This window comes from Streptomyces sp. NPDC021749 (assembly GCF_040640655.1).
GTDB lineage: Bacteria > Actinomycetota > Actinomycetes > Streptomycetales > Streptomycetaceae > Streptomyces.
Genome location: NZ_JBFACE010000023.1, coordinates 1 through 115343, shown reverse-complemented (window position 1 = coordinate 115343; position 115343 = coordinate 1). Strand labels below are relative to the sequence as shown.

Annotated in this window: 87 protein-coding genes and 7 pseudogenes (1 of these 94 running past the window's edge); 46 read left to right on the top strand and 48 right to left on the bottom strand. The window is 72.5% G+C overall.

The features are described from left to right. Positions 1 to 104: the 5' end (the start) of an Ig-like domain-containing protein gene (locus tag AB0G35_RS22755; protein ID WP_360952308.1), read on the bottom strand. 517 nt of this gene lie to the left of the window's left edge; 104 of the gene's 621 nt are visible here — the first part of the coding sequence; it begins with the start codon at positions 102 to 104; the stop codon falls past the left edge of the window. 241 nt (positions 105 to 345) lie between these two features. On the opposite strand from AB0G35_RS22755, the gene AB0G35_RS22750 reads away from it, so the two are divergent. Beyond that, positions 346 to 540, top strand: a complete 195-nt coding sequence (locus AB0G35_RS22750; RefSeq protein ID WP_261954615.1) for a hypothetical protein — start codon at positions 346 to 348, stop codon at positions 538 to 540. A gap of 44 nt (positions 541 to 584) precedes the next feature. Next, positions 585 to 1736, top strand: a complete 1152-nt coding sequence (locus tag AB0G35_RS22745) for an MFS transporter (RefSeq protein WP_360952353.1) — start codon at positions 585 to 587, stop codon at positions 1734 to 1736. A 57-nt stretch (positions 1737 to 1793) separates the two neighbouring features. On the opposite strand, the gene AB0G35_RS22740 is transcribed toward AB0G35_RS22745, so the two are convergent. The 6 genes from AB0G35_RS22740 to xylB form a co-directional block, all read right to left on the bottom strand. Next, entirely contained in the window at positions 1794 to 3035 is a 1242-nt protein-coding gene (locus AB0G35_RS22740; protein WP_360952305.1) for a phosphodiester glycosidase family protein, read from the bottom strand. A 193-nt stretch (positions 3036 to 3228) separates the two neighbouring features. Then, on the bottom strand, positions 3229 to 3870 hold the full coding sequence (locus AB0G35_RS22735; protein ID WP_360952302.1) for an N-acetylmuramoyl-L-alanine amidase: 642 nt from the start codon (positions 3868 to 3870) through the stop codon (positions 3229 to 3231). Between the two features lie 241 nt (positions 3871 to 4111). Beyond that, the gene (locus AB0G35_RS22730; RefSeq protein ID WP_360952299.1) at positions 4112 to 5527 is read right to left on the bottom strand and encodes a family 2B encapsulin nanocompartment shell protein; all 1416 of its coding nucleotides are present in this window, start codon (positions 5525 to 5527) and stop codon (positions 4112 to 4114) included. 97 nt (positions 5528 to 5624) lie between these two features. After that, a complete protein-coding gene (locus tag AB0G35_RS22725) occupies positions 5625 to 7037 on the bottom strand; it encodes a family 2B encapsulin nanocompartment shell protein (protein WP_360952350.1) in 1413 nt (470 codons plus the stop codon). 154 nt (positions 7038 to 7191) lie between these two features. Continuing rightward, positions 7192 to 8478, bottom strand: a complete 1287-nt coding sequence (locus AB0G35_RS22720; RefSeq protein WP_360952296.1) for an ROK family transcriptional regulator — start codon at positions 8476 to 8478, stop codon at positions 7192 to 7194. Positions 8479 to 8577: 99 nt separating this feature from the next. Then, positions 8578 to 10005 carry a xylulokinase gene (gene xylB / locus AB0G35_RS22715; protein ID WP_360952293.1) on the bottom strand — a complete coding sequence of 476 codons (1428 nt, stop codon included), beginning with the start codon at positions 10003 to 10005 and terminating at the stop codon, positions 8578 to 8580. 151 nt (positions 10006 to 10156) lie between these two features. Here xylB and xylA point away from each other — a divergent pair, with 151 nt between their 5' ends. Then, positions 10157 to 11320: a xylose isomerase gene (gene xylA / locus AB0G35_RS22710; RefSeq protein WP_360952290.1), complete on the top strand. Its 1164-nt coding sequence runs from the start codon at positions 10157 to 10159 to the stop codon at positions 11318 to 11320. Between the two features lie 27 nt (positions 11321 to 11347). Here the strand turns inward: xylA and AB0G35_RS22705 are convergent, their stop codons facing one another. Beyond that, complete coding sequence (locus tag AB0G35_RS22705) at positions 11348 to 12313, bottom strand: acetylxylan esterase (protein ID WP_360952287.1); 966 nt, start codon at positions 12311 to 12313, stop codon at positions 11348 to 11350. Positions 12314 to 12448: 135 nt separating this feature from the next. Between AB0G35_RS22705 and AB0G35_RS22700 the strand changes: the two genes are divergently transcribed. Further along, positions 12449 to 13297 (top strand): hypothetical protein, encoded by an 849-nt coding sequence (locus AB0G35_RS22700; RefSeq protein WP_360952284.1) that lies wholly within the window; start codon positions 12449 to 12451, stop codon positions 13295 to 13297. Between the two features lie 21 nt (positions 13298 to 13318). On the opposite strand, the gene mmuM is transcribed toward AB0G35_RS22700, so the two are convergent. The 4 genes and pseudogenes from mmuM to AB0G35_RS22680 all read right to left on the bottom strand — a co-directional run bounded on the left by mmuM (position 13319) and on the right by AB0G35_RS22680 (position 21937). After that, positions 13319 to 14239 (bottom strand): homocysteine S-methyltransferase, encoded by a 921-nt coding sequence (gene mmuM, locus AB0G35_RS22695; RefSeq protein WP_360952281.1) that lies wholly within the window; start codon positions 14237 to 14239, stop codon positions 13319 to 13321. A gap of 128 nt (positions 14240 to 14367) precedes the next feature. Continuing rightward, positions 14368 to 17231, bottom strand: a pseudogene (locus AB0G35_RS22690) (glycoside hydrolase family 2 TIM barrel-domain containing protein). Between the two features lie 309 nt (positions 17232 to 17540). Then, a complete protein-coding gene (locus AB0G35_RS22685; protein WP_360952278.1) occupies positions 17541 to 18938 on the bottom strand; it encodes an SWF or SNF family helicase in 1398 nt (465 codons plus the stop codon). Further along, positions 18938 to 21937 (bottom strand): DEAD/DEAH box helicase, encoded by a 3000-nt coding sequence (locus tag AB0G35_RS22680; RefSeq protein ID WP_360952275.1) that lies wholly within the window; start codon positions 21935 to 21937, stop codon positions 18938 to 18940. Before AB0G35_RS22680 ends, AB0G35_RS22685 begins: the two co-directional genes overlap by 1 nt. Before the next feature lie 209 nt (positions 21938 to 22146). Here AB0G35_RS22680 and AB0G35_RS22675 point away from each other — a divergent pair, with 209 nt between their 5' ends. Then, the gene (locus tag AB0G35_RS22675) at positions 22147 to 22329 is read left to right on the top strand and encodes a hypothetical protein (RefSeq protein WP_360952272.1); all 183 of its coding nucleotides are present in this window, start codon (positions 22147 to 22149) and stop codon (positions 22327 to 22329) included. 109 nt (positions 22330 to 22438) lie between these two features. On the opposite strand, the gene AB0G35_RS22670 is transcribed toward AB0G35_RS22675, so the two are convergent. Continuing rightward, positions 22439 to 23221: a hypothetical protein gene (locus tag AB0G35_RS22670; protein WP_360952269.1), complete on the bottom strand. Its 783-nt coding sequence runs from the start codon at positions 23219 to 23221 to the stop codon at positions 22439 to 22441. A 192-nt stretch (positions 23222 to 23413) separates the two neighbouring features. On the opposite strand from AB0G35_RS22670, the gene AB0G35_RS22665 reads away from it, so the two are divergent. Next, positions 23414 to 24310, top strand: a complete 897-nt coding sequence (locus tag AB0G35_RS22665) for an oxygenase MpaB family protein (RefSeq protein ID WP_360952266.1) — start codon at positions 23414 to 23416, stop codon at positions 24308 to 24310. 27 nt (positions 24311 to 24337) lie between these two features. Here AB0G35_RS22665 and AB0G35_RS22660 read toward each other — a convergent pair whose 3' ends face one another. Beyond that, positions 24338 to 24949, bottom strand: coding sequence for a methyltransferase domain-containing protein (locus tag AB0G35_RS22660; RefSeq protein WP_360952263.1), 612 nt, complete (start codon positions 24947 to 24949; stop codon positions 24338 to 24340). Then, positions 24946 to 26433, bottom strand: coding sequence for a cytosine permease (locus tag AB0G35_RS22655; protein WP_360952260.1), 1488 nt, complete (start codon positions 26431 to 26433; stop codon positions 24946 to 24948). The genes AB0G35_RS22660 and AB0G35_RS22655 overlap by 4 nt, the downstream gene beginning before the upstream one ends. Before the next feature lie 248 nt (positions 26434 to 26681). Between AB0G35_RS22655 and AB0G35_RS22650 the strand changes: the two genes are divergently transcribed. Next, on the top strand, positions 26682 to 27296 hold the full coding sequence (locus AB0G35_RS22650; protein WP_360952257.1) for an ATP/GTP-binding protein: 615 nt from the start codon (positions 26682 to 26684) through the stop codon (positions 27294 to 27296). 51 nt (positions 27297 to 27347) lie between these two features. Here the strand turns inward: AB0G35_RS22650 and AB0G35_RS22645 are convergent, their stop codons facing one another. After that, positions 27348 to 27776 carry a PPOX class F420-dependent oxidoreductase gene (locus AB0G35_RS22645; RefSeq protein ID WP_360952254.1) on the bottom strand — a complete coding sequence of 143 codons (429 nt, stop codon included), beginning with the start codon at positions 27774 to 27776 and terminating at the stop codon, positions 27348 to 27350. Between the two features lie 168 nt (positions 27777 to 27944). Between AB0G35_RS22645 and AB0G35_RS22640 the strand changes: the two genes are divergently transcribed. Both AB0G35_RS22640 and AB0G35_RS22635 read left to right on the top strand, forming a co-directional pair. After that, the gene (locus AB0G35_RS22640; protein WP_360952251.1) at positions 27945 to 28352 is read left to right on the top strand and encodes a roadblock/LC7 domain-containing protein; all 408 of its coding nucleotides are present in this window, start codon (positions 27945 to 27947) and stop codon (positions 28350 to 28352) included. Between the two features lie 88 nt (positions 28353 to 28440). Then, a complete protein-coding gene (locus tag AB0G35_RS22635; protein WP_360952248.1) occupies positions 28441 to 29337 on the top strand; it encodes a DUF6397 family protein in 897 nt (298 codons plus the stop codon). Here AB0G35_RS22635 and AB0G35_RS22630 read toward each other — a convergent pair. Continuing rightward, positions 29268 to 30137, bottom strand: a complete 870-nt coding sequence (locus AB0G35_RS22630; protein WP_360952245.1) for an acyl-CoA thioesterase II — start codon at positions 30135 to 30137, stop codon at positions 29268 to 29270. The two genes, AB0G35_RS22635 and AB0G35_RS22630, sit on opposite strands and share 70 nt — an antisense overlap. A 52-nt stretch (positions 30138 to 30189) precedes the next feature. Then, the gene (locus AB0G35_RS22625) at positions 30190 to 32703 is read right to left on the bottom strand and encodes a DUF3516 domain-containing protein (protein WP_360952242.1); all 2514 of its coding nucleotides are present in this window, start codon (positions 32701 to 32703) and stop codon (positions 30190 to 30192) included. A gap of 546 nt (positions 32704 to 33249) precedes the next feature. Here AB0G35_RS22625 and AB0G35_RS22620 point away from each other — a divergent pair. Beyond that, positions 33250 to 34041, top strand: coding sequence for a metal-dependent hydrolase (locus AB0G35_RS22620; protein ID WP_360952239.1), 792 nt, complete (start codon positions 33250 to 33252; stop codon positions 34039 to 34041). Between the two features lie 347 nt (positions 34042 to 34388). On the opposite strand, the gene AB0G35_RS22615 is transcribed toward AB0G35_RS22620, so the two are convergent. Continuing rightward, positions 34389 to 36170, bottom strand: a complete 1782-nt coding sequence (locus AB0G35_RS22615; RefSeq protein WP_360952236.1) for an ABC transporter ATP-binding protein — start codon at positions 36168 to 36170, stop codon at positions 34389 to 34391. Next, positions 36167 to 38221, bottom strand: a complete 2055-nt coding sequence (locus AB0G35_RS22610; protein ID WP_360952233.1) for an ABC transporter ATP-binding protein — start codon at positions 38219 to 38221, stop codon at positions 36167 to 36169. The genes AB0G35_RS22615 and AB0G35_RS22610 overlap by 4 nt, the downstream gene beginning before the upstream one ends. Positions 38222 to 38731: 510 nt before the next feature. Between AB0G35_RS22610 and AB0G35_RS22605 the strand changes: the two genes are divergently transcribed. After that, positions 38732 to 39478: a hypothetical protein gene (locus AB0G35_RS22605; RefSeq protein ID WP_360952230.1), complete on the top strand. Its 747-nt coding sequence runs from the start codon at positions 38732 to 38734 to the stop codon at positions 39476 to 39478. A gap of 355 nt (positions 39479 to 39833) precedes the next feature. Then, positions 39834 to 40952 (top strand): annotated as a pseudogene (locus AB0G35_RS22600) (cation:dicarboxylase symporter family transporter); the annotation flags it as partial. A 172-nt stretch (positions 40953 to 41124) separates the two neighbouring features. On the opposite strand, the gene AB0G35_RS22595 reads toward AB0G35_RS22600, so the two are convergent. Next, the gene (locus AB0G35_RS22595) at positions 41125 to 42582 is read right to left on the bottom strand and encodes a Gfo/Idh/MocA family oxidoreductase (RefSeq protein WP_360952227.1); all 1458 of its coding nucleotides are present in this window, start codon (positions 42580 to 42582) and stop codon (positions 41125 to 41127) included. 287 nt (positions 42583 to 42869) lie between these two features. Here AB0G35_RS22595 and AB0G35_RS22590 point away from each other — a divergent pair, with 287 nt between their 5' ends. After that, positions 42870 to 44240, top strand: coding sequence for an alpha-amylase family protein (locus AB0G35_RS22590; protein ID WP_360952224.1), 1371 nt, complete (start codon positions 42870 to 42872; stop codon positions 44238 to 44240). A 5-nt stretch (positions 44241 to 44245) separates the two neighbouring features. On the opposite strand, the gene AB0G35_RS22585 is transcribed toward AB0G35_RS22590, so the two are convergent. Continuing rightward, a complete protein-coding gene (locus AB0G35_RS22585; RefSeq protein WP_360952221.1) occupies positions 44246 to 47176 on the bottom strand; it encodes an FAD-binding and (Fe-S)-binding domain-containing protein in 2931 nt (976 codons plus the stop codon). Positions 47177 to 47209: 33 nt separating this feature from the next. After that, on the bottom strand, positions 47210 to 47665 hold the full coding sequence (locus AB0G35_RS22580; protein WP_360952218.1) for a MarR family transcriptional regulator: 456 nt from the start codon (positions 47663 to 47665) through the stop codon (positions 47210 to 47212). A 96-nt stretch (positions 47666 to 47761) separates the two neighbouring features. Here AB0G35_RS22580 and AB0G35_RS22575 point away from each other — a divergent pair, with 96 nt between their 5' ends. After that, entirely contained in the window at positions 47762 to 49594 is a 1833-nt protein-coding gene (locus AB0G35_RS22575; RefSeq protein WP_360952215.1) for an ABC transporter ATP-binding protein, read from the top strand. A gap of 93 nt (positions 49595 to 49687) precedes the next feature. On the opposite strand, the gene AB0G35_RS22570 is transcribed toward AB0G35_RS22575, so the two are convergent. Then, complete coding sequence (locus AB0G35_RS22570; RefSeq protein ID WP_360952212.1) at positions 49688 to 50986, bottom strand: SGNH/GDSL hydrolase family protein; 1299 nt, start codon at positions 50984 to 50986, stop codon at positions 49688 to 49690. Between the two features lie 390 nt (positions 50987 to 51376). On the opposite strand from AB0G35_RS22570, the gene AB0G35_RS22565 reads away from it, so the two are divergent. Then, positions 51377 to 51967, top strand: coding sequence for an NUDIX hydrolase (locus AB0G35_RS22565; RefSeq protein WP_360952209.1), 591 nt, complete (start codon positions 51377 to 51379; stop codon positions 51965 to 51967). Here the strand turns inward: AB0G35_RS22565 and AB0G35_RS22560 are convergent. The 5 genes and pseudogenes from AB0G35_RS22560 to AB0G35_RS22540 all read right to left on the bottom strand — a co-directional run. Further along, positions 51861 to 52589, bottom strand: a complete 729-nt coding sequence (locus AB0G35_RS22560; RefSeq protein WP_360952206.1) for a hypothetical protein — start codon at positions 52587 to 52589, stop codon at positions 51861 to 51863. The two genes, AB0G35_RS22565 and AB0G35_RS22560, sit on opposite strands and share 107 nt — an antisense overlap. Before the next feature lie 361 nt (positions 52590 to 52950). Further along, positions 52951 to 54357 (bottom strand): hypothetical protein, encoded by a 1407-nt coding sequence (locus AB0G35_RS22555; RefSeq protein ID WP_360952203.1) that lies wholly within the window; start codon positions 54355 to 54357, stop codon positions 52951 to 52953. A 135-nt stretch (positions 54358 to 54492) separates the two neighbouring features. Then, a pseudogene (locus AB0G35_RS22550) lies at positions 54493 to 54817 on the bottom strand (LUD domain-containing protein). A gap of 125 nt (positions 54818 to 54942) precedes the next feature. Next, complete coding sequence (locus AB0G35_RS22545; protein WP_360952200.1) at positions 54943 to 55173, bottom strand: hypothetical protein; 231 nt, start codon at positions 55171 to 55173, stop codon at positions 54943 to 54945. Next, positions 55170 to 55847 (bottom strand): annotated as a pseudogene (locus tag AB0G35_RS22540) (lactate utilisation protein LutB domain-containing protein); the annotation flags it as partial. The gene AB0G35_RS22545 and the pseudogene AB0G35_RS22540, both read right to left, overlap by 4 nt. A 166-nt stretch (positions 55848 to 56013) precedes the next feature. Between AB0G35_RS22540 and AB0G35_RS22535 the strand changes: the two are divergent. Next, entirely contained in the window at positions 56014 to 57318 is a 1305-nt protein-coding gene (locus tag AB0G35_RS22535; RefSeq protein WP_360952197.1) for an MFS transporter, read from the top strand. 347 nt (positions 57319 to 57665) lie between these two features. On the opposite strand, the gene AB0G35_RS22530 is transcribed toward AB0G35_RS22535, so the two are convergent. Beyond that, complete coding sequence (locus AB0G35_RS22530) at positions 57666 to 58880, bottom strand: NAD(P)-binding domain-containing protein (protein WP_360952347.1); 1215 nt, start codon at positions 58878 to 58880, stop codon at positions 57666 to 57668. A gap of 472 nt (positions 58881 to 59352) precedes the next feature. Here AB0G35_RS22530 and AB0G35_RS22525 point away from each other — a divergent pair, with 472 nt between their 5' ends. From AB0G35_RS22525 to AB0G35_RS22510, 4 genes and pseudogenes are all read left to right on the top strand, one after another. Continuing rightward, positions 59353 to 59775 (top strand): secondary thiamine-phosphate synthase enzyme YjbQ, encoded by a 423-nt coding sequence (locus AB0G35_RS22525; RefSeq protein WP_360952194.1) that lies wholly within the window; start codon positions 59353 to 59355, stop codon positions 59773 to 59775. 230 nt (positions 59776 to 60005) lie between these two features. After that, a pseudogene (locus AB0G35_RS22520) lies at positions 60006 to 60293 on the top strand (transposase); the annotation flags it as partial. Between the two features lie 107 nt (positions 60294 to 60400). Next, complete coding sequence (locus tag AB0G35_RS22515) at positions 60401 to 60976, top strand: hypothetical protein (protein WP_360952191.1); 576 nt, start codon at positions 60401 to 60403, stop codon at positions 60974 to 60976. A gap of 410 nt (positions 60977 to 61386) precedes the next feature. Next, a complete protein-coding gene (locus tag AB0G35_RS22510) occupies positions 61387 to 62874 on the top strand; it encodes a HEPN domain-containing protein (protein WP_360952188.1) in 1488 nt (495 codons plus the stop codon). 583 nt (positions 62875 to 63457) lie between these two features. Here the strand turns inward: AB0G35_RS22510 and AB0G35_RS22505 are convergent. After that, positions 63458 to 64039, bottom strand: coding sequence for a helix-turn-helix domain-containing protein (locus AB0G35_RS22505; RefSeq protein ID WP_360952185.1), 582 nt, complete (start codon positions 64037 to 64039; stop codon positions 63458 to 63460). 64 nt (positions 64040 to 64103) lie between these two features. On the opposite strand from AB0G35_RS22505, the gene AB0G35_RS22500 reads away from it, so the two are divergent. Next, entirely contained in the window at positions 64104 to 65429 is a 1326-nt protein-coding gene (locus AB0G35_RS22500; RefSeq protein ID WP_360952182.1) for an erythromycin esterase family protein, read from the top strand. Between the two features lie 619 nt (positions 65430 to 66048). Further along, complete coding sequence (locus AB0G35_RS22495; protein ID WP_360952344.1) at positions 66049 to 67212, top strand: ATP-binding protein; 1164 nt, start codon at positions 66049 to 66051, stop codon at positions 67210 to 67212. Positions 67213 to 67296: 84 nt separating this feature from the next. On the opposite strand, the gene AB0G35_RS22490 is transcribed toward AB0G35_RS22495, so the two are convergent. The 4 genes from AB0G35_RS22490 to AB0G35_RS22475 form a co-directional block, all read right to left on the bottom strand. Further along, positions 67297 to 67911 carry an ATP/GTP-binding protein gene (locus AB0G35_RS22490; protein ID WP_360952179.1) on the bottom strand — a complete coding sequence of 205 codons (615 nt, stop codon included), beginning with the start codon at positions 67909 to 67911 and terminating at the stop codon, positions 67297 to 67299. Beyond that, positions 67859 to 68350 carry a DUF742 domain-containing protein gene (locus AB0G35_RS22485; protein ID WP_360952176.1) on the bottom strand — a complete coding sequence of 164 codons (492 nt, stop codon included), beginning with the start codon at positions 68348 to 68350 and terminating at the stop codon, positions 67859 to 67861. The genes AB0G35_RS22490 and AB0G35_RS22485 overlap by 53 nt, the downstream gene beginning before the upstream one ends. 269 nt (positions 68351 to 68619) lie before the next feature. Beyond that, positions 68620 to 69096, bottom strand: coding sequence for a roadblock/LC7 domain-containing protein (locus AB0G35_RS22480; protein WP_360952173.1), 477 nt, complete (start codon positions 69094 to 69096; stop codon positions 68620 to 68622). Further along, entirely contained in the window at positions 69077 to 71536 is a 2460-nt protein-coding gene (locus AB0G35_RS22475; RefSeq protein ID WP_360952341.1) for an ATP-binding protein, read from the bottom strand. Before AB0G35_RS22475 ends, AB0G35_RS22480 begins: the two co-directional genes overlap by 20 nt. 641 nt (positions 71537 to 72177) lie before the next feature. Here AB0G35_RS22475 and AB0G35_RS22470 point away from each other — a divergent pair. From AB0G35_RS22470 to AB0G35_RS22460, 3 genes and pseudogenes are all read left to right on the top strand, one after another. After that, positions 72178 to 73314: a substrate-binding domain-containing protein gene (locus AB0G35_RS22470; RefSeq protein ID WP_360952170.1), complete on the top strand. Its 1137-nt coding sequence runs from the start codon at positions 72178 to 72180 to the stop codon at positions 73312 to 73314. Between the two features lie 243 nt (positions 73315 to 73557). Then, positions 73558 to 74022 (top strand): annotated as a pseudogene (locus AB0G35_RS22465) (toll/interleukin-1 receptor domain-containing protein); the annotation flags it as partial. Positions 74023 to 74390: 368 nt separating this feature from the next. Continuing rightward, entirely contained in the window at positions 74391 to 75116 is a 726-nt protein-coding gene (locus tag AB0G35_RS22460) for a hypothetical protein (RefSeq protein ID WP_360952167.1), read from the top strand. A 21-nt stretch (positions 75117 to 75137) separates the two neighbouring features. On the opposite strand, the gene AB0G35_RS22455 is transcribed toward AB0G35_RS22460, so the two are convergent. Together AB0G35_RS22455 and AB0G35_RS22450 are read right to left on the bottom strand one after the other, a co-directional pair. Then, positions 75138 to 76550, bottom strand: coding sequence for an amino acid permease (locus AB0G35_RS22455; RefSeq protein WP_360952164.1), 1413 nt, complete (start codon positions 76548 to 76550; stop codon positions 75138 to 75140). Between the two features lie 212 nt (positions 76551 to 76762). Next, the gene (locus AB0G35_RS22450; protein ID WP_360952161.1) at positions 76763 to 77407 is read right to left on the bottom strand and encodes a helix-turn-helix domain-containing protein; all 645 of its coding nucleotides are present in this window, start codon (positions 77405 to 77407) and stop codon (positions 76763 to 76765) included. A 253-nt stretch (positions 77408 to 77660) separates the two neighbouring features. Between AB0G35_RS22450 and AB0G35_RS22445 the strand changes: the two genes are divergently transcribed. From AB0G35_RS22445 to AB0G35_RS22435, 3 genes are all read left to right on the top strand, one after another. Then, positions 77661 to 79220, top strand: coding sequence for an MFS transporter (locus AB0G35_RS22445; protein WP_360952158.1), 1560 nt, complete (start codon positions 77661 to 77663; stop codon positions 79218 to 79220). Between the two features lie 416 nt (positions 79221 to 79636). After that, on the top strand, positions 79637 to 80926 hold the full coding sequence (locus AB0G35_RS22440; RefSeq protein ID WP_360952155.1) for an APC family permease: 1290 nt from the start codon (positions 79637 to 79639) through the stop codon (positions 80924 to 80926). Between the two features lie 136 nt (positions 80927 to 81062). Further along, complete coding sequence (locus AB0G35_RS22435) at positions 81063 to 81626, top strand: GNAT family protein (protein WP_360952152.1); 564 nt, start codon at positions 81063 to 81065, stop codon at positions 81624 to 81626. Between the two features lie 228 nt (positions 81627 to 81854). Here the strand turns inward: AB0G35_RS22435 and AB0G35_RS22430 are convergent, their stop codons facing one another. Further along, the gene (locus AB0G35_RS22430) at positions 81855 to 82373 is read right to left on the bottom strand and encodes a hypothetical protein (protein WP_360952149.1); all 519 of its coding nucleotides are present in this window, start codon (positions 82371 to 82373) and stop codon (positions 81855 to 81857) included. Positions 82374 to 82531: 158 nt separating this feature from the next. Between AB0G35_RS22430 and AB0G35_RS22425 the strand changes: the two genes are divergently transcribed. Further along, complete coding sequence (locus AB0G35_RS22425) at positions 82532 to 84541, top strand: tetratricopeptide repeat protein (RefSeq protein ID WP_360952146.1); 2010 nt, start codon at positions 82532 to 82534, stop codon at positions 84539 to 84541. Positions 84542 to 84751: 210 nt separating this feature from the next. Continuing rightward, positions 84752 to 85873, top strand: coding sequence for a hypothetical protein (locus AB0G35_RS22420; protein WP_360952143.1), 1122 nt, complete (start codon positions 84752 to 84754; stop codon positions 85871 to 85873). A 14-nt stretch (positions 85874 to 85887) separates the two neighbouring features. Here AB0G35_RS22420 and AB0G35_RS22415 read toward each other — a convergent pair. Then, positions 85888 to 86275: pseudogene (locus AB0G35_RS22415) on the bottom strand (DUF2267 domain-containing protein). A 185-nt stretch (positions 86276 to 86460) separates the two neighbouring features. Between AB0G35_RS22415 and AB0G35_RS22410 the strand changes: the two are divergent. Continuing rightward, positions 86461 to 87099 (top strand): GPP34 family phosphoprotein, encoded by a 639-nt coding sequence (locus tag AB0G35_RS22410; RefSeq protein ID WP_360952140.1) that lies wholly within the window; start codon positions 86461 to 86463, stop codon positions 87097 to 87099. A 51-nt stretch (positions 87100 to 87150) separates the two neighbouring features. Here the strand turns inward: AB0G35_RS22410 and AB0G35_RS22405 are convergent, their stop codons facing one another. Next, positions 87151 to 87909 carry a dienelactone hydrolase family protein gene (locus tag AB0G35_RS22405; RefSeq protein WP_360952138.1) on the bottom strand — a complete coding sequence of 253 codons (759 nt, stop codon included), beginning with the start codon at positions 87907 to 87909 and terminating at the stop codon, positions 87151 to 87153. Positions 87910 to 88361: 452 nt separating this feature from the next. Here AB0G35_RS22405 and AB0G35_RS22400 point away from each other — a divergent pair, with 452 nt between their 5' ends. Continuing rightward, positions 88362 to 89744 (top strand): family 2B encapsulin nanocompartment shell protein, encoded by a 1383-nt coding sequence (locus tag AB0G35_RS22400; RefSeq protein WP_360952135.1) that lies wholly within the window; start codon positions 88362 to 88364, stop codon positions 89742 to 89744. Beyond that, positions 89731 to 91275, top strand: a complete 1545-nt coding sequence (locus AB0G35_RS22395; protein WP_360952132.1) for a SufS family cysteine desulfurase — start codon at positions 89731 to 89733, stop codon at positions 91273 to 91275. Before AB0G35_RS22400 ends, AB0G35_RS22395 begins: the two co-directional genes overlap by 14 nt. 84 nt (positions 91276 to 91359) lie before the next feature. Here the strand turns inward: AB0G35_RS22395 and AB0G35_RS22390 are convergent, their stop codons facing one another. Continuing rightward, a complete protein-coding gene (locus AB0G35_RS22390; RefSeq protein WP_360952338.1) occupies positions 91360 to 91761 on the bottom strand; it encodes a DUF2267 domain-containing protein in 402 nt (133 codons plus the stop codon). A 965-nt stretch (positions 91762 to 92726) separates the two neighbouring features. Here AB0G35_RS22390 and AB0G35_RS22385 point away from each other — a divergent pair. After that, the gene (locus AB0G35_RS22385; protein WP_360952129.1) at positions 92727 to 93230 is read left to right on the top strand and encodes a J domain-containing protein; all 504 of its coding nucleotides are present in this window, start codon (positions 92727 to 92729) and stop codon (positions 93228 to 93230) included. Between the two features lie 45 nt (positions 93231 to 93275). Here the strand turns inward: AB0G35_RS22385 and AB0G35_RS22380 are convergent, their stop codons facing one another. Together AB0G35_RS22380 and AB0G35_RS22375 are read right to left on the bottom strand one after the other, a co-directional pair. Then, positions 93276 to 93419: a hypothetical protein gene (locus AB0G35_RS22380; RefSeq protein WP_360952126.1), complete on the bottom strand. Its 144-nt coding sequence runs from the start codon at positions 93417 to 93419 to the stop codon at positions 93276 to 93278. A gap of 207 nt (positions 93420 to 93626) precedes the next feature. Further along, positions 93627 to 94244 carry a TetR/AcrR family transcriptional regulator gene (locus tag AB0G35_RS22375; RefSeq protein ID WP_360952123.1) on the bottom strand — a complete coding sequence of 206 codons (618 nt, stop codon included), beginning with the start codon at positions 94242 to 94244 and terminating at the stop codon, positions 93627 to 93629. Between the two features lie 454 nt (positions 94245 to 94698). On the opposite strand from AB0G35_RS22375, the gene AB0G35_RS22370 reads away from it, so the two are divergent. The 7 genes from AB0G35_RS22370 (at position 94699) to AB0G35_RS22340 (ending at position 104497) form a co-directional block, all read left to right on the top strand. Further along, positions 94699 to 95331: a 2Fe-2S iron-sulfur cluster-binding protein gene (locus AB0G35_RS22370; RefSeq protein WP_360952116.1), complete on the top strand. Its 633-nt coding sequence runs from the start codon at positions 94699 to 94701 to the stop codon at positions 95329 to 95331. Next, positions 95328 to 96320 carry a xanthine dehydrogenase family protein subunit M gene (locus tag AB0G35_RS22365; RefSeq protein ID WP_360952113.1) on the top strand — a complete coding sequence of 331 codons (993 nt, stop codon included), beginning with the start codon at positions 95328 to 95330 and terminating at the stop codon, positions 96318 to 96320. The genes AB0G35_RS22370 and AB0G35_RS22365 overlap by 4 nt, the downstream gene beginning before the upstream one ends. After that, positions 96317 to 98479: a xanthine dehydrogenase family protein molybdopterin-binding subunit gene (locus AB0G35_RS22360; RefSeq protein ID WP_360952110.1), complete on the top strand. Its 2163-nt coding sequence runs from the start codon at positions 96317 to 96319 to the stop codon at positions 98477 to 98479. Before AB0G35_RS22365 ends, AB0G35_RS22360 begins: the two co-directional genes overlap by 4 nt. Beyond that, positions 98460 to 99617, top strand: coding sequence for an XdhC/CoxI family protein (locus AB0G35_RS22355; protein ID WP_360952107.1), 1158 nt, complete (start codon positions 98460 to 98462; stop codon positions 99615 to 99617). The genes AB0G35_RS22360 and AB0G35_RS22355 overlap by 20 nt, the downstream gene beginning before the upstream one ends. A 116-nt stretch (positions 99618 to 99733) precedes the next feature. Continuing rightward, positions 99734 to 100657, top strand: coding sequence for an LLM class F420-dependent oxidoreductase (locus AB0G35_RS22350; protein WP_360952104.1), 924 nt, complete (start codon positions 99734 to 99736; stop codon positions 100655 to 100657). 279 nt (positions 100658 to 100936) lie between these two features. Then, the gene (locus AB0G35_RS22345; RefSeq protein WP_360952335.1) at positions 100937 to 103537 is read left to right on the top strand and encodes a SpoIIE family protein phosphatase; all 2601 of its coding nucleotides are present in this window, start codon (positions 100937 to 100939) and stop codon (positions 103535 to 103537) included. Positions 103538 to 103735: 198 nt separating this feature from the next. Beyond that, positions 103736 to 104497 carry a GNAT family N-acetyltransferase gene (locus tag AB0G35_RS22340; RefSeq protein ID WP_360952101.1) on the top strand — a complete coding sequence of 254 codons (762 nt, stop codon included), beginning with the start codon at positions 103736 to 103738 and terminating at the stop codon, positions 104495 to 104497. Positions 104498 to 104525: 28 nt separating this feature from the next. On the opposite strand, the gene AB0G35_RS22335 is transcribed toward AB0G35_RS22340, so the two are convergent. Further along, positions 104526 to 106007 carry an MFS transporter gene (locus tag AB0G35_RS22335; protein ID WP_360952098.1) on the bottom strand — a complete coding sequence of 494 codons (1482 nt, stop codon included), beginning with the start codon at positions 106005 to 106007 and terminating at the stop codon, positions 104526 to 104528. 165 nt (positions 106008 to 106172) lie between these two features. Here AB0G35_RS22335 and AB0G35_RS22330 point away from each other — a divergent pair, with 165 nt between their 5' ends. Further along, the gene (locus AB0G35_RS22330) at positions 106173 to 107024 is read left to right on the top strand and encodes a helix-turn-helix transcriptional regulator (protein ID WP_360952095.1); all 852 of its coding nucleotides are present in this window, start codon (positions 106173 to 106175) and stop codon (positions 107022 to 107024) included. Here AB0G35_RS22330 and AB0G35_RS22325 read toward each other — a convergent pair. Both AB0G35_RS22325 and AB0G35_RS22320 read right to left on the bottom strand, forming a co-directional pair. Next, the gene (locus AB0G35_RS22325) at positions 106990 to 108285 is read right to left on the bottom strand and encodes a cytochrome P450 (RefSeq protein ID WP_360952092.1); all 1296 of its coding nucleotides are present in this window, start codon (positions 108283 to 108285) and stop codon (positions 106990 to 106992) included. The genes AB0G35_RS22330 and AB0G35_RS22325 overlap by 35 nt on opposite strands. After that, positions 108282 to 109163 (bottom strand): alpha/beta hydrolase, encoded by an 882-nt coding sequence (locus tag AB0G35_RS22320; protein WP_360952089.1) that lies wholly within the window; start codon positions 109161 to 109163, stop codon positions 108282 to 108284. The genes AB0G35_RS22325 and AB0G35_RS22320 overlap by 4 nt, the downstream gene beginning before the upstream one ends. A gap of 129 nt (positions 109164 to 109292) precedes the next feature. Between AB0G35_RS22320 and AB0G35_RS22315 the strand changes: the two genes are divergently transcribed. From AB0G35_RS22315 to AB0G35_RS22300, 4 genes are all read left to right on the top strand, one after another. Beyond that, positions 109293 to 110099 carry a DUF72 domain-containing protein gene (locus AB0G35_RS22315; protein WP_360952086.1) on the top strand — a complete coding sequence of 269 codons (807 nt, stop codon included), beginning with the start codon at positions 109293 to 109295 and terminating at the stop codon, positions 110097 to 110099. A gap of 6 nt (positions 110100 to 110105) precedes the next feature. Continuing rightward, positions 110106 to 110372, top strand: a complete 267-nt coding sequence (locus AB0G35_RS22310; protein ID WP_360952083.1) for an acylphosphatase — start codon at positions 110106 to 110108, stop codon at positions 110370 to 110372. A gap of 512 nt (positions 110373 to 110884) precedes the next feature. Further along, complete coding sequence (locus AB0G35_RS22305) at positions 110885 to 111091, top strand: hypothetical protein (protein ID WP_360952080.1); 207 nt, start codon at positions 110885 to 110887, stop codon at positions 111089 to 111091. A 122-nt stretch (positions 111092 to 111213) separates the two neighbouring features. Next, positions 111214 to 112347 carry a PP2C family protein-serine/threonine phosphatase gene (locus tag AB0G35_RS22300; RefSeq protein WP_360952077.1) on the top strand — a complete coding sequence of 378 codons (1134 nt, stop codon included), beginning with the start codon at positions 111214 to 111216 and terminating at the stop codon, positions 112345 to 112347. On the opposite strand, the gene grpE is transcribed toward AB0G35_RS22300, so the two are convergent. Both grpE and dnaK read right to left on the bottom strand, forming a co-directional pair. Beyond that, complete coding sequence (gene grpE, locus AB0G35_RS22295; RefSeq protein WP_360952074.1) at positions 112304 to 113005, bottom strand: nucleotide exchange factor GrpE; 702 nt, start codon at positions 113003 to 113005, stop codon at positions 112304 to 112306. The genes AB0G35_RS22300 and grpE overlap by 44 nt on opposite strands. Beyond that, positions 113002 to 114885, bottom strand: a complete 1884-nt coding sequence (dnaK, locus tag AB0G35_RS22290) for a molecular chaperone DnaK (protein WP_360952071.1) — start codon at positions 114883 to 114885, stop codon at positions 113002 to 113004. Before dnaK ends, grpE begins: the two co-directional genes overlap by 4 nt. Between the last annotated feature and the right edge of the window lie 458 nt (positions 114886 to 115343).

Sequence of the window (115343 nt, the reverse complement as noted above, 5' to 3'; positions counted from 1 at the left end):
GCCGCGCCGCCCCCGCACCCGGTGAGCGACCCGGCGCCGACCACCCCGGCCAGGGCGAGTGCGGCACGCCACGAGCTGCGGCGAGCGGAGGGGCGAAGGGGCATGGGGTGTCCGTCGGGAGTCAGGGAGGGCGGCGATGTCGGCCGCTAAGACGGGCAGCGCCGCGACTCCGTTGCGGGGAGTGAAGTGATCCACGTCACGATCGCCGGGTGTTCTTCCTGGCCGGTGACCCGCAGTGAACACCCGGATGGAGCATCGGGCCTCGAACCGGACATACCCCGAAATACGCCAAACTGGCCACCCCTTGCCGCCCGTTCGGGCGGCGGTTGAGGAGGTGTGCGTCCCATGGCTATTTCCATCTCGGTCGTGCTGCTGCTACTGACCCTGACGGTGATCTTCCTGCGCAGCGGAAAGCTCAAGTTCTCGCACGCCCTCGTGTGCGCACTGCTCGGCTTCTACCTCGCCAGCAGCAGCCTCGCCCCGGACATCCACCAGGGGCTCGCCGGCGCCGCCGATGTGGTGAGCAGCGTGCGCCCGTGACCCTGGCGGCCTACCGGAACCTCGCGGTCGCCACCCTCGGCTTCATGGTCACCTTCTGGGCGTGGAACCTCATCTCCCCGCTCGGCAACGCCTTCAAGAGCAGCCTCGGCCTGACCGACGTGCAGCTGTCGGCCCTGGTGGCGGTGCCGGTGCTGGTCGGCTCCCTCGGGCAGGTCCCGGTCGGCGCGCTCACCGACCGCTATGGCGCCCGGGTGATGTTCCCGCTGGTCTCGACGCTGACCATCGTGCCGGTGCTGCTGCTGATCCCCGCCAAGCACTCCTACGCCGCGATGCTCGGCACCGGTTTCCTGCTCGGCCTGGGCGGCACCGCCTTCGCCATCGGCATCCCGCTCGTCAACGCCTGGTTCCCGCCCCGCAAGCGGGGCCTGGCCCTGGGGATCTTCGGAATGGGCACGGGCGGTGTCGCCCTCTCCGGCTATCTGACCCCGCGGATCCACCACTACGACGAGAACCTGCCCTATCTCGTCGTCGCCGTGGCGCTCGTCCTCTTCGCCGTCGCCGGCGCCCTGATGATCAGCGACCACCCGGCCCGGCCGGTGCCCACGGCCCCGCTCGCCACCCGGCTGGGCCGGGCGGGCCGGCTGCGCGTCACCTGGGAACTGGCCGCGCTGTACGCGATCGGCTTCGGCGGCATCGTCGCGTTCAGCGTCTACCTCCCGACGTACCTGCAGACCTGGTATCACCTCGACGCCGCCGACGCGGGAGCCAAGGCGGCCGGCTTCGCGCTGGTCACGGTGGTCTTCCGGCCGGTCGGCGGCTGGTGCTCGGACCGGGTGCACCCGGCCGTGGTCACCGCCTGGGCGCTCGGCACGGTCGCGGTGCTCGCCGCCGTCCAGGCCTTCGACCCGCCGCTCGATCCGGTCGGCACCGTCGACTTCCTGGTCATGGCGGCCGGCCTCGGCGCGGCCAGCGGCTCGGTCTTCGCGCTGGTCTCCCGGGTGACACCGCAGGCGGGGGTGGGCGGCGTCACCGGCATCGTCGGCGCCACCGGCGGCCTCGGCGGTTTCGTCCCGCCGCTGGTGATGGGCGCCGTCTACAGCGCCAAGGGCAGCTACGCGATCGGCTTCCTGCTGCTCTCCGACCTGGCGCTGGCCGGCTCCGCGTACGCCGTCGGCCGGATGCGCACCGCGGGCGCCGGGGCGCGCCAGGGGGACGCGACCGCCGGGCGGGCATGACCGCCGCAGGGCGGTTGGGGGCCGGCAGGGCGGTTGGGGGCCGGCAGGCCCCGCCGCTCACCCGAAGGAGAAGATCCCGACGCCGTTCGCCACCGGGCGCTCCGCCCCGCCCGACGGGTGGTTGCGCACCACGACCCCGTCGCCGCCGCCGTCGTCGGTGACCAGCGTCGAGGACCCGCCGCCGTCCAGGTTCATCGCCTCCTCGGACCCCAATTCCGCCATCAGGGCGGCAAGTTCACTCACCGTCAGGCCGGTCTGGCCGCGTGCCCCGTCCAGGGCCATCAGGTACAGCACCCGCCCGCCGGGCGCGATCCCCGCGGCGGTCCGCACCGCCACCGCCACGGTGTCCAGCCCGGCCACCGGCAGCCCGTCCCGGACGATCGGGAAACCGCCCACCGCGAACCGCAGCGGCACCGGTCCCTCGCCGGACAGCCGGTAGCCCACCCGCAGCGGTTCGCCGAGGTGCAGCTTGCGCAACTGCCGCGCGCCCTCCTCCCGGCCCACCAGCACCACACTCCCCGCGGCCACCCCGCCGGCGCCCGGAGCGTCCTCCACCGCCGTCACCCGGCCGTACCGGACCGTGACCTCCGCGGTGTCCGTGCTGCACGGTGCCGCCCGCTCGGTGTCCGATCCGCAGACCGCCCGCTCCCGGGACGCCGGGCCCCACTGCGCGGTGTACGCGCCGATGGCGTCCTCCGGCAGCGCGTACTGGTTGAGCCCGCGCAGCGGCAGCGCACCCTCGGGGGTCAGCGCCACGCCGTGCAGGGCGAGCCGGTCCAGCCGTGCCCGGCGGTCGTAGCCCACGCCGAGGACGTCCTCGGTGGTGGCGCCGGGCGGCAGTACGGGACCGAAGCGCTGCCCGTCGGGCACCGCCCCCTTCAGCTGCCGGCCCCCGACCACGGCCGGGCCGACCGGGGCGCCGGTCGCCTCCACGCCCGGATGCTGGGTCTCGGCGATGTGGAAGAAGTCCCCGTTGACGGCCGCCACCGCACCCCGCGCCGCGGCCAGGCGGGACACCGGCGCCCGGGCACCGACCGCCCCCGGGTACAGCAGGTCCACCGACACCCGCGGATCGCCCAGGTCGACCGTCAGCAGATGCCCGTGCACCACACCGCGCGGCAGCGTCATCCGGAATTCGCCGTACGCCACACCGGGTGCCAGCGTCCGGGCCCCGGAGCGGTGCAGGGGGGCGCCCGCGGCGGTGGCCGGGGCCCCGCCCGCCATCCCGCCGCCGGCCAGCACGCCCCACACCGCCAGCACCGTCAGTACCGCGCGAACCCGACCGAATCGCTGCTTCACGATCGCCCCTGACGTCACGTCAACTGCACCGGGTACCGGAGACGTTCACCGCGCCGTGTGCACGCGGCACGCCCGACCATGGACCGCTCACTATGACCTGGAGGCGTCCTGAATCCGTACACCCGCGGAACGGCCGTCGTGTCGCCGGGACGCCGCCCGGCCGGCGGTCCGGCCCGGGCCGGCGTGCGCCGGGTCATCTGCCGTGCCGCCAGGACGCCTCGGTGACCAGCTGCAGATAGCGTGCCCAGTCCCAGAACTCGCCCGGGTCGGTGTGGTCGGAGCCGGGGACCTCGATGTGGCCGATGATGTGCTCGCGGTCCACGGGGATCCCGTAGCGGTCGCAGACGGCGGCGGTGAGCCGGGCGGAGTGCTCGTAGAGCGCGTCGGTGAACCACGTCGGGTCGTCGATCCAGCCCTCGTGCTCGATGCCGATGCTGCGGGTGTTGCAGTCCCAGTTGCCGGCGTGCCAGGCGACGTCGCGCTCCCTGACGCACTGGGCGAGGTGGCCGTCGGCGGAGCGGACGACGTAGTGGGCGGCGGCCTTGTGCCGGGGGTCCTGGAACAGCCGGAGGGCGTCCTTGTAGGTCTCCTGCGTCACATGGATCACGATCATGTCGATCGGGTACTGGTCCGGGCGGTTCGCGGCGGTGAAGTTGGACGTGCTGGCCGGCACCCATTCGACCGGGGGATAGCCGTCGCCGCGGTGCGGTGTACGGCGGCGCGGGCCGGCCAGGGCGGCGGACGCGGTGAGCGGGGCGAGGGCGGCGGACGCGGCGAGGGCGGCGGCGCCGGTGATCAGACGCCGGCGGGCGGGGCGGGGGTGGCGGGGCTCCATGTGGACTCCTGACAAGGACCGGGGGTGGTCGCGTACATGTCACGCACATGCGATGCGTTCATCATGCGCAACCGGACAGGTCCTGCCAAGGGCATGGCCGGGCCGCCAATGGCTCGACCAAAGACAGCAACGACGCAGGTCACGAGCCGGGGACATACCTGATCGGTCGTCACCCGGCTGCCGCGCCCGGACCCTGAAGAGGCCGGCCCGGACGCGGCGGCGGACGGCGGCGCGCCGCCGGTCAGTGACCGATCTCGACGTCCTCCAGGACGCCCAGCGCGTCCGGCACCAGCACGGCCGCCGAGAAGTAGGCGCTGACCAGGTAGTTGATGACCGCCTGGTCGTTGATGCCCATGAAGCGCACGGACAGGCCGGGCCGGTACTCGTCCGGGATGCCGGTCTGGTGCAGCCCGATCACGCCCTGGTTCTCCTCGCCGACCCGCAGCGCCAGGATCGAGCTGGTCTGGTCCCGGGTGACCGGGATCTTGTTGCACGGCAGCAGCGGGATGCCCCGCCAGGCCCGCACCTCCCCGCCCTCGAACGGGACGGTGCTCGGATAGATGCCCCGGGCGTTCCACTCCCGCCCGATGGCGGCGATGGTCCGCGGATGCGCCAGCAGGAACTGCGTCTTGCGGCGCCGGGAGATCAGCTCGTCGAGGTCGTCGGGGGTGGGCGGTCCGGTGCGGGTGTGGATGCGCTGCTTGAGGTCGGCGTTGTGCAGCAGCCCGAACTCGCGGTTGTTGATCATCTCGTGTTCCTGGCGCTCGCGCAGCGCCTCCACGGTCAGCCGCAGCTGCTGGTCCAGCTGGTTCATCGGCCCGTTGTAGAGGTCGGCGACCCGCGAGTGCACCTTCAACACGGTCTGCGCCACGCTGAGTTCGTACTCCCGCGGCGTCAATTCGTAGTCCGCGAAGGTGCCCGGCAGCACCGGCTCGCCGACATGCCCGGCGGCCAGCTCGATCGCCGCCTCACCGTGCTTGTTCTGCGCCGGCACCAGCGCCGAACGGAACGCCTCCAGGTGCGCCCGCAGGGAATCCGAATCGCCTAGCACCGCCTCGAAGTCGCTGCGGTACAGGGTCAGCGCGGTCACCCGGGTCACCGCGCGCACGGAGTGTTCCCACTCGGCGTCCGCGGACAGCAGCGCCGCGGCGCCGATGGCCTCACCGTCGGCCAGCGTGCCCAGGGACGTCTCCTCGCCGTACTTGCCGGCGCCGAGACGGTCCAGTTTGCCGTGCGCGATCAGGATGACCCGGTCGGTCGGGCCGCCCTTGCGGGCCAGCACGTCGCCGGGGGCGAACTCCCGCTGCACGAAGCGGCCGGCCAGAGCCTCCAGGGTCGAGGAGTCGGCATAGCCGCGCAGCGGCGCCAGTTCGCGCAGCTCGGCAGGGATCACCCGGACGTCCGTACCGGTCGAGACGAACTCGATCCGCCCGTCGCCGAGGGTGTGCGTCAGCCGTCGGTTGACGCGGTAGGTGCCGCCGGAGACCTGCGTCCACGGCAGGATGCGCAGCAGCCAGCGGGAGGAGATCCCCTGCATCTGCGGCACGGTCTTGGTCGTGGTCGCCAGATTGCGGGCCGCGGCGGTGCCCAGGCTGGACGGATGCTGCTCGGCCTCGGAGGGCTGCGGGCCGGACGTCGGGTCCACCGATGTGGTCATGGAAGAAGCTCACCTGTTCTGTCGGTGCTGCGCTGTGCTGAGTGCTGCCGGGAGCGTGCGGTGACGCGTACTGCCGTGCTTTTCCTGCGGCGGCCGTTCACTGGCCGATCTGCACGTCCTCCAGCACGCCCAGCGCATCGGGCACGAGAATGGCCGCGGAATAGTAGGCGCTGACGAGATATTTGAGGACCGCCCGGTCGTCGATGCCCATATAACGCACCGAAAGGCCCGGTTCGTATTCATCGGGAATTCCGGTCTGGTGCAGACCGACCACACCCTGCTTTTCCTCACCGGTGCGCAGCAGCAGAATCGAGCTGGTGCGCTCCTTGGTGACCGGAATCTTGTTGCACGGGAAGATCGGCACCCCGCGCCAGGACGGCAGCGAATGCCCCATGAAATCCACCGCGGTCGGATAGAGGCCGCGGGCACTGCATTCCCGGCCGAAGGCGGCGATGGTCTGGGGATGGGCGAGCAGGAAACCCGGGTCCTTCCAGACCGTCGCGAGCAGTTCGTCGAGGTCGTCCGGGGTCGGCGGTCCGGTGCGGGTGTGGATGCGCTGCTTGAGGTCGGCGTTGTGCAGCAGCCCGAACTCGCGGTTGTTGATCATCTCGTGTTCCTGGCGCTCGCGCAGCGCCTGGATCGTGAGCTTCAGCTGCTCCTCGACCTGGTTCATCGGGTCGCTGTAGAGGTCGCCGACCCGGCTGTGCGTGCGCAACACGGTCTGCGCCACGCTGAGTTCGTACTCCCGCGGCGCCGCTTCGTAATCGACGAAGGTGCCGGGCAGGGCCGGCTCGCCGTGGTGCCCGGACGCCACGGACACCGCCGACTCGCCGCTGTCGTTCGTCGGCCGGGCGGCGGACCGGTCGGCCGTCGCCAGGTGCTCGCGCAATCCGGGGGAGCGGTCGATCACCTCCAGGCCCGCCTGGCGCGGCAGCGTCATGACCGTCACCCGGGTCACCGCGCGGTAGCTGAACTCCCAGGTCCCTTCGTCGGCTTCGAACGGGCCGGTGCCGAAATGGTCACCCCCCGCCAGCGCCTCCAGCACCGTCGCGTCGCCGTATTTCGCGGTGCCGATGCGGTCCACCCGGCCGTGCGCGATCAGCACCAGCCGGTCGTCCGGCGTACCGGCCTCGGCGATCAACTCGCCGGGTGCGTATTCGACTTGGGTGAACCGCTCACCGAGCGCCGCCAGCACCTCCTGGTCGGTGAAATCCCGCAGGGCGGGCAGTTCCCGCAGCTCCTCCGGGATGACCGAGACGTCGCCGCCGCTGATGTCGAAGTCGATGCGCCCGTCGCCGACGGTGTGGGTCAGCCGGCGGTTCACCCGGTACGTGCCGCCCGACACCTGCACCCAGGGCAACAACCGCAGCAGCCAGCGGGAAGTGATTCCCTGCATCTGCGGCGTGGTTTTGGTGGTGGTCGCCAAATTCCGTGCGGCGGTGGTACTCAGACTGGAATTCTGGGATTCTTCCGCACTGCTGGGCAGCGATCCGTCGGCAATCGTCACAATGCCACCTGTCTCATGGGAGGGTGCGATGCGGGACTGCTCCGGAACCGATTCACGGCGGTTTCGCGGCAGCTCGCCGAACCGACGGTAGCCGTGTGCTTTTTATCGGCACAATCGCTCAATGGGGTGGCATGGAAATCTCGTTCCATGGAAAGGTTTAGCCGGTTCGGCCCGGGGGAGGGTCAGCCGGGGTGCGGGAAGGGAGGGGGTCGTCGAGGACGGCTTGCAGCGCCGCGTGCGCCGCCCCCAGCAGGGGCCCGTCCGCCCCCAGCCGCGATACCGTCACGGGCGGCCCGCCGGCCCGCGCCGGATCCGCCGCCACGGCCGTCCGCAGCGTCAACTCCCCTTCCAGCGACGGCAGGACCCAGGGCGCGAGACCGGCCAGCGCACCCCCCAGGACGACCTCCCGCGGGTCGAGCAGGTTCACCGCCCCGGCCAGCGCGATGCCGAGCGCCGTTCCCGCCTTTGCCAGAGCCCGTACGGTGGCCGGGTCGCCGTCGGCCGCGCGGCGCGCGAGCAGCGCGATCCGGGCCCCCGGCCCCGCAGGCCCCGCCGCGGCCCGCCCGGAGGCCGCCCCGCTCGCCCGCAGCACGGCCGCTTCCCCCGCGTACTGCTCCAGGCACCCGCGCCCGCCGCAGTCGCACCGGCGGCCGTCCGGATACACCGGCACATGGCCCAGCTCCCCGGCGAACCCCCGCGCGCCGCGCAGCAGTCGGCCGTCCACCACGACCGCCGCCCCGATCCCGGCCTCGGCCGAGACGTGCACGAAGTCCGGTGGCGGTCCCGGCCGCCCGCCGTACGCACCGGCCGGCCCCAGTTCGGCCAGCGCCCCCAGGTTCGCCTCGTTCTCCACGGTCAGCGGCACGGCCGGGGAGCCCGCCGGGGCGGTCACCGGGGTCAGGCCGGGCGCCAGATCCGCCGCCCGCCAGCCCAGGTTGGGCGCGTGCACCACGGTCGTCCCGCCGCGGGCCACCAGCCCCGGCACCGCCACCGCGAGCCCGGCGGGCCGCAGCCCCTCCGCGGCGATCCGCCCGGTCACCTCCGCGAGCAGCTCCCCGAGCCGTTCCAGGACCGGACCGGGCGCGCTGTTCCGGTTCGCCGCGCCGACCGCCGCCCGGGCGCGAATCCGGCCGCGCAGATCGACCGCACACACCGCGAGGTGGTCCACGCCTATCTCCGCCCCGAGCCCCGCCGGGCCGCGGTCGCTGACCACCAGTTCGCTCCCCGGCCGGCCCCGGCCGCGGGGCGCCGACGGCCCGGACTCGGCCAGCAGCCCGGCCCGCAGCAGCTCGTCCACCAGCGGCGCCACGCCCGCCCGGGTCAGCCCGATCCGCGCCGCCACCGCCGGCCGCGACAGCGGCCCGTGCGCCGCCACGGCCCGCAGCACCCGGGCGAGGTTGCGCCGCCGGATGCCGGCCTGGGTGTCGTTGCCGGGCGGGGTCACGGGTCTCCTCGGAGGTGTCGGGTCGGGGCGTCGTCCCCGGTGGCGTTTCCGCCCGTGGGCGACGGGGGCCCGCGGACCGGGGCGGGTGCGGGCCGGGGCTCAGCGCCGCAGCAGCGGCTGCGCGTCGGCGAGGGTCGCCGCCAGGCGGTCCAGGGCGGCGTCGTCCCGCGGCCGGGCCTCCCACTCCGCGCCGCGCGCGGTGCCCCAGCGGCGGGCCACCGCAGCCGGGTCCTCACCCAGCAGCAGCCCGGCCGCCTGCGCCGCCGCGCCCAGCGCGACCAGCTCCTGCGCCTCGGGCACTACCACCGGGCGGCCGGAGAGCCGGCGGACCGTCTCCCGCCAGGCCCGGCCCTTCGCACCGCCGCCGATCAGCAGCAGCGGCGCCCCGGCCGCGGCGTCCGCGTCCAGCACCTGCTCCAGCGCCTGCAGCAGCGCGAACACCGCACCGTCGTAGGCGGCCTGCAGCAGCTGGCCGGCCGTGGTGTCGTGCCGCAGCCCGTGCACCAGTCCCGACGCCCCGGGCAGGTTCGGCGTGCGCTCCCCGTCCAGGAACGGCAGCACCACCACCTCGCCGCCCGGCTCCACGGCCTCCCGGTCGCGGCCCAGCAGCGCCGCCACCCGGTCCACGGCGAGCGTGCAGTTCAGGGTGCAGGCCAGCGGCAGCCAGTCGCCCCGGGCGTCGGCGAAACCGGCGACCGTGCCGGCCGGATCGGCCGGGCGGTGGGTGGAGACCGCGTAGACCGTCCCCGAGGTGCCCAGGCTCAGCACCGGCTGTCCGGGGCGCAGGCCCAGCCCGAGCGCGGCCGCCATGTTGTCGCCGGTGCCCGCGGCCACCAGGGCGCCGCGGGGCAGTGGCAGCTCACCGCCGTGCACCGTGCCGGCGGCCTCGCCCGGCCGGGCCACCCGGGGGAGTGCCTCCGGCGGCAGCCCGATGTGCGCGAGGATCTCGGTGTCGTACGCCCCGGTGGCCGAGGCCCACCAGCCCGTGCCGGAGGCGTCCCCGCGGTCGGTGACCGCCTCGCCGGTCAGCCGCCCGGTGAGGTAGTCGTGCGGCAGGCGCACCGCGGCGGTGGCGGCGGCCGCGGCCGGCTCGGTCTCCCGCAGCCAGGCCCACTTGGCCACCGTGAACGCCGGCCCCGGCACGCTCCCCACCCGGTCCGCCCAGGCCCGGGCGCCGCCCCGCTCGGCGATCAGCCGCTCGCTGTGGCCCGCCGAACGGACGTCGTTCCACAGCAGGGCCGGGCGCACCGGCTCGCCGGCCGCATCCAGTGTGACCAGCCCGTGCTGCTGGCCGGCGACCGACACCGCCGAGACCTGCCGGGCGGCGTCCCCGCACTGCCCCAGCGCCTCGCCCAGCGCCCGCCACCACTGCCGGGGGTCGCTCTCCTTGCCGGGGCCGCCGATCGTGTGCGGTGCCTGCCCGCGCGCGACGACCACACCGGTCTCCGCGTCCACGACCAGCGTCTTCGTGGACTGCGTCGAGCTGTCCACGCCGAGGACGAGCGGTCCCGCTGCCTGTGCGCCCATCGTGCTCTCTCCCTTGGCGGCCGCCGCCACACGGGTGCGCAGCCATCTCGCACGGTCTGCCTCCAGGGGGTTCCCCGGTGTGCCGCCGCATATTAGTTTGGCCGCCGCGGAATTTGTAAAACGCCTTGACGAAATGGCCGAGGGAGATGCGATGCGCTGTCAGCCGGTGCCCGGGGACAAATTCAGCTTCGGTCTGTGGACCGTCGGCTGGCAGGGCCGCGACCCCTTCGGGGACGCCACCCGCCGCGCCCTGGACCCGGTCGAGACCGTCCACCGCCTCGCCGGACTCGGCGCGTACGGCGTCACCTTCCACGACGACGACCTGATCCCGTTCGGCGCCGACGACGACCAGCGCGAGACCGCCGTCAAACGCTTCCGCCAGGCACTGGACGCGACCGGCCTGGTCGTCCCGATGGCGACCACCAACCTCTTCACCCACCCGGTGTTCAAGGACGGCGCCTTCACCGCCAACGACCGCGACGTCCGCCGTTTCGCGCTGCGCAAGACGCTCCGCAACATCGACCTCGCCGCCGCACTGGGCGCCCGCACCTACGTCGCCTGGGGCGGCCGGGAGGGCGCCGAGTCCGGGGCGGCCAAGGACGTCCGCGCCGCCCTCGACCGGCTCAAGGAAGCCTTCGACCTGCTCGCCCAGTACGTCGTCGAGCAGGGCTACGACCTGCGGTTCGCCATCGAGCCCAAGCCCAACGAGCCGCGCGGCGACATCCTGCTGCCCACCGTCGGCCACGCCCTGGCCTTCATCGAGCGCCTCGACCGCCCCGACCTCTTCGGCGTCAACCCCGAGGTCGGCCACGAGCAGATGGCCGGCCTCAACTTCCCGCACGGCATCGCCCAGGCGCTGTGGCAGGGCAAGCTCTTCCACCTCGACCTCAACGGCCAGAGCGGCATCAAGTACGACCAGGACCTGCGCTTCGGCGCCGGCGACCTGCGCGCCGCGTTCTGGCTCGTCGACCTGCTGGAGACGGCCGGCTACGACGGGCCGCGGCACTTCGACTTCAAGCCGCCGCGCACCGAGGACCTCGACGGGGTCTGGGCCTCCGCCGCCGGCTGTATGCGCAACTACCTCATCCTCAAGGAGCGCGCCGCGGCCTTCCGGGCCGACCCGGCCGTCCAGGACGCGCTGCGCGCCGCCCGTCTGCATGAGCTGGCCCGCCCCACCGCCGAGGACGGCCTGGCCGGGCTGCTCGCCGACCCCACCGCCTACGAGACCTTCCGCCCGGAGGACGCCGCCGCCCGCGGGATGGCCTTCGAGCAGCTGGACCAGCTGGCCCTGGACCATCTGCTCGGCGCGTCCTGAACCGGCCCCGCGGCCGGCTCGCCGGAATCAGCCGAAGAGCCTTTGGACGAAGCCGAGTTCGGCGGTCCGCTGGTCGGTGCCGCCGGTTTCGTGGGCGTTGAAGCGCCACACCGTCAGTTCCTTCTCGCCCGTGTAGTGGTGGTACGCGGCGAAGCCGGTGGACGGCGGGACCACGTCGTCGCGCAGTGCGGTCGCGAAGAGCGCCGGGGCGGTGGCCCGGACCGCGAAGTTCAGCCCGTCGAAGTGGTCCAGGGTGTCCAGGGCGGTGCCGACGTGGCCCCGGGCACCGGCGAAGTAGCGGCCGAGCTCGCCGTACGGTCCGGCGTCGGTGATCTCGACCGCGCGGCGGATGTGGGTCAGGAACGGCGCGTCGATCAGCGCCCCGGCGAGCCCCGGGACCAGGCCGGTCATGGCCAGGGCGAGCGCCCCGCCCTGACTGTGTCCGGCGACCACTATCCGCTCCGCGTCCACCTCGTCGTGGCCGCGCGCGGTCTCCACGGCCCGTACGGCATCGGTGAACAGCCGCCGGTAGTAGTAGTCGTCGGGGTCGAGCAGGCCCTGGGTCAGCCGGCCGGGGACGCCCGGGTTGCGGTAGCCGGCCGGGTCGGGGGTGTCACCGGGGCGGTCCGGGCCGCTCTGGCCGCGGGCGTCCATGACCAGGGTGGCGTACCCCGCCGTGGGCCACAGCAGCCAGTCGTGCGGCCGCAGCCGGCCGCCGCCGTAACCGAGGTACTGCACGATGCACGGCAGCGGACCGGCGGCCGCCCGCGGGATCAGGAACCAGCCGCGGATCCGGTGCCCGCCGAAGCCGGAGAACTCCACGTCGTAGGTGCGCAGCAGGGCAAGTCCGGCGTCGAGTGCGGTGAACCGGGCGGCCAGGTCATGGGTGCGGGCCTCGGCGAGGGTGCGCTCCCAGAACGCGTCAAATCCGGGCGGCTCGGGCAACGGGGGGCGATAGGTGCGCAGTTCGTCCAGGGGCAGGTCGGTGAACACGCGAAACCTCCGGGCCGTAGGGTGGCTTGCTGCCTGTCGCCAACGGTGCCCAGCGGACGGACATTTCAGCCCCGAAGTGTTCCAGCTTGGTCACCGCGTCCCGTGAAACCCAGTAAAGAAGCGATCATTTCCGTTATGAGCTTTCCGCCTCCGCCGCCCGGCCAGCCGCACCCCCCGAACCAGCCGCCGCCCGACAACCCGGGCGGTTTCGGACCGCCGGCCGGTGGCTACGGCCCCGCCGGCCAGGGCGGATACGGCTCCGGTGGCTACGGCCCGCCCGCGGGCGGCAACCAGGCCCCCGGCGGCTTCGGCCCGCCCGCGGGCGGCTACGGCCCACCGGGACCGGGCGGCCCGGGCGGTCCCGGCGGCTGGCAGCAGCCGCCCGGCCCGCCCAACGGCGGCGGCAACGGCAAGCTCATCGCCGCCATCATCGGCGGTGGCGCGCTCGTGCTGGCCGCCGTCATCACCGTCATCGTGGTGGCCAACAGCGACGACGGCGGCACCAAGCGCGCCCGGGCGTCGTCCAGTGCGAGCGCCTCCGCCACCCCGTCCGAGAGCGCCTCCGCCACGCCCTCCGACGACCCCTACGCCTCGCCCAGCAGCGACCCCGACAGCACGCCCTCGCCCTCCGCCGGCACGGTGCCCTTCTACCTGCAGAAGGTCGGCGACTGCTACGACCTGGACCCGAGCGGCCGCGGCAACAACACCGAGGCCTCCTGCAACAGCCCGCACGACGCCGAGGTCGTCGCCATGCACCGCCTCGGCGCGGGCCTGACCAGCGTGTCGGACATCCAGGACAAGGCGTCGTCGCTCTGCCGCGACGAGCTGGAGCGCAAGGCGTCCCGGCAGCCCGCCGGCACCGCCGAGGGCACCTACGTGCAGTACCCCAACCTCAAGGGCTACAACCTCGGCATCAAGACCGTCAGCTGCAGCCTGATGGGCAACCGCAGCAACACCCGGAAGCTCACCAAGCCGCTGTCCTGAGCACCGCCTGACCGTCCGGCATCAGTGGCCGAGGCCGGCCGCCAGCTCCGCGATGGCGTCCGGCCCCACCCGGCAGCAGCCGCCGATCAGCCGGGCGCCGTCCGCGACCCAGCCGGCGACCCGGCCGGCGCTGAACTCCGGTATGCCGCACCATGTCCGCGCCTCGGCGTCCCAGCGCTCCCCGCTGTTCGGATACACCACCACCGGCTTGCCGGTGATCCGCGCGGCCAGCGGCACCGCCCGGTCCGCGTCGTCCGGCGCGCAGCAGTTCACCCCCACGGCGATCACCTCCTCCGCCTCCGCCGCGAGGCCGAACGCCTCCGCCAGCGGCTGCCCGGCACGGGTCGTGTCCCCGGCGACGCTGTACGACAGATACGCCGGCACGCCCAGCCCGTGCACCGCCCGCAGCAGCGCCCGGGCCTCGTCGGCGTCCGGCACCGTCTCCAGCGCCAGCACATCGGGCCCGGCCGCCGCCAGCACCTCCAGCCGCGGCCGGTGGAACCGCTCCAGCTCCGCCACCGACAGGCCGTAACGGCCGCGGTACTCGGAACCGTCCGCCAGCATCGCGCCGTACGGACCCGCCGAAGCCGCCACGTACAGCGGCCCGTCGGCACCGCCCGCCCGCGCCCGGCCGGCCGCCTCGCGGGCCAGCGCCACGCTCCGCCCGAGCAGCTCCGCGGCCTCCCCCGCGCCGATGCCGCGCCGCGCGAACCCCTCGAACGTCGCCTGGTAGCTGGAGGTGATCGCGACCTGCGCCCCGGCCTCGTAGTACGCCAGATGCGCCCGCACCACCGCCTCCGGCTCCTCGGCCAGCAGCCGGGCCGACCACAGCCCGTCGCTCAGGTCGTGCCCGGCGGACTCCAATTGGTTGGACAGCCCGCCGTCGAGGACCACCGGCCCCGCGGCGAGGGCGTCGGCGAGCGTCGGGCCGGTGCTGACCATGGTGCGAACCTCCTGGTGTGCTGCCGGGCGGACCGTTTCCCAGCTCCTTCGGATCGTAGCTCCGCCCACTGACAACGCCCCCGGCCTGCGACGACGCCCGCCCCCTCACGGCAAGGCCGCGGGCCCGCTCAGGGCAGCGACGCGAACACGAACGAGAACCGCGCCGGGGCCGCCGTCAACTGGTACTGCGGCAGCACGCCCGGCCCGCACGACTGGCTGCCGATGCCGTGCTGCGCGTGGTCGAGATGCAGCCACAGGTGATCGCCCGGCCGCAGGTCCGGGGTGTGCCCGGCCGCGGTCAGCTCCTCGTCGGACCAGCGGCGGGCGGCGAAGGCGAAGTCCGGGTCCCCCTCGATCCGGAGGCCGGAACCGTCGGCGCGGGTCAGCCGTAGCCAGCGCACCCCGGGCCGGGAACCGTTCTCCTGCGGCCGGACGTAGGGCGTCTGCAACTCCTCCACCGCCAGCGACCAGCGGCCGGTGCGGGCGGCCGCCCGGGTGTCCGGATAGCCCTCCCCGGGCCCGCCGCCGTACCACTCCGCCCGCCCCAGGCTCCCGCACACCGCCATCCGCACCCCCAACCGGGGCAGCGGAACCGGCCAGTCGCCTTCCGGATCGACCGCCAACTCCAGCCGCAGCAGGTCGCGTCGGGCCGTCCAGCGGTAGACCGCGCGCAGCGCGAGCGGGGAGCCGGCCGCGGCCACCCGTGTCCGCACCACCAGCGCGAGGCCGTCCGGTTCGACGGCATCCACACGGTGGTGCATCCGGTGCAGGCCGAGCCGGCGCCATTCGGTGGCCGGCCGCGGCGCGGGCTGCCAGGGTGCGGCCTCGTCGTTGTCGGTCGGCGCCCGCCAGACGTGCAGCCGGGGGCCGCCGATCCGCACCCCGTCCAGATAGCCCAGCGTCCCGGTGGTGGCGTCGAACGTGCCCGGCCCGAGCACGATCACATTGCCCTCGCCGCGGCGCGGGCTGGCGGTGGGCACCGGAGGCACGTACGCCGGGCGCGGTACGGCCGGGAACTGGCCCCAGGCGACCTCGTGCCCGGCCGGCGCCCAGGCGGTGTCCCCGGCCAGCACGGCCCGCACCGTCCACATGGCCTCCCGGCCCTCGTCCCTCTCGTCCGCCATGTCCGGCAGCGCCGTCGCGACCGATCCGCCCGGCGGCGGCGTGGACATCTCCAGCCACCCGCTGCCGCACGGGTTGCCCTCCACCTCGTAACGCCACAGGAAGGAAAGATGCCCGAGCCCCGAGAAGTCGTAGAGATTGGTGATCCGGACCGTCTGCCTGCCGTTGTCACCGTCCGGTCCGGCCTCGATCCGCACCGGCTCGACGACCTTCTTCACCTCGGCCAGCCCCGGCGACGGCGTCCGGTCCGGCAGCACCAGGCCGTCGCACACGAAGTTCCCGTCGTGCAGCTCCTCACCGAAGTCGCCGCCGTAGGCGTGGTACACCTCGCCGTCCGGCGTCCGCTGCCGCAGCCCGTGGTCGATCCACTCCCACACGAAGCCGCCCTGACAGCGCTCGTACGTCTCGAACAGCCGCTGGTACTCGCCGAGTCCGCCGGGCCCGTTGCCCATCGCGTGCGCGTACTCGCAGAGGAGGAACGGGAGTTGACGGCGCCGGGCGTCCAGTGCGGGATCGTCCAGCGGCCCCTCGACGCGCCGCCCGATCCGCGACACCTCGGCGTGATCGGCGTACATCCGGGAGTAGACGTCGGTGTCGGCGCAGCTGCGGTCGCCCTCGTAGTGCAGCGGACGGGACGGGTCGCGCTCGCGCATCCAGGCGGCCATGGCGGACAGCCCGCGGCCGGTCCCGCACTCGTTGCCCAGCGACCACAGCACGATGCCGGGGTGGTTCTTGTCCCGCTCGACCATCCGGCGGGCCCGGTCCAGCAGCGCCGGCTCCCAGCGCGGGTCGTCGGCCGGATTGTCCCGCCAGTCCTGCTGCCCGAACCCGTGCGTCTCCAGATCGCACTCGTCGACGACCCACAGCCCCAGCTCGTCGCAGAGGTCCAGGAACGCCGGGTGCGGCGGATAGTGGCTGGTACGGACCGCGTTGATGTTGTGCTGCTTCATCATCAGCAGGTCCTGGCGCATCACCTCGGGCCCACGGTGCGCCCGTACCGCGGATGGAATTCGTGCCGGTTGACGCCGCGCAGCAGGATCCGGCGGCCGTTGACCTTCAGCAGCCCGTCCTCGACACACACCGTACGGAACCCGATCCGCAGCGGGACGGTCTCCCCGGCGGTGACCAACTCCCCGGCGTACAAGCGGGGTTCCTCCGCCGTCCAGGGCTGCACCGGCACCGTCGCGCTCTCCCCGGTCGCCAGGTCCAGCCCGAGCTCCGGTACGGTCACCCGCCCGGCCGGTGTGCACTCCACGCGCAGGGTGCCCCGGCCCGTACGGTGGTCGAAGCCGGCATGCACGAAGTGGTCGGTGACCGAGCCCTCCGGACGCCGGTGGACCGAGACGTTCCGGAAGATTCCGGGCAGCCACCACTGATCCTGGTCCTCCAGATAGCTGCCGGACGACCACTGGTGGACCCGCACCGCCAGGACGTTGCGGTGCGGCCGCAGCAGCCGCCCCACCTCGAACTCGTGCGGCAGCCGGCTGCCCTTGAAGTGCCCGAGCTCCTGTCCGTTGAGCCACACCCGGGCGCAGGACTCCACCCCGCCGAAATGCAGCACGGCCGGCCCCTCGCCCCAGCCCCCGGGCAGGTCGAAGACATGGCGGTGGTCACCGGTCGGGTTCTCGTCCGGCACCCGCGGCGGATCCACCGGAAAGGGATAGGCGGTGTTGGTGTACAGGGGGGCGCCGAAACCCTGGAGCACCCAGGTACCGGGCACCCTCAGCTCGTGCCACTCCGTATCGTCGAAGTCCGGCCGGGCGAACGCCTCGTCCTCGGCGTCGGCGCGCGGCGAGAGACGGAACCGCCAGGTGCCGTACAGCGAGATCCGGGGCGCGTCCGAGGACGGGTACCAGGCGCGCGGCGGCAGCGCGCCCCGGCCCGGCGAGCGGTCCTCGTAGTACGGGAGACGCTCGTCCGGATACGGGAGCCGGTCGTCCGACGGGCCCGGGGGGCGTGGTACGGGCCCCGCCCGGCCGGACGTCGGCGGCGGCGGGTCGTGCGGCGCATGCGGTGGTGGGGGCGGGGACGTCCCGGTCACTGGTCCTCCTGCTGCGGGCGACGACGTGCCTGGCGTTGGGGGATCGTCCTCAGCGAATCACGCGCGGCGGCACGGCGCAGCCGGATGACCGGATTCGGGCGGCCGGGCGCCGCTGCGCGTGCCCGGCCGCCCGGGGGATCAGCCCTCCGCCGACGCCTCCGCCGACGCCTCGGCCAGCGCCGCCGCCGGGTCGTCCGAGGCCGGGCCGGCCGGCACCCACTGCCCGCTTTCCTTGCGGTACGGCCACCAGCGGCCGTCGCGCCCGTACCGCAGTTGGGCGGCGCCGCCGAGCACCGTCCAGCGGTTGCCGCCGGCCCGCAGCCGGGGCCGGGGCCCGTCGTCGTCCCAGGCGGCCGCGAGCCGGTCGGTCGCCCGGGCCAGCGCCGCCGGATCCGGGGCCCACTCCTCCTCCAGCACCGCCAGCCCCGCCGGGCCGCCCAGCTCCCAGGCCCGTACGGCCCGCGCCAGGCCGCGCGCGTCCCGCCCCGAACCGGCCGCCAGCCGCGCCGATACGGCCCGGTCCGGACCGGCCGCCGCCAGCCGCACCGCGTCCTGACCGGGCGTCAGCCCGGGCGGCATCGGGGTGTCCGCATGCCAGGGGGAGAGCGCCTCCGCCAGCAACCGCTGGGCGCGCGCCGCCGCATCGCCGATCAGGAACTCCAGGGCCGCCACGTCCACCCCCGGGGCGGGCGGGGTGCCGCCGCCGAGCACCGGCGCGGCGCCCGGCCCGTCGACCGGCGGGGGCGGCGCGGGCAGCGGCGGCAGGATGTCGCGTGCCGCGTACGCCTCGGCGGCCGGTAGGCCCGCGCCGGGCCCCGCCACCGGGTCCCCGGCCGTCGCGGGCCCGGCCGCCCGGGCCGCGCTGCGGGCCTGCAACTCCCCGAGCAGCTCCGGCTCGCCGCGGCCGCGCACCAGCAGCAGGACGAACGGGTCCTGGTCCAGCAACCGCGCCACCTGATAGCACAGCGCCGCCGAATGCGCGCAGTGGTCCCACGCCCCGCAGCTGCACTCCGCCTCCAGGTCACCGATGCCCGGGAGCAGTTCGACGCCCGCCGCGGCCGCGTCCTCCACCAGCACCGGCGGCATGTCCCGGTCGAGCAGCGCCGCGATGTGCCCGGCCCGGTCCGCGACGAGGTCCAGGAAGCGGTCCCACGCGGCGTCGTCCAGCTGCTGCAGCAGCACGTCCGACCGGTGCCGGGTGTGGTCCCGGTCCTGGACGACCGCGGTCAGCCGGCCCGGTCGCACCGACACCGCACCGACCGCCCCGGCCCGGGCGTGCCGCCGGCCCAGCTTCAGCTGTTGCCCGTCCAGTGCGGTGTCCTCCAGCGCCTTGAGCCACGCCTGCCCCCACCAGGTGCGGGCGAAGCCCCGGCCGCGGGCGGGCGGCAGGGCGGCGAAGGTCCGCTCGGCGTCCGGACCGTGCCCGTGAGTGTCCTGCCCGTGGGTGCCGTTCCCGTGGGTGCCGTCCCCGTGCGTGCCTGTCCCGTAGGCGCCGCCCCCGTAGGTGCCGTCGCCGTCCTCGCCCCGTCCGGTCATCATTCGCCCCCTCGCAAGGTCACCAGGTCCGCCAGCTCGGCGTCGGTGAGTTCGGTCAGTGCGGCGTCGCCGGCGCCGAGCACCGCGTCCGCCAACTGCTGTTTGCGGGAGAGCAGGTCGGCGATCCGGTCCTCGATCGTGCCCTCCGTGATCATGCGGTGGACCTGCACCGGCCGGGTCTGCCCGATGCGGTACGCGCGGTCGGTGGCCTGCGCCTCGACGGCCGGGTTCCACCAGCGGTCGAAGTGCACGACATGGCCGGCGCGGGTGAGGTTCAGTCCTGTGCCCGCCGCCTTCAACGACAGCAGGAACACCGGGACCTCGCCGTCCTGGAAGCGGCGCACCATCTCCTCCCGGCGGCCCACCGGGGTACCGCCGTGCAGGAGTTGCGACGGTACGCCGCGCGCCGCCAGATGCCCCTCCAGCAGCCGCGCCATCCGTACGTACTGGGTGAACACCAGCACGCTCGCCCCCTCGGCGAGGATCGTGTCCAGCAGCTCGTCGAGCAGCTCGACCTTCCCCGAGCGTCCGCCGATGCGCGGCTGCTCCTCCTTGAGGAACTGCGCGGGGTGGTTGCAGATCTGCTTGAGCGAGGTGAGCAGTTTGACCACCAGCCCGCGGCGGGCGAACCCGTCCGTCCCGGCGATCTCGTCGAGCCCCTCGCGCACCACCGCCTCGTACAGCCCGGCCTGCTCCGTGGTCAGCGCCACCGCACGGTCGGTCTCCGTCTTGGGCGGGAGTTCCGGTGCGATGCCCGGATCGGACTTGCGCCGGCGCAGCAGGAACGGCCGCACCAGCCGGGCCAGCCGGTCGGCCGCCGCGCCCGCCTCGGGGGACGCCGCCGGCCCGCCCTCGACGGCCCGCGCATACCGCGTACGGAACCGCCCCAGCGTCCCCAGCAGCCCGGGAGTCGTCCAGTCCAGGATCGCCCACAGCTCGGTCAGGTTGTTCTCCACCGGGGTGCCGGACAGCGCCACCCGGGCCCGGCCCGGAACGGTCCGCAGGGCGCGGGCGGTCACCGAGAACGGGTTCTTGACGTGCTGCGCCTCGTCCGCGACGACCAGCCCCCACGCCACCTCCGCCAGCTTCCCGGCGTCCAGCCGCATCGTCCCGTAGGTGGTGAGGACGAACTCGCCGTCCACCAGGTCCGCCAAACTGCGCTGCCCGGCGTGGAAGCGGCGCACCGGTGTGCCCGGCGCGAACTTCTCGATCTCCCGCTGCCAGTTGCCCATCAGCGACGTCGGGCACACCACCAGCGTCGGGCCGGCCGACGCGGGGTCGGTCTGCCGGTGCAGATGCAGCGCGATGAGGGTGATCGTCTTGCCCAGCCCCATGTCGTCGGCGAGACAGGCGCCCAGCCCCAGCGACGTCATCCGGTGCAGCCAGCCCAGACCGCGCAGCTGATAGTCGCGCAACGTCGCGCGGAGCGCGGGTGGCTGGGCGACGGTGCCGGTGCCGGTGCCCTCCGGGTCCGCGAGCCGGTCGCGCAGCCCGGCCAGCCACCCGGTGGCCTGCACCGCTACCCGGCCGCCGTCGCCGTCCTCGGCGCTCCCGGCGAGCGCGGCACCGAGCGCGTCCAGCGGGGAGACCTTGCGGTCCCGCCGGTCCCGGGCGGCCCGCACGGCCTCCGGGTCGATCAGCACCCACCGGTCGCGCAGCCGCACCAGCGGCCGACCCGCCTCGGCCAGCCGGTCCAGCTCGGCCCGGTCCACCTCCTGGCCGCCCACCGCGAACCGCCAGCTGAAGGAGAGCAGGGCGTCCGCGGACAGCAAGGAGGGCGGCCCGGACTCCCGTCCGTCCACGGGGCCTTCGGGATCGGGCGGCCCCACCACGGCGCGGCTGGTCAGCGAGCGCGCCAGCTGCTTCGGCCAGTGCACCTGCACCCCGGCCGCGGCCAGCGCCCGGGAGGCCGGGCCGAGCAGTTCGGCGACCTCCTCGTCGGCGAGATCCAGCGCGCCGGGCACCGCCGCCGACAGCAGCGGACCGAGCGGCGCCCAGACCTCGGCCGCCCGGCGCAGCGTGCGCAGGGTGTCCATCCGCGCCCGCGGACCGAACGCCTGCCCCGCCGTCGACGCCCCCGCCCACACCTCGGCGGCATCCGCCACCAGGGCAGGATCGGTGAGGCTGTGCACCTGGAGGACCGCGCGGAAGGCCACCTCGCTCTCGGGGGCGGCCGGGGCGGCACCGTCCATCGGAACGTCCACGGCACCGTCCACCGGAACGTCCACGGCTCTGTCCAGGGGAACGCCCACCGCCGCGTCCGCCTCCAGGCCGTGCACCTCCACCCGCAAGGAGATCCGTACGCCCGCGTCATGGCCGGCGGCGACGTCCGCGGCCCAGTCCCGCTGTTCGGGGATGTGCTGCGGCGCGGCCGCCGCGAAGGCCGGCGCCCCGGTGGCCAGCGCCGCGGCGGGGGAGCGCGGCAGACCGTCCGCCACCGCGTCGAGGAACGCCCGTAGGTGCCGCTCCGGCTCGGGCAGCTCCACCGGGTCCGTTCCCGGCAGCGGGGCGGCGTGCGCGTACGGCGGCATCGCGGCGGCGAGTTCCCGCAGCCGCTCGATGTCCGCCGCGTCGAGCGGGCCGATCCGCCAGGCGTCGTAGCCCTCGGGGCTGACGCCCGGCAGCAGCCGGCCGCGGGCGGCCAGCTGGAGCGCGAGGACCGCCGCGGCGCCCCAGAAGGCGGCCGCCGGATGGGTGGTCCGGCCGGCCCGCAACCGGGTGAGGACGGGCACCGCGTCGGCCACCGGCAGCACCAGCGCCGGCACCTCGCCGACCTGGACCCCGCCGTCTTCTTCCGGCAGTGCGACGCCCAGCCGCTCCACCACGGGCCCGCTCCCGTCCGGCGTGCCCCCCTCGGTGGGGGCCGATACCACCGGCTCACCATCGGGACGCCAGAAGGCGATACGGCCGGCCCGGGGTGGGGCCGACGGCAGGAACACCGCCGGACAGCGGGCGAGCCCGGAGAACTGAGCGGGGGTGACCGCACGCGTGAATGTCACGGGATCCCGAACTCCTCAAGTTTGACTACTGGCGCCTGGAGCGCCCGAGGGTACCGGACGCCGGACCCGAACGAGGAACGCGCGCACCTCTGGGCGGCGTCCGGCCGCTCCCGGCAACCCGGGCGGGGCCGGAGGGAACCCGCGGCGCGAAATCGGCGTTCAATGGAGTACGACAGAGCGCGGCACCGGCCGCGGAAGGGGCGTGAAGGATGTCCACACAGGCGAAGGTCGCGATCGGCGGCGTCGCGGTGGGAGTGGTCCTGCTGTGGCTGCTGCCCTTCTGGGCGGCCCTCTTGGTCATGGTCGGGGTCCCGGCCGTCGCATATCTGGCCCTCGACTCCTCCCAGCGCCGCCGCCTCCGCAAGGTCGGCCGCAAACAGCTGGGACGCTGACGCGGGGACGCGGGCACGCGGGCACGCGGGACGCCGTGAGCCGGCATGCCCGCAGCCCGGACCGGCCGGCGGCTCGGCCCGGTGGCCGGCCGGGCGGAAGGGCGCCGGCTCAGACCGGCCGGGCCGCCAGCTCGTCCAGCGAGGAGAGCAGCCCGGGCAGTTCGGGTCCCCGGCCCACCGGATGCACCTCGCCGGGCTCCTCGTCCAGCAGCACGAACGCGATGTCGTCGGTACGGGCCACCATGCTCCAGCCCGGCCCGTCGACCCGCAGCGTGCGCGCCTCACCCGCCGCGAACGACGACCGCACCCGCCCGGGCGGCGGTGGCTCCGCCAGATAGCCGCGGGCCTCCTTCAGCACCCGGCGCACCCCCTCGTGCGCCTCGTCCCCCGGTTCCGCGAACGTCACCTCACCGTCCACCTGCTCACGCCACATCGCCCACTGCAGCGCGATCTCGTCCGCACCCAGCCGCCGTTGGGCCGGCCCCCAGGCCTCCGCGTCCGGCGGGCAGAGCGGCGCCGGCTCACCCTCCTGCCGCTCCGGATCATGCGGCGCCGGCACCCCCGGCGCAGACACGGCGAGCGCCAGCGGCCAGCCCGGAAGCGCCGCGACGATGCTGCTCTCCCCGGGCGAGAGGTCGTACTCCATCCCGCAGTCCCACGCCGCGATGGCACAGGCGACCAGCGAGACGTCCTCGGTCACCACGGTCCAGCGGGCGCCGCCGCCGTCCTGCCCGAGGACCAGTCCGTAGCCCTCGGCGTACGGCTCCAGCCCGAGGCCCGCGCACACCTCGGGGTAGTCGTCGCCGAGCACGCTCGGGAACTGCCCGGGCGTCAGCAGCACCGCCGTCAGCACGAACAACTGGTCGTTGTCGGCGCTCTCGGTCGTGGGCACGCGGACCTCCCCTTCCCCATCCTTTGCGGAGTACGTCGGCGCACCTTAATTGCCCCGTCGGGGCCTTGTCACCACTCCTACGCTGCGCTTATGCCTTCCTACAGTGTCCGGATCACGTGGTGTGCCCGGTCTGCCGGGCCGCCGGGCCCGCTCCTAGACTGGGCGCTCCGGCGAGGGAAGGACGGTTGTCAGGTGCGGCGCTACGACTGGCTGAAGGAGATCCGCAGGCTCGACCCCGAGCGCGACTTCTTGACGATCTACCGCATCATCGCCACCCACGAGTTCCCCTGGGACGTCACCCGGGCCCTGGAACTGGCCCTCTACCGCACGTACGCCGTACCGAGCATCGGCCGGCTGCTCGCCGAGACCGCCGAACTGACCGACCGTACGCAGAAGCGCTACGACGACACCGCCCTCCTCCTGGACGCCATAGTGGAGCACGGCTTCGACGGCGAGGACGGCCGGACGGCCATCCGGCGCATCAACCAGATGCACCGCGGCTACGACATCTCCGACGAGGACATGCGCTATGTCCTGTGCACCTTCGTGGTGATGCCCAAGCGCTGGCTCGACGCCTACGGCTGGCGGCGGCTGACCCCGCACGAACAGCGCGCCGTCGCCGCCTACTACCGCACCCTCGGGCGCCACATGGGCATCCCCGAACTCCCGCAGACCTACGAGGACTTCGAGCAGTACCTCGACGCCTACGAAGCGGCGCACTTCGGCTGGGACGAGGGCGCACGACGGGTCTCCGACGCCACCTTGGACCTGATGGCCGGCTGGTACGGCCCGCTCGCCCCGATGGTGCGCCGCGCGAGCATGGCCCTCCTGGACGACTCGCTGCTGGACGCCTTCCGGTACGACCGGCCCGCCCCGGCCCTGCAGAAGACGGTGCGCGGCGCCCTGAAGCTGCGCGCGAAGGCCGTCCGGCTGCTGCCGCCCCGCCGCACCCCGCACTACGCGCGGCAGAACCCCGAGATCAAGGGCTACCCGAACGGCTACCGGGTGGCCGAACTCGGCACCTTCCCGGCCTCCCGGCGCCTCGGCGGCTGCCCGGTCCCGCACGGGGAGGACCCGGTGACCTCCTGACCCGGCTCCCGCGGGCCGGGGCGCACCTCAATCCTGGCGGACCGCCAACGCCAGATAGCGCGCGTCCCGGTCCTCGTACCGGATCAGCTCCCAGCCGCAGCGGGCCAGCAGAGGCCGGAGATTCGGCTCCGCCCTCAGGTCGTCGGGTGTGACGGCCCGTCCCTTGCGCGCGGCGAGGGCGGCCCGCCCGATGGGATGGAAGAGCGCGAGCCGGCCACCGGGACGCACGACCCTGGCCAGCTCGGTGAACCCCGCCTCCGGATCCGGCAGATGGGAGATGAGCCCGGCGGCGAAGACCGCGTCCAGTGCCCCGTCCGGCAGCGGCAGCCGGGTCACGTCCGCGAGCAGCAGCGGCGCGCAGTGGTCCCGTCCGGCCCGTACCGCGGCCGTCAGCATCTCGGGCGTCAGATCGGCCCCCAGCACCGTCCCCTGCGGCCCCACGGCCTCCCGCAGCGCGGGCAGCGCCCGTCCGGTGCCGCAGCCGGCGTCCAGGACCGTTTCGCCCCCTCGTAGCCCCAGTTCGGCGACAGCGGCGGCATAGGCGGGGCCGTCGTCGGGGAACTTGGTGTCCCAGTCGGCGGCGCGCGGCGCGAAGAACGCCCGCACCTCGTGCGGCCGCTCACCGTGGTGGTCGGTCATCGGTCTCCTCCAGAGGTGTGACGACGGGTGCCGAGCGACGCCGTGCAGGCGTACAGCGCGCCGGCGACGGGAAGGGCCACCACGACGCCGAGGTTCATCGCGCCCAGCGGCCCCCGCGCGGCGTCGTCGGTGAGCAGAAAGCCCACCAGCCCGGCGAGGTGCGGATCGGCGGAGGTGATCAGGCCCAGCCCGACGACGGTGCCCACGACGAGCGAGAACACGGCCGGCCGGCCCAGGGCCGCCACCCGCACCAGGTCGAAACCGGTGCGGCGGCGACGCCACTGCTCCACCAGGAACACCGCCGACCAGGCGGACATCGCCACCCCGATGACGGCCAGGAACGCCTGGAAGGTCGCGAAGAAACTGGGCGAAACGAACAGCACGTACCAGCCGCCGACGGCCATCAGCACGCCGTCCACCACTACGGCGAGATGCCGCCGGATCGGAATGCCCAGGGCCAGCATCGACATGCCCGAGCTGTAGATGTCCATGATCGCCCCGGAGGCGAAGCCCCCGATGGCGGTGAGCAGATAGGGCACCAGGAACCAGGTGGGCAACGCGGCCGCGAGCGCTCCCACCGGGTCGGCGGCCGCCGCCCCGGCCAGCTTCGGATCCCCGGCGTCCAGCACCACCCCGAAGACCAGCAGCACCAGCGGCGGCAGCACCCCGCCGAGCGTGGTCCACCCCGCGATCGCCCGGCCGCTGCTCGCCCGCGGCAGATAACGGCTGTAATCCGCACCGCAGTTGACCCAGCCGAGACCCAGCAGCGTCATCGCGAACACGACGCCCCCGACGAACGTGCCGAAGCTCCCCACCCGGCCGTCCCCGAGTGCGGACAGGTCGATGCGGTCGGCCATCAGCACCAGGTACACCACGGTCAGCACGGTGATCGCGGCCGTCAGGTACTTCTGCACCCGCATGATCAGCGCGTGCCCGTAGATGCCGACGACCACGACCACCACGGCGGTCACCGCAAAGCACAGCGCCTGCGCCGTAGTTGTCGGCGTCCGTGCGTCGGCCCGGGCGAAGACACCGGGTGCGACGCGCGCCAGGATCGCCGCGCCGCCCAGCGAGGACAGCGCCACCAGGACGGTCTCCCAGCCGACGTTGGAGACGTAGCTGAACAGCGTGGGCAGCTTGTTGCCCTGCAGCCCGAAGGAGGCCCGGCCGATGGCCATGGTGGGCGCGCCGGTACGCGCCCCGGCTATCGAGATCAGTCCGACCAGGAGGAACGAGAGCACATAGCCGAGCGCCCCGGAGGCGATCGCCTGCCAGGGACTGAGGCCGAGGCCCATGAGGTAGACGCCGTAGGCGATGCACAACAGGGAGAGCCCGGAAGCGGCCCAGGGCCAGAACAACGACCGGGGCCTGCCGTGCCGCTCGGCGTCCGGCACCGGATCGATACCATGGCGTTCGACGGCACCGGCAAGGACGTCCCCCGCGGCGGACGGTACGGTCCGCTCCTCCGACTGCTGCTGCGTCATACGGCCATGATCCCGCACCGCCCCCGCAGTGGCCGCCCGGTTCGTCTATCACGAATCCGGAGGCCGCCGGGCTTCCTGATCACAAGACTGAGCGGCTTTGGCAAATTCGGGGACAGCCCCATCAGCGGGCGGTACGGTCCTCGCCATGGATTTCGGACGGCGCTCTGCCGCCGAAGGCTCCCCTCGCCGAGCCGTGCATCCGCATTCCCCGTGACGCGCAGGACCCCCATCCCTTAAGGAGACGGCCGATGAACGCCGCACCAGGGGCCCCGGAGGGCGCAGCCCCGGACCCCGGCCCCGAACTGGCCCTGAAGATCTTAGTCGCGGGCGGTTTCGGGGTGGGCAAGACCACCCTGGTGGGCTCGGTCAGCGAGATCCGCCCGCTGCGCACCGAGGAAGGACTCAGCGAGGCGGGGGAGGGGGTGGACGACACCGGGGGAGTGGACACCAAGGCCACCACCACCGTGGCGATGGACTTCGGCCGCATCACCATCCGGGAGGGGCTCTCCCTCTACCTCTTCGGCACCCCGGGACAGGACCGCTTCTGGTTCTTGTGGGACGACCTCTCCGAGGGCGCACTGGGCGCCGTGGTCCTCGCCGACACCCGCCGGCTGCAGGACTGCTTCCCGGCGGTCGACTACTTCGAGCGCCGCGCGATCCCGTTCCTGGTCGCCGTCAACTGCTTCGCGGACGCCCGGTCCTACGGGGCGGACGAGGTGGCCCGTGCGCTGGACCTGGACCGCGGCACCCCGGTCGTCCTCTGTGACGCTCGGGACCGCGACTCCGGCAAGGAGGTGCTGGTCCGGCTCGTCGAGCACGCCGGCCGGCGACACTCCCCCCGGACACCGGCCCCGGTGGGATGACCCGCGGACGGGCGGGGCGCGGACACCGGACGGCCCGCGCCGCGCACCGGGTCAGTCCGCGACCGCCGCGAGGCCGATGACCTTGTCGATCCTGACCCGCACCACCACCTCGCCCGGCACGCCGTTGCGCGCGCCGTATTCCTCCGCGCGGTCCTCGCCCATGTAACGGGCCGCGATCCGGGTCGCCCAGTGGCGTACGTCGGACAGCTCGTCGCTGATCTCCGCCGCACCCTGCACGGTCACGAACGAGAACGGCGGCCGGTCGTCGTCGACGCACAGCGCGAGCCGGCCGTCGCGGGACAGATTGCGGCACTTGACCGTGTCCGCACCGGTGTTGAACACCAACTCGTCACCGTCCACGAGGAACCAGATCGGGGCGATGTGCGGGCTGCCGTCCGCCCGTACGGTCGCGAGTTTTCCGGTCCGGGTGCCCTCGGAGAGGAACCTGCGCCACTCGTCCTTCGTCATCTTGTGTGCCATGCCGACATCCTCTCCGCGGGTCGGTGCGGGCGCCGCGTGGCACGCCGGGCCGCGGGGCCGCTTGCCGAGACGGCGGAGGTGGGACAGGCTGGCACGGCAGTCCGCGGAGGGACCATGGGCTGCCGTCCGGCCAGGACCGCGGCCGGCGACACGGGGAGGAAGCGTCACATGGCATTGAGCAGCGGACTCGACTGGCTGCTGGACGACTTGACCAAGCGGGTGGAGAAGGTACGGCACGCGTTGGTGCTCTCCAACGACGGGCTGGTGACCGGCGCGAGCGAGGGGCTGGGGCGGGAGGACGCCGAGCATCTCGCGGCGGTCGCCTCGGGACTGCACAGCCTCGCGAAGGGATCGGCGCTGCACTTCCGCGGCGGGCAGGTCCGGCAGACCATGGTCGAGTTCGACGACGGGGTGCTGTTCGTGACGGCGGCGGGGGACGGCAGTTGCCTGTGCGTGCTGGCCGGCGCGGACGCCGACCTGGGGCAGATCGCCTACGAGATGTCGCTGTTGGTTAATCGCGTCGGTGAGCACCTGGGCGTCGCGGTGCGTCAGCCGGAGAGTTATCCACAGGCCTGAGGCTGAGGTTGACGCACTGTCACCGCCTGCGGCTATGGTCGTGACTGTCAGTGATCGGCACTGACCGACCGAGTTGCGGGGGAACGACATGACAGTGATGTGTGACGGGCAGCAGACCCTCCCGAAGGGCCGAGCCGCCCATGAACTGGAGCTGCGCAGCGGCGAGTTCGAGCTCGCCGTCCAGCTCGGAGAAGTGCGTACGGTGCCGCCCGGCGGCGCCGACCGCCCACCGGGCGCCGGAGTCCTCGGCGGGCGCCGGGTCCCGGCGGAGGAGATCGCCCGGCTCCAGACCGAGCCCGGCTTCCCGGAAGCCCTCCGCGAGCGCATCCGCACGGTCGGCACGACCGAGGCCGCGCGGCTGATGGGCGTCGGACCGGGCCGCGTGCTCCGCCTGACCCGCGCCGGCTGCTTCGCACCCGTCCGGTTCTACGTGAACCGCTACGGCGCCGTGGTCTGGCTCTATCTCGCGGCGGAGGTCACCGCCTTCGCCGACCGCGAACCCGACCTGCTCCGGGGCAACACCCCGGCGGCGATGCGGGTGATGCTCGACAGCGGACAGGACTGGCGGGCCCGCCAGTGGCGCAGCCGCCGGGTCGCGCAGCTCATGCAGCAGACCCGCGACCCCTGGGAGTCGGCCGCGGTGATCGCCGCCGTACTGCCCCCGGAGGAGCTGGCCTCGGTGGTTGGCAACCCTCTGGAGCGGTCCTCGCTGCGCCGGCTCCGGCCGGCCCTGGCGACCGTGATCACCGCCACCCCGGCGGCCCGGGACGCCTACGAACGGGTCCTGACGGCCGACGAGTTCGACGAGGTCCTCTGGTACCGCGTGCACCTCGCCCGAGCTCTCGAAGAGGCCCGCAGAGAAGATCCCGGACGGGTCCGCCGGATGTCCCCCGTGGAGCCGACCGTCCGGCCGGGTCAGTCACCGAGCTTCCGGAACAGCCCCTCCTGGACGACCGAGACCAGCAGCCTGCCCTCCCGGTCGTAGATCCGCCCGCGGGCCAGGCCACGGCCGCCGGTGGCGATCGGGGACTCCTGGTCGTAGAGGAACCACTCGTCCGCTCGGAACGGACGGTGGAACCACATCGCATGGTCCAGCGAGGCCATGTCGAAGCCACGCGGACCCCAGAGCGGCTCGATCGGGATGCGGACCGCGTCCAGCAGCGTCATATCGCTGGCGTAGGTCAGCGCGCAGGTGTGGACGAGCGGATCGTCGCCCAGCGGCCCGACCGCCCGCATCCACACCGCGCTGCGCGGCTCCGCGTCCTCGATCTCGTCCGGCGTCCAGCGCAGCCGGTCGACATACCGGATGTCGAACGGCTGTCTGCGGGCCATTCGCTCCAGCGCCTCGGGCAGCCCGCCCAGATGCTCACGGACCTCCTCCACGACCGTCGGGAGGTCCTCCGGGTCGGGCACCGCACGGCGCATCGGCAATTGATGTTCGAAGCCGGGCTCCGGCTTGTGGAAGGAGGCGGTCAGATTGAAGATCGTGCGTCCCTCTTGGACCGCGACCACCCGGCGCGTGGTGAAGGAACGTCCGTCACGCACCCGCTCGACCTGGTACACGATCGGCACCCCCGGCCGGCCCGGGCGCAGGAAATACGCATGGAGCGAGTGCACCGGGCGGTCACCGTCGGTGGTCCGCCCGGCGGCGACCAGCGCCTGCCCGGCGACCTGTCCGCCGAAGACCCGCTGGAGGCTCTCCTGCGGACTGCGGCCGCGGAAGATGTTCACCTCGATCCGTTCGAGATCCAGCAGGTCGACGAGCCTCTCCGCAGGATTGGTCATGACCGATGGCCCTCCCTCGCATGCCCCGGCGGCCTCGGGCGAAGCCGTCGCCTCACAACTGACCCACCTCCGTGACCCGCACGACCGCACGCCCCTCCTCGTCCGAGGCGGCCAGATCCACCTCCGCGGAGATGCCCCAGTCGTGATCGCCGTTCGGGTCGGCGAAAGTCTGCCGCACCTTCCACAGCCCGTGCTCGGCGTCCTCCTCGATCTGCAGGAGTTTCGGGCCGCGCGCATCCGGGCCGGTGCCCAGCTCCTCGTACTCCTCCCAGTAGGCGTCCATCGCCTCGCCCCAGGCGTCCGCGTCCCAGCCGGACTCGGCGTCCATCTCGCCGAGTTCCTCCACCTTGTCCAGCGCAGCCAGCTCCACGCGACGGAACATCGCATTGCGCACCAGCACCCGGAAGGCCCGCGCGTTGGCCGTGACCGGCCGGACCTGATCCGCCCGCTCCTGGGCCTGCTCCGCCGTCTCCTCCTCCGGGTTGGCCAGCTGCTCCCACTCGTCCAGCAGGCTGGAGTCCACCTGCCGCACCATCTCGCCCAGCCAGGCGATGATGTCCTGGAAGTCCTCCGACTTCAGATCGTCCGGCACGGTGTGGTCCAGCGCCTTGAAAGCACTCGCGAGGTACCGCAGCACGATGCCCTCGGTGCGCGCCAGCTCGTAGAAGGAGGTGAACTCCGTGAAGGTCATGGCGCGTTCGTACATGTCGCGGATGACCGACTTCGGCGACAGCGGGTGGTCGCCCACCCAGGGGTGGCTCTTGCGGTACAGCCCGTAGGCGTGGAAGAGCAGCTCCTCCAGCGGCTTGGGGTACTCGACGTCCATGAGCCGTTCCATGCGCTCTTCGTACTCGACGCCGTCGGCCTTCATCTGGGCCACCGCCTCGCCGCGGGCCTTGTTCTGCTGCGCGGCCAGGATCTGCCGCGGATCGTCCAGCGTGGACTCCACGACCGACACCATGTCCAGCGCGTAGGACGGCGACTCCGGGTCGAGCAGGTCGAAGGCGGCCAGCGCGAACGTCGACAGCGGCTGGTTGAGCGCGAAGTCCTGCTGCAGGTCCACGGTCAGCCGGACGATCCGGCCCTCCGCGTCCGGCTCGTCCAACCGCTCGACGATCCCGCCGTCCAGCAGCGACCGGTAGATCGCGATGGCCCGCCGGATGTGCCGCAGCTGGTTCTTGCGCGGCTCGTGGTTGTCCTCCAGCAGCTTGCGCATCCCCTCGAAGGCATTGCCCGGGCGGGCGATCACCGACAGCAGCATCGCGTGGGTCACCCGGAAACGCGAGGTCAGCGGCTCCGGATCGGACGCGATCAGCTTCTCGAAGGTGTTCTCGCCCCAGTTGACGAAGCCCTCCGGCGCCTTCTTGCGGACCACCTTCCGCCGCTTCTTCGGATCGTCACCCGCTTTCGCCAGTGCCTTCTCGTTCTCCACGACATGCTCGGGCGCCTGCGCCACGACGAAGCCGGCGGTGTCGAAGCCGGCCCGGCCGGCCCGGCCCGCGATCTGGTGGAACTCCCGCGCCCGCAGCGTGCGCACCCGCGACCCGTCGTACTTGGTCAGGGCGGTGAACAGCACCGTCCGGATGGGGACGTTGACGCCGACGCCGAGGGTGTCCGTCCCGCAGATGACCTTCAGCAGACCGGCCTGGGCGAGCTTCTCCACCAGCCGGCGGTATTTCGGCAGCATCCCGGCGTGGTGGACGCCGATGCCGTGGCGCACGTACCGCGACAGGTTCTTGCCGAACTTCGTGGTGAAGCGGAAGTTGCCGATCAGCTCGGCGATCTGGTCCTTCTCCGCCCGGGTGCACATATTGATGCTCATCAGCGCCTGCGCCCGCTCCACGGCGGCGGCCTGCGTGAAGTGCACGATGTAGACGGGGGACTGGCGGGTCTCCAGCAGCTCGGTGAGCGTCTCCGTCAGGGCGGTGGTGCGGTACTCGTACGACAGCGGCACCGGCCGGGTCGCCGAGCGCACCACCGACGTCGGCCGCCCGGTGCGGCGGGTGAGGTCCTCCTCGAACCGCGACATGTCGCCGAGCGTCGCCGACATCAGCACGAACTGCGCCTGCGGCAGTTCGAGCAGCGGAATCTGCCAGGCCCAGCCACGGTCCGGCTCGGCATAGAAATGGAACTCGTCCATCACGACCTGGCCGATGTCGGCGTCCTTCCCGTCCCGAAGCGCTATCGAGGCGAGGACCTCGGCAGTGCAGCAGATGACCGGGGCATCGGCGTTCACCGAGGCATCGCCGGTGAGCATGCCGACGTTCTCGGTACCGAAGAGCTTGCACAGGTCGAAGAACTTCTCCGACACCAGCGCCTTGATCGGGGCGGTGTAGAAGGTGACCTGATCATGGGCGAGGGCGGTGAAGTGCGCGCCGGCCGCCACCATGCTCTTCCCGGAGCCGGTGGGGGTGGACAGGATCACGTTCGCCCCCGAGACCACCTCGATCAGCGCCTCCTCCTGGGCGGGGTAGAGCGAGATCCCCTGCTGCTCGGCCCAGCCCGAAAAGGCTTCGAAGAGGGCATCGGGGTCGGCGTCGTTCGGCAGATGATCGATGAGGGTCACGCCCCCATACTGCCTGTCTTCACCCCGGATCAGGGAACCGGTAACCCATACGGAGATCAACTCAAGGCCCCGGAGACGTTCCGGCCCCACCCCGTCACGTTCCGTGAGGGTCGCCCCTTCCGCTGGAAGGTTCTCCGCCGCCTGTCCTACCGACGGGGCCCGCCTCCGTACGGAGATCATCTGCCGCTACGCTGAGTCGCCGACCCGGCGTCAGCAGCGCGGACGGTGAGCGTGCCGAGCACGCCACACCGACCGGGCACGACGGACGTACCGGGCCGGACGCACAACCGGGCCGGAAGCACAACCGTGCCAGGCGCCCGTGCCGGGCGTGACGTACGGGTCGGGCGGAAGACAGCGGGCCGGGCGTGACGTACGGGTCGGGCGTAAGCACCGGCTGGGCGTGACGTACGGGTCGGGCGTAAGCACGGGCTGGGCGTGAGGCGCGCCGGGCGCGAAGCACGTGCCGGGCACGAGGCGTGAGCCGGACACCGGAACACCGAGCACGGACAACGACAACAAGACGACAACAAGGGGTGGGGAACAACCATGATGGGACCGGCGCACTCGCTCTCCGGGGCGGCGGCCTGGCTGGGGGTGGGCGCGGCGGCCGCAGCCGCAGGACATCCGATGCCCTGGCCGGTGCTCGTCTGCGGGGCCCTGATCTGTGCCGGAGCGGCGCTCGCCCCGGACCTCGACCACAAGTCAGCTACCATCTCGCGGGCCTTCGGGCCGCTCTCCCGGATGGTGTGCGAGGTCGTCGACAACATCTCGCACGCCGTCTACAAGGCGACCAAGATGCGCGGCGACGCCAACCGCTCCGGCGGACACCGCACACTGACCCACACCTGGGTATGGGCCGTGCTGGTCGGCGGCGGGATGGCGCTGCTGGCGATGCGGGGCGGGCGCTGGGCCGTGCTCGGCATCCTCTTCGTGCATATGGTGCTCGCGATCGAGGGGCTGCTGTGGCGGGCGGCCCGGGTCTCCAGCGATGTGCTGGTGTGGCTGCTCGGCGCCGCCTCGGCCTGGATCCTGGCCGGTGTCCTGGACCAGCCGGGCAACGGCGCACACTGGCTGTTCACCGAACCCGGCCAGCAGTACCTGTGGCTGGGCCTGCCGATCGTGCTCGGCGCGCTGATTCATGACATCGGCGACGCACTGACCGTGTCCGGCTGCCCCATCCTCTGGCCGATCCCGATCGGTCGTAAGCGCTGGTACCCGCTCGGCCCGCCGAAGGCCATGCGGTTCAAGGCCGGCAGCTGGGTGGAACTGAAGGTGCTCATGCCGGTGTTCATGCTGCTGGGCGGCCTCGGCGGCTTGGGGGCGCTCGGCTACATCTGAGTGGGAAGAGGTGGCGGGGTGGGGGTGGGGGGCGGGGCGGGGCCGACGGGGGAGAAGCGGGGCGCGGTCTGGCGGCCCCGCCCGCCCCACCCCCCACACAGCGACGCCACCCGCGCCCCACAGCGCCACCCGCCCGCCCGGCCCTGCCCGGCCCCGCTCCCTCCGCGACGCCCCCCGGCGCCCTTCGGAGACGACGCTCCCCCGGCCCTGCCGCCCGCCCAGCGCCGGCCCCGCCTCTCCGCGACGCCACCCGCGCCCTTCAGCGACGCTGCCCGCCCGTCCCCGCCACCCGCCCGTCCCTGCCGCCCTCACCTCGCCCCCGGCCCGGCTGCCTCAGCGGCGGCCCGTTAGCCGTGCCACGATCGCCACAGGGCCGCGTACGGGCCGTCTGCGGTGACCAGTTCGTGGTGGGTGCCGAGTTCGCTGATCCGGCCGTTTTCGACGACGGCGATCACGTCGGCGTCGTGCGCGGTGTGCAGCCGGTGGGCGATGGCCACCACCGTGCGGCCGTCCAGCACCTTGCCGAGCGAGCGCTCCAGGTGGCGGGCGGCCCGCGGGTCGAGGAGTGAGGTGGCCTCGTCCAGGACCAGCGTGTGCGGATCGGCCAGGACGAGACGGGCCAGTGCGATCTGCTGGGCCTGGGCGGGGGTCAGGGCGTGGCCGCCCGAGCCGACCTCGGTGTCCAGACCTGTCTCCAGGGAGCGGGCCCAGCCGTCGGCGTCCACCGCACCCAGCGCCGCCCACAGTTCGGCGTCGTCGGCGCCGGTGCGGGCCAGCAGCAGATTGTCCCGTAGCGTCCCGACGAAGACGTGGTGCTCCTGATTGACCAGGGCCACCTGCTCGCGGACCCGTTCGGCGGGCATCGTGGAAAGTTCCGCACCGCCCAGCGTCACGCTGCCCGAACGGGGCCCGTAGATGCCCGCGAGCAGCCGGCCCAGGGTCGACTTGCCGGCACCGGACGGGCCGACCAGGGCCAGCCGGCTGCCGGGCCGGATCCGCAGAGAGACCTCGCGCAGAACGTCGACGCCCGGGCGGTAGCCGAAGCTCACCTCGTCGGCGTGCACATCGCGGCCCTCGGGCAACCGATCCGCGTCCGCCGTCTCGGGCTCGATCTCCCGGACGCCGACGAGCCGGGCAAGGGAGACTTGCGCCACCTGCAACTCGTCGTACCAGCGCAGGATCATGCCCACGGGATCGATCATCATCTGGGCGAGCAGCGCACCGGTCGTCAGCTGACCCGCGGTGATCCAGCCCTCCATCACCATCGCCCCGCCGAGCAGCAGCACCGCGCCCAGCAGCACCACATGCGTCAGATCGACGACCGGGAAGAGCACCGAGCGCAGGAAGAGGGTGTAGCGCTCCCATTGGGTCCATTCCCGGATCCGGCGCTCGGAGAGGGCGATGCGGCGGGCGCCCAGGCGGTGCGCCTCGATCGTGCGGCCGGCGTCCACCGATTCGGTGAGGACGGCGGACACCGCCGCGTACCCCGCGGCCTCCGAACGGTAGGCGGCCGGCGCCCGCTTGAAGTACCAGCGGCAGCCGACGACCAGCAGGGGCAGCGCGACCAGCACGGACAGCGCGAGCGGTGGTGCGGTCACGGTCAGCCCGCCCAGCAGCAGCGCCACCCACACCACACCGATCGACAGCTGCGGGACGGCCTCGCGCATCGCGCTGGACAGCCGGTCGATGTCCGTGGTGATCCGGGACAGCAGATCGCCGGTGCCGGCCCGCTCCAGGACGCCCGGCGGCAGCGCCACGGACCGTACGAGGAAGTCCTCGCGCAGATCCGCGAGCATCCGCTCGCCGAGCATGGCACCGCGCAGCCGGACCATGCGGACGAACACCGTCTGAACGATCAGGGCGAGGGTGAACAGGGCGATGGTGCGGGTGAGTTGGAGGTCGCGCTCGCCCGCGGAGAGTCGTTCGACGACTCCGCCCAGCAGGTACGGACCGGCCATCGAGGCGATCACCGCGGCGGCGTTGACGGCGACCAGCACCGTGAACTCGCGGCCGTGCCGGCGGATCAGCCCGGCGACGTAGCTCCGTACCGTCGCCGGGGAGCCGACGGGGAGTGTGGTGAGCGTCTGCGGGGCGTCCGGATCGTGCTCCGGTGGCGCCAGGCCGATCATGCGGTCTCCTCCAATTGAACCCTCGATCGTGCGGTCTCGTCGGGCTGAGTGGTCGTCAGCACTCGTTCGGAGGCCTCGTGCTGGTCGACTCCACGCGCCTTCTCCCGTGCTGCTTCGGGTTCCGGGCCCCGAGCCGATGCGGGTTCCTGGTCCCGCACGGACGCGGGTTTCGAGTCCCGAGCGGATGCGGGTTCCGGGGCCCGAGCGGATTCCGGTTCCGGGTCCCGGGTGACGACGGCGCGGTAGGCGGAGTGGCTGTGCAGCAGTTCGCGGTGGGGAGCCTCGGCGACGACCTTGCCCTCATGGAGAAACGCGACCTGGTCGGCGCGGTCCAGGAGCAGCGGGCTGGAGGTGAGCACCACCGTCGTACGGCCTGCCCTGGTCTTCCGCAGGCCGTCGGCGATCCGGGCCTCGGTGTGTGCGTCCACGGCACTGGTCGGTTCGTCGAGCACCAGCACCTCCGGGTCCGTGACCAGCGACCTGGCCAGCGCCAGCCGCTGCCGCTGGCCGCCGGACAGTGACCGGCCGCGCTCGGTGATGTGGGTGCGCATCGGGTCCCCGGAATCGTCGAGGGAGGCCTGTGACAACGCGGTCAGCACATCGCCGCACTGGGCGGCGGCGAGTGCGTCATCGGCGGCCAGCCGCCCGGTGGACGGCACGTCGAGCAGCTCGCCGAGGGTGCCGGACAGCAGCATCGGGTCCTTGTCCTGGACGAGTACGGCCTTGCGGGCGGTGTCCCGCGGCAGGTCGTCCAGCGGGGTGCCGCCCAGCGTGACCGAGGGCGGGCCCTGAACTGCGCCCCCGGTCGCATGGGCCGCATGGGCCGCGTGCGCCGTCCGCTCCACTTCACCCACCCCGTCCACCTGGGCATGGCCCCCAAGCCGTTCGGCCAGCCGGCCCGCCGTGTCCGGGTCGCCGCAGACCACCGCGGTCAGGCGGCCGGCCGGCGCGGTCAGGCCGCTGACCGGATCGTGCAGATCGCCGGTGAGCGGCGCCTGGTCGTCCACAGCCGCCCGTCCGTCGGCCGCCCGCCTGTCGGTCGCCCGTCCGCCGGCCGGCCGGTGCTGGGCCAGGACGCGGGCGGTGCGCCGGGCCGACGGCCGGGCGAAGGACAGTGCCTGGGCGATCTCCTCGAAGTGCCGGAGCGGCACCAGCAGGAACGTCACCGCGCTGTAGATCATGACGAGTTCGCCGACCGCGACCGTGCCGTCGAGGGCGAGCCGGGCGCCGTACCACACCACCGCGATCAGCAGCAGGCCCGGCAGCACGACCTGGACGGCCGCGATCAGCGACCACATCCGGGCGCTGCGGACGGCGGCCCGTCGGACCTCCTGGGAGGCGGCGCGGTAGCGGCCGAGGAAGAGTTCCTCGCCGCCGATGCCGCGCAGGACCCGCAGCCCCGCGACGGTGTCGGAGGCGAGTTCGGTGGCCCGGCCGGCCTTCTCGCGCTGGGCGTCGGCCCGCCGGGCGGCCGGCGGCAGCAACGGCATTACGGCCAGCGCCAGGACGGGCACGCCGAGGGCAACCAGCGTGCCGAGGTGCGGTTCCCGGACGACCAGGGCGGCCGAGACCGCCACCGCGGTGACCGCGGCCGCACCGAACCGGGAGATCGCCTCGACGAACCAGCCGATCTTCTCCAGGTCACCGGTGCTGACCGCGACGATCTCACCGGCCGCCACCCGCCGGGTCATGGCCGAACCCAGTTCCGTGGTCTTGCGGGCGAGCAACTGCTGCATCCGGGCGACGGTGGTGATCCAGTTGGTGACCGCGGCGCGGTGCAGCATCGTGCCGCCCAGCGCGATCAACGCGCCGAGCACCAGGATCAGTCCGCCGGACAGCGCCAGCCGCCCACCGTCGCGGTCGACCGCGGCCTGTACGGCCATGCCCACCGGCAGCGGGAAGGACGCGATGGCGCCGAAGTGCACCAGGCCCCAGGCGAGCGCCTTCAGCTGGCCGCCCAGCTGCTGTCTGTAGAGCCAGCGGAGGAAGCTGCCGCCCGTACGGACGTCGGGGACGCCGGGGTCGGGATGCGGAAGGTCGCGGATCTGCATGATGCCCCAGGCGAAGTCGTGGTGGAGTGGCGCGGAGGACGGTGGTGGGGGAGTGGCGCGGGAGTCGTGGTGGAGGGGTGGTCGCGGGAGTCGTGGTGGAGCGGTCGAGGAGGGGCGGTGGGCCGTCACCGGACCCGTCACCGAGCCCGTTACCGGACCCGTAGTCCGTCACGGGACACGTCACCGAGCCCGTCACCGGACCCGTAGTCCGTCACCGGACCCGTTACTGAGCCCGATACCAGACCCGTAGCCCGTCACCGAGCCCGTCACCGGCCCCGCGCCCGGCCCCTTACCGGACCCACGCCCAGTGCCTTGACGGCTACGGCAGGCGAAAGCCCCCTCGTACCCGTTTCGTTGCCGGCGAAGGTCCTGGAAGACTGGCCCGGGTAGGGGGTCGGTTTCAATCGATTTTTCCGCTGCGACCGCGCGTTCAGGGCAATCGTCCCGGGAAGGCACGCCGATGGAGTGGGCGCTGAACGGACGTCAGCCCAGCAGTGCGACCATGGACGCATGCGACGTGCGGGCGGTGTGATGCGGAGGGCGGCGGTGGCCGCGGCGGGACTGGTCCTTCTGGCCGGCTGTGGCGGCGGGAACGGCCACGACGGCAAGGACGACGGCGAGGGCAAGGGGGAGCGCCCCGGCGGTCCGGCCCGCGGCGCGTCGGCCACCACCCATCTGAAGCACATCCCCGGCATCGGCGCCGCCCTGCGGTCCCGGATCCCCGCCGGCTCGGGTCAGGTCGTGGCGGTCTACGGCAAGGCCGCGGACTCCGCCGACGCCACCGTCGTCCTCTACGAGAAGGGCCCCAAGGGCTGGGACCGCAAGGGCAGCTGGCCCGCGCACAACGGCCGGCGCGGCTGGACGACGGACCACCACGAGGACGACAAGCGCAGCCCCGTCGGAGTGTTCACGCTGACCGACGCGGGCGGGGTGCTCGCCGACCCGGGCGCCAAGCTGCCCTACACCCACTCCACCGCCTTCACCCCTCCGTCGTACTGGTCCAAGAACACCCGCCATGACTTCGATTACGTCATCGCGATCAACTACAACCGGGTGAAGGGCACCTCGCCGCTGGATCCGACCCGTCCCCAGGGGCAGTCCAAGGGCGGCGGGGTCTGGCTGCACCTGGACCACGGCAGTGGCACCTCCGCCTGCGTCAGCGTCTCGAAGGCCGCGATGCAGACGCTGCTGCGCGCCCTCGACCCGGCGCGGCAGCCCGTGGTGGTCATGGGGGACACGGCACATCTGTCGGCCTGAAGGCCGGCGCCTCGCACCCCATGACTGCGTAGCGGCCGGGGCCGGCGGCCCACAACGGCGTGGCAGCGTACGGCCGTTACGGAGACGAGTGCGGCACCGCCGGAAGAGGCGGACTAGGCCGTCGCAGTCACGCACTTGCGGACGTCGCACTTACGCAATTGCGGACGGGCCGTGCGTACCGCCTTGGACCAAGCTCCAAGATTTTCCCAGAAGTTACAGCGCACTCTTTCGTGGGGAACACCAAGCAGCCATAGTGACGGACCGCGGAAGTCCACTTCCGCATCACAAAATCCGTCCTTGGAGGAGTGCCCGTGCCGCACGCCACCGGAACCTTCGTCCGCCGCGCAGGCCGTCTATCTGGTTCGAGGCGGCCACCCGCATTGCGCTCGTCGTCGGCCTGGTGGCCGGCAACGTCTTCGCCCCCGGTGCCGGGATGCACGTCGACCCGGCATCCCTGGACAAGGGCGCGGTGGACGCCAAGACGGGCGGCGGACGTCTGCCGTCCGCCGCACAGTTCGTCCTGGAATCGCTGCCCAACAGCGCGGTCGGCGCGTTCGCCGAGAACTCGCTGCTCCAGGTCCTGGTGCTGGCCTGCTTGGTGGGCGCGGCGTTGCTGCACCTCGGCCGGCAGAAGGTGCCGCAGCTGCTGCCGCTGATCGACCAGGCCCAGGAGGTGGTGTTCACCGTCGTCGGCTACATCATGAAGCTCGCCCCGCTCGCGGTCCTCGGTGCCACCGCCCGTCTCGTCGGTGAGTACGGCCTGGGCGCGATGTCCACCTACGGCAAGCTGATCGCGGTCTGCTACGGCGTCGCGCTGGTCTTCCTCGTCCTGCTCGGCCTGGCGCTGAAGGCCGTGACCGGGCTCAGCCTGTGGAAGTTCGTCCGCTACACCCGCGAGGAACTGCTGCTGGCGCTGGGCACCGGATCCAGCGAGACCGTGATGCCGCGGATGATGCAGAAGCTGCGGGCCGCGGGCTGCCGTGACGACGCGGTGGGCCTGGTGCTGCCCACCGGCTACTCGTTCAACCTCGACGGTGCCTCGATCTACCTCTCCATCGGCACCCTCTTCATCGCCCAGGCCATCGGCGTCGACCTGTCGCCGGGGCAGCAGATCACCGTGGTGCTGGTGCTCATGCTGACCAGCAAGGGCATGGCGGGCGTGCCGGGTTCGGCGTTCCTCGCGCTCTCCGCGACCGCCTCCGCGCTGGGCGTCATCCCGGCCGCCGCGGTCGCCCTGCTGCTCGGCGTCGACCGGATCATGGACTCGATGCGGGTGGCGACGAATCTGCTCGGCAACTGCGTCGCGGTGTTCGCGGTCTCCCGCTGGGAGGGCGCACTGGACCGGGTGACGGCCAAGCGGGTCCTGAACGGCGAGCAGCCCGCCCAGCCCACCCAGCCCGCCGAAACCGCCCCCGCGCAGCGCCTCGGAACCGCGCAGCCCGCCGAAGCCGCCCAGCGCACGCACGACGCTTGAGACGCAACCACCTGAGACGGAACACCTGAGACGGCCCCCTGCGACGGGACGGCCCGGCGGACACCCGCTCCGCCAGGCCGTACGTCAGCGCACGTCCGCGCACGTCAGTGCACGTCAGTCACGACAGCGCACGTCAGCCGCCGCTATGTCCGCACGTCATCCCCGACTCCCCCTACCCCTCGGGCTTCTCCGAGTCCATCCCCGCCCGGGCCTTCTTCCACAGGCCGCGGGTGAAGTCCGGGATCTCCTGCGGCGCGCCGTTCGCCTTGATGGAGCGGTCGCTCAGCGGCACCGGTGCCGTCCAGGTCGCCGCGTCGTAGACGTCGAAGTCCGGTACCAGGCCCAGCCGCATGCACTGGATCAGCCGGAACACCAGCATGTAGTCCATGCCGCCGTGGCCGCCGGGCGGGTTCGCGTGCTCCTTCCAGAGCCAGTGGTCCCACTCCGCGTACGTGCCGAAGTCGCCCCACTGGTCGTTGTTCTGGTCCGGCTCCAGGTAGATCCGCTCAGGGTAGTCCTCGAAGAGGCCCTTGGTGCCGCCGAGGCTGTTGATCCTGCTGTACGGGTGCGGGGTGGAGACGTCGTGCTCCAACCGGATCAGCCGTCCCTTGGCGGTCTGCACGAGGCTGACCGTCCGGTCGCTCTCGATGTACGACTCCTTCCAGCTGGGGTCGTCCGCCGGCATGTGCTCCTTGCGGTACGCGGCGAGACCGCGGGCCGGGGACCCCATGCTGGTGATGCGGACGGCGCGGTCGCCGCGGTTGAGGTCCATGTAGTTGGCGACCGGTCCGAAGCCGTGGTTGGGGTAGAGGTCGCCGCGCAGCCGGGTGTGCCAGAGCCGGCGCCAGGGGCCTTCGTAGTACTTGGGGTCGAACATCAGGCCGCGCAGATCGTGGATGTACGCCCCGGCGCCGTGCAGCAGCTCCCCGAACAGCCCGGCGTGTGCCATCCGCAGCACCCGCATCTCGTTCTTGCCGTAACAGCAGTTCTCCAGCTGCATGCAGTGTCTGCGGGTGCGTTCGGAGAGGTCGACGAGTTCCCACAGGTGGTCCAGGCGGAGCGCGATCGGGCATTCGACGCCGACGTGTTTTCCGTTCAGCATGGCCGTCTTCGCCATCTCGAAGTGCCGGTCCCAGGGCGTGGCGACGTAGACGAAGTCGATGTCCCCGCGCTTGCAGAGCTGCTCGAAGTCGTGGTCGCCGTTGGTGTAGACGGCGGGTGCGGGCTGTCCTGCGGTGGTGACCTTCTTGGCGGCCCGGGCGGTCTTCTCCTTCACCGGGTCGCACAGGGCGACCACCTGTGCGCCGGGCATCGCCAGGAACAGGTCGATCATGCTGCCGCCGCGGTTGCCGAGGCCGATGATGCCGACGCGCACGGTGGAGCGCCGCTCGAACGGCACCCCGATCATGGTTCTGCCCTTGGCCTCCGGTGCCGCGGCGGCGCCCGTCGCGGCACCGGCCGATACCGGTGTGGCCGCCGCGGCCTGAGCGGCCGTCAGTCCGCCCAGCCCCAGTCCCGCGCCCGCCGCACCGGCGGTCCACAGGACGGAACGGCGGCTCGGGCCGGCCCCGTCGTGGCTGGGATCGTGACTGTGGTCGTGGCCGTGGTTCTGCGATCGTGCCTCGTTCATCGGTCCTCCAGGGGATCGGTGGTGCGCCGGGGCATACGTGAACCTCGGTCAGGACCTTGTCGGCCGGCGGCCGGTGGCACAAGAGGGCCGGATGGTGCCGCACTACCGCACAAGCCGCAGCCAGCACCTTTCGCAACTCACTGAAAAGTCTTGCAGAAAGCCTTGACGTGTTAACGACATGAACGGCAGTCTCCGGTATCGGACAACCCCCCATGGCGGCCTGGCGCGTGGCTGCTCTCGTGGGCGCGGTACGGCACGGCCGTGCCCCATGACGAAGGAGCCGCACCATGCAGCAACGTTCCCGTGTGCTGGGCGGGACGCTCGCCGGAGTAGTGGCCGCGGTCGGCCTGGCCACCGTCGCGCCGTGGTCCTCCCAGGCGACCCCGCCCGGCCAGAAGACCGTCACCGCCACGCTCTTCGAGCGGAAGTACGTGGACGTCGCCAAGGCCTGCACCGGCCAACTGGGCCCGGCCGGCTACGGATACGTCGAGGTCTCGCCGGCCTCGGAGCACATCCAGGGCGGGCAGTGGTGGACCTCGTACCAGCCCGTCAGCTACAAGATCGCCGGCCGGCTCGGTGACCGCGACGCCTTCTCCTCGATGGTCAGCGCCTGCCACTCCGCCGGCGTCAAGGTCATCGCCGACGCAGTCGTCAACCACATGGCCGCCGGATCCGGCACCGGCACCGGCGGCACCCGGTACACCAAGTACGACTACCCCGGCTTCTACCAGGACCAGGACTTCCACGGCTGCCGCAAGAGCATCTCCGACTACACCAACCGCGACGACGTCCAGAACTGCGAACTGGTCGGCCTCGCCGACCTCGACACCGGCAGCGACTACGTCCGCACCACCATCGCCGCATACCTCGACGACCTGCGGTCGCTGGGCGTGGACGGCTTCCGGATCGACGCCGCCAAACACATCTCCGCCGCCGACGTGGCCGCCATCAAGGGCAAGATGAAGGACCCCGGCTTCTGGGTGCAGGAGGTCATCCACGGCGCCGGCGAGGCGGTACAGCCCGACGAGTACACCGGCAGCGGCGACGTCGACGAATTCCGCTACGGCACCCACCTCAAGAGCGCCTTCCAGAGCGGCAACATCGCCCAACTGAAGTCCGTCGCGGACGGCAAGCTCGGCAGCGACAAGGCCCGCACCTTCGTCGACAACTGGGACACCGAACGCAACGGCTCCACCCTCACCTACAAGGACGGCGCCGCCTACACCCTCGCCAACGTCTTCATGCTCGCCTCGCCCTACGGCTCACCCAACGTCTACTCCGGCTACGAATGGACCGACAAGGACGCCGGACCGCCCAGCGGGGCCGGCGGCTGGACCGACGAGCACGCGAAGCGGGAGATCACCGGCATGGTCGGCTTCCGCAACGCGGTGGGCTCGGCCGAGCTGACGAACTGGTGGGACAACGGCGCCAGCGCCCTCGCCTTCGCCCGTAACGGCAAGGGCTTCGTCGCCCTCAACAACGGGGACGCCGCGCTGACCCGGACCTTCGCGACCTCGCTGCCCGCCGGGACGTACTGCGACGTGGTGCACGCCGCGCCCTCCTCCTGCCACGGGCACACGGTCACCGTCGGCGACGACGGAACGGCGCAGGTCACCGTGCCCGCCAGGAGCGCGGTGGCGCTGCACGTCGGCGGCTGACCCGGTCAGTCGGGACGGGTCGCCCGCTCCAGTGCCAGGAGGGCCGAGCAGTAGCCTCGGCCCTCCGTGGCCAGGTCCATCCCGATCTCGCACATCCGGTTCGCCGACAGATGCAGGTCGAAGGGGCGCGCGGTGACCTCCGCCGCCTCCTTCGCGGTCGCCGCCCCGGTCAGTTCCCGGTGCAGCATCCCGCGGTCCCCGGCGAACGCGCAGCATCCCGCGTCGTCCGGCACCACCACCTCCCGCGCACAGGCCTCGGCGACCCGCCGCAGCTGCGCCTCGTCCCCCAAGTGCCGCATGGCGCAGGTGGGATGGAGCACCGCCGAGCCGGCCGTTCGCCGGACGGTGAGCCGCGGCAGCAGTTCCTGCGCGGCCCAGACGACCGAGTCGACGACGGTCAGTTCGGCGTGCAGCGCGTGGTTTTCCGCCGTCAGATAGGGCACGACCTCACGGGCCAGTCCCAGCGTGCACGAGGACGCGTCCACCACCAGGGGCAGCAGCCCGCCGGCGGTCCAGCCCCAGGCCGCCTCGACGATGCGGTTGGCCATCACCGCCGTGCCGCGCTCATAGCCCTTGGAGTGCCAGATCGTGGCGCAGCACGTCCCGGGCACGTCCCGGGGGACCCACACCGGCCGCCCTGCCCGCCGGGCCAGGGCCACGACCGCCTCGGGCAGCGACGGCCCCCGGTGCCCCTCGGGCTCCCCGAAGATCCGGTTCACACAGGCCGGGTAGTACACCGCGGTCGCGCCCGCCCGCCGGGTCACCGGCAGCCGCCGGGCCGCCGGACCCGGGATCCGCGGCAGCCACTCCGGCACCAGGTCGGGGCGGACGGCCCGGCGGGCGGCGCGGGTCAGTGCGGCGGCCGGCCGGTCGCCGATCCGGTCCGCGGCCGCCACCGCCAGCCGCGCCGCCCGCTCCACCGCCGCGAACCGCCGGGCGGTCCGTTCGGCGAGCCGCTCCTCGCGCGGGGAGTGGCGCCGGTGCCGGAAGTCCTTCATCAGCCGGCCGGTGTCGATGCCCACCGGGCAGTCGAGCATGCAGGTCGAGTCGCCGGCGCAGGTGTCCACCGCGTCGTAGCCGTAGGAGTCCAGCAGCGCGCCGGTGACCGGTGATCCGGCCGGCTGGCGGAGCATCTCGCGGCGCAGCACGATCCGTTGCCGGGGCGTGGTGGTGAGGTCCTTGCTGGGGCAGGTCGGTTCGCAGAAGCCGCATTCGATGCACGGGTCGGCGACCGCCTCGATGCGTGGGATGGTCTTCAGTCCGCGCAGATGCGCCCGCGGATCGCGGTCGAGCAGGACGCGCGGGGCCAGGATGCCGGCCGGGTCGATCAGTTCCTTGATCCGCCACATCAACTCCGTGGCCCGCGGCCCCCATTCGAGCTCCAGGAAGGGGGCGATGTTGCGGCCGGTGGCGTGCTCGGCCTTGAGCGAGCCGTCGAAGCGCTCGACGGTCAGCCGGCAGAAGTCCGCCATGAACGCGGCGTAGCGCGCCACGTCGTCCGGCTCGGCCGCGTCGAAGGCGAGCAGGAAGTGCAGGTTGCCGTGGGCGGCGTGGCCGGCGACCGCGGCGTCGAAGCCGTGCCGGGCCTGGAGCTCCAGCAGCGCCGTGCAGGCCTCGGCCAGCCGGGCCGGCGGTACCGCGAAGTCCTCGGTGATCAGCGTCGTTCCGGCCGGCCGGGAGCCGCCCACCGCGGTGACGAACGCCTTGCGGGCCTTCCAGTGGCCGCCGAGGACGTGCGGGTCCCGGGTGAAGGCGTTGGTGACGGAGGCCACCGGCGCGATGAGGTCCAGCCCGGCCAGCACCCGGGCCGCGGCCTCCTCGTAGCCGCGCAGCGCGGCCTCGTCGGGCGCCCGGAACTCCACCAGCAGCGCCGCGGTCTCCTTGGGCAGCGCCGCCCAGTCCGCCGGCACCCCGGCCACGGCCACCGACGCGCGCAGGGTGTTGCCGTCCATCAGCTCCACCGCCCGCGCGCCGGCCGCGGTGAAGTGCGCCACGGCCGCGGCGGCGGCGCCGAGCGTGCGGAAGAACAGCAGCGCGCCGGCGGTGTGCCGGTCCAGCGGCAGGGTGTCGAAGACGGTCTCGGCGAGGAAGCCCAGGGTGCCCTCGGAGCCGACCATCAGCCCGCGCAGGATCGCCACCGGCGTCGCCCCGTCCAGGAAGGCGTCGAGCCGGTAGCCGTTGGTGTTCTTGATCGCGTACTTGGCGCGGATCCGGGCCACCAGCGCGGTGTCCCCCTCGATCTGTGCCTTCAGCGCCAGCAGGCCCGCGCACAGCGCCGGTTCGGCCCGCGCCAGCTCCGCGTCGGCGTCCGGGTCCGCGGTGTCCACGATCGTGCCGGACGGCAGGACGACGGTGGCCGACGCCAGCGTCCGGTAGGAGTTGCGGGTGGTGCCGGCCGTCATGCCGGAGGCGTTGTTGGCGACCACCCCGCCCAGGGTGCAGGCGATCGCGCTGGCCGGGTCGGGGCCGAGCAGCCGCCCGTACCGGGCCAGGGCCGCGTTGGCCCGCAGCACGGTCGTGCCCGGCCGGATCCGGGCCCGGGCGCCGCCGTCGAGCACCTCGATCCCGGTCCAGTGCCGCCGCACGTCGACGAGGATGTCCTCGCCCTGCGCCTGGCCGTTGAGGGAGGTCCCGGCGGCCCGGAAGACCACGTTCCGGCCCTTGCCGTGGGCGTAGGAGAAGACCGCCGAGATGTCGTCGACGTCCTCGGCCACCACCACGACCTGCGGGACGAAGCGGTACGGGCTGGCGTCGGAGGCGTAGCGCACCAGGTCGGAGACGGTGTGCAGGACCTTGTCCGGGCCGAGCAGCGCGATGAGGTCACCGCGGAGCGGCTCGGGGGTGCCGGACGCCAGGTGGCCGGGCACCCGGTCGGGCGCCGGGCGGCCGCCGGTGATGGGCCGCAGGGCCCCGGGCTTCGGTTCCAGCAAGGGCATGGCGGGCACTCCTCGTCATGAGGGGGCGTCAGGTCAGTGCGGGTCACCCGGCCCGTCGACCAGGGTGGACAGCAGGCCGCCGAGCACCTCGCGCTGATCGGCGGTCAGCGGGGCCAGGATCTCCTCCGCGGCGGCCCGGCGGGCGCTGCGCAACGCGCGCAGCGTGGACCGGCCGGTGTCGGTCAGCTCGATCCGCACCACGCGCCGGTTGGCCGGATCCGGCACCCGGCGGACCGCGCCGTTCGCCTCCAGGGCGTCCACCAGGGTCGTCACCGCCCGCGGGACGACCTCCAGCCGCTGGGCGAGGTCCGCCATCCGCGGCGGGGTGTCGCGGTAGTGGCCCACGATCCGCAGCACCCGGGACTGGGCGGGGGTGACGGCGAGGTCCAGATGCGCCATGTGGCGCATCTGTGCGCGGTGCATCCGGCGGGTCAGCCGCACCAGTTGTTCGGCGAGGTTGCTGCTGACCGTCGGCTCAGAGGAGGGCATGTCCCGAGAGTACCAGGACCTTGTTCATTGTGAGTATAGGTAACAATGAGCTAGGCTCCGTGAAGTCCCGCTGTCCCGTACCCCTCGTAGGAGCCCATGCACCGCGACGAACCCCAGTGGACCCCGCCCCCCAAGGACCCCGACGCACCGGTCCCGGTCCGGCGGATCCTCACCCTCTTCCGCCCCTACCGCGGCCGGCTCGCCCTCGTCGGGCTGCTCGTCGGCGCCTCCTCCCTGGTCTCCGTGGCCTCGCCGTTCCTCCTCCGCGAGATCCTCGACGTCGCCATCCCCGGCCGCCGCACCGGACTGCTCACCCTGCTCGCCCTCGGCATGATCGCCGCCGCCGTCACCACCAGCGTCTTCGGCGTCCTGCAGACCCTGCTCTCCACCACCGTCGGCCAGCGCGTCATGCACGACCTGCGCACCGCCGTCTACGCCAAGCTCCAGCGGATGCCCCTGGCGTTCTTCACCCGCACCCGCACCGGCGAGGTCCAGTCCCGGATCGCCAACGACATCGGCGGCATGCAGGCCACGGTCACCTCCACCGCCACCTCCCTGGTCTCCAACCTCACCTCGGTCACCGCCACCGTCTGCGCCATGCTCGCCCTCGACTGGCGGCTGACCGTCGTCTCCCTGCTGCTCCTCCCGCTCTTCGTCTGGATCAGCCGCCGGGTCGGCAACGAACGCAAGAAGATCACCACCCAGCGGCAGAAGCAGATGGCCGCGATGTCCGCGATGGTCACCGAATCCCTCTCGGTCAGCGGCATCCTCCTCGGCCGCACCATGGGCCGCGCCGACTCCCTCACCAAGGACTTCGCCGCCGAGTCCGAGCGCCTGGTCGACCTGGAGGTCCGCGCCAACATGGCGGGCCGCTGGCGGATGGCCACCATCGGCATCGTCATGGCCGCCATGCCCGCCCTCATCTACTGGGCCGCCGGCCTGGTCCTCCAACTGGGCGGACCCGTCTTCTCCATAGGCGCCCTGGTCGCCTTCGTCTCCCTCCAGCAGGGCCTGCTGCGCCCGACCGTCTCCCTGCTGTCCACCGGCGTCCAGATGCAGACCTCACTCGCGCTCTTCCAGCGCATCTTCGAATACCTCGACCTGCCGGTCGCCATCACCGAACCCGCCGACCCGGTCCGCATCCCGGCCCCGCGCGGCGAGATCCGCTTCGAGAACGTGGGTTTCCGCTACGACCCCGACGCCGCCCCCACCCTCGACGGCATCGACCTGACCGTTCCCGCCGGCGGCAGCCTCGCCGTCGTCGGCCCCACCGGCAGCGGCAAGAGCACCCTGAGCTACCTCGTCCCCCGCCTCTACGACGTCACCGAAGGCCGGGTCACCCTCGACGGCACCGACGTCCGCGACCTCGACTTCGACACCCTCGCCCGCACCGTCGGCGTGGTCTCCCAGGAGACCTACCTCTTCCACGCCTCGGTCGCCGACAACCTGCGCTTCGCCAAACCCGACGCCACCGACGACGAGATCCACCGCGCCGCCAAGGCCGCCCAGATCCACGACCACATCACCGCCCTCCCCGACGGCTACGACACCCTCGTCGGCGAGCGCGGCTACCGCTTCTCCGGCGGCGAGAAGCAGCGCCTGGCCATCGCCCGCACCATCCTGCGCGACCCGCCGGTACTCGTCCTCGACGAGGCGACCAGCGCCCTGGACACCCGCACCGAACACGCCGTCCAGCAGGCCATCGACGAACTGTCCGCCGGCCGCACCACGCTCACCATCGCGCACCGCCTCTCCACCGTCCGCGACGCCGACCAGATCGTCGTCCTGGACGGCGGCCGGATCGCCGAACGCGGCACCCACGACGAACTGCTCGCCGCCGACGGCCGCTACGCGGCACTCGTCCGGCGTGACGCACACCTCACCCCGCCCGGCGAGCAGATGATGGCCCCACAAGTGACCCATGGGTAACATCCGGGGTGGCGGCGGCCGGTTGACCGGTCGGGGCGGCCGCCGCCCCCACCCCTGCCCTTCCCCGGGCCCTCCCCGACCGCCCCGCCGCCCTCACAGCGCCGCGAGATCCACCGCCCCGGCCATCACCCGGTACCCCTCGTCACCCGGGTGCTTGTGGTCCCCGCTGTCCCACTGCGCCGCCAACGCCTCCGGATCGCCGGGCTCCGCCAGCGCCGCCGCGAAGTCCGCGACCGCATCGAACTCGCCCGAGCCCCGTATCCAGTCGTTGACCTTCCGCCGCTTCGCCTCGGCACCCGGAGTGTGGTACTCCGCCCCCTTGAACGGCAGGATCGTCCCCCCGACGATCCGCACCCCCGCCGCCCGCGCAGCCGCGATCAACTCCCGGTAGCCGGCGATCAGCTCGTCAGCGGACCGGTCCGGATCCGGCTTGTACGTCGGCAGGTCGATCTCGCTGAACCCGATGTCGTTCAGACCCACCAGCACCACCACCGAGCGCACCCCCGGCCGGTCCAGCACATCACGCCGGAACCGCCCCACCGCCCGCTCCCCGAACCACGCCGAATCGCTCAGCAGCAGATTCCCACCGATGCCCTGATTCAGCACCGGCCGCACCCCGCCCCGCTCCGCGAGCCGTTCGGCCAGCGCGTCCGAATAGCGCCGGTTGCCGTCGACCGTCGAACCGAAACCGTCGGTGATCGAATCACCGAAGACCACCACCGTGTCCCGCCGCGCCGGCTCACCGTCCGCCAACTCCACCGCCGCGAGGTAGTACCACGACACCGTCGTCTCCCCGAACGCCGCCGGGCCCGTATCGGTCAGCCGGTCGCCAGCGGCCCGGTACGCCGTGGCGTACGCCTGCGCGTGGAAGGTCGCGGGCCCGGACGGCCGCGCGAAGTACAGCGACACGGTCAGCGACTCGAACGGCGCCACCACCACCTCGACCGCATCGCTGCGCACCTCCCCGCCCGCCGGAACACGGACCCCCGCCGCCCCGCCGAACGTGAGCCGCCGCACCGTCCCCTCCTGCACCCCGGCACCCTCACCGGTACGGGCCAGGGTCGCACCGGCCACCTCCAGCGGCTCGGTCCCGTACCGGTTCGAGAGCACGATCCGCGCCGCCGCACCGGAACCGGTGACCCGGACCACCTGGCGCACCGTCTGGTCCGCGAACCCCTCCAACGCCCAGTTCTCGTGGAACCCCTCACTGGGACGCTGCACGGACGCCGCCCAACCCGCCTGCCAGAAAACCGCGTCGCCGTCGCCGGTCACGTGGCGCTGCATGCTGTTGCCGGTCACGCTGCACTGCACGCTGTGGTCGGTCACGTTGCGCTGCATGCTGTGGTCGGTCACGTTGCGCTGCATGCTGTTGTCGTTCACGTTGCGCTGCACGATCTGCCTGCCTCTCTGTCGATCGCCCGGTGGCGATGAGAGCGAGTCTGCGGGCCTGTACCCGGCCCACCCAGCCCTCTGAGCTGCGTACGCACCGGCTGCCTACGCATGCCGGGGTCACCCTCGCGCCGGGAGTTTCGCGGCCGGACCCCGGGTACCCGACGTGGAGGCGAACCGGCGCGGGCCGGCTCGCGGCTCTCCCGGAACATCGAAAACACGCGCCGCCAATGCGAGCCCGACGCACGCCAGTTCACCGCTCGCCACCCCGCCGCACCCGGTCCTTCCCGCAGCACCCGCCGGTACGGTGGACGTCCGCCACGGGCCTGCCGCCCGTCCTCTCGGATCACGAGAAGTCCGGGCCGCCCGTCCTCTCGGAATGCGAGAAGTGCGATGAACCAGACAGCAGCCCCTCCCCGTCTCGCCGCGGCGGTGGTGGTCCACAACGGCCGCGTGCTGATCGTCCGCCGCAGCTACCGCGAACGCTTCCTGCCCGGCGCATGGGGCGTCCCCTGCGGCAAACTGGAACCGGGGGAGAGCCCCCGAAGCGGCGCCCTGCGAGAGCTCAAGGAAGAAACCGGACTCCTCGGCGCCGTCGTCGCCCACACCGGATCCGCCAGCTTCCTCAGCGACTACCAAGGCCGGCGCGTCCGCAACCACCAGGAGAACTTCCTCGTCCGGCCACTGACCCTCGACGTCGTCCTGCCCAGCCCCGACCAGGCATACCTCTGGGCCCGGCCCGCCGAACTCGCCGACGCCGGCGTCGACGCCTACAACCTCGGCGTGATCCGCCAGGTCTTCGGCGGCCGGCTCGACGCCTCCGGACTGCGCACCATGACCGCCCGCTACGGCTACCAGGGCCTCGCCCCCACCCCCTTCACCAGCCCAAAGACCGTGCCAGCGCGTCGAGTTCGGCAAGATACACGGCCGGGGCCAGCGGAATCTTGGGCGGCGGACCGGTCCGCCCGGCGCGGTCGCCGCTGACCTGGCCGGCCCGGCCGGACACCCTGACGTACACATCGGTCACCGAGCGCTGCGGGGCGGTCTCCAGGAACAGCGTCACCGTCGGCTCCTCGCTCACCACCCGGTGCAGCGTACGGGCATCCAGCCCGTAACTCCGACCCGCCCCGTACCGCTCGTCACGCACCAACCGGAGCCGGGCCTCACCGACCCGCCGCAACCGCCAGGCCCCACCCGGCCCATCGATCGTCTCCCGGTACACCACCGCCGGCACCCCCTCCACCGCCGGCTCGTAACACTCCATCCGCACCCGGCCGCGCACCACCGCCGAGGCGATCGCACACCGGTGGTTGTGGATGTCCTCCGGCTCCCCACCCACCGGGCCGGGCCAGAAATGGACCCGCAACATGAACCGCGGCGCACCCGACAGCAACAACAGCTTGTCGAAACCCAGCACATGCCGGTACGACAGCCGCGTGCACTCCGGCAGGTCCACCGCACCGGCGGATAATCGGCGCGCCAGCGGACCCAGCACCTCCGGCCGCGCCAGCTCGGCCACCACCGCACGCGCCGACTCGGGCGACGGCGGCCGCGGCCCACCGCCCAGCCGGTCCACCAGCAGCCGCCGAACCTCCTCGACCCGCATCTCCGCCTCCTGTCCACCGGCACTTCACCCTCGCCGGTGCCTCCTACCGGCCCGCCACGTCCCGCACCTCGCCGCCGTCGGCACCACTTACGGGTCCGCCATGTCTCACGCCTCGCCGTTGTCGGCACCACTTACGGGTCCGCCACGTCTTGCGCCTCGCCGTTGTCGGCCCCGCCTACCGGCCTGCCGCGCCTCGCCGCCGTCGGCCCCGCCTACAGGCCCGCCATGCCCCGCACTTCACCCTCGCCGGCGCCTCCTACCGGCCCGCCACGCCCCGCACTTCACCGCCGCCGGCCCCGCCCACCGGCCCGCCGCGCCCCGACCTGCCGGCGCCGGCGCGCCAGGCCGCACCCCACCGCCCTCACGGCCCGTAGGACATCAGCGCATACCGCCGCAGCACCGACAGCCCCTGATACGCCATCCACACCGGATTACCCATCGGCCCGTCGTCCCACCGCCACACCCCGCCCCGCTGCATGCCCCGCACCCGCGCCACCGCGGCCGCCAGCTGGGCCTCCCACACCGGCAGCCCCACCCCCTCCGCCGCGACCTGCCGCGCCCCGTCCGTCATCAGGGCCCGCGCCACCCACGCCGCCCCGAAATGCCGCACCGACAACAGCTCCTGATGCAACGGATCGTCCTGCCCCGGCCGCCGCACCTCCTCCTGACCGTTCGCCAGATCACCCGCCCCCGCCCCCGGCAACGCCGCCCCCGCCAGCAACCAGCGCAACCCCTCCTCCCGCACCGCACGCTGCCGGGCATCCTCCCCCAGCACCCGCGCAGCCCGGTCCAACGTCACCACCGCCCGCGCCGTATGCACCGCCGACGGCGCCGGATTGCCGCGACCCGTCGCCAACGCCGCACCCCAACAACGGTGGTGACCCCGCGCCGGATCCCCCGTGGCACCGTTGACGAGCACCGCCCGCAGCCCGCCCAGCGACGCCGAACCCGGCGCCGCACGCAACAGCCCACGCAGCACATTCGTCACCACATAGGTGTTCGCCAGACCGAAGGCATCATGATCCGGATCCAGCAACGCCTCGCACGAATGGATCTCGGCCTCCAGCAGCCGCGGATCCGCCCCCGCCCGCGCCAGCGCACCCAGCACCACCGCGGTCACCTCCGGACGCGCCCCGCTGCCCTGCGAACGCGCCGCCCAGCCACCACCCGGAAGCCGCAGCCGCCACAGCGTCTCCGCCACCTCACCCGCGCGTATCCGCCCGTCGTACGGCGCGATGTCCAGCAGCAGATGCAGCCCGTACGCCGTACCGAACGCCGTCGGATGCACCGGCGGCTCGCTCTCCGCAAGGGAATGCGGCCAGCCCGTCAACGGCCCGTGCCCCGGCACCTCGACCACCGACAACCCGCGCCGCAACGCCTCGTACGCACCGTCCATCAACTCCGGCAGCGAACCCGCCGGCGACGCCACCGGCCCCGGCGGCGGCACCCCACCACCTGCCGCGGCCGCGGCCCGGGCCCGCACCAGCGCCGCCGACAGCCACACCACCGCACCCACCCCGACCCCGGCCGTCGCCGCCAGGCAGTACCGCGCCGCCTCACCGGCCAGATTCTGCGGCAGGATCCCCACCAGCGTCTGGAACACCGCGAACGCCGCCGCCGGCACCCCCAGCCGTGCCAGCCACGTCAGCAGCCGGGACGGGGCCGACGGCGGCGGCCCGGCAGCCGAAGAAGGCGGCCCCGGAACCGGCACGGAGCCCCCGCCCCCGGCCGCACCGGAACGCCGTGCGCTGACCTCCTGCCGCAGCATGGTCCGCTCCCTCCCCCCGGGCGCCGGCCCCGCACCGAGCGTGCGAAAGACATCCCGATCAGTGTAGGAATCCCCACTGACAACGGGTTCGCACACCTGTCGCGGTCGCCCTCCGGCCACCCGCGGGACCCCGCCTCAGCCCCCGCCCGCGACCCCGCCCCCGGCCCCCTCCACCAGGACCACCTCCAGCGTCCGCGGACCGCGCACCCCCTCCACCCGGTCCAACTCGATGTCACTGGTGGCCGACGGCCCCGAAATCCACGTCAGCGGCCGCCCCGGGAACCGGCCGCGGCAACGCCTCGGGCACCGACCCGACCACCTGCCCGGGCACCCGGACCACGCAGACATGATGATCGGGCACCAGCGTGATCCGCCGTCTCCCCTGGTCAGGCCCGGCATCCAGAACCAGCGTGCCGGTCTCCGCAATCGCCACCGCAGACCTCGTCACCACACTGTCCACCGCATCCCACTCCCGCGCCGTCTGCTCCGCGCGGTCCTCGACCACCTCCGCCCCCACCGCGGCCAGCCACCCCCGCGGAAGCCCTTGGGGCACCACGACGCTCCGCGCCCCCCGCTGCCGGCCGATCAACTTCCCGGCAGCCCGGCCACATCACTGCGGTGCACCAACGCCCGGTAATCCGCCAGGTTCTCGGCCAGCAGATCCACCGTCTCCACCGCGGTACGCGCCCCGTGCACCAGCCGATAGTCACGCACCAAGGGCGGCTCACCCACCTCCGCACCACCCGGCCCCGCACCCCGCGACACGTCCGACAGCGCCCGCCGCACCCGCGCCAACACCACATCCCCGCTGCTCACGGCCCCGCTCCTTCCCCACCGAACGGCCGCCCCTCGCCGCGCCCTTCCCCACGCGACGGCTGCCCGCCCGGCCCGCCACGGGTGCGCCGCCCCCAGTCACAGAACGACTCCGGCGGCACCACCGGAAGATCACGGGCCCGCGACCACGCATGCCCCGGCCCCGGCAACCGCCGCCGATGCCACACCCCGCGTCCGCGCCGCCAGCCGCATCCCGCGGCGCAGCACCCCCGGATGACCGAACGCCCAGGACGCCGTCCGCATCGCCGTCCGCATTGCCGCCCGCTCCGCGGCATGTCCTTTGGCCGGTTTCAGTACCACCCGCGCCCCACCCCGGACGGCCGGACCGCCCTCCACCACCCGCTCCCGCAGATGCACCAGCACCTCAGGGATGCCGATGGCGACCGGACACACCTCGTAACACGCCCCGCACAACGACGACGCATACGGCAGCGACTCCTCCAACGGGCTGGCGAGGAGCGGCAGTTGAGGAGTGGGAACGGCACGGATCGAACCCGGATACGGCGACCCGTAGGCATCCCCCCGGCCCGCTCGCACACCGGACACGCATGGAGACGGGCCGAACAACGGATACAGCGCAACGCCTGACGCCCGACCGTACCGGCCATGGTGTCCGTCCGCCCGTTGTCCAGCAGCGCCAGAGGGAACGTCCGCGGCTGCAGCAGATCGTTGATACAGGTGACGAACAGTGCTACGCGCACGTTGCCATCTCTTTTCGGCCGCTCCGGCCTCTGGCGGCCATCCGCTTCCGCGGTACATGATCACCTGTCGGCTCATCCTGCCCCAGCAGCAGGCCGAGGAGAAGAACCGGAGCGGAGGACCATGTCGAACGCCGAAACCCTGACCGCGGAGCGCGCGCCGGACGACGGCCGCCCGGCGTCCCGGCTGCGCCAGTTGGCCGCCGCCTCCATAGGCAACGCCGTCGAGTGGTACGACTGGTACGCGTATTCCTTCCTGGCCGTCTACTTCGCCGACCAGGTCTTCCCCAAGGGCGCCGGCAACTCCCTGGTGCCGCTGCTCTCCACCTTCGCCGTCTTTGCCGTCGGCTTCTTCATGCGGCCCGTGGGCGGGCTGCTGATGGGCGCGGTCGCCGACCGCCGCGGCCGGCGGTCCGCCCTGACCGTGACCATCCTGCTCATGGGCGGCGGCAGCCTGCTCGTCGCCCTCACCCCCACCTACGCCACCACCGGCCTCCTCGCGCCGGTCGTGCTGGTCGTTGCCCGTCTTGTCCAGGGCCTGTCCGTCGGCGGCGAATTCGCTGCTTCCACGACCTTCCTCGTCGAGTCCGCAGGCCCCGGCCGCCGCGGCCTGTTCTCCAGCTTCCAGTACGTCTCCACGACCCTCGGCCAGCTCCTGGCCTCCGGCACGGCGGCGCTGCTCGCCGCACTGCTCACCGAACGCGAGATGGGCCAGTGGGGCTGGCGGGTGGCCTTCCTCGGGGGCGCGCTGCTGAGCCTGCTGGGCCTGTGGATCCGGCGCGGCGCACAGGAAACCCGCAGCGCCGAACAGCAGGCCGCCGCCCGCCCCGGCCTCTTCGAGGCCCTCCGCCGCCACCCCCGACAGTCCCTGCTGATCTGCGGCATCACCGCCGGCGGCACCATCGCCTACTACACCTGGACGACCTACCTCCCCACCTACGCCCAGGTCAACGCGGGCTTCGACAAGGGCGATTCACTCGTCGTCGGGACCCTCTCGCTCGCCTTCTTCGCCCTGCTCCAGCCGCTCGGCGGCCTGCTCTCGGACCGCATCGGCCGCAAGCCCCTGCTGCTCGGCTTCTCACTCGGCTTCGCGGTCCTCGCGGTGCCGCTGCTCCACCTGGTCACCGACGCGTTCGTCTCCCTGCTGCTGGTGCAGTGCGCGGGCATGGTGCTGCTCACCGGCTACACCGCGATCGCCGCGGCCGTGAACGCCGAGGTCTTCCCCGCCCGGGTGCGCGCCGCCGGCATCGGCTTCCCGTACTCCCTCACCGTCGCGCTCTTCGGCGGCACCGCTCCGTACGTCGGCACCTGGTTCAAGCAGGCCGGTCACGCGACCCTCTTCCCCTGGTACGTGTCCGCGCTCTGCCTGGTCTCGTTCGTCGTCTACCTCACGCTCCCGGAGACTTCGCGGGAGGGGTTGGAGCGGTAGGGGGCGTGCGGGGGTGGGCTGGTTGGGGTTGTAGTTGGGGTTGCGGTGGGGTGGTGGCCTGGTTGGGGTGGCTTGGGGCGGCGGCAGGTTGGGGTTGCGGTGGGGTGGCTTGGGGCGGTTCTCGGGTGCTGCGTCTCGGGCTCGTTCGGTGTACGGGCTCGCTTGGTGTAGGGGTTCGCTCGGTGTACGGGCTCGTTTGGTGTCTGCGTCCGTTCTCCTGGTCTGCTCTGCGGCCCCACGTTTCAGGCTCGTGCGGTCTCCGCCTCCGTTCCTCTCGCTTCGTGTCTCTCGCCTCGTGCCGCCTCCTCATACCCCGGCAACGATTACGGAGAGTGATTAGTTCCTGACTATATCACTCTGCGTGATGGTGTGAGGGTGTGAGGGTGGGGCGAGGTGTGGGGGAGTGGGGACTTGGGGCGTGGGGGCGCCAAGGTGTTGGGTGCGGGTGCGGGTGCGGGTGCGGGTGCGGGTGCGGGTGTAGGTGCGGGCGTGGATCTGGGGGCGGGGGCCAGTAGTTGGTGGATGTCGCGTGCGGCTGAGCGGCCTGCGCGGTTGGCGCCTATGGTGCTGGCGGAGGGGCCGTAGCCGACGAGGTGGATCCGGGGGTCGCGCAGGGTGCGGGTGCCGTCCATCCGTATGCCGCCGCCCGGCTCGCGCAGCTTCAGTGGGGCGAGGTGGTCGATGGCCGCGCGGAACCCGGTCGCGTAGAGGATCGCGTCCGCTTCCACCCGGTGGCCGTCCGGCCACGCCACGCCGGTCGGCGTGATCCGTTCGAAGAGGGGGAGTCGTTCCAGTACGCCGCTCTCGCGGGCCCGCCGGATCGCGTCCGTCATCGGCAGCCCGGTCACGCTCACCACGCTCCGCGGCGGCAGACCCTGTCGGACCCGTTCCTCGACGAGTGCCACCGCCGCCCGGCCCTCCTCCTCGCCGAACGGGCCTTCGCGGAAGACCGGCGGCCGTCGCGTCACCCAGGTCGTGGCCGCCGCGACCGGCGCGATCTCCAGCAACTGCTGCACGGCCGACGTCCCGCCGCCCACCACCACGACCCGCGCACCGCGGAACTGCTCCGGCCCCTTGTACTGGGAACTGTGCAGCTGTCGGCCGCCGAACGTCTCCTGTCCGGGAAAGCGCGGCCAGAACGGCCGGTCCCAGGTCCCCGTCGCATTGATCAGGGCCCGTGTCGCGTACCGCCCCTCCGACGACTCGACCAGCAGTCGCCCGTCCGCGCCCTCGCGGACCGCCAGGACACTCACGGGGCGGTGGACGCGCAACCCGAAGGTCTGCTCGTAGCTCTCGAAGTACGCGCCGATCACCTCGGACGACGGCCGCCCCGGATCGGCGCCGCTGAGCTCCATCCCGGGCAGCGCATGCATCCCGTGCACCTTGCCGTACGTGAGTGACGGCCACCGGAACTGCCAGGCGCCTCCAGGGCGGGGGGAATGGTCGAGCACGACGAAGTCCCGGTCCGGCCGGTAGCCCACTCGCTGTAGATGGAAGGCGGAGGCGAGGCCGGCCTGGCCGGCGCCGACCACTACGACGTCGACCTGTTGGGCCTGCTCGATCTCGTAGGGCTCGTCGACCCCTTTGATCTCGTTGATCTTGTCGGCCCCGTCGGCCCCGTCGGCCCCGTCGGCCCCGTCGACCCCGTCGACCCCATTGGCCCCGCTGATCTCGTCGGGATCGTTGGTCTCGGTGTGTGTGACGTGTGGTGTGGCGAGTGCGCCGAATGTGGCCGATGTCGGGACCGTGCCCACCCCGATGTAGTTCATGTTTCTACTAACAGGGGGAAGGGGTGATCTCTTCCCGAGTCGGCCGCCTGCCCCCCCATCAGCCCCTCAGCTCCTGTCAGCCCCTCATCAGTCCCTCATCAGTCCCTCATCCCCCTCAGCCCCTCAGCTCCCGTCAGCCCCTCAGCTCCCGTCAGCCCCTCCGCGTCCGTCTCCTCCGCGTCCGCCGATCAGCGTCCGCCCGCCACCAGGAGCGGTGCGCCGCCCGGCGCGAAGGCAGGCGGCCGTGCCGTACGAAAATGAACGCATGAGCTCTGCATTCACCAGCCGCACCCTGGACATCACCACCGGCTCGACGGAAACCGTCGCCGACCTCACCGCCGACTGCGCCGCCTTCCTCCGGGACGTCGCGGACGGCCGTGACGGCCTGCTCAATGTCTTCGTGCCGCACGCGACGGCCGGCATCGCCGTACTCGAAACCGGCGCCGGCAGCGACGAGGACCTCCTCGCCGCCCTGCACGACCTGCTCCCCGCCGACGACCGCTGGCGTCACCGCCACGGCAGCCCCGGCCACGGCCGCGACCACGTCCTCCCGGCCCTGGTCCCACCGCACGCCACCCTCCCGGTCATCGCCGGCCGCCTGGCCCTCGGCACCTGGCAGTCCGTCTGCCTGGTCGACACGAACACCGATAACACGGACCGTCGAGTTCGATTGAGCTTCCTGGGGTGACTTCCTTCCGAGGAGCAACTTCGGCAGCCGGTCGATGGCTGAGGGCTGTCCCGCAATCCCTCAGGCGCCCACCAGGGATTACGGGACAGCCATCACCTTGATCTTCAACCTCGGGGGTCGATCGGCTTCTCGTACTTGACCACTCGTCTGGCAACTGCCGTACGCGCAGGCGGCCTTCGGCTGAGAACGCGCTCCGACCCAGGAACGCACATGTCCACGAAGGCCGAGGGATGCGTCTGCTGCATCACGCGGTCCGGCAGGACCGGTTCACGGAACGGTCACGCTTCCGGGGTGAGTTCTACTTGTGCCTGCCCCGATGTGCGGATGCGTTGTTCGAACTGGCCGACGCCGTGCTCTGCGCGGATGGCCCGGTCCGGTCGCTGGTGGAAGTGTCGCTGGTGGGCGAACACCGTCGTCGCCATGGTGGGCTCTACGACGCCCTGGCCGTCGGCCGGGTGGAGGTGGCCCGGCGGCGGGCAGGGGCCGCGGTGCCTCTGCCGCAGGCGTTGGACGGCCGCGTTCCCTGCTCGGGCCGTACGGCACGGCCGTACCGGAGGCGCTGGGCGAGCTGTACCGGAAGGTCCTCGACGATACCCGCATCGGGCCCGGCTCACTCCTGCGCCGCATGGCCGCTGAGTCCCGGCCCGGGGCCGCGAGCGTGGTCCGGCGAAACGCGGCGGACGCCGTACGGCGAGCGCTGAGCAGCGGACCGCAGGCCGCCTCGGTCCGCGACGTCGTGCAGGACTGGTGGCGCGACCAAGCCCCGGCCACCGGCGTAACGGTCCGCGGCGACATGCGTCAGGAGGCTTTCCACCCGCTTCCCGTCCACCTCGGCGCGCTGGACGAGACCCTGACATGGTGCGGCGAAGCCGCCGAGGCGGCCGATACCCCAATCGACGTCGAACTGAAGGTCCAGGACTGCACATTGCACGTCTGGCTCGGCCTGGAGGAGGTGGACGTCCGGACAGCCTGCGACGATTTCGCCCGCCTGCTGTCCCACACGCTTCCGCACACCGACTGCTTGGTCGGTGACGACCACGTACTGCTCCGCCTGCACGGCCGTCCCGAGGCGGATCCCGTCTGTCCCCTGGCCATTGCGGGCATGGAAGCCTATGTCTCCGGGCCGCCGGACCGCCGACGGCCCGCTGGGGAAGTCGCCGACGGCCCCTTGGGAGCACAGCACGAGCAGCCGTACCCGTGAGTCCGCTCTACGAGTCGAGGCAATCGACTCGCCTGCCAGGACTGTTTCAAGGCCCGCTGCGCCGGTATGGGCCGCGCCCTCAACCGCCCCCGAACGGGCCGCCAGTTGGAAGCCGCTCGACCAGTTCACCGTGTGTCTCAACGGCCTTGGGCCGGGAGCTCTGGGCCCAGGCTGCGGAACGCGCGGCGGGTTACGAGATGGAGCGGGCCCGCAAGAGTCCCGCGACTCGACTCTACGTAAGCCGAGGCGCATTAACGGCTCCATCAGACCCGGAGCGGTTCAATCTGCGCCCGGCTCCGCGCCTCGTCGCCCACCACGGTTGATCTCTTCCCCGAGACGCCACCCAGGAATAATTCGGAAGAGCGACGTGCGTGCACTCGCGAACACTCCATACGACGGGGAAGGTGATCATGAGGGGCAGCGACCCGCTGAATCTCGACGCATCAGGCGAGTGGGCTGGCTTCTGGTGGTTGCCGGAAGACCCTGGGCACCAGGTGCCAGGCGTGCTCCGCTACGAGCCCGAGTGCGGCTTGACGCTCTCATTGATCGGCGCGTTCGAGGATCGAGTCACGACGACGCCGGCTCCCGGTGTGCTGATGGTCCATGAGGGCCGTCGAACGTGGAGTGTGATCCATGGTGCCGCCGATCAACGTGAGATCAGCCTCTTCGGCTGTTTTCCTGACGGTGGCCAGCGGACCTTCGGTGCGCGGGTAAAGACCCCCGACAAACAGACCGTTGTGGCAACGACGGCACTCATCGGGGCGCACGTCGGCGGTGAAGACGAGGCGGCGTTCTCCACAACAGAGGTGTCAGTGGAGGATCTCGGGCATTGGGCGGCATCGTCAGTGCTCGAAGGGTTCCTGAGTGCGCCCGGCGGGCGTCCTGATGGGAGCGGCACCATTTCCGTCAAGCCCGCGGAGGTGCAGTCAGTCGAAGTCGACGGCACGGAGTTCGTGCTCGCGCACCGCCACACGCTGCCGTTCTTCGATCAGCGTCGGGGTGGAACCGTTGGCCGCCTGAGTGATACCGCGTACATACGGATCACCCCGCGCGAGGCGTCTTCCTTGAATGATGCGATTGGCTATGCGCGGTTGATACAAGACCTGATCGCCCTTGCCACTCATCGTGCTGCGGGCATGATCTGGGTACGCCTGAAACTTGCCCCGGACGACGCCGTGTCGGAGTGCGGCGGGCTGCGGCTGGAGCGCGATGTCGACGTGCTGTATTCGCCCTTTGTGGTCGGGAAGCACGATGAGAAGGCAGCCGCTCACCATCGTGTGTTCTTCACGTGCGAGGCTCTGCCTTTCGAGGAGATCATCCCCCGTTGGTGCGATGTGCACGAACGGCTGCAGCCCGCGACGAACATGGTTCTGGGGCTTCGCTACGCGCCGGCACGCTACGTCGAGAACAATCTTCTGACGGCGGTGGGGGCGGCTGAGGTGCTGCACCGTGGCTTTGACATCGACGAACCGCCGATCCACTCGGAGGATTTCAAACCGATGCGCGAAGCAATGCTGGCTCAGGTCCCCGAGGAGCATAGGAAGCGGATCCGCAGCTCCCTCCGCAATGACCCGACGCTTCGGGATCGGTTGTACGCACTCGCGGCCCGCCCCGACCAGGAGGCGCTGTCCACGCTCGTGCCTGACGTGGACCGGTGGGCCAGACGGACGACCCGCGCGCGAAACGACCTGGCACACGAAGGGCGGACCCCCAACCACGAGCTGGAGGAACTGATCGCCATTGTGGACGTGACCACCGCGGTCGTTATTCTCAATCTGCTGAACGAACTTGGGCTGCCAGCCGAACGCCAACGGGAGATCGTGCGTGACCACCCGCAGTTGCGCGCTACGGCCAGGAGTGCACGCAACTGGCTGAGCACGTCCGAGGCGGACTCCTGAGTCGGATCGTTCGGCTTTTCGGGTGGAGGAAATCTCCAATGCACTGGTGATGCACGTGAGGACGCACTCGATCACGCGTGTCGCCTTCCGACGGCCATGGAACACTCCCTTGGATGGTGCCGGCTCGTTGTGTTGTGCCTGCCCCGGCCCTGCCGGGACGCTGCCACGACCTCACCGCGACCCGCGCCACCGCATCACCAGGAGCTGGGAGCGTCACGGGGTGCCCCTCCGCGTGCATCGATGCCGCTTGGGGGACCACACCGCCGGAGACGGGCGGGGAGGCGAGCTGAAGCGTGCCGTGGCGATACCCGTCCTTGAGGTAGTCGCTCGGTGGTCGACCTCAGGGGGCAGGACTCGGTCGCCCGTGACGCTCGTTTGATGCTCCGATCGCCTCGCTGCCACCCACTCCTTCGTCGTTCGCGCCTCTCGCCCGAGCGCGGTGGAGTCGAAGTCGTTGCCGACCGCGGCAGTACCGACACGTGATCACCATCCGGGTCCGGTGGGTCGACCGGCCTACGGCCGGGCTGTCACTGGGGGGTTTCTGGGGGCAACTGGAGCCGCAGGGGTAGTTCCTGTTGGGGCGTCACTGCCTGTCGGTTCTAGTGCCGGTGGCTGGCGGGGGGTCTTCGTGGTGCGGTGGTTCCTCGGTCGGGAAGAAGATGGAACTCACCAGGTGGGGTTTGCGGCCGGGCGCCGGCCCGTTGCCCGCGCGTGACGCGAAGGATTGGCGCAACTCGCTGATCAGTGCGGCGAGTTCGTCGGGGTCGAGCCAGAGGGTGCCCTGCCGGTAGCCCACGGAGTCGGCGAACGGGTCGGTTCCTGGCCGGTCGAGATAGGCGTTGAACTCGGCGATCAGGGCGGCCATGGCGGCGGCGAAACCGCGCCGGTGGTCGTCCAGGGACATTGACGCGCCCGCCTCTGGGCCGATCGCCATGCGGTCGCGGCGCAGTCGGTAACGCCGCTCCACCGCACCGCGCACCCGCTGCTCGTCCACCACCTCCAGCACTCCTCCCTCGGTCAGCAGGCCGACGTGCCGGTACACGGTGGTCTTGGGGACATCGGGCAGCGCCGCACACAACTCGCCGGTGGTGCACGTCCGTTCACCGGACATGGCGTAGGTGAGGCGTAGTCGCACCGGGTGCAGCAGCAGGTCGAGAGTGTCCACTTCGTAATGCTCCCATAGCTGGTAACGTTCCCAAAGTTGGGAATGATGAAGGAGGTTGAGGCAAGTGAGCACGAACAACTCGCCGGCTCCGGCTCGGCTGAGCACCGAGGCGATACGGCCGCTGCGCACGCTGGACCCGGAGGGTCCGCAGGAGGACCTGGGATGGCTGGATGAGGCGATCGGCGACGCGAGAGTGGTGGCGATCGGCGAGAACGCGCACTACAACCGCGAGTCCTACCAGCTGCGCCATCGCCTGATGCGCTACCTGGTCGAGCGGCACGGGTTCGGCGCCTACGCGATGGAGACCGGATTCGTGGAGGGAGAACTGACCGACGAATGGATTCGCGGGGGACAGGGCCGGCCCGGCAACGTCATGGCGAACGGCATGACCTCGCTGATGGGCCTGTGGACCGAGATGCGCGCCCATCTGGAGTGGATGCGGCAGCACCATCGCGATTCCGGCGGGCCGGTTGGCTTCTACGGCATCGACCTGTCGGGCTCGAACCTCTCCCTCTTACCCGGCCTGGACGCCGTCATCGCCTACCTCGCACACGCGGATCCCGAGTTCGAGATGGATCCGCGGATCCGGGAGACGGCCTCGGCCTTCGCGGCGTCGTCCGCATTCTCCCTGTCCCAGGCCGTCGCCGCCTACGGACGGCTTGCCCCTGAGCGACGGGATGCATTGACAGCAGGACTGGCCGATCTCACCGCGCGGATGGAGGGGCGACGCCTGGACTACCGTCAGCGCACGACTGCCGACCCCTACGAGCGCGCGCTGCGCGCGCTGCACCTGACCGTCACCATCGATGCGAATGTCCGCGCAATGGCCCGTGGCGACCACGGCAGCGTGCTCCTCAACCGCGACGCCGCCATCGCGGACACCGTGGAATGGATCCTGCAGCGGGAGGACCGGATCGTTCTGGCCGCCCATAACGGCCACATCCAGCGCTGCCCCGCCGGCTTGCCGGGCATGCCGCCCGCGGCGACGATGGGCATGCACCTTGCCGACCGAATCGGCGAGGACTACCTGGTCATCGGCATCACCAACGGCACCGGCCAAACCCTCAACACCGGAGCCGACTTCTACGCCGGCAAACTCTTCACCGACCTGGAGCCACCCCGGCCCGGCAGCCTCGACGCGCTCATGGCCGCCAGTAGTGACGGACCGTTCGCCACCGACCTACGGCGGCTGTCACCGGCCGACACCGAGGCCCTGCGGGCCATCTCCCAGCAGCGTCTCGGCACGCTCTACTGCGAGGTGAGCCCCTTGGACGCCTATGACGCCATCGTCCACCTCCCCCACGTCACCGCAGCCGAACCCGACGACACTGCCCTCGCCAACTCGCCTCAGGAGGTGCAGATGGCATTCTCCCGTTGGAAGCTGCGATGAGAAGCTGCGATGACTCCTGCTCCACGAGGGCCTGACGGAACCCGACGCGCTTTGTGGGAGGCCCGGCCGCCGGGACGGCTATCGGAGGCGGTGGTCGTCACCACGGTCCAATGACCCGGGCACGGTCCAATGACCCGGGCACGGTCCGACGAGTGCCGCGAGCGTCGTCCAGTGATCCGAGCACCGCCCCATGAACCGGAGGAGCAGTCGAACTTACCACCCGTTTACGCCTGTTCCGGGCACGATGGGGCGGACATCATTCCGGAGGAAGGGACACGTGCCGCCTTGCGCAGAGCGATACACGGCACCTGCCGGCTCGTCAGGGAGGCCGGCTGTTTGCGCGGTGGGCGTGAGGGGCACTGCCGGCCCGGGGAGCCGTCCGCTGCACGGCGCGGCATGCGCCCGGGCAGGCACGGGCCGATCACCCCCGGGCCGATCCCCCCTGGGTCGATCACCCCCGGGCCGATCACCCCCGGGTACAGCTCCCGCCGCCGGGCTGACGACTGTGCCTCGTAACTCTGAGGCGCACCCGTCGGCGCACCCGCTGGGGTCGAAGAATTCCTCGCACAAGTGGCAGCGTCCCTGGTGCCGTTACGACTCCGCCGCGGACTACTCCCGGCTGCGGCCCACCATCCGGATGAGACTGACGCTGCTGTACGGCGGCATGTTCTTGGTGGCCGGGATCGTGCTTCTTTTGATCATCTACTTCTTGGTCGCGAAGGCACTGCGCAACAGTGGCGCTGCTTTTCACATCCTCGGTGGAATTGATCTGAGGATGTCCAGCGATGTATGCCAAGAGCTCCGTCTGGCGCAGAATGTCGGCGAATTCAACGGGGCTCTCGATACCTGTCTCGGCAATCAACGCGATACCGCCCTGAACTCGCTGCTGCATCGCTCCATGCTGGCCGTGATGGTCCTGGCAGTGTTGGCTTTCGCCCTCGGGTACGTGTTGTCCGGGCGGGTGTTGTCGCCACTGGGCCGCATCACCCGCACCGCGCGCGGCGTGGCCGGCTCCGATCTCGACAAGCGCATCGAACTGGGCGGACCTGACGACGAATGGAAAGAACTGGCGGACACCTTCGACGACATGCTCGAACGGCTGGACCGGGCCTTCAACGCACAGCAGCGGTTCGTCGCGAACGCCTCGCACGAGTTGCGCACGCCGCTCGCCATCAATCGCACCTTGCTTGAGGTGCAGATGTCCGACCCGAATGCCGCGCCGGAGCTCGTCCAGTTGGGCAAGACGCTGCTGGCCACCAACGAGCGCAGCGAGAAGCTCGTAGAGGGCTTGTTGCTGCTTGCCCGAAGTGAGAACGAGGTCTCCGAACGGAAGAACGTGGATCTTGCGGAGAAGGCTTCACTGGCCGTCGACCAGGTCCGTGCGAAGGCGGACGCGGAGGGCGTGGAGCTGAGGGGTGAACGTCCGCCCGCGCATACCGCTGGCAACGGTGTTCTGCTCGAACGAGTCGCACTGAACCTGCTGCAAAACGCCGTGCAGTACAACATCCCGCAGGGCGGCTGGGTGGATGCGTCGACCTCGGCTGACTCCGGCTACGTCTCGCTGACCGTCTCCAACACCGGCCCGGTCATCCCGGCCTACGAGGTGGACAACCTCTTCGAACCCTTCAGGCGGCTGCGCAGCGAACGCCCCGGCAGCGGTCAGGGAGTCGGCCTGGGGCTGACCATCGTCCGGTCCGTCGCGCGTGCCCACGGCGGAACGGTGAAGGCCGAACCGCGTGAGGGCGGCGGCTTGAACGTCCACGTCAAGCTGCCGGCACAGTAGCGATCCGTCCGGCTGCCGGACGTGGCCGCTCGACCCCGGCGGTAGTCGGACCGGCGCCCGGGGGTCAGCCCGGGCGCCCCCGGATCACTTCCCCGTGGTGTCCTCCGCTCGGGAGAGGGCGACCTCCAGCACGACCAGGAGGGCGTCCCGGACGGAGCCTGTTTTGCGGGCGTCGAAGACGATGAGGGGGACGTGGGCGGAGACGTCGAGGGCCCAGCGGACCTCGTCGAGGGTGTGGTGGATCTCGCCGTCGAAGGCGTTGACGGCGACGGCGAACGGGATGTTCTTGTGCTCGAAGTAGTCGACCGCGGCGTAACAGTCGTCCAGCCGGCGGGTGTCCACGATGACCAGGCCGCCGAGGGCGCCTTCGACCACGTCGTCCCACATGAAGCCGAAGCGGTCCTGGCCCGGGGTGCCGAACAGGTAGAGCTTCAGCGTCGGATCGATCGTGAGGCAGCCGAAGTCCATGGCGACCGTGGTCGTGGTCTTGCCGGGGGTGTGGGAGAGGTCGTCCACCCCCGCCGCGACCTCCGTGATGGCGGCCTCCGTGGTCAGCGGCCGGATCTCGGAGATCGCGCCGACGGCCGTGGTCTTGCCGACGCCGAAGCCGCCGGCGATGACCAACTTGACCGGTACCGGCGGCGCTTCAACCGCTGTCACGGAGCGTGTCCCGTGAGTCGGGGACGGCACGGAGACCATCGATAACCCTTCGCAGTACGGAGATGTCCTGGGTGGTGCCGGCGTGCGGGACGTGCACCGCCAGATGCCCGGCGGCGCGCAGGTCCTCCGCCAGCACCCGGACCACGTTGAGGTGGAGGCGCAGCCGCGCGGCCAGTTCCGCCACCGACTGCGGCCGGCGGCAGGCGGCGACGATGTCGTGTTGTTCGAAGGCGAGGGAACCCAGGACGGAGATCCCGGACGACGTCGCGACGATCTGGGTCTCCACCGGGAGCGGTGGGCCGGCGCCGCCCCCCGCCACCCGGCCGGCGGTCAGCAGGAAGGGCCGGATCGCGGGAGCGCGGCCGGCCGGCTCCGACGGGCCCGGGGCTCTGCCCGCCGACTCGCCCGCCGACCCGCCGGGCGTCTCGCCGGGCGACTCGTCCGGTGACGCGTTCGGCTCTGGTTCACCGGTCACCATCGTGATCCTCTTCTCAGTGCCCGCAACCGCAGTGATCCTCTTTCAGTGCCGGCAAGGGCCCGGGGCTGATCCTGTGCCCGTTGCCGGCAATGTCCCTTTGTTCGGGTCGGCCATGACCGCTTGCCAGTGCCGGCCATGACGGGTCCGTACCGGCCGCGACGTGTCCGTACCGGTCACGGCTTGTCAGTGCCGGCCAGCGACGTGTCCGTACCGGCCATGACCCTCCGGTCCGCCGTGCCCGCGTCCTGCCTCCGTCGGTGGGAGACGGGTCAGCGGGCCGGGGCGGCGCCGGCGTTCTTCTTGAGTTCCAGTACGAGTTGGGGGGTGAGGGCGCTGCCGGCCCGGTTGGCGAACAGGGTCATCTCGTAGGCGATGTTGCCGAGCTTCGCCTCCTTCGAGGTGACCACGCCGAGGACGGCGCCGCAGCCGATGGCCGACACCAGGACGTGGCCGCCCTCCAGGTCGATGATGACCTTGTTGAGGCCGCCCAGGCCGTAGTTGCCGGACGCACCGGCGGCCAGGCTCGTGACGCCCGACACGATCGCGGCGAGCCGCTCGGAGTCGGCCTGTTCGCGCAGTTGGGAGACGGCGATCAACAGGCCGTCCGACGACACCGCGATGGCGTCGACGACGCCGGCGGTCTGGGTGGCGAACCGGTCGAGCAGCCAGGTGAAGTCGGCTGCGGCGGCTGTCAGATCGGTGGGCTCCTCCCGCTCGGAACCGCTGTTACCTGTCGGCGTGCTCACTGCCCGACTCCTTCCGGGGTTGCTGGTGTGTCGATGGTGCCGGTCCGCTTGTGGCGGGCGCACTTTCTTGCTCCGCCCTGCGTACGGCGGCCTCGAATTCGTCGAGTTCCGATCGGACCGCGTCGGCGTCGACGGGTCGGCGCACGGCCTGGACGGTTCGGTCGGCCGGCGGGGCGGTCATGTCGAGCGTCGCACCCCGTACCCGCCGTCGCAGCGGTCGGACGGATCCGTCCGCGCGGGGCGTGGACGCGGGGATGTTCTGCGTCGTGTCACCCGTGTTGCCCGTCTCGCCCGTGCTGCCCGTGTGGTCCCTGTCGCCCGTGTGGCGCGGGAGGCGTCGGGGAAGCTCGCCCTCACGCGAGGAGCCGGCCGGCTGCCGTTCAGGCGCCGTGGCCAGGGCCCGCACGGGCAGGGGCGTGGCGGCGGGTGGGGTGGGCTCGGCCGCGTTCGGCAGGGGCTCGGGCGCCTCCACGGGCGCGGGCGCGGCCTCGTCCGTGGACGTACCCCCGGCCGGTTCCGTGACCCCGGCCGGTTCCGTGACCCCGGCCGGCGACGGTGCGGCCGACGACGGCGCCGGGGCGGGCTGCACGGCCATCAGCAGCGTCGACGGGAGCCAGACGGTGCCGGTGACGCCGCCGCCCGGGGTGCGGCTCAGGGTGACCCGGATGCCCGAGCGCCGGGCGAGGTTGCCCACCACGAACAGGCCGAGAACCTTGGTCGGTACGAGGTCGAGCCTTTCCCGGCGGACCAGCCGGGCGTTCTCCTCGGCGAGGCGTTCCGCGCTCATGCCGAGGCCGTGGTCGATCACCTCGATCAGGGCACCGCCGTCCGAGGTGACGTCGGTGCCGGGCCGGACGACGACCTCGACGGGGGTGTCGGAGGGGGAGAACGAGACCGCGTTCTCCAGCAGTTCGGCGAGCATCAGCGTCAGATCGTCGACGATGTCGGGCGCGACGACGACCTCCGTCTCGGCCCGCAGGGACACCCGCTGGTAGCCCTCGATCTGGCCGAGTCCGGCCCGGATGACGTTGGCCAGGCCGGTCGGGCGGGCCTCCATCTCGGGGTCGCGGATGCCGGCGAGCAGCATCAGGCTGTCGGCGTTGCGCTGGAGGCGGACGGCGATGTGGTCGATGCGGTACATCCGCTCCAGGACGTCCGGGTCGGTCTCCTCGCGTTCCACGGCGTCGATCAGCATCAGCTGGCGCGAGGTGAGGTTGCTGACCCGGCGTCCGACGTTGCCGAACATCTCGGCGACGTTGCGGCGGCTGAGCACCTGACGTTCCAGCAGCGCCGCGGCGGTCACCTGCACCTGGTTGAACGCCTCGGCGAGGTGGCCGATCTCGTCGCGGACCGGAACGGGGATCGGGTGGGGCCGCAGCGGGGTGCGGTCGGCGGAGTCGTCGTCCTCGACCCTGGCCAGTTCCTCGCCGGCCACGTCGACGACCTCCTGGGCGGCGCCGGTGAGGGCGGTCAGGGGACGGACGACCGAGCGACGGACCAGGACGGAGAAGGTCAGCCAGGAGGCGAAGCCGAGCAGGGCCAGGCCGAGCATCGCCAGCGCGTTGTGCAGGGCGTCCCGGGAGAGGCCGTCGGCCCGGGCGGCGATCTGCTCGGTCAGCGACCGGGTGACCGCGAGGCGGGCCTCGGCCTGCCGGGTTCCGGCGGCCATTGCCTTGCGCAGCTGGTGCGGGGTCTGGCCCTGCAGGGAACCGGGGTCGATCTGGAGCTCCGCGAACTGGGCCTCGATGCCGTTCTCCTCGGCGTCCCGCTCGATCCCGCCCAGTGCCAGGACCTGGGCCGGGTCGGCGATCCGGCCGAACCGTGCGGTCTGCTCCTCGTAGAGCTTGTGGGCGCCGACCGCGCGGGTGTACTCGGTGAGCGCGTTGGCGTCCCGGGTCTGGGCGGAGAACACCCCGCTCTCGAAGGCCGCGTGGGCGGCGTCGGCGCGCAGCACGGTGTCGAGGAGGTTGGTGACCGAGGACGACGAGGTGCCGACGTAGCGGTCGAGGCCGATGCCGTCGATCAGGTAGCCGACGGCGGCGGCGTAGGCGGGGTCGATGGTGGCGGCCGGCACCGATCCGCGTTCGACCTTGTCGCGCAGGACGGCGAGCCCCCGGATGTACTCCAGGGCCCGGGCCTCGTCCTTCGGCAGGCCCTCGCCGAAGGACGAGTGCACGGCGGTGACCTGCTTGTCGGTGACCTGCTGGGTGCGGCGGTAGGCGGCGGTGGACGGCAGGGCGGAGCCGGGCCGGACCGACTCCTGCTCCACGGAGAGCAGCAGCGCCTGCCGGTGTTCGGCCTGCACGTCGTTGATGAGCCGGATGACCTGCTCGCTGTCCCGCACCAGTTCCGCGCTGCGGCTGGCCCCCTGGGCCTTCTGCACCTGCGCGTTGACGCCGATGCCCAGCAGTACGCCGACGACCGCGACGGGCGCGATCACCAGGACGTTGAGCTTCCGCCGGAACGGCCATCGGTCGAGGAGGGCGTCCGCCTGCTGACGGAACCGCGGCCGCAACGGTGAACGCCGGGACGGTTCGGGTTCGTGTTGTGGCGGGTCCACTGCGTCCACGGACACCCGGGCCTCCTTACGACGTGCTGCTGAGCGGTGACCGAGGTGGTGTTGCCGACCGTCGGCCACGGGGAAGCGTGGCGACGGGGAAACATGGAGATTGCGAGGTTTGCACCTCAACGCGAGCGAAAAGATTCCGCCACACGGTCAACCGGCCGTGAACACTACCGCTTGTGCACGGGCATGCAAGACGTGACGCATCAATGACCCGCAGTATTCAACTCTTCGTCACTTTTGGTCCGTTACGGCCGTGTCGGACGCCCTACCTGCGGTCGGTCGGCGCTCGTCGAGAAGTGGAACGAAGGGGAGGGAAGGGGAGCGAAATGGCGTGAAGGGGGAGCGAACGCCGACGCGAAATGGCGCGATTCCACCGGGTCCGGCACGGACGGCATACACGGCATCTCCGACGGTGGGGGCATCTCCCGCAGGCGGATGCCGTCCGGACCGCTGCCACCCGTAACCTGTCTCCCCCCACCCCACCCGTACCCCCATCCTGCGCTGCGAGGACACCCGTGCACCCCACCCGCAAGGCGGTCGTGACCGCCGTCGCACTCCTGGTCATGGCCACCGCCGGCTGCGATGCCGGCGCCGGTGCCGCCGCCTCCCACCAGAGTTCCGCCAAGCCTGGCTGCCCCACCGCCCTCGCCCGGGCCGAGCAGGCCGTCAAGAAGGCCCAGGAGGTCAACGCCCCCTGGAAGGGCCCCACGACAGGACCCAAGGCCGTGCACGGCAAGACGGTCGTCTACATAGCCCAGACCCTGACCAATCCGGGCGTCGCCGGAGTCGCCCAGGGTTTCCAGGAGGCCGCCAAGATCCTCGGCTGGCACGCCCGCACCCTCAACGGCCAGGGCACGCCCGACGGTCAGCGGGCCGCCTTCCGGCAGGCCCTCGACCTCAAGCCGGACGGCATCGTGCTCAGCGGGTTCGACCCCGGCATCGCCGGGGAGGACCTCAAGAAGGCCCGTGCGGCCGGGATTCCGCTGATCGGCTGGCACGCCACCGCCGCCCCCGGCCCGAGCAAGGACCCGAAGCTCTTCAGCAACGTCACCTCCCGGGTCGAGGACGTCGCGAAGATCAGCGCAGACTGGATCATCGCCCGGTCCCACGGCCACGCCGGCGTCGTGCTGTTCACCGACGCCACGGTGCCCTTCGCGAAGCACAAGTCCGACCTGATCAAGAAGGAACTCGCCACCTGCTCCGGGGTGAAGCTGCTGAGCTACACCAACCTCCCCATCCCGCAGGCCAGTAGGCGCTCCATCGGGGAGGTCCGCACGCTGCTGTCCCGTTTCGGCCGCAGGTGGACGTATTCCGCGGCCATCAACGACCTGTACTTCCAGCACGCCGCGCCCGCCCTGCGCGCCGCGGGCAAGGACGGCGCCGGCGCTCCCTTCAACATCGGTGCCGGCGACGGCGATCCGTCGGCATTCCAGCGCGTCAACGGCAAGCAGTTCCAGGCCGCCACCGTGCCCGAGCCGCTCTCCGAACAGGGCTGGCAGATCATCGACGAGTTCAACCGCGCCTTCGCCGGCGCCCCGGACAGCGGCTACGTCGCCCCCGTCCACATCGCCACCCCCACCAACAGCGGCGGCGCCCTGTCCTGGGACTCGGAGGGCTATCGGCAGGCCTATCGGAAGATCTGGGGGGAGTGAGGGGCCCTGCCCGGCGCGAGGAGTTGCTGCTGCCGCAGCACGAGTACGGCTGGCCCACCAGCGACGGAGCCGGCTGCCCGCCTCTCGAAGTGCCGGACGCCCGTGTCCATTTGGCCGGCACGCCGAGGTTGCCCGGGCGCCGCCAGCTGGGACCGCTGCGCCGTTACGCGTGCCGGCAGGCCCTGGAAACCTGGGGCTGCTCCCCGCCGGGCATAATCGAATGGCTGTGCGGGGCGTCGGGCTGTGCATGCGTTTGCGCGGGGGAGACCGGTGGTCGTACCGGCGCGGTTCGATAGGGGAGTGGTGGAGAGCGAAGCCCGTTGCGCGGCGTCGGCCCATGACGCGTTCATCAGTTACAACGCCAAGGATCTGGCGGTGGTGCACCGGCTCGTCGAGATGCTGCACGAGGAGGGGTTCCACGTCTTCCTCGACGACTGGTGCCTGGTGGCGGGTGAGCCCTGGCAGGAGCGTCAGAGCGAGGCGCTGGCCGACAGCGCGTGCTGCCTCGTGATGTGCGGCGCACATGGTCTGGGGCCGTGGCAGGAAGAGGAAGTCCGGCTCGCGGTCAGCGCCCGGGTCAGCGGGCGCTCCCTACGGGTCATCCCCGTGCTGCTCCCGGGCGCGTCCGACTCGGGGTGGGAGGATCTGGACTTCCTGGAGCGCTTCACCTACTGCGACTTCCGCGGCGGACTGGACCAGCCCCGGTCCTTCACCCGGCTGTGTGCCGGGATCCGCGGGGGAGGCACCCGGCCCGCCGCAGCCCGCGGTGTCGGCGTTACGGGCCGGGCCGCCGCCCGCGGCCGACTACCGGTCGGTCTTCCACGCCCCGGACAGCGGCTGGCAGCGGAGCTCCGCCGTGGCGGCGGCCCGCGCCGCGGTGACGGCGGGCGGGGCACCGGTCGTGCTGTGCGGACTCCCCGGCGTCGGGAAGACCCATGTGCTCTGCGACGCCGCGGACGTCCTCCGCGCCGGCCGGACCGTCCTCGCCCTGTCCGCGGGCGGGACGACGGCCGCCGAACCGCGCTACCTGGTGGAGGAGGTCAACGCCTGGCTGGACGGACCGGACCGGAAGCACCGTGCTGCGCGCCTTCGCCGGGCACCCGGACTGCCTGGTCCTGGCCACGACCGCCGAGCACCTGGCCGACGCCGCCGACGTCCGCCACGTCCTGGTGCCGCCGATGTCCCGTACCGAAGGCACCGACTTCATCGCGCACACGGCGGAGCGCACCAACCTCCCCGTCGAGCCCGAGGAGTTGGCGGAACAGCTGCCGGCCGATGTGCTCTCCCACCCGCTCGCCCTGCGCACCTTCCTCGCGCACACCGCCTATGTCCCGGCGGCCCTGCTCGTCAGCCCCGGCCTCCCGCCGGACGTCCTCTCCGCCCGGAAGCTCGTGTCCACGGCCGTCGCCCGGCTGCCGGCCGTGCACCGCAAGGCCCTCGCGTACGCCGCGGTGCTCGACCGGGTGCCGCTCGCGGATCTGCTCTCGGCCGGAATGACCCTGCCGTCCTGGTTCACCGTCGCACTGTCCGATCTGGTGCCGCGCTGTCTCGTCGTCCGGGTGGCCGGCGGGGTGGAGGTGCCCCAGCTCGTCATCCAGGCCCTCGACGATGTGGAGCCCGCGGCGCGGCGGACCGCGCTGCACGAGATCCTCGCCGAACTGGCAGGCCTGGCGGCCGACGCGGAGAACGGCGGCCTGACGTCGCTCGCGGGGGCGCTGGCGCCGATGGCACGCCTGTGCGGGGAAACCGCGCTCTCGACGAGGACCAGCGGCGCCTGCGCGCACTGTGCGGTGTCAACGTAGGAGGCCCGACCGGCCCCCGCCTCAGCCGGTGGTCGCCCTCCGCCGGTCGCGGCGCTGCTTGAGGTGGCCGGCGCCGGCCAGGGCCGTCACCACGACGGCGGTTCCGGCGAGCTGCTGACGGCCGGCCGGCGAGGCGGCCATCACGGCGAAGACACCGAGGATGGCGGCGAACGCCACCCAGGTCAGATACGGGAAGCCCCACATCCGCACGGAGAGCAACTCCGGTGCCTCGCGCTCCAGACGGCGGCGCATCTTGACCTGGGTGAGGCAGACGATGGCCCAGACGACCAGCACCGCGCAGCCGGCGATGTTCAGCAGCCAGGCGAACACGGTGGTCGGCCAGATGATCCCGGCGATGACGGCGGCGAAGCCGAAGACGCAGGACGCCAGCACCGACGCGGCCGGCACGCCCCGGGTGACCCGGCTCAGGAAGCGCGGCCCCTGACCCCGGTTGACCAGGGAGTACGCCATGCGGGACGAGCCGTAGATGTTGGCGTTCATCGCGGAGAGCAGCGCCACCAGCACCACGATCTGCATGATCGTGCCGGCGGCCGGGATGCCGAGCCGGTCGAGCACGGTGACGTACGGGCCCTCCGTGGCGACCTTCGGGTTGTTCCACGGCACCAGGGTGACGACCACGGCCATGGAGCCGATGTAGAAGACGGCGATGCGCCAGACGGCGGTGCGGACGGCGCGGGCCACGTTCCGGCTCGGATGGTCGGACTCCGCCGCCGCGATGGTGACGGTCTCCAGACCGGCGAACCCGGAGATGGTGGTGAGCAGCCCGGCGGCGAGCCCGGCGGCGCCGGTCGGGAAGAAGCCGCCGTGGCCGGTGAGGTGGCGGGTGCCCGGCGGGTTGCCGAACACCCCGAGGATGCCCAGCACACCCAGCACCAGGAAGGCCACGATCGTCGCGACCTTGATGGCGGCGAACCAGAACTCGAATTCACCGAAGTTCTTGACCGCGGTGAGGTTGCTGGCGCAGAAGAACGCCATGAAGATCGCCACCCAGCCGTAGGCGGGGAGGAACGACACCCAGGTGTGCATGATCGTGCCCGCCGCGGTGGCCTCGGCGGCCACGCCGGCGCAGAGCATCAGCCAGTACATCCAGCCCGAGGTGACCCCCGCCCAGGAGCCGAGCTCCTGCTCCGCGTGCACCGAGAACGAGCCGGTGGAGGGCCGGGCGGCGGACATCTCGCCGAGCATCCGCATGATCAGCATGACCAGCGCGCCAGCCCCTATGAAGAGCAGCACGATGGCCGGGCCGGCCGCGGCGATACCGGCCCCGGAGCCCACGAAGAGCCCCGCGCCGATGACGCCGCCGAGCGCGATCATCGACAGGTGTCGCTGCTTGAGGCCGTGCGACAACACGGCCTCGCCGTCCTGCCCGGTCTGCGGGGGGTCCTCGGGGGACCGGGTGTTTGTCCGACTCATGGTCGTGCCTGTTCATTGCGTGAGACGTTCGGTGAGCCGGAAAAGTCTCGGGGTCGGCCCGGCCCGTATGACGTGAACGCCCACTATGCGGACCGTTCGCCTACAGCCGGTGAGGAAGATGACACGTCAGGTGCGTGACGTGACACGTCAGGTGCGTGACGCGGGGTCGCGTGGCCGGATGCCGCCGAAGGCCCGGGTGTGCGCCTGTGGGGCTAGTCGGCAGGGCCCGGGGCCCGTTCCGCGCGTGCGGACCGCAGGCAGCTACGCGCCGAGGCGGGGGTGAGGCCGGCGGCGATGAGGACGGCGAGGGCGGCCGAGTCGCCGGCGGGGTCGTGCCAGGAGGACGGGTCCTGCGCCTCGACGAGGGTCAGGGTGAGGGATTCCAGGGCCTGGGCGAGGACCGGGGCGGGGAGGTGGTCGGAGAAGACGCCTTCCCGCTGGCCGCCTTCCAGGATCGAGGTCGCCTCCGTACGCACCGGGGCCAGCGCGGCGCGGATGCCTTCCTCGCCCAGGTCGCGGCGGCCCAGGGCGATGAGCATGCGGTAGCGGTCGCCGACGGCCCAGACGGCCAGGGTCATCCGGGCCAGCGCCGTCGCGGGCGCGGCGCCGGGCTGCCGCGCCGCGGTGCACGCCTCCTCCACCGATTGCGCGGCCTCGTCCGCGAGTGCGGCGATCAGGGCCCGGCGGTTGGGGAAGTGGCCGTAGAGCGTGCGCCGGACGACACCGGCCGCGCGGGCGATCTCCTCCAGGTTCGCTTCGGGGTTGCGGCTGAGCTCCTCGCGGGCGGTGGCCAGGATGCGGGCGCGGTTGGAGCGGGCGTGGCTGCGCTGCGGGGCGGGCCCTGGGCGGGTGGTCATCGACGTGCGGCTCCTGTGTCGGCGAGGCCCCTCATCCTACTTACTTGCACAGTGCTGTGCATGTTCTTATGGTTGCACATGGCTGTGCAACTTCGGATGGGTCCTTCCTCTCCCTTTTCCGGCCCGCCGTTCCCGTTTCCGCTCCCGTTCCCGTTGCCGTGGAGGTCCCGTGTCGCCCCTCGATCCCGCATCCGTCTCCCCGCCGGCAGCACCGGCCGCCGGGTCGCCCGCCTCCAGGGCCACCCGCGGGCCCATGGAGCGGGAAGCGCCGGAATCGCCGTATCCGCGCAGGTGGTGGGCGCTGCTCGTGCTCTGCCTGAGCCTGCTGATCGTGGTCATGGCGAACACCTCGCTCATCGTGGCCGCACCGGACATGACCAGGGACCTGGGCCTGAGCAGCAGCGATCTGCAGTGGGTCGTGGACGGCTACACCGTCCCGTACGCCGCGCTGATGCTGGTGCTGGGCGCGGTGGGCGACAAATACAGCCGCCGCGGCGCGCTCCTCACCGGCCTGGTCGTCTTCGCGGGCGGCTCGGTCATGGGAAGCCTGGTGGACCGGACCGAGCTGGTCATCGCGGCCCGGGCGGTCATGGGCGTCGGTGCCGCCGTCGTGATGCCGGCCACGCTGTCGCTGCTCGTCGCGGTCTTCCCGCGGGCCGAGCGCGCCCGCGCCATCACGGTCTGGACCGCCACCTCCGGCCTCGCCATCGCCGTCGGCCCGCTGGTCGCCGGGTGGCTGCTGGAGGACCACGCCTGGGGTTCCACCTTCCTGATCAACGTCCCCGTCGCGGTGGTCGCCGTCGTCGGCGCGCTGGTGCTGGTGCCGTCGTCGAAGGCGCAGGGCATGGGCCGGATCGACTACGTGGGCGGTCTGCTCTCGATCGTCTCCGTCGGCAGCCTGGTCTACGCGACGATCGAGGGCCCGCACTTCGGCTGGGGCGCCGGCCCGGTCACCGCCGCCGTGGTCGCGGGCCTGGGCCTGCCGGCCTTCGTGGCCTGGGAGTTGCGGCACCCGCACCCCATGCTGAACGTACGGAAGTTCCGGCTCCGGCCCTTCAGCGGCTCCATGCTCGCCGTGTCGTTCTTCTTCTTCGGCACCTTCGGCGCGATCTACTACGCCACCCAGTTCCTGCAGTTCGTCCTCGGCTACGACGCGCTGGAGACCGGCGTACGGCTGCTGCCGCTGGCCGGGGCCGTGTTCGCCGGCGCCGCGGTGACCGGCCGGCTGACCCCGCGGCTGGGCATGAAGCCGATGATGGTGGCCGGTATGGCGATCGGGACCGCGGGCGTCTTCCTGCTCACGCGGATCGACCAGGGCTCGGCGTACACCGACTTCCTGGCGCCGATGATGATGCTGGGCTTCGCGATCGGCCTGAGCGTCTCCCCGGCCACGGACACCATCATGGGTTCCTTCCCGGAGGACGAACTCGGGGTGGGCGGCGGCGCCAACGACACCGCACTGGAACTCGGCGGCTCGCTCGGCATCGCGGTGCTGGGCTCCCTGCTGGGCACCGCCTACCGGGACAGGCTGACCGACCTGGCCGGCGGCCACCTCCCGGCCGCGGCCATGGACACCGCCAGGGACTCGGTGGGCGGCGGCCTGGCGGTCGCCGCACGGGTCGCCCAGGACCCGTCCGGCGGACCCCAGCAGGCCCAGGCCCTGATCGACGCCGTGCACCGGTCCTTCGCCCACGGCGTCGCCGCGACCAGCCTGATCGGCGGCATCATCATGGCCGCCGGCACGCTCCTCGTTCTCGCCGTCCTGCCGGGCCGGCGGGCAACCGGGCGGGCTGCCGACTCCGCCGCCGGCTGAGGCGGTGACCGGGAGCGGCCGGGGACCGCGCGGGTGCGGGGAGCGCGGGGCCGTCATCCCGACCGGGCCGGCGGACGGGGCAGGGGCCGGGCCAGTGGGCGTAGCGGTTCTCGCACGTGCCGTGGACCCGCACCACGGGACGCGGATGCGCGGCGCCGGGGCGGCAGTTCCCGTGCGTTGGCACCGGTGGGGACGGCCGTGGCGGGCCCGCCGCACGCGGGTGGAGCGGCGCGGCCACGCCGGCTCGACGGGCTCTTCGGTGACCGGCTCGGCGACCTGCGCTTCCGGTTCGCGGCCCAACTCGCCCCGCGCACCCACGCGTTGAGGCGGAACGCCGCCTCCCGTCCAGCGCACACCGGAGCCCGGAAGGTAGCGTCTGTCCCGAGGCGGCCGTCCGTGCCGTGAGGAGGTAGGTCATGGCGGGGACGGTGCCCGGCGGCCGGCAGCCGGAGCTCGTGCGGCGTCTCGGTACCGGGGACGCGGTGGTGATCGGGCTCGGCTCGATGATCGGAGCGGGGATCTTCGCGGCCCTCGCCCCGGCCGCGGCGGCAGCCGGCTCCGGCCTCCTGCTGAGCCTGGCGGTGGCGGCCGTGGTCGCGTACTGCAACGCGACCTCCTCGGCGCGGCTGGCCGCACGGTACCCGGCCTCGGGCGGCACCTACGTCTACGGGCGGGAGCGGCTCGGCGATTTCTGGGGATACCTCGCCGGCTGGGCGTTCGCGGTCGGCAAGACCGCGTCCTGTGCCGCGATGGCGCTGACCGTCGGCTCGTACCTCTGGCCGGAGCAGGCGCACGCGGTGGCGGTCGCCGCCGTGGTGCTGCTCACCGCCGTCAACTACACCGGGGTCCAGAAGTCCGCATGGCTCACCCGGCTGATCGTCACCGTCGTCCTCGCGGTACTGGCGGCCCTCGTCGTCACCTGCCTCACCAGCGACGCGACGGACACCGGCCGCCTCGACATCGGCACGGACGCCACCTGGACCGGAGTGCTGCAGGCGGCCGGCCTGCTGTTCTTCGCCTTCGCCGGATACGCGCGCATCGCCACCCTCGGCGAGGAGGTCCGCGATCCGGCGCGCACCATCCCCCGGGCGATCCCGCTCGCCCTCGGTCTCACCCTGGTCGTGTACGCGGCGGTCGCCACCGCCGTCCTGACCGTCCTCGGCCCGGACCGGCTGGCGGACACCCCCGCACCGCTCACCACCGCGGCCGCCGCGGCGACTTCGGCGGGACCGTGGGGTCCGGCCGGTGCGGACCTGATGGTGCCGGCGGTCCGGGCCGGGGCGGCGGTGGCCGCGCTCGGCTCACTGCTCGCACTGATCCTCGGCGTCTCCCGTACGACCCTGGCCATGGCCCGGGACCGCCATCTGCCGCACGCGCTGGCCGCGGTGCACCCGCGCTTCAAGGTCCCGCACCGCGCCGAGCTGGCGGTGGGCACGGTCGTCGCCGTCCTCGCCGGCACCGCCGACCTCCGGGGCGCGATCGGCTTCTCCTCCTTCGGCGTCCTCGTGTACTACGCCCTCGCGAACGCCTCCGCCTGGACCCTGGCCCCGGCCGAGGGACGCCCGCCACGGCTCGTGCCCGCCGTCGGACTGACCGGCTGTCTGCTGCTCGCCTGCACGCTGCCGGTGTCCTCGGCCGTCTCCGGCGCGGCGGTCCTCGCCGTCGGCGCCGCGGCCTACGCCCTCCGGGCCGGCCGGCGGCGCTGAACGGGCCCGGTTTCCGCCGGCGTCGGCCCCCGCCGTCACACTCCCCGTGCAAGGATCCTCCGCAGACCCGGAGTACCCGGCCCACCACCCACCTGATGCCGGGCACTCCCCGTGCTCCCGACCGCGGAAGGTGACCATGTACGCGATATCCCTCGGTGACGACGGCGCCGAGCTGCGCCCCCTGGAGCCGTGGCGGGCCGCGGAGTTCCTGGCCCATATCGACCGGGGCCGGGACTTCATCGGGCAGCACAACGGGCTGCCCGACGTCGTCACTGACCTGGAGTCGAGCCGGGCGTTCCTCCAGACGTACGCGGAGAAGAGCGCGAACGACACCGGACGGATCCACGGCATCTGGACGGACGGCACGCTGGTCGGCGCGGTCATCCTGCGGACCATGGACGTCGCGCAGGGCAATGCCGAGGCGGGCTGCTGGCTGGAACCGTCGGCGGTCGGCAAGGGGCTGGTGACCAGGGCCGCGCGGGCGCTCATCGACTGGGCCGTCGAGGAGCGGGGCATCCACCGCGTGGAGTGGTGGGTCTCGTCGACGAACACGCCCAGCATCGCGGTGGCCCGACGGCTGGGGATGACGAGGGACGGCGTGCTGCGCGAGAGCTACCTGTACCGGGGGCAGCGGCACGACGAGGAGATCTGGTCGGTGCTGGCGTCGGAGTGGCGGGCGGGGAAGCGGGGCGGCGCGTAGCCGAACCGGAGCGCCCCCTCGTGGGCCGCGCGGACGGATTGCGGCCTCTTGTGCGGCTCTGGCTCGCCCACTGCGCCTGCCCGGCAGCCCGCGGAAGACGCCCCGCGCGACAGCGGACCGCACGAAGGCGCTTCCGTCCCCTTCGGTGTGGCGAACGGGTGACCGGCACGCATCGTCTGCCGGCGCTCGGCGGCATGCGCTCACCCGCCGCTCACGTACTCCCGCCGCTCACTTGGTCAGCACGTTCGCGCCGATGATGAACAGTCCGATCAGCGCGTCCACGCACCCGACCCGGCACGACGCCGGCCAACTCCGCCCCGCCGCCCGGGCGCTCCACACGCCCCAGCCGAACAGCGTCACCGTATTGATCGTCAGGGCCACGTCGATCGCGCCCTCTTCGCCCCACCACCGCAGGTAGGAGCCGAACAGCGCGGCGACCGTCGGCAGTGCCGCGACCACCAGCGGCCACTCGGTGAGCATCGACCGCACCGCGCTCGTGGTGACCGGCGCCGCGTCAGCCGTGCGGTGGGCGATGGCGTGCGCGTAGCCGTGGGCCGCGGCCGACGCGATGCAGGCCACCAGCACCCACGCCGCGTCGTACCCGGGGTCCAAGGGCCCGTGCTCGCCCCCGAGGGCGGCCGCCAGCGCACTGGCGAGCACCGATCCGTAGACCCCGCCGAACAGGAACCGCTGCAACGGCTCGCCGCGGCGCGGAGGAGGGACGGACCGTCTGACCTTGTCGCTCAACTTGCCACCTCACGGGACGGACGGGGACGGTGCTGCCGCGGTCCCCAGAGATGTAACCGCATCCGAGGCGGGCCGATCGGCACATACACCGCCGGAGTACCGGCGTCCCTCGTCGGAAACCTCCCCTCGGCGGTCCGGCGGTGGACTAGAAAGGGACCGTGAACCAGTCATCCAACGACTTGAGCGGGAGCGTCACCGGGCCGGTCGTGCAGGCGGGCCACGTGGGGCAGTTGCACCTCACCCACCCGGTGCCCACCGCGCTGGCGGGGCTGCCACCGGTGCCGCCGGAGTTCACCGGCCGGGAGGAGGCCCTGCGCACCCTGACCGCCGCCCTGCGCCCCGGACCCGGCTCCTCGGCGGCACCGGCGTCCACGCCACCCGCCACCGCCACGCCGCAGCCGGTGTCCACGCTCGTCGGCACCGCCGGTGTCGGCAAGACCGCGCTCGCCCTGCGCGCCGCGCATGACGCCGTCGCGGCGGGCTGGTTCCCCGGCGGCGTGCTCTTCATCAACCTCCAGGGCTACGACCAGCACCGCTACGTCCGGCCGGAGATCGCGGTCGCCGTCTTCCTGAGCGCGCTCGGCGTCCCCGACGAACTCTTCCCGCCCACCTTCGAGGGCCGGCTGTCGCTGTACCGCTCGAAGCTGGCCGAACGCGCCGCCCGGCACGGCGCCGCACTCGTGCTGCTCGACAACGCGTCCTCGACGGACCAGGTCGGCCCGCTGCTGCCCGGCTCCCCGGCCCACCGGGTCGTGGTCACCAGCCGCCGCACCCTGGGCGACCTCCCCGGCTCCCGGATCCTCGACCTCGGAGTCCTGGCCCCGGCCGAGGCCGCCGCCCTGATCAGCCGCACCCTCCGGATCCGCCGCCCCGACGACACCCGCGCCGGGGACGAGCCCGACGCCGTACGTGACCTCACCGCACTGTGCGGCCACCTCCCCCTGGCGCTCGCCGTCGTGGCCTCGATACTGGCCGGCGACCCGGACCAGTCCGTCGGCGAACTCACCGCGGCCCTGCGCGACCGCGCCACCCGCCTGGAGGAGCTCTCCTACGGTGACCGCCGTTCGGTGACCGCCGCTTTCGACCTGTCGTACGCCCGGCTCGCCGCCGACGAGGCCCGGATGTTCCGGCTGCTGTCGCTCAACCCGGGCCAGCAGGTGAGCGTGGAGGCGGCCGCCGCGCTCGCCGGGGAATCCGTGCCCCGGGCCAGGAAGCTGCTGCGCGCGCTCCGCGACGTCCACATGGTCGAGCCCGGCAAACCCCGCGGCTGGGTCCGGTTCCACGACCTGCTGCGCCTGTTCGCCGAGCGGCGCCGCCACGAGGAGGAGCCCGCGGCGGGCGTCGAGGCCGCCGTCGACCGGCTGCTGGCCCACTACCGCGATGCCGCCCGGGACGCCACCGAGCGCATCGTGGCGGCGGCCCGCGCGCGCCGCCGGGACGACGCCGCGGAGGACTGGCTCGACACCGAGCGCCTGAACCTGCGCTCGGCCCTGCGTCTCGCGCAGCTGCACGGCCGGCCCGCCGTGGTGCTGCCGCTGGCGCACGACGTCAGCTGGTTCCTGCGCCGTCAGCAGGACTGGGCGGCCGGCCTGGAAGTGTGCGACACCGCCGTGGAGTTCGCGCGCACCGTCGCCGACCCCGCCCAGCAGGCCCTGGCCCTGTACAACAAGGGCGACTTCCTCAAGCACAAGCAGGACTTCGACCAGGCGCTGGCCCTCTTCGCCGAGGCGCTCGACCACTACCGGGCGCTGGGGGACCGTACCGGCGAAGCCCGCACGCTGCACAGCATGGGCACGGCCGCCCGCCGCCTCGGCCGGTACGCGGAGGCCCAGGGCCGTTACGCCGCGGCCCTCCCGCTCTTCCGGACGCTCGACGACCACCAGGCCACCGCCCACACCCTCTTCAACCTGGCGTTCACGGCCCGCCTGCAGGGCAGCCCGGGGGTGGCCGACGACCACTACCGGTCCGCACTCGACCTCTACCGCCGGCTCGGCCACTCGGTCGGCCGGGCCCGCACCCTGCAGCACCTCGGCCACCTCGCCCTGGCCGCCAACCGGCCGGCGGAGGCCCGCACTTACTGGGAACGGGCCCGGTCGGCGTACGAGGAGGCCGAACTCCCGTCGGCCGTGGAGGAGGTCACGGAGCTGCTGGACGGCCTGACGGCGTGACGGCCTGACGGCGTGAGGGTGGCAGGGCGTGGCGGCGGGGCCCGAGGCGGCCGGCCCTCCACGGTCGTGGGTCGTGCGCGCGGCGACCACGTTCCGCGGCCGGTCCTCGACGACCGGTAGCGGCCGCCCGCACCCCCCAGCGGACGCGCCGAGCGCCCCGCGGGCGCATCATGGGCCCGAGGGATGGTTCCGTTCCCGGTGGGAGTGGCGATGCGACTTTCTTTCCTCGAACCGCTCTACAAAGAAGCCGGCCCGTTCGCCTCGGTGTACCTCGACACCTCGCGCGACAGTGCCATTGAGGACCCGGACTCCGCCATCGCGCTGCGCTGGCGGCATCTGCGTGACGACCTGCTCGCCGAGGGCGCGGACTGGGAGTCCATCGCCGCCGTGGCGGGCACCGTGGGCGATGACGTCGGGGTGCCCGGCCGGCACGGGCAGGCCCTGTTCACCGCGCATGGGAAGCTCGTCCTCCAGGACGAGCTGCCCCGCCCGCCGGCACAGGACACGGCCCATTTCGGGGTGCTGCCCGACACCATGCCGCTGATCGCCCAGCATGCGCCGGGGATCGCCTATCTGGTGGTACGTGTCCACTACACGGGACGCCACTCCACCGACGCCGAGGGCACCGTCCGGATCGACACCGAGGCCGGCACCTGGCCCCTGACCAAGGTGACGCCCGGGGACCGGCTCCACATGGAGGTCCCGGTGGCCGAATGGCAGCACCTCGCCGAACGGCTCGGCCGGCAGCTGGAGACCCAGGCCCGCCGGCGCGGCGCCGAGACGCTGGTCCTCGCCGGTGACACCTGGGCCCGCGGCATCCTGGCCCGCCGGCTCCCCACGTACCTGCGCAGCCGGCTCGCCACCGCCGAGGGAGGCGCTGCGCCGGAGCCGGGGCGGGCGCTGCTGGAGGGTCAGCTCGACCGCCTCTTCAGCGGGCGGATGGCCGCCCACGACCGCGACCTCCTGGAGACCTTCCTGGCCCGGCGGGCCCACGACGGAGCCTGCGCCGAAGGGCTCGCGGCCACCGTCGCGGCACTGCAGCGCGGCCAGGTCAGCGCGCTCTTCCTCAACAACCACCCGGAGTCGCCGCTGCGCCTGTGGGTGGGCCCGGAACCCGGCCAGCTCGCCCGCACGGAGAACGGTCTGCGTGTCTACGGCGTGGAGACCGTGCGTGAGGAGCGCGCCGACGCCGCCCTGACCCGAGCCCTGGTGGGCACGGGCGCGGAACTGGTCCTCGTCCCGGAGCAGCAGCTGAGGCTGCGCGAGGGGGTCGGTGTGCTGCTGCGCTACGTCGATGCCGTGCGCTACGGCGACGAGGCGGAGGCGGCTTGAGGACGGCCGGCCGGTCAGTCGCTGAGGCCCGGTTTGCCGAAGAAGACGGCGTAGCCGGAGGGCAGCTGGCCGAGGACCTGGTTCAGCTCCCCGCCGGACACGGCCTCGGCGACGGTGGAGAGCACGGCGCAGGCGTCCCACTCGGCCGTACGGGCCCGGGCACCGGTGCGTTCGGGCCACCCGGCGCAGGAATTCCTCCCGGCCGTAGCCCTCGGTCCGCCCGTCGGGACGCAACGCCTCGTCCAGCGGCGCCGGCAGCTGCGAGGCCAGGTCCGCCACCTCGCCGGGGGTGATCCGCCCGGCCAGCACCTGCAGCACGGCCCCGGTGACCCGCTCGGCCTCCTCCCGGCTTGCGTACTCGCCGCGCTCACGCACCTTCGCCAGGAACTCGTCGCTCTTCATCGGTGCCACACCTCATCTCTCCCGTGGGCGTCTCGCATGTCGTGGGCGTTTGGGGTTTGCTGACCCGCGTTCCCGATGCGGCTCGCGGATATCGTGCGTGATCCGGGGAATTCCGGGCCGCCGTCGGTGCGGGATGCAGCCGGAGCCGCTACTCCGTAAGCTCGAAGCAGAAGTGGGGAGCCGTCATGACCACACCGCGGGACCTGCTGATCGTGGCCCTGGGCGAGGCGGCCGGCCGCCGTCCCGAGCAGGGCGATCTGTCGCTCGCGCTCGCGGGGGCCGAGCTGATCGACCTGCTGCGGACGCAAGCCGCCACGCTGGACGGTGAGCGCATCGTCCCCGGTTACCGGCCGGCCGTCGCCGATCGCCTGTTGGACGAGGCGGCGGGAGCGCTCGTCCGGCAGGAGCCGTACGAGTCGGTCGAGGACTGGTTGTGGCGCAGGGGCCGCGGGCTGTACACGGCGTATCTGGCGGCGCTCGAAGCGGACGGCGAGCTCACCCGCGAACGCCGGGGCCACTGGAGGCCCTTCCAGGCCGGTGAGTTGGTGCTGGCCGAGTCCTCCGCGCGCCGTGCGGCGGCGGACCGCTGGGCGGCGGACGAACCCGTCCTCATCGCCCTCGCGGCTGCCCTCGGGATCGCCGCGGAGCCGGCCGGAGACCCCCGGGCCGGAGGTCTCCGGGACGACGGGCCGCCGGCCGACGAGGCGGTGGAGACGGTGCTCGCCGCCGTGCACGACGCGCTGAGCGAGCTGGGATACCAGCGGCAGCGGCGCGCCATCGACCAGGCCGCGTTCGACAACATCTGGCGGGGCGGCGGGGGTTGACGCCGCCCGGCGGGCCTGGCGAGGCGCCGGGCCCGGAGCCGGGCGGCCGGCTCAGCCGAGCGTGCGACCGAACAGTTCCAGCAGGTTCTGCCAATGCCGGTCGTCCGCCGCACCGTTGTAGGCGGCGGTGTCCGTCTGGGTGTAACCGTGGTGGGCGCCTCCGTACACCTCGCTGCGGTAGCGCACGCCCGCACCGTCCATGGCCTGCTCCAGGGTCTTGATCTCCTCGACCGGCATCGACGTGTCCTGGTCGGCGTGCCCGAAGTACAGCTCCGCCGTGATGCGGTCGACGAGCCGGTGCGGGCTGTCCTCGGCGTCCGTGACCAGGTGGCCGGCGTGGAAGGAGGCCGCCGCGGCGACCCGGTCGGGGTGGGCCGCGGCGGTGCGGAGCGCGAGGACGCCGCCCATGCAGTAGCCGGTGGTGCCCACCGGACCGTCGGCCACCAGCGGCGAGGCGGCCAGCCAGTCGAGGTACGCGCCGGCGTCCCGCACGGCCCGCTCCGGGGTGAGCTGCTGAATGATCGGGAAGAGCTGCTCGAAGATCTCCGGCCGCTCGGCGGGGTCGATGAACTCGGGGAGTTCCACCACGGGCGCCCGCCCGGCGCGGTACAGCACGTTGGGCACCAGCACCGTGTAACCGTGCCCGGCCAGGCGCTTGGCCATCGCGTCCAACGAGGTGCGCAGCCCGAAGGCGTCCATGTACAGCAGGACGCCGGGGTGCGCGCCGCCGTCGTCGGGGTGGGCGAGATAGGCGTCCACGACGCCGTCCTGCGTGGGAATGTCCAGGGCCGTACCGTGCACGGGGGTCATGTCCGTACCTTTCTTCGGGTGACACGTTCCTACAGCGTCGGACAGCCCCTGATCCATTCCGCGGCGCGACGTGGCACGACCCGTTCCGCGACACCGGCCGGTGTCCCCAACCATCGCCATAAGTCGCCCTTTAGGAAATGCAAAGCAGTGTTATGAGGGGAAAACAGGTCGTATGTGCCTCAACTGCCTGTGTCTGCTGGGGAGTTCGGGAGTCGGTGGCCGGCCGGCCCGGTGGTCCCTCGGTCGTTGCCTTCATGGTCATGGCGGTATGACGGCCCGTGGTCGTACGCCCATGCGGGGTTGAGAAGTCAGAACGGCGAGCAATTCCGGCCGGACACCGGCGAGCGGTTGGTTGCGGGTGTGCCCGGCACGCCCCGACGATCGGGCTGTTCCCGCATGTCGGCCGGCCGAACGCCGGCCGTCCGGCATGCCTGCGTGCGAGGAGGGGTCCCGTGACCGAACAGTTGAGCCTCAGCCCGGATGCCGCACGGCAGCTCGCGACAACCACCAAGACCACCCCGCAGATGCGCGGCATCACCCCGCGCTATCTGCTCCGTGCACTGCCCTGGGTCGACGTCGAGGCGGGCGTGTTCCGTGTCAACCGGCGGCGTACCTACGTTCTCGGCGACGACCGCATCAGCACGCACAACGACGGCGGTTCGCCCCGCGTCATCCCGGGCGACCTGCGGGAACTGCCGTACCTCAGGGAAGCCGACGACGCCCTGCTGACCGAACTGGCCGACGCCTTCACGGAAGTGCCCTTCGAGCCGGGGCAGATGCTCGCCCAGGACGGCGAGGCGCACGACCGGCTGTGGGTGATCGCCCAGGGCCGCGCCGAAAAGCGGGTCAGCGGCCGCTACGGCGAGGACGCGGTGCTCGAAGTGATCGGCGACGGCCAGTTCTTCGACCTCGACGCCTGGACCCGCGGCGAGCCCATGCCGTACCGCGTCAGGGCGCTCACCCCCGGTGTGGCCCTGTGCATCGACCGCAGTGCGCTCGCCGGACTCTGTGACCGCGATGCGACGGTGCGCGGGGCGGTGGACGCCTACCTCGCGACGGACGGGGTGCTGCCCGGCGCCGAGGTGCCGGTCGACCTCAGCTCCGGCCACGTCGGCGAACCCGACCTCCCGGGAACGTTCGTCGACTACGAGGACACGCCCCGCGAGTACCACATGACCCTCGCGCAGACCGTCCTCCGCGTCCACACCAGGGTCTCCGACCTCTACAACGGGCCCATCGACCAGATCCGCGCCCAGTCCAACCTCACCGTGCACGCCCTGCGCGAGCGGCAGGAGGCCTCGCTGCTCAACCACCCGGAATTCGGGCTCTTCAACAACGTGGCGCCCGGTCAGCGGGTGCAGGCCCGCACCGGCTCACCGACCCCCGACGACCTGGACGAACTGCTGACCCGGGTCTGGAAGCAGCCCGGCTACTTCCTCGCCCACCCCAGGGCCATCGCCGCGTTCGGCCGGGAGTGTACGCGCCGGGGCGTGCCCCCGATCATCGACACCCGGTTCGGCAGCCCGCTGCTGACCTGGCGGGGTGTGCCGCTGCTGCCGTCCGACAAGGTGCGGTTCTCCGGCGGCGCGGGCATCGGCACGACCGAGATCCTGCTGATGCGGGTGGGCGAGGCCGAACAGGGCGTGGTGGGCCTGCGCCCCGCCAAGATCGAGGACGAGGTGGAACCCGGCCTGTCGATGCGGAACATGGGCGTCGACCAGAAGGGCATCACCTCCTACCTGATGACGGCGTACTTCAATACCGCGGTACTGGTGGAGGACGCCCTCGCCGTGCTCCAGAACGTCGAGGTCGCCAACTACCATGACTACTCCTGACGTCCTCCGGGGCGCCTGGCCGAGCGCCCCGGCCGCGATCACGACACCGGTGACCCCCGGGGTTCCCGCGCCCGTTGCGACGCCGGATCCGACGGCTGCCCCGACGCCGGACGCGACGGGCATCACGACGCCGGACGCGACGGCCGTCACCGCACCGGCCACGGCGGCCGTCACCGCACCGGACGCGACGGGCCTTACCGCCCCGGTCGGCACGCAAGCCTCCGCCGTCGACACACACGTCTCCGCGGTCGAGACACCCGCATCCGCCTACACCCCGCCGTCCGCCTCCGCGCTCCCCGGTCAACCGACCGGATTCTCGCCGGAGTCGGCCCGGCGCGACATCCCGATCCTGCACCGGACGGTGAACGGGCACCCCCTGGTGTGGCTGGACAACGGAGCCACCACCCAGAAGCCGCGCCAGGTGATCGAGGCACTGGCCGCCTTCTACGGCTCAGCCAACTCCAACATCCACCGCGGCGCGCACACCATGGCCCGGGAGGCCACCGAGGCGTACGAGGCGGGCCGGGCGGCGGTGGCCCGGTTCCTGGGCGCGCCGTCACCGGACGACATCGTCTTCGTACGCGGCACCACCGAGGCGGTCAACCTCGTCGCCCAGAGCTGGGGACGGGACCACCTCGGCCCCGGGGACGACATCCTGGTGTCCACACTGGAGCACCACTCGAACATCGTGCCCTGGCAGCTGGTCGCCAAGGAGACCCGGGCCCGGGTGGTACCCGTACCGCTGCAACCCGACGGGCAGGTCGACCTCGACGCGTACGCCGATCTGCTCTCCATGCGCACCCAGCTCGTGGCGATCAGCCAGGTCTCGAACGTGCTCGGCACCGTCGTGCCGGTACGCGAGATGACCGCGCTGGCGCACCGCTACGGTGCGAAGGTGCTGGTGGACGGGGCGCAGGCGGTGGCGCACTTCCCCGTCGACGTAACGGACCTGGACGCCGACTTCTACGCGTTCTCGGGCCACAAGCTGTTCGCCCCCACGGGCATCGGCGCCCTGTACGCGAAACCGGACGTACTGGAGAAGATGGCGCCGTGGCAGGGCGGCGGCAACATGATCGAGTCCGTCGACTTCACCCGCACCACCTACGCGCCCGTGCCGCACCGTATGGAGGCCGGTACCGGGCACATCTCCGGAGTGGTCGGCCTGCTGGCCGCGCTCAACTGGCTGACCTCCTTCGACCGGAACGCCATCGCCGCCTATGAGACGGCGTTGACGACCCATGCCCAGCAGGCGCTGTCCACGGTGCCGGGGCTGGAACTGCTGGGTTCCGCGCCCGGCCGGGTCGGCGTGCTGACCTTCACCCTGGCCGGCCAGGACCCGGCACAGATCGCCGGCTGGCTGGACCGGGACGGCATCGCCATCCGTGCCGGCCACCACTGTGCCCAACCGGCCCTGGCACACTACGGGTTGACGAGCGCGGCGCGTGCCTCGCTGGCGCTCTACAACACCCCGGAGGAGGTGGACAAGCTGGTGGCCTCGCTCCGGCAACTGCAACTACAGCAGGGCTCTTGAGGGAGGGGCGCCCCGCCGTCCCCGTCCGGATCACGGACGGGGACGGCGGGGCGCCGGGCAGCGCCCGCCGACCGCGCCGGAGGGTCAGGCGGAGGTGCTCTGCCGTTCCGGATGGCCGAAGAGGAGGTCGTAGCCCGGGGGCAGCTGGAGCAGTATGCGCTGCAGGAGCTCTTCGCCGGCGGCATCGGCGACGACGCTGAGCACGGCGCCGACGTCCCACTTGGCGGTCTCCTCGGTGGCGCCCTCGATCCAGGCCGCCGTGGCCCGGATGAACCGCTCCGGATCCAGCGGCTCGGCGGCCTGCAGGGGGTTCAGAAGGATCAGGGCGTAGGTCTCCGGCAACCGGGCGGCCAACTCGACCCGCTCCTCGCCGACCAGATGGGCGCCGAGCAGTGCCAGGACGACCCGGGCCGCCCGTTCCGCTTCCTGCTGTGTGTCGTATTCGCCGCGCTCCTGGACGTACGCCAGGAACGCCTCCCATCTCATGGACACCGCTTTCTCCTCGTCTACCTCTGCTTCCATAGTCACATGTCATCCATATGATGACAAAGGAGATGTCGTCCTGCAGGCGACAGGCGCGGGCACGGCTTCTCAAGGGGGACGTGAAGCGGGAGGGCGCGCCACGGCCTCCGCCCGCCCCCGGAGTGCCGCTCGTATCGCGGCCACGACGTCCTGCGCCTGCGGCGTGCTGACGGCGATACGGCCGAAGGGCGTGGCCGGGCGCTGCTGCGCGGCCGAGGAGGCGGACGGCGACGAGGGCGAGGGGGAGGGCGAACATGCGGCGGGGCGGAGGTCCACCTGGACCACCGGTCCACGCCGCGGGGCGATGGCCACGAAATCCTGGCCGTCGGGATGCCGCCATACGCCCAGGCAGCGGTATTGGGGCACGCTGAGGCTCCGCCCCCGGCTCGGGGACCCGCGCAGCGCCCGCCACCAGTCCTCCTGGACCGACACGCCCCTCACCGCTTGCAGAGGAACGGTGATCGCCGCGCGCCGGACCGCGATCCTCTCCCACCACGCCGGCCGTACCACCAGCGCGTCCCCTTCCACGTCCAGACGGGCCATGTCACGTCACGAGCCATGTCGCATCACGGTGGGGTGGGCGCCGCGGCGGGCGAACTCCGCGCGCTCCGCCGCCGGCTCCGCGATCATGAAGTCCGCCTCCCTCCGAGAAGCGGGGTGCCGCAGGCGGCCTGCGCGATGACGTCGTGCACGGGGTGTGACCGCCTGTGAGCGTCCTTCCGGGACCTGACACCTGCCGCGGGCGGGGGCCGCCGTGGTGGGCAGGTGGTGCTCCTGCACTGTGCCTCTTCAGCCGTATACCTCGAACGGGCCGCTCTTGACAACCGCCCCCCGGCCTTCTATCGAGGAAGACGGGGCCCTTTCCCCGATGGCCCTGGGGCCGTGTCCATGCCCGACGCCCGATGCCTGTTCAGCAGGAGGTGACGGTGATGCCGGGACCCCAGCCCGACCACTCCGCCGTACCCGACCACTACGCCGTACTCGGCGTCCCGCCCTCCGCCTCCGCGCGCCAGATCACCACGGCCTACCGCCGACTGGTCCGCAGCCTGCACCCGGACACCGGCCCCGCCGGCCCGGCCGCGGAGCAGGAACTCGCAGAGGTGCTGACGGCCTACCGCGTCCTGCACGACCCGCGGAGCCGGGCCGGTTACGACGCGGAGCGCGCCCTCGCCGAGCGTGACCGTCGCTACGCGGAGCGGCAGCGTGCGCGTGCCGCACAGGGGCGCAGGGGCCCCGGCCGGTCCGTCCCCGTGCGCACCCACCGGGCCCCGCCGGACGAGGCCGGCACCGTGCTGCGGCTGCGGGTCGGCCCCGTACGCATCGATCTGCTCGGCGTCCGTCGCCCCGAGGACGATGACGCGGCGACCGACGGGCTGGAGTCGCTGGAGTGGTTCCTGCGCCCGCTGTGGCAGTGGGGCCGTCAGGGGCGGTAGCGGGGCGGGCGCGGCGAGGCGCTGTGGCGGGGGCGCATGGTGCGCTCACTCCGGGGTCGGAACCTGCCCCTCCGGGTACTTCTTGACCCAGGTCGCGCCGCACTCGGCGCAGGAGGAGTACTCGATCAGCTCGCCGTCCTCGGACACACCCAGGCTCTGTATCAGGCGAATGTGCACATGTGCACTCATGGTGGTTCCTTTCCGCTGTACGGCAGGAATTTCCGCAACAATGCGAAGAACGCGGAATGCCGAACATCCTGGACATAGGGCCCATCGAGGTGTCAACGAAGTGGTCGCACTCTGAGACGCGTCAGACGGACTCGTCGCTCTCGGTGAGCGGCAGGTGTCAGCGAGGGCCGGTCACCGCCCGCCGCGCCGCGCACCTCCGCCCACGGATCATGTGCGGGCGCTGGGGAGCTGGCGGCCGTCGGGGGCGGCGGGGGCGGCAGGGGCTCCGGCGCGGAGGCCGTCCATGACGAGGTCGAGGAGGCGGCCGGCGCGGGACTGCCAGTCGCTGTGCGGGTCGATCTGCCAGAGGCCGGCGATGGCGAGTGAGAAGTCGTCAGGAGTCATGCCGGGGCGGATGGTGCCGGCCTCTTCGTTGGCCTGGAGCAGGAGGGCGACGGCCGATGTCACCGGCCCGTGTCCGGAGGCGGCCAGGCTGCCGTGCGCGGTCGCCTTGCGGAGCGCGTCGGCCAGACCGGCCTTGGCCATGGCGTACTGGGCGAGGCGGTCCATCCATTCCCGCAGGGCCTGGTCGGGGGAGCGGGTTTCGAGCAACTGGGCCGCGGTGTCGGCGACCTGCTGGACCTCGTAGCGGTAGACCTCCAGGACGAGCGACTCGCGGTTGGGGAAGTTGCGGTAGAACGTCGCCTGGCCGACGCCGGCCTTCTTCGCGATCGCGCTCAGCGGGGCGTCGGCCGCGCGCGTCAACTCCTCCAGGGCGACTTCCAGGATGCGCTCGCGATTCCGTTGCGCGTCCGAGCGCAGTGGGGCGTCCTTCTTCTCCCGCACTCGTCCTCCTCCGGGAATCACTGCCGGATCGCTCTTGCTAACCGGACAGGTGTCCGGTAGATTTCGGGTAATCGGATAGCTGTCCGGTTAGCTCCACCATAGCGGCAGAGGCGGGTGGTGGGTGCAGTCGGTGGTCGGCCGCGACCGACTTCTCCTCTGCGGGTCCTGCGGGTCCTGTGGGATTGCTCGATCCTCTGCCTTTGTCACGTTGCCCTTCTGTACTTGCTACGTCCACCACGTTCGCCACGCCGCCCACGTTTGCTGCGCTGCCGTGCCTCTCGCACGTATGGGCCGCATCGCATCGCACCATCGCCCTGTCCTGCCCTGCACCGCATCGCGCCGCACCCGATGTCTTCCCTGACGTATCGACGTACCCGCATGCCCTGCCCCTCCCCCTGTTTCGTGCATCGCGCGCCTCGCATACGCGAAAGCCACCCGCGAAAGAAGGCTGATCATGGCCCTACCGACGTCCAGTGCCATCACCTTGAACATCAACGGCGAGAAGCATGCGCTGCCCGTCGACCACCGCACCACGCTGCTCGACGCGCTGCGCGAGCGGCTCGATCTGACGGGCGCCAAAAAAGGTTGTGACCAGGGCCAATGCGGTGCTTGTACGGTGCTGATCGACGGGCGCAGAGCAGTCTCCTGCCTTCAGCTCGCGGTGGCCGCCGAGGGGCGGGAGATCACCACGATCGAAGGTGTGGCGGACGGTGAGACCCTCCATCCGGTGCAGCAGGCCTTCCTCGACCTCGACGGCTATCAGTGCGGGTACTGCACACCGGGACAGATATGTTCCGCGATCGCGGTGATCGAGGAGCACGCGGCCGGCTGGCCGAGCGCGGCGAGTGCCGAGGTGCGGCCGGAGGCGGGCGTTCCGCCCTTGACACCCGACGAGATCCGGGAGCGGATGAGCGGCAACCTCTGCCGCTGCGGGGCGTATGTGTCGATCGTCCAGGCCGTCGCGCGGGCGGCAGCCGCGCACGACGCCGGACCGGCGCAAGGAACTGAAATGCGGAAGACCGAGACCCGGGCGGTCGAGCCGCAGGGGCTCGAAGCGGGTGCGTCGGGTGCGGAGGGAACGGCATGAGGGAGTTCGGTTATCGGCGGGCGTTCGATGTGTCCGGCGCGGTCGCGCTGCTCGGAGCCGATCCCGAGGCGCGGTTCCTCGGCGGTGGCACCAACCTCGTCGACCTGATGAAGGCCGGGGTGGAGCGACCCGGGCTGCTCGTCGACGTGCGTGAACTCCCCTTGGGGGAAATCGAGTTGACGGAGGAGGGCGGGCTGCGGATCGGGGCCACGGTGACCAACAGCGATCTGGCCGCCCATCCTGAAGTGCGGCGGCGCTACCCGGCGCTGGCCCAGGCCGTGCTCGCCGGTGCCTCGGGCCAGTTGCGCAACATGGCCACCGTCGGCGGGAACCTGCTGCAACGGACGCGCTGCGGGTACTTCACGGACCTCGCCCGGCCGTGCAACAAGCGGGTGCCCGGCAGCGGTTGCCCCGCCATCGAGGGGGAGCACCACAACCACGCCATCCTCGGTGCCTCCCCGCACTGCGTCGCCGTCCACCCCTCGGACATGGCGGTGGCGCTGGCCGCCTTCGACGCCGTCGTCCACTACGAAACGGCGGACGGTCCGGGGGAGTTGCCGCTGGCGGAGTTCTATCTGCCCGTGGGGGACACCCCGCACCGCGAGACCGCCCTGCCGTCCGGGGCGCTGATCACCGCTGTCACCCTGCCGCCGCTGCCGGCCGCCGCCGCCTCGCGCTACCGCAAGGTGCGGGAGCGCGCGTCGTACGCCTTCGCGATCGGCTCGGTCGCCGCCGCCCTCGACGTCCGCGACGGAGTCGTACGCGACGTCCGCCTCGCCTTCGGGGCGGTGGCGTCGCGGCCGTGGCGGGCCCTGGCGGCCGAGCGGGTGCTGACCGGGGGACCGGCCGGCGCCGAGGCCTTCGCCGCCGCCGCGGACGCCGAACTCGCAGCCGCCGAGGCGCTGCCCCACAACGCATACAAGGTGACGCTGATGCGCAATCTCGTCGTCGCCCTGCTGACCGAGCTCGCCGAGGAGGCCGCGCGATGACCACGACGACGACGCAGACCACCGCGGTGCGGGGGGCCGTCGGCACCGCGCACACCCGCGTGGAGGGCCTGGCCAAGGTCACCGGCGCGGCGCGCTACGCCGGCGAGATCCCGTTCGCCGAGCTCGCCCACGGCTGGCTGGTGCTGTCCGCCATCGCCCGCGGCCGGATCCGCTCGGTGGAGTCCGGCCCCGTCCTGGCGATGCCCGGTGTGCTCACCGTGCTGCACCACGGCAACGCCCCGCGCGTCGACACCGACTACGTCGGCATGCTGGGGGCCCCGGACCCGACCTGCGCGGTGTTCCAGCACGACCGGGTGCCGAGCCTGGGCTGGCCGGTGGCGCTCGTCGTCGCCGAGACGTCCGAGCAGGCCAGGGAGGCCGCCGAAGCACTGGTGGTGCACTACGACCAGGAGCCGCACGACATCGACTTCGCCGGCGGGCACCCGGACGCCTACCCGCTGGACGGCCATCTGCCGGCGGTGGCGGAGAAGGGCGATCTGGACGCCGAACTCACCGCGTCCGCCATCGTCCTGGACGCCGAGTACACCACGCCCGAAGAGCACCACAACCCCATGGAGCCCCACGCGGCGACGGCCCGCTGGGACGGCGGGCGGCTGGAGGTCGTCGACTCCAACCAGGGTGCCACCTGGGTCGTCGGAGAGCTCGCCAAACTGTTCTCGCTCGACCCCTCCGCGGTGCGGGTGCGGTCCGAGCACGTCGGCGGCGGCTTCGGCAGCAAGGGCCTGCGCGCACACCAGGTGGCCGCCGTGATGGCCGCCACCGTCCTCCAGCGCCCCGTACGCGTGGTCCTGACCCGCCGTCAGATGTTCTCGCTGGCCGGATACCGCAGCCCCACCATCCAGCGGATCAGGCTCGGCGCCGACGCCGACGGGCGGCTGCGCGCACTGGAGCACCGCTCCCTGAGCCTGACCTCGACCGTGCACGAGTTCATCGAACCGAGCGCCGCGGTGGCCCGGGTGATGTACGACGCGGACGCCCACCACACCACCAACACGGTCGTGCGGCTCGACGTGCCGACGCCGACGTTCATGCGCGCACCGGGCGAGGCGCCCGGGTCGTTCGCCCTGGAGGCGGCGCTCGACGAGCTCGCCGAGAAGTGCGGGATCGACCCGATCGAGCTGCGCCTGCGCAACGAACCCGAGAAGGGTCCGGTCTCCGGACTCCCGTTCAGCAGCCGCAATCTGCGCGCCTGTTTCGAGGAGGGCGCCCGTCGGTTCGGCTGGGCCGACCGGGACCCGCGTCCGGGACTCCGCCGTGACGGGCGCTGGCTGCTCGGCACGGGCACGGCCGCGGCCTCCTTCAGCGCGGGAGCCGCCCCCTCCACGGCGGTCCTGACGGCCGAGGCGGACGGCACCTTCACCGTACGGATCGCGGCGGCGGACATCGGCACCGGCGCGCGCACCGCGCTCACCCTGGTCGCCGCCGACGCCCTGGAGGTGCCGCCGGACCGCGTGCGGGTGCGCATCGGGGACAGCGACTTCGGCCCGGCGATGATCGCCGGCGGCTCGATGGGCACCCGCTCCTGGTCCTGGGCGGTGATGGCCGCGGCAGGGGAGCTGCGCGAGCGGCTCGCACTGGGCGCGGACATCCCGCCGGAGGGCATCACCGTACGGTCGGACACCACCGCGGCGATCGGCGCCCTCGCACGCAAGGAACGGCACTCCTTCGGTGCCCAGTTCGCCGAGGTCGCCGTGGACGTCACCACCGGCGAGGTGCGGGTACGGCGGATGCTCGGCATCTTCGCGGCGGGCCGGATCGTCAATCCCCTCACCGCGCGCAACCAGTTCGTCGGTGGCATGATCTGGGGCATCTCCATGGCCCTGCACGAGGAGGCGGTCCGGGACCGCGCCTCGGGCGGCCACGTCGGCCCCGACCTCGCCGGCTACCACGTCGCCACGCACGCCGACGTACCGCTCGTCGAGGCGGACTGGGTGGACGATCCCGACCCGGACGACCCGGTGGGGATCAAGGGGATCGGCGAGATCGGCATCGTCGGCGCCGCGGCGGCCGTCGCCAACGCGGTCTGGCACGCGACCGGTGTACGGCACCGGCAGCTGCCGATCCGGCCGGACCGGGTCCTGCAGGCGGGGACCGGACGAGGAAGCGTGGGAGAGCGGGATGCTGGACATCGCCGATGAGCTGAACCGGTGGACCGCGGAGGGCCGGGAGTTCGCCGTCGCCACGGTCGTGGGCGTCGGCGGCAGCGCCCCGCGCAGCCCCGGCGCCGCCCTCGCCGTCGACAGCCGGGGCACGGCCATCGGTTCGGTCTCCGGCGGGTGCGTGGAGGCGGCGGTCTACGACCTGTGCGCCCAGGCGCTCAAGGACGGCACGACCGTCCGCGAACGCTTCGGATACAGCACCGAGGACGCCTTCGCGGTCGGCCTGACCTGCGGCGGAACGATCGACGTCCTGGTCACGCCGGTGACCGCGGACGCCCCGGACCGGCCGGTGTTCGCCGCCGCGCTGGCGGCCGCCGCCCGCGGTGAGGCGGCGGCCCTGGCCCGGGTGGTCCGGGGCCCGGCCGATCTCCTCGGCCGGGCACTGCTCGTCCGCCCCGACGGCACCCACGAAGGCGGCCTCGGCGGCGGGCCGGACCTGGACCGGACGGCACGGGGCGAGTCCCGCGCCATGCTGGACGCGGGCCGCACCGGCAGCTTCGACGTCTCGGCGGGCGGCACCCGCTGCGAGGCGGAGCTGACGCTGTTCGTGGAGGCGAACGTACCGCCGCCCCGCATGATCGTCTTCGGCGCGGTCGACTTCGCCGCGGCCCTGGTGCGCACCGGCACGTTCCTCGGCTACCACGTCACCGTCTGCGACGCCCGCCCCGTCTTCGCCACGCGGGCCCGCTTCCCGGAGGCCGACGAGATCGTGGTCGACTGGCCGCACCGCTACCTCCGGCGCACCGCGACCGACGGCCGGACGGCCCTGTGCGTACTCACCCACGACGCCAAGTTCGACATCCCGCTGCTGGAGGTGGCGCTGCGGCTGCCGGTCGCGTTCGTCGGCGCGATGGGATCCCGCCGGACCCACGACGACCGCGACCGAAGACTCCGCGAGGCCGGCCTCACCGACCGCGAGCTGGCCCGGCTGCACTCACCGATCGGCCTCGACCTCGGCGCCCGTACGCCCGAGGAGACCGCCCTGTCCATCGCCGCCGAGATCGTCGCGGCCCGGCGCGGCGGTACGGGCCGTCCGCTGACCGGCTCCGGCACCCCGATCCACCGCGACCCCGCCGGCCCGGGCACCGGCCCGCCCGGCTCGACCACCGCGGCCTGATTGAGGCCCTTCCCCGCAGCCCGCCGGCCACACAGCGGAAGGAGGTCACCCGGACGGCAGGGAACCGTCACACCCGCGCCGGAATGACCCGCCAACTCCCTTTGTTCCCCACGAACATGACCATCGGAGTAGCACTCAACGCGACCGACCCCGACAACCAGATCGACGCCACCGTCCGGCTCGCCACGGAGGCGGCGGACGCGGGGCTGCGGTCCGCCTGGTTCGGCCAGACCTTCGGAGCGGACTCGCCCCAGCTCGCGGCGATCGTCGGGCGCGAGGTCCCGGGGCTCCAGGTGGGCACCTCCGCGATCCCCGTCTTCGGCCGCCACCCGCTGGTGGTCTCCAGCCAGGCGCTGACCGCCCAGGCGGCCACGCACGGCCGCTACCACCTCGGGCTGGCCCTCGGCACCAAACTCCTCACCGAGTCCGGCTTCGGGCTCCCCTTCGAGCGGCCGGTCGCCCGGCTGCGGGAATTCCTCACCGCGCTGCGCCAGCTGACCGAGACCGGCAGCGCCGACTTCCACGGCGAGCTGCTGACCGCCGCCACCCCGATCCCCGCGCGGGTGCCGGGCGCCGAGGCGGGCGTGCCGCTGCTCGTCGCCGCGATGGGCCCGCAGGCCCTGCGGGTCAGCGGTGAGCTGGCCGACGGGATCCTGCCGTACCTCGCCGGACCCCGCGCGCTGGCCGAGCAGATCGTCCCGGCCGTCACCGCGGCGGCGGAGGCCGCCGGCCGGCCCGCGCCCCGGATCGTGGCGCTGGTACCCGGCCTGGTCACCGACGACACCGACGCGGCGCGGCAGACGTTCACCGAGCAGCTCGCCTTCTACGAGCAGATCCCGTCCTACGCCCGGGTCATCGAGCTCTCCGGCGGCCGGCGGGCGGCCGACGTGGCCGTGATCGGCGATGAGCGGACGGTCGCCGCGGAAATACGGCGCTACCGGGACGCCGGGGCGACGGAGGTGGTCCTCTCCGGCACGGAGCTCGCCGGGGACGCCGCCCGGCGCCGGACCTGGGCATTCCTGGGGGAGCTGGCCGGCTGAGCGCAGCTGTCGGGGGCCGGAACTTCACCCGGGTGGGCCGGGTCACCGCCGTACAGTCATGCGATATCTCAGCGTGGTGCGTACCGGCCACCTTGCCGGGCGAGGTACATATGGAGCATGGCCCGAATTTCCGGCCGCTTTCCGTGGTTCGCTCCGGGGCGCAGGCCCACCGGTCGGCGCCCGGGCGACAACGGCCGGCGGGCGCGGGGCGGCGGCCCGCCGAAACGCCTGACCCAGCGCCTGCACGGCCTGGTGGACGTGCACAGCGTCGCCGGGCAGATGTTCCTCCTGCAGGTGCTGATCGTGCTGCTGCTCGTCGTGGCCGCGGTGATCACCCTGCTGGTCCAGGCGCGCAGCGACCGGTTCCAGGGCGCCCGGGACCGCTCGCTCGCCTCCGCCGAGTCCTTCGCGCACGCCCCCGGCCTGCCCACCGTGCTGAAGAAGGGCCATCCGGGCGCGAGCGCGGTGCTCCAGCCGCTGACCGAGGACGCCCGCAAGCGCGGCGGCGTGGACTTCATCGTCGTCATGGACCGCAACGGGATCCGCTACACCCACCCGATCCCCAGCCGGATCGGCAAGAAGTTCGTCGGCACCATCAAGCCGTCCCTGGCCGGCCGTACCACCATCGAGAGCGTCTACGGGCCGCTCGGCCACGAGGTGCAGGCGACGGTCCCGGTGAGGGACGCCAAAGGCCGTGTGGTGGCCCTGGTGAGCTCCGGCATGCGGGTCAGCCGGGTCAGCAGCGCCGTCGACCGGCAGCTGCCCGTCGTCCTCGGGGCCGGCGGTGCCGCGCTCGCCCTCACCACGGCCGGCACCGCACTGGTCAGCCGCCGGCTGCGCCGCCAGACCCGGGGGCTCGGCCCGGCCGAGATGACCCGGATGTACGAGCACCACGACGCCGTGCTGCACGCCGTGCGCGAGGGGGTGCTGATCCTCGACGCGGACGGGCGGGTCCTGCTGGCGAACGACGAGGCCCGCAAGCTGCTGGGCCTGCCCGCGGACGCCGAGGGACAGCGCCTCGCCTGCCTCGGCCTCGATTCCCGGCTCACCGAAGTGCTCACGCCCGGGCAGGCGGTCTCCGACGAGGTGCTGCCGGTCAACGAACGGCTGCTCGCGCTGAACATCCGGACCACCGACCGCCAGGGCGGCCCGCCCGGCAGCGTCGCCACGCTGCGGGACTCCACCGATCTGCTCGCCCTCGCAGGGAAGGCGGAGGTCACCCAGAACCGGCTGCGGCTGCTGTACGAGGCGAGCGTGGCCATCGGCACCACCCTCGACGTACCGCGCACCGCCGAGGAGCTGACCCAGGTCGCGGTGCGGTGGTTCGCCGACTACGCCAGCGTCGACCTGGCCGAAGCCGTGCTGAGCGGCGGGGAGCCACCGGTGGGCTCGTACCGCGAGGCGCCGGAGCTGCGCCGGGTGGCGGTCGCCGGGATCCGCGACGACCACCCCCTCTACCGGCCGGGCGAGGTGCACACCTACATCTCGCAGACCCCGATGGCCACCGGATTCGTCAGCGGCCAGTCCGTGCTCGTGCCCGATGTGCGGGCAGCCGGCGACTGGTACCCCGACGACCCGGGGCGGCTGGAACTGGTCGCAAGCCACGGCTGTGAATCCCTGATCACCGTTCCGCTCCAGGCCCGCGGCGTCCGGATGGGCATCGTCAACTTCTGGCGCTCCCTGGAGCGGCCCTTCGAGGAGGGGGAGCTGTCGCTGGCCGAGGAGATGGCGGCCCGCGCCGCCGTGTGCATCGACAACGCGCGGCGCTTCACCCGTGAGCACGCCATGGCCGTCACCCTGCAGGAGAGCCTGCTGCCGCGCGGTCTGCCCGAACAGAGCGCCCTCGACCTCGCCCACCGCTACCTGCCCGCACAGACCGGGGTGGGCGGCGACTGGTTCGATGTGATCCCGCTCCCCGGCGCCCGGGTCGCGCTGGTCGTCGGCGACGTCGTCGGGCACGGGCTGCACGCCGCGGCGACCATGGGCCGGCTGCGTACCGCGGTGCAGAACTTCTCCACCCTCGACCTGCCGCCCGACGAGCTCCTCGGCTTCCTGGACGAACTGGTCAACCGCATCGACGACGAGGCCACCGCGGCGAACGACGAGGCCACGGTCGCCGGCGCCACCTGCCTCTACGCCATCTACGACCCGTCCTCCGGCCGCTGCACACTGGCCCGCGCCGGCCACCTCCCGCCGGCCCTCGTCCACCCGGACGGCACCGTCGCGTACCCGGACCTCCCGGCCAGCCCGCCGCTCGGCATCGGCGGCCTGCCCTTCGAAGCGGTGGAGCTGCAGCTGCCCGAGGGCAGCAACCTGGTCCTCTACACCGACGGCCTGGTGGAGGACCGCAACCACGACATCGACACCGGCATGCACCAGCTCGCCACGGCACTGGCGCAAAGCGACCGGACGCCCCAGGAGACCTGCGACGCCGTGCTCGGCGCCCTGCTCCCCGACCGGCAGCGCGACGACATCGCCCTCCTCGTGGCGCGCACCCGTCTGCTGCCGCCCGACCGCATCGCCGAGTGGGAGGTCCCCGCCGACCCCGCGGCCGTCGCCGAGGCCCGGGCGAACCTCACCCGGCAGCTGATGGAATGGGGCCTGGAGGAAGAGGTCTTCACCACCGAGCTCATCCTCAGTGAGCTGGTCACCAACGCCATCGTCTACGCCTCCGGCCCGATCGGCGTCCGCCTGCTGTACGACCGCACGCTGATCTGCGAGGTCTCCGACAGCAGCAGCACCGCCCCGCATCTCCGGTTCGCCGCGGGCGAGGACGAGGGCGGCCGCGGGCTCTTCCTCGTCGCCCGGATGGCCGGGCGCTGGGGCACCCGTTACACCTCCGAAGGCAAGATCATCTGGGCGGAACTGGCCCTGCGCTGACCGGCCGCGGCCCGGCGCGGAAGCGGATTTGCGTCCGGCCCGGGGCGGTGTGCGACAGTGGGCCGTCCGGTCGGCCGGGCCCGCCCCGTGCGCTGCCGCCGCCGGGCTCCCCCCACCCCTCACGGACGGTTCCGGCCGCGCCCCGGCGCGGACACCGGCGCCGCCGCCTCCCCGTGTCCGTACGTCCCCCTGAGAGCGATGCTGGCAACGACCCTCGTCCCCCGGGCCACCGATCTGTTCGACCAGGGCCTGGAGCACCGGACCGGTTCCGCCCTGCTGCGCTTCGGCGCCGCACGACAGCGAGCGGACGGCCGGCCCGCCTGGTCCGGCGACGGCGCCGCGGCCTGGCTCGACGACACCCGCGGGCACGTGTGGAGCGTCGGCGAACCGGAGGCCGCGGCTGGCCTGGTGCTGCGCGCCGCGCTGGGCCTGCCCGACCGGGTCCGCGAGTTCACCGGCCCGCGCGGCACAAACGCCCTGGTCGGCCGCCACCTCCCGGTGACCGATGTCGTCGAGTGGGTCTTCCGCTGGACACTTCAGGAGCCGCCCGTCCAGCGCGGGGAGGAGCGGGTGGTCATGCTCGACGAGACCCACCACGACGAGCTGCTCGCCTTCCTCGGCGTGCACAGCCCGGCCCACTCCACCGGGCCCGGCTCCTCGGGCGTCAGCCTCTGGGCGGGCATCCGCGGCGCCGACGGGAACCTCGTGGCCTGCGGCGCCATGAGCAGTCTGCGGGACACCGGCGCCCCGCTCATGGCCTCCGTCGCCACCGACGCCGCGCAGCGCGGCCAGGGCCTCGGCGCGGCACTGACCGCCTGGCTGACCCGGTACGCGGTGCGCCGGCACGGCTACTGCACGCTGTGGCAGCTCGCCGACAACGCGCCCGCCGACCGGCTCTACACCCGCCTCGGCTACCGCAACGAGGACCCCTGCGTCTCCGCCCGCCTCGCCACGCACTGACCCGCGACGCCGCCGGCCGGGCCGTGGCTCACCGGCCGGCCGGCGCCGGGTCCGGCAGCACCCGCAGGAGCAGCGAGAGGGCGACGGCCAGGGCGAGGTCGAAGAGCAGCGCCGCCATCAGGGCGTGCCCGTAGGCGCCCACGTCATGGCGCGCGGCGCGGCCCAGCGTCCCGTAGAACAGCACGCCGACCAGCGCGACCCCGACCGAGCCGCCGATCTGCTGGCCGGTGGAGAGCACACCGGAGGCCATCCCGATCTCCGCCGGACGGATCCGCGCGAGCACGGTGTTGAGCAGCGGCGTGACCAGAACACCGTTCCCCAGGCCCACGACGAGCAGCGGCAGGGCCAGCGACCGGGCCGTCAGCGCCGGGCCGGCGAGGACGACGACGCCGAGCGACACCGCGTGACCGAGGCCGAGGACCAGCGCCCCGGCCTGCAGCAGCCGCTTCCCGTACCGGGCCAGGCGCCCCGCCACCAGGCTCCCGGTGAAGAAGCCCGCGGCGAACGGCAGGTAGAACACCCCGGCGCCCAGCGCGTCCAGCCCCAGCCCGTCCTGCACCGTCAGGGACAGCACCAGGAAGAAGGAGTTGATCCCGGAGTACGCCAGCAGGACCAGCAGCATCCCGATCGCGAAGGCCCGCTCCCGCAGCAGCCCCGGCCGTACCAGCGGGGACCGGCCGCGCGCCTCGACCCGGCGTTCCACGGCACCGAAGCCGAGCAGGGCGACCACCCCCGCGGCCAGGCTGACCCACGCCCACACGGGCCAGCCGGCCTCCCGGCCCTCCACCACGGGCACGACCAGGAGGAACAGCGCCACGGTCAGCACCGCCACGCCCGCCAGGTCCACCCGGCGGCCCTCGGGGGCCCGCGACTCGGGCAGGAAGACCGCCGCGAGGGCCAGCGTCACCAGCCCGACCGGAACGTTGACCCAGAAGATCGGCCGCCAGGACGCGCCGAACAGATCGGCGGAGAGCAGGATCCCGCCCAGCAGCTGACCGGCCACCCCCGCCGTGCCGATCACCGCGCCCAGCACACCGAAGGCCCGGGCCCGCCGCTCGGGCGGCAGCAGCACCTGGATCGTCGAGAAGACCTGCGGGAACATCACCGCGGCGCCGAGCCCCTGGACGAGCCGGGCCGCGATCAGGGCGCCGGCCCCGGGCGCGGCCGCGCAGCCCACCGACGCCAGGGTGAAGAGGCCCATCCCGAGGAGGAAACAGCGCTTGCGGCCGAACCTGTCACCGAGGCGCGCACCGGTGATCAGCGCGACCGCGTAGGTGAGTTGATAGCCCGCCAGGATCAGCTGCACATCGGCGTCCGAGGCCCGCAGATCGTCCTGCACGGCGGGCGCCGCCACCAGCACGATGAAGGTGTCGAGCACGGCCATGAAGACGCCGGTGAGGACGACGGAGAGGGCCCGCCACGGAGCGGGCGGGGAAGCCGCCGCGGTGTGCGGAGCAGCGTCGGTGGGTGCGGACGGTGCCGGATCGGCCGGCGGCCTGAGAGGAGTCATGCCCCGACCCTGGCCCGGGCCGCAGGGGCCGTACAGAGGCGAATTATCCTGGTGGCAGCGGTACCGGTGTCGGCCGAACGACCCCTCATCAGGGCGTCGGCGCCCGGCCGCGCGGCACGGGGAAGCGGTGGGCGCACGGAACGGTGCGCGGGGGAGAGGGATCCGATGGCCGACCGGGAACGGCGCCGGGTGCTGGCGGAGTTCCTCCGTTCACGACGGGAGCGGGTCGCGCCCGGCGACGCCGGACTCCCGGCCGGCCCCCGCCGCCGTACGCCCGGGCTGCGCCGCGAGGAGGTCGCCGTCCTCTCGGGCGTCAGCGTCACCTGGTACACCTGGCTCGAACAGGCCAGGGACATCGGCGTGAGCCGTCAGGTGCTGCACAGTCTGGCCCGGGCCCTGCGGCTGTCCCCCGCCGAGACCCGCCACCTGTTCGCCCTGGCCGGGCAGCCGCTGCCCGAGGCGGCCGGCGACCGGCCCGGCGGGCCGGACCTGCAGCGCCTGGTGGACGCGCTCGACCCGCACCCCGCGTACCTGCTCGCGCCCAACTGGGACCTGCTGGCCTGGAACCGCGCCGAGGCCGGTCTCATCGGCGACCCGGCCCAGTGGGACCCCGCGGACCGCAACCTGATGCGCCTGGTGTTCACCCGGCCCAGGATCCGTACGCTCCTGGCCGACTGGGAGGGACAGGCCCGGGCCCTGCTGGAGCAGTACCGCGCCAGCGCCGACCGGCACCCCGGCGACCCGGAGTTCCGCCGGCTGACCGGCGAACTCTGCGAGCGCAGCGCGGAGTTCAGGACGTGGTGGGCGACCCATGACGTCGCCGACTTCCGGCCGGTGCGCCGGGAGTTCGACCACCCGTCGCTGGGCCGGCTGACCTTCGACTACGTCAAGCTCGCGGCCGTGGACGCGCCGGGTGTCACCCTCGTCTCCTGCCTGCCCTCCGACGCGGCGACCGCCGCCAGACTCCCGGAACTGGCCGCGCTCAGCCCGGCGGTCGATCCCCGTCGGGCGAAGTGACCTGCAGCGGCAGGGACTTGAGGCCGTGGATGAAATTCGACACCAAGTGCCGCGGTGGCGCGGCGAGTTCCAGGGCGGGCAGCAGAACACGGGTCTCCTCGTAGAGCACCCGCAGTTGCAGCCGGGCGAGATGGGCGCCCAGGCAGACGTGCGGACCGTCGCCGAAGGACACATGGGGGTTGGGCGTCCGGGCGAGGTCCAGCCGGTGCGGGGCGGCGAACACCCGCTCGTCGTAGTTGGCCGAGCCGTGGAAGACGACCACCTTGTCACCGGCCCGGACCAGGCGGCCAGCCAGTTCGGTGTCGCACGCCGCGGTACGGCGGAAACTGAGCACCGGCGGATGCCAGCGCAGCAGCTCCTCCACGCACGAGGACGTCGCCACGGTACCGGCGCGCAGTGCGCGGTAGGCGTCCGGGTGCCGGGCCAGGGCCAGCAGGCCGCCCGGGGCGGCACTGCGCACCGTGTCGTTCCCCGCGACGGTCAGCAGGAAGAAGAACATCTCCAGCTCGGGCGTGGTCAGTTCGCGGTTCGCGGCGAGGACCGTCATCACGTCGTCGCCGGGGTGCCGCCGCTTGTGGGCGGCCAGCTCCCGCGCGAACGCGAACATGTCCTGCAGCATCGCCGGTGAGCGCGGGTCGGCCGGACGGCCGTCCGGGCCGGGCGCCGGCGGACCGGATTCGTCCGGGTCCTGGTAGCCGATGACGCGCCGGGTCCAGTCCAGCAGCTGCCCGCGTTCCCCGGGCGGCACGCCGAGCAGGTCGGCGAGGTTGAGCAGGGCGTAGTCGTCCGTGACGGTGGTGACCAGGTCGACCACGCCGCCACCGGTGCGCGCGCCGTCGAGCGCCGCGGTCAGCAGGCCGCGGGCCCGGTCGCGTACCACCGTCTCGAAGCGCTCGATCCGCCCGCGGGTGAAGGCCCGGCTGACCAGCCGGCGCAGACGCTGGTGGCCCGGCCCGTCCTGATTGAGCATCATGCGCCGGATGAACGGCAGGTCGGCGGGGTCCGGATCGCGGATCTGGGTGGCGCCCAGATACGACGAGAAGGTGCGGGCGTCCTTCAGGACCCGGACGACGTCGGCGTGCCGGGTGACCGCCCAGAACCCGGGTCCGGCGGGCCAGCCGAGGACCTCGTGCTCCTCCTGCCGGACCACCGGATGGCGATCGCGCAGCAGCCGGTAGGCGGCGTGCGGCAGCCCCCGCGCATAGCCGCGGGGGTCGAAGACGTCGGGTATCCGGGGAGCGTCGGCCACCGGAGGACTCATCCGGCCTCCGGCCCGCCGAAGGCCCCGTCCCCGCGGCCCCTGTCGCGGTCCCCGTCCCCGGCCCCGTCGCCGTCGCAGTCGCCGCCCCCGCCCCCGTCGCCGTCGCTGTCGCCGTCCGCGCGCAGGAAGTCCTCGACGGCGCGGATCAGCTCCAGCGGCGTCTCGTCCATCGGGTAGTGCCCGGCCGCCGACAGCTCGATCAACTGGCTGTTGGCGTACCACTGCAGCCATGTCCGGCGGGTCAGCGCGGCGGTGAGCGCGGGGTCCAGGGAACCGGTCACCGCCAGCGCCGGCACCCGGGAGCCGGCGACGGCGTCGGCGAAACCCTCACCGGCCCAGGAGTCCAGCCAGGTACGGAACGCCGTCGGGTTGCTCCGCTCCAGCGACCGCCGCACCATCCGGTCCAGCCAGGCGGCGGGGCGCCGGCCGCCGGACGTGAGGTCGATGATGGTCCGCCGGCTGTCCGGGGCGTGCGCCGCCGAGGAGAACAGCGCCCACTGGTCCGGCGGCAGCGGAAGCCCGGAGGCGGGCACCGGCGAGATGCCGACCAGCCGCCGGACCCGCTCCGGCGCCGCGGCCAGCACCCGCTGGGCGACGCTGCCGCCCATCGAGTGGCCGACCACCGAGAACCGGTCCCAGCCCAGCCGGTCGGCGAGCGCCAGCACATCGGCCGCGCCTTCCGCCGTGGTGTACGCACCGGCCGCGTCCTGCGCCTCGCCGTAGCCGCGGAGATCGACCAGTGCGTACTGGAAGGCGTCGCGGTCGAGGTCGGGAAGGAGCGGTGCGAAGGCGGACCGGTCGGCGAACCACCCGTGGACGGCGATGACCTTGTGCGGGCCCCCGCCGTGCAGGGCGTGCGGCAGGACGAAGGAAGTCACGGACCCCACACTGACCGTCACCACCGCCCTCCGCAAGGGCGTCCCGGCGCGGGCGGGAGCCGTGAGGCAGGCGGGGACGCCGAGGGGTGCACTGATAGGGCGCGCGCCCCAACGGGCAGGCATCCGGACATGACCGTCCTCCTCGGAACCTCCGGATGGCAGTACAAGGACTGGCGCGGTGTCCTCTACCCGCCGGACCGGCCGCAGCGGCTGTGGCTGGAGGAGTACGCGCAAGGGTTCGCGACCGTCGAGAGCAATGCGGCCTTCTACCGGCTGCCCGAGGAGAAGACCTTCGCCGACTGGCGGGACCGGACCCCGGACGGCTTCGTGATGGCCGTCAAAGCGAGCCGCTACCTGACGCACATCAAGCGGCTGCGCACCCCCGAGGAGCCGGTGGACCGGCTGATGTCACGGGCCGCCGCACTGGGGCCGCGGCTCGGGCCCGTACTGCTCCAGCTGCCGCCCACGCTGCGCCGGGACGCCGGGCTGCTGGACGCCTGCCTCGGCTGCTTCCCGGCAGGTACGCGGGTGGCCGTCGAGCCGCGGCACGACTCGTGGTGGACCGACGAGGTCCGGGCGGTGCTGGAGCGCCGGGGCGCGGCGCTGTGCTGGGCGGACCGGGGGTCCCGTCCGGTGGCACCGCTGTGGCGCACCGCCGACTGGGGGTACGTGCGGTTCCACGAGGGCCGCGCGGAGCCCTGGCCGCGCTACGGCAGAAAGGCGCTCGCCACCTGGGCGCGCCGGATCGCCGACACCTGGCCGGAGCGGGCCGAGGTGTACGCGTACTTCAACAACGACCCGGGCGGCGCGGCCGTGCACGACGCGATCGGTTTCGCGCGGGCGGTGGCGGCCGCCGGGCGCGCGGTCAGCCGTACGCCGTCCTGGCGCGGCACCGCGGAGCAGACCCGACGAGAGGGCAGCCATGAGGAGGGGTGAGGACGGATGATCCGCAGGCGGGTGGTGGTCTCCGGGACCGTGCAAGGGGTGTTCTTCCGCGACACCTGCCGGCGTACGGCCGAGGCGCGGGGCGTGGCCGGCTGGGTGCGCAACGTTCCGGACGGGACGGTGGAGGCCGTGTTCGAGGGTGATCCGGAGAGCGTGGACCGGCTGGTGGCGTGGGCGCACCAGGGGCCGCCCGCGGCGGTCGTCGACGCGGTGTCGGTGACGGAGGAGGAGCCCGAGGGGTTGCCGGGGTTCCAGGTCCGGTAATCGCCCCGGACGCCCGAAGGTGCCGAACGCCTGAAGGCGCCGATTTCGTCCGGCCTGGTCAATTGCATGCGCCGTCGGGTCATACATCCCGACATCTCTGGTCATCCCGGCCTCTGCGGCCCGCGTCGAAGCGTAAATGCAGATATGTCCAGTCGCGGCCGGGTGCGACGCTTTTTCATTGGGTGCGGTGGCTTTTCGTAATTGCCGCGAGGTTGCTTCCATGGGTGCGCGGTTCGCTGGTTTCATCACCCAGTGACTGACAAAGCTGCACTTCAGCGGGGTTGTGAGGGCGAACGTGAACATCCGGAAAGGAAAGTGGGGGGCAGGTTGCCTGACGCTTGATCGGCGTGATTGCATCCTTCCGGTGCGGGAGATGATCACCGCGGCCCGGGTAATCGGGCGGCGAACTCTGCTGCCCGCAGGACCGTGCGTAATTTTTCTTGCATGTGGTGTGCATGAATTCCGTGCGGCGTACGCCAGGAAAATTGAGAGTAATGAAGGAAGGGCACGTCATGCGTGACATCGTCGAGACCTGCGAGATTGCCGACAGCGAGCTGGACAACATTTCCGGTGGTCTCGCCAGCGCCGGTGCCGAGGTGGCCGGCCACGGTGGCTCGATCGCCATCGGCGACGTCGTCGGCACCGCCCAGTCGCTCGTCCCGAACCTGCCCACCGGGCAGCTGACCGGTCTCGCCACCGTGCAGACCAGCGACGTCTGAGACGTCAGGGCAGACCTTGCGGAGGCCGGCGCGGCACCGCGTCGGCCAGGACCCCGGGACCCACGGTCCCGGGGTCCCTCCGTTGCCCGGCATGGACGGCGGGACGGGTGTAGAGAGGAGTTATGCCCCTCCGGCACGGTCCCGCCCAGCGCACCGGCTTCCGGCGGTGGAGCCCCGGCCTGCTGGTCGTCCCGCTGTCGATCATCGTGGCGGTGACGGTCGTGGACATCACCTCCCCGACGAACATCCACCTCGGCCCGTTCCTGGTCGCCGCGCCCGCGATCACCGCCTCCTTCGCCGGGGCCGGTCTCACCGGCGCGGTCGGCGCCCTCGCGGTGGCGGCCCAGATCGCCATCGGCGCGCTGCACGGCGGGCTGGCGACCCCCAACCACCAGGCACAGATCGCCGCCCTGCTCCTGATCTCCGTGCTCGTCACCGTCTTCCGGTACGTCCAGGACCGGCATCAGCGGCGATTCAGCCAGGTGCAGTCGGTGGCCGTCGCGGCGCAGCAGGTGCTGATGCCACCGCTGCCCGCGCGCATCGGCCCGCTGCGGATCGCCGCCACCTACCTCGCCGCCGACGCCGAGGCGCTGATCGGCGGCGACCTGTACGCGGTGGTGCCCACCCCCGGGGCCACCCGGCTGGTCGTCGGCGACGTCCGCGGCAAGGGACTGTCCGCCATCGGGGAGGCGGCGGTGCTGATCGGCGCCTTCCAGGGCTCCGCCTACCGCAACCTCACCCTGCCGGGCATCGCGGCGCACCTGGGGAACTCCGTGAACTGGAACACCACACACCTCACCGCCGACGATCCCGAGCCCACGGAGTCCTTCGTGACCGCGGTGGTGCTGGACGTCCACCACGACGAGCCGTTCCTCACCATGGTGAACTGCGGGCACCCGCCGCCGCTCCTGGTCCGGGAGGGCACGGTCCGCCCCCTGGAGGTCCCGGAGCCCGCACTGCCTCTGGGGATCGGTGCCTCTTCGGAGAGCGACTACCGGGCCGAGACGTTCGGCTTCGCCCCCGGCGATCTGCTCCTGCTGTACACGGACGGGGCGATCGAGGCCCGGGACGCGACCGGCGCGTTCTACCGGCTGACCGACCGGGTCGCCGTCTGCACCGAGCGGGACCCGGACGCGCTGGTGGCCCACCTCCGCGACGACCTGCTGCGGTACGTCGGCGGAACGCTCGGCGACGACGTCGCCCTGATCGCGCTCACCAGGACGGACGGGCCGGAGCCGCGGGCGGCTCACCCGTGACCGACACCTGCGCGGGGCGGAGCAGCTGGTCACCGACGAGGTACCCGCGACGGAGCACCTCGGTGCAGACGGCACCCACGGGGGTCTCCGGGCGGCTCACGGCCGTGAAGGTGACGGCCTCGTGGATCACCGGATCGAAGGCGTCGCCCACGCTGCCGAAGGACGTCAGGCCCAGCGCCGTCAGCTCGGCCACCAGCGCCCGGGCGACCCGCCCGAAGCCACCGGTGACCTCGCCCTGACCGGCCGCCTCCTCGACCGCGTCGAGCACGGGCAGCAGCCGGCCCAGCACGTTGGCCACGGCGATCTCGCCGACCGCCAGCCGGTCGCGGCGCACCCGCTTGCGGTAGTTGTCGTACTCGGCCTTGAGGCGCTGCAGATCGGCCGTGCGTTCCTGCAGTTCGGCGGTGCGTTGCCGCAACTCGGCGCGGAGCACCGCCTCCTGCGGCGACATGCCGGCCTCCTCGGACACCCGGGACGGCGGCGGGCCGGTGTCCCGGCCGGGCCGCTCGGTACGGGGCGGCGGGGAACCGGCCCTGCCTCCCGAGCCGGCGTCCGGCCCGCGCCGCCCGAGTTCCGGCCGGTCCGTCCGGTCCGTGCCGCTGCCGACTATGGCCAGCGGCGGCCGGGACGTACCACGGATCCGGGTCGGGCGGTTCATGGTGAGCCTCCCTCCCGCTTGTCGTCGTCGACGATCTCGGCGTCCACGACGTCGTCGGCGGCGTCCGACCGGCCCTGCTCACCCGCGCCGCCCCCGGAGGCCCCACCGCCGCCCGCGGCGGCCTGCGCGGCCTGGGCGTCGGCGTACATGGCCTGGCCGAGCTTCTGGGAGACGGCCGCGACCTTCTCGGTGGCGGTGCGGATCTCCGCGGTGTCCTCGCCCTTGAGCTTCTCCTTCAGCTCACCGATGGCCGTCTCGACCTCGGTCTTCACCTCACCGGGGACCTTGCCCTCGTTGTCCTTGAGGAACCTCTCGGTCTGGTAGACGAGCTGCTCGCCCTGGTTGCGGGTCTCCGCGGCCTCACGACGCTGCCGGTCCTCCTCGGCATGGGCCTCGGCCTCGCGGACCATGCGGTCGATGTCGTCCTTCGGCAGCGACGAGCCGCCGGTGACGGTCATCTTCTGCTCCTTGCCCGTGCCGAGGTCCTTCGCGGTCACGTGCATGATGCCGTTGGCGTCGATGTCGAAGGAGACCTCGATCTGCGGGACGCCGCGCGGGGCCGGCGGCAGGCCGGTGAGCTGGAACATCCCGAGCTTCTTGTTGTACGCCGCGATCTCGCGCTCGCCCTGGTAGACCTGGATCTGCACGGACGCCTGGTTGTCCTCGGCGGTGGTGAAGATCTCCGAGCGCTTGGTCGGGATCGTGGTGTTCCGCTCGATGAGCTTGGTCATGATGCCGCCCTTGGTCTCGATACCGAGGGACAGCGGGGTGACGTCGAGGAGCAGGACGTCCTTGACCTCACCCTTGAGGACACCGGCCTGCAGCGCGGCACCCACGGCCACGACCTCGTCCGGGTTCACGCCCTTGTGCGGGTCCTTGCCGGTCAGCTCCTTGACCAGCTCGGTCACCGCGGGCATCCGGGTCGAACCACCGACCAGGATCACGTGGTTGATGTCCGAGAGCTTGATCCCGGCGTCCTTCACCGCGTTGTGGAACGGCGTCTTGCAGCGCTCCAGGAGGTCCGCGGTCAGCTGCTGGAACTGCGAGCGGGTGAGCTTCTCGTCCAGGTGCAGCGGGCCCTCCGCCGAGGCACTCAGATACGGCAGGTTGACCGTGGTCTCGGTGGCCGCCGACAGCTCGATCTTCGCCTTCTCCGCCGCCTCCCGCAGCCGCTGGGTGGCCATCTTGTCGTTCGACAGGTCGATGCCGTACGCGTTCTTGAACTGCTTGGCCAGGTGATCGACGATCCGCTGGTCCCAGTCGTCACCGCCCAGATGGGTGTCGCCGTTGGTGGCCTTGACCTCGACCACGCCCTCGCCGATCTCCAGCAGCGAGACGTCGAAGGTGCCGCCGCCGAGGTCGAAGACCAGGATCGTCTGGTCGTTCTCCTTGTCCAGGCCGTACGCCAGCGCCGCGGCGGTCGGCTCGTTGACGATCCGCAGCACCCGCAGGCCGGCGATCTCCCCGGCCTCCTTCGTGGCGGTGCGCTGCGCGTCGTTGAAGTAGGCCGGAACGGTGACGACGGCGTCCGTCACGTCCTCGCCGAGGTAGTCCTCGGCGTCGCGCTTGAGCTTCTGCAGCACCCGCGCGGAGATCTCCTGGGCGGTGTACCGCTTGCCGTCGATGTCGCCGCTCGCGGGGAAGCGCCAGTCCGACTCGCCCATGTGGCGCTTGACCGACCGCGCGGTGCGCTCGATGTTGGTCACGGCCTGCCGCTTGGCGATCTCGCCGACCAGCACCTCGCCGCCCTTGGCGAACCCCACCACCGACGGGGTCGTGCGGGCCCCCTCGGCATTGGTGATCACCGTGGGCTCGCCGCCTTCCAGCACACTGACCACCGAGTTCGTCGTACCGAGGTCGATACCCACTGCACGTGCCATGGTCTCCTCCTCACCTAGCGGCCCTGGGCGCCCGCCGCGGCAATTGTCCCATATTGACCAATTCGAGGTGGCTCCTGCGGTTGTGCGCATCGCGGTGTCCCCACGTACCCGTCTGCGGCGCCGCGGTGGTTTCTCGTGCGTTGCGGCGCTTCCCGCGTAGCTGGCCGTCCCGCCGTGGGGCGTCTCGCCGTGGCGCTGTGCCGCGGCGCTGTGCGGCGCCCCCCACGTACCTGTCTGCGGCGCCGCGGTGGTTTCTCGTGCGTTGCGGCGCTTCCCGCGTGCCTGGCCGTCCCGCCGCGGGGGTTTCTCGCCGTTGCTCCCCCACTGCCTGAAGGGCGTGGGAGGTGCCCCCCAGCGGCGGGCTGGGCTGTTGTGGGTGCGGTGACGGTCCTGCGGGGCCGGGGTGTGGGACTGCTTCGCTTTACGTCCCACACCCCGGCCCCTCCGGCCCGTCCCCA

Coding starts and splice junctions, on each gene's coding strand:
- AB0G35_RS22750 (WP_261954615.1), top strand. CDS start 346: ATGGCTATTTCCATCTCGGTCGTGCTGCTGCTACTGACCCTGACGGTG.
- AB0G35_RS22745 (WP_360952353.1), top strand. CDS start 585: ATGGTCACCTTCTGGGCGTGGAACCTCATCTCCCCGCTCGGCAACGCC.
- AB0G35_RS22735 (WP_360952302.1), bottom strand. CDS start 3,870: ATGGAGCCCCGCCACCCCCGCCCCGCCCGCCGGCGTCTGATCACCGGC.
- AB0G35_RS22730 (WP_360952299.1), bottom strand. CDS start 5,527: ATGACCACATCGGTGGACCCGACGTCCGGCCCGCAGCCCTCCGAGGCC.
- xylB (WP_360952293.1), bottom strand. CDS start 10,005: ATGGGCGCACAGGCAGCGGGACCGCTCGTCCTCGGCGTGGACAGCTCG.
- xylA (WP_360952290.1), top strand. CDS start 10,157: ATGCGCTGTCAGCCGGTGCCCGGGGACAAATTCAGCTTCGGTCTGTGG.
- AB0G35_RS22700 (WP_360952284.1), top strand. CDS start 12,449: ATGAGCTTTCCGCCTCCGCCGCCCGGCCAGCCGCACCCCCCGAACCAG.
- mmuM (WP_360952281.1), bottom strand. CDS start 14,239: ATGGTCAGCACCGGCCCGACGCTCGCCGACGCCCTCGCCGCGGGGCCG.
- AB0G35_RS22685 (WP_360952278.1), bottom strand. CDS start 18,938: ATGACCGGACGGGGCGAGGACGGCGACGGCACCTACGGGGGCGGCGCC.
- AB0G35_RS22675 (WP_360952272.1), top strand. CDS start 22,147: ATGTCCACACAGGCGAAGGTCGCGATCGGCGGCGTCGCGGTGGGAGTG.
- AB0G35_RS22660 (WP_360952263.1), bottom strand. CDS start 24,949: ATGACCGACCACCACGGTGAGCGGCCGCACGAGGTGCGGGCGTTCTTC.
- AB0G35_RS22655 (WP_360952260.1), bottom strand. CDS start 26,433: ATGACGCAGCAGCAGTCGGAGGAGCGGACCGTACCGTCCGCCGCGGGG.
- AB0G35_RS22650 (WP_360952257.1), top strand. CDS start 26,682: ATGAACGCCGCACCAGGGGCCCCGGAGGGCGCAGCCCCGGACCCCGGC.
- AB0G35_RS22645 (WP_360952254.1), bottom strand. CDS start 27,776: ATGGCACACAAGATGACGAAGGACGAGTGGCGCAGGTTCCTCTCCGAG.
- AB0G35_RS22640 (WP_360952251.1), top strand. CDS start 27,945: ATGGCATTGAGCAGCGGACTCGACTGGCTGCTGGACGACTTGACCAAG.
- AB0G35_RS22635 (WP_360952248.1), top strand. CDS start 28,441: ATGACAGTGATGTGTGACGGGCAGCAGACCCTCCCGAAGGGCCGAGCC.
- AB0G35_RS22630 (WP_360952245.1), bottom strand. CDS start 30,137: ATGACCAATCCTGCGGAGAGGCTCGTCGACCTGCTGGATCTCGAACGG.
- AB0G35_RS22620 (WP_360952239.1), top strand. CDS start 33,250: ATGATGGGACCGGCGCACTCGCTCTCCGGGGCGGCGGCCTGGCTGGGG.
- AB0G35_RS22615 (WP_360952236.1), bottom strand. CDS start 36,170: ATGATCGGCCTGGCGCCACCGGAGCACGATCCGGACGCCCCGCAGACG.
- AB0G35_RS22610 (WP_360952233.1), bottom strand. CDS start 38,221: ATGCAGATCCGCGACCTTCCGCATCCCGACCCCGGCGTCCCCGACGTC.
- AB0G35_RS22605 (WP_360952230.1), top strand. CDS start 38,732: ATGCGACGTGCGGGCGGTGTGATGCGGAGGGCGGCGGTGGCCGCGGCG.
- AB0G35_RS22595 (WP_360952227.1), bottom strand. CDS start 42,582: ATGAACGAGGCACGATCGCAGAACCACGGCCACGACCACAGTCACGAT.
- AB0G35_RS22590 (WP_360952224.1), top strand. CDS start 42,870: ATGCAGCAACGTTCCCGTGTGCTGGGCGGGACGCTCGCCGGAGTAGTG.
- AB0G35_RS22585 (WP_360952221.1), bottom strand. CDS start 47,176: ATGCCCTTGCTGGAACCGAAGCCCGGGGCCCTGCGGCCCATCACCGGC.
- AB0G35_RS22580 (WP_360952218.1), bottom strand. CDS start 47,665: ATGCCCTCCTCTGAGCCGACGGTCAGCAGCAACCTCGCCGAACAACTG.
- AB0G35_RS22575 (WP_360952215.1), top strand. CDS start 47,762: ATGCACCGCGACGAACCCCAGTGGACCCCGCCCCCCAAGGACCCCGAC.
- AB0G35_RS22565 (WP_360952209.1), top strand. CDS start 51,377: ATGAACCAGACAGCAGCCCCTCCCCGTCTCGCCGCGGCGGTGGTGGTC.
- AB0G35_RS22560 (WP_360952206.1), bottom strand. CDS start 52,589: ATGCGGGTCGAGGAGGTTCGGCGGCTGCTGGTGGACCGGCTGGGCGGT.
- AB0G35_RS22555 (WP_360952203.1), bottom strand. CDS start 54,357: ATGCTGCGGCAGGAGGTCAGCGCACGGCGTTCCGGTGCGGCCGGGGGC.
- AB0G35_RS22535 (WP_360952197.1), top strand. CDS start 56,014: ATGTCGAACGCCGAAACCCTGACCGCGGAGCGCGCGCCGGACGACGGC.
- AB0G35_RS22525 (WP_360952194.1), top strand. CDS start 59,353: ATGAGCTCTGCATTCACCAGCCGCACCCTGGACATCACCACCGGCTCG.
- AB0G35_RS22515 (WP_360952191.1), top strand. CDS start 60,401: ATGGCCGCTGAGTCCCGGCCCGGGGCCGCGAGCGTGGTCCGGCGAAAC.
- AB0G35_RS22510 (WP_360952188.1), top strand. CDS start 61,387: ATGAGGGGCAGCGACCCGCTGAATCTCGACGCATCAGGCGAGTGGGCT.
- AB0G35_RS22490 (WP_360952179.1), bottom strand. CDS start 67,911: ATGGTCTCCGTGCCGTCCCCGACTCACGGGACACGCTCCGTGACAGCG.
- AB0G35_RS22485 (WP_360952176.1), bottom strand. CDS start 68,350: ATGGTGACCGGTGAACCAGAGCCGAACGCGTCACCGGACGAGTCGCCC.
- AB0G35_RS22455 (WP_360952164.1), bottom strand. CDS start 76,550: ATGAGTCGGACAAACACCCGGTCCCCCGAGGACCCCCCGCAGACCGGG.
- AB0G35_RS22450 (WP_360952161.1), bottom strand. CDS start 77,407: ATGACCACCCGCCCAGGGCCCGCCCCGCAGCGCAGCCACGCCCGCTCC.
- AB0G35_RS22445 (WP_360952158.1), top strand. CDS start 77,661: ATGGAGCGGGAAGCGCCGGAATCGCCGTATCCGCGCAGGTGGTGGGCG.
- AB0G35_RS22440 (WP_360952155.1), top strand. CDS start 79,637: ATGGCGGGGACGGTGCCCGGCGGCCGGCAGCCGGAGCTCGTGCGGCGT.
- AB0G35_RS22435 (WP_360952152.1), top strand. CDS start 81,063: ATGTACGCGATATCCCTCGGTGACGACGGCGCCGAGCTGCGCCCCCTG.
- AB0G35_RS22420 (WP_360952143.1), top strand. CDS start 84,752: ATGCGACTTTCTTTCCTCGAACCGCTCTACAAAGAAGCCGGCCCGTTC.
- AB0G35_RS22410 (WP_360952140.1), top strand. CDS start 86,461: ATGACCACACCGCGGGACCTGCTGATCGTGGCCCTGGGCGAGGCGGCC.
- AB0G35_RS22405 (WP_360952138.1), bottom strand. CDS start 87,909: ATGACCCCCGTGCACGGTACGGCCCTGGACATTCCCACGCAGGACGGC.
- AB0G35_RS22395 (WP_360952132.1), top strand. CDS start 89,731: ATGACTACTCCTGACGTCCTCCGGGGCGCCTGGCCGAGCGCCCCGGCC.
- AB0G35_RS22390 (WP_360952338.1), bottom strand. CDS start 91,761: ATGAGATGGGAGGCGTTCCTGGCGTACGTCCAGGAGCGCGGCGAATAC.
- AB0G35_RS22385 (WP_360952129.1), top strand. CDS start 92,727: ATGCCGGGACCCCAGCCCGACCACTCCGCCGTACCCGACCACTACGCC.
- AB0G35_RS22380 (WP_360952126.1), bottom strand. CDS start 93,419: ATGAGTGCACATGTGCACATTCGCCTGATACAGAGCCTGGGTGTGTCC.
- AB0G35_RS22370 (WP_360952116.1), top strand. CDS start 94,699: ATGGCCCTACCGACGTCCAGTGCCATCACCTTGAACATCAACGGCGAG.
- AB0G35_RS22365 (WP_360952113.1), top strand. CDS start 95,328: ATGAGGGAGTTCGGTTATCGGCGGGCGTTCGATGTGTCCGGCGCGGTC.
- AB0G35_RS22360 (WP_360952110.1), top strand. CDS start 96,317: ATGACCACGACGACGACGCAGACCACCGCGGTGCGGGGGGCCGTCGGC.
- AB0G35_RS22355 (WP_360952107.1), top strand. CDS start 98,460: ATGCTGGACATCGCCGATGAGCTGAACCGGTGGACCGCGGAGGGCCGG.
- AB0G35_RS22350 (WP_360952104.1), top strand. CDS start 99,734: ATGACCATCGGAGTAGCACTCAACGCGACCGACCCCGACAACCAGATC.
- AB0G35_RS22345 (WP_360952335.1), top strand. CDS start 100,937: ATGTTCCTCCTGCAGGTGCTGATCGTGCTGCTGCTCGTCGTGGCCGCG.
- AB0G35_RS22340 (WP_360952101.1), top strand. CDS start 103,736: ATGCTGGCAACGACCCTCGTCCCCCGGGCCACCGATCTGTTCGACCAG.
- AB0G35_RS22335 (WP_360952098.1), bottom strand. CDS start 106,007: ATGACTCCTCTCAGGCCGCCGGCCGATCCGGCACCGTCCGCACCCACC.
- AB0G35_RS22330 (WP_360952095.1), top strand. CDS start 106,173: ATGGCCGACCGGGAACGGCGCCGGGTGCTGGCGGAGTTCCTCCGTTCA.
- AB0G35_RS22325 (WP_360952092.1), bottom strand. CDS start 108,285: ATGAGTCCTCCGGTGGCCGACGCTCCCCGGATACCCGACGTCTTCGAC.
- AB0G35_RS22315 (WP_360952086.1), top strand. CDS start 109,293: ATGACCGTCCTCCTCGGAACCTCCGGATGGCAGTACAAGGACTGGCGC.
- AB0G35_RS22310 (WP_360952083.1), top strand. CDS start 110,106: ATGATCCGCAGGCGGGTGGTGGTCTCCGGGACCGTGCAAGGGGTGTTC.
- AB0G35_RS22305 (WP_360952080.1), top strand. CDS start 110,885: ATGCGTGACATCGTCGAGACCTGCGAGATTGCCGACAGCGAGCTGGAC.
- AB0G35_RS22300 (WP_360952077.1), top strand. CDS start 111,214: ATGCCCCTCCGGCACGGTCCCGCCCAGCGCACCGGCTTCCGGCGGTGG.
- grpE (WP_360952074.1), bottom strand. CDS start 113,005: ATGAACCGCCCGACCCGGATCCGTGGTACGTCCCGGCCGCCGCTGGCC.
- dnaK (WP_360952071.1), bottom strand. CDS start 114,885: ATGGCACGTGCAGTGGGTATCGACCTCGGTACGACGAACTCGGTGGTC.